This window comes from Vreelandella andesensis (assembly GCF_003989795.1).
GTDB classification, from domain to species: Bacteria; Pseudomonadota; Gammaproteobacteria; order Pseudomonadales; family Halomonadaceae; genus Vreelandella; species Vreelandella andesensis.
On sequence record NZ_RZHG01000030.1, the window covers coordinates 32,341 to 147,683 of the forward strand.

General features: G+C 51.2%; 102 protein-coding genes, 1 tRNA gene and 1 pseudogene (1 of these 104 running past the window's edge). 60 read left to right on the forward strand and 44 right to left on the reverse strand.

The window, feature by feature from the left end:
• The first annotated feature begins 135 nt into the window (after positions 1-135).
• Positions 136-212, forward strand: a tRNA-Asp gene (locus tag ELY33_RS16130).
• Between the two features lie 254 nt (positions 213-466).
• Here ELY33_RS16130 and ELY33_RS16135 read toward each other — a convergent pair.
• From ELY33_RS16135 to ELY33_RS16155, 5 genes are all read right to left on the reverse strand, one after another.
• The gene (locus ELY33_RS16135) at positions 467-868 is read right to left on the reverse strand and encodes a GlcG/HbpS family heme-binding protein (protein WP_126948928.1); all 402 of its coding nucleotides are present in this window, start codon (positions 866-868) and stop codon (positions 467-469) included.
• An 86-nt stretch (positions 869-954) separates the two neighbouring features.
• Positions 955-2,187 carry a glycolate oxidase subunit GlcF gene (gene glcF / locus ELY33_RS16140; RefSeq protein WP_126948929.1) on the reverse strand — a complete coding sequence of 411 codons (1,233 nt, stop codon included), beginning with the start codon at positions 2,185-2,187 and terminating at the stop codon, positions 955-957.
• Between the two features lie 14 nt (positions 2,188-2,201).
• Complete coding sequence (gene glcE, locus ELY33_RS16145; RefSeq protein ID WP_126948930.1) at positions 2,202-3,302, reverse strand: glycolate oxidase subunit GlcE; 1,101 nt, start codon at positions 3,300-3,302, stop codon at positions 2,202-2,204.
• Between the two features lie 51 nt (positions 3,303-3,353).
• On the reverse strand, positions 3,354-4,853 hold the full coding sequence (gene glcD, locus ELY33_RS16150) for a glycolate oxidase subunit GlcD (RefSeq protein ID WP_126948931.1): 1,500 nt from the start codon (positions 4,851-4,853) through the stop codon (positions 3,354-3,356).
• 229 nt (positions 4,854-5,082) lie between these two features.
• Positions 5,083-6,774 (reverse strand): L-lactate permease, encoded by a 1,692-nt coding sequence (locus ELY33_RS16155; RefSeq protein ID WP_126948932.1) that lies wholly within the window; start codon positions 6,772-6,774, stop codon positions 5,083-5,085.
• Between the two features lie 551 nt (positions 6,775-7,325).
• On the opposite strand from ELY33_RS16155, the gene ELY33_RS16160 reads away from it, so the two are divergent.
• From ELY33_RS16160 to ELY33_RS16170, 3 genes are all read left to right on the forward strand, one after another.
• Entirely contained in the window at positions 7,326-8,018 is a 693-nt protein-coding gene (locus ELY33_RS16160) for a glutathione S-transferase family protein (protein WP_126948933.1), read from the forward strand.
• 93 nt (positions 8,019-8,111) lie between these two features.
• Positions 8,112-8,801 (forward strand): glutathione binding-like protein, encoded by a 690-nt coding sequence (locus ELY33_RS16165; protein WP_126948934.1) that lies wholly within the window; start codon positions 8,112-8,114, stop codon positions 8,799-8,801.
• Positions 8,802-9,002: 201 nt separating this feature from the next.
• Positions 9,003-9,359, forward strand: a complete 357-nt coding sequence (locus ELY33_RS16170; protein WP_126948935.1) for a phasin family protein — start codon at positions 9,003-9,005, stop codon at positions 9,357-9,359.
• A 178-nt stretch (positions 9,360-9,537) separates the two neighbouring features.
• Here the strand turns inward: ELY33_RS16170 and uraD are convergent, their stop codons facing one another.
• Complete coding sequence (gene uraD, locus ELY33_RS16175) at positions 9,538-10,083, reverse strand: 2-oxo-4-hydroxy-4-carboxy-5-ureidoimidazoline decarboxylase (RefSeq protein ID WP_126948936.1); 546 nt, start codon at positions 10,081-10,083, stop codon at positions 9,538-9,540.
• A 116-nt stretch (positions 10,084-10,199) separates the two neighbouring features.
• Between uraD and uraH the strand changes: the two genes are divergently transcribed.
• The 3 genes from uraH to ELY33_RS16190 all read left to right on the forward strand — a co-directional run bounded on the left by uraH (position 10,200) and on the right by ELY33_RS16190 (position 12,649).
• Positions 10,200-10,553 (forward strand): hydroxyisourate hydrolase, encoded by a 354-nt coding sequence (gene uraH / locus ELY33_RS16180; RefSeq protein WP_126948937.1) that lies wholly within the window; start codon positions 10,200-10,202, stop codon positions 10,551-10,553.
• 155 nt (positions 10,554-10,708) lie between these two features.
• The gene (locus tag ELY33_RS16185) at positions 10,709-11,908 is read left to right on the forward strand and encodes a urate hydroxylase PuuD (RefSeq protein ID WP_126948938.1); all 1,200 of its coding nucleotides are present in this window, start codon (positions 10,709-10,711) and stop codon (positions 11,906-11,908) included.
• A gap of 24 nt (positions 11,909-11,932) precedes the next feature.
• The gene (locus ELY33_RS16190; RefSeq protein WP_126948939.1) at positions 11,933-12,649 is read left to right on the forward strand and encodes a GntR family transcriptional regulator; all 717 of its coding nucleotides are present in this window, start codon (positions 11,933-11,935) and stop codon (positions 12,647-12,649) included.
• A gap of 95 nt (positions 12,650-12,744) precedes the next feature.
• Here ELY33_RS16190 and ELY33_RS16195 read toward each other — a convergent pair whose 3' ends face one another.
• The gene (locus ELY33_RS16195; protein WP_126948940.1) at positions 12,745-14,115 is read right to left on the reverse strand and encodes an NCS1 family transporter; all 1,371 of its coding nucleotides are present in this window, start codon (positions 14,113-14,115) and stop codon (positions 12,745-12,747) included.
• A 207-nt stretch (positions 14,116-14,322) separates the two neighbouring features.
• Entirely contained in the window at positions 14,323-15,078 is a 756-nt protein-coding gene (locus ELY33_RS16200; RefSeq protein ID WP_126948941.1) for an aspartate/glutamate racemase family protein, read from the reverse strand.
• Positions 15,079-15,386: 308 nt separating this feature from the next.
• Between ELY33_RS16200 and puuE the strand changes: the two genes are divergently transcribed.
• The 9 genes from puuE to ELY33_RS16245 all read left to right on the forward strand — a co-directional run bounded on the left by puuE (position 15,387) and on the right by ELY33_RS16245 (position 23,522).
• Entirely contained in the window at positions 15,387-16,334 is a 948-nt protein-coding gene (gene puuE, locus ELY33_RS16205) for an allantoinase PuuE (protein WP_126948942.1), read from the forward strand.
• Between the two features lie 11 nt (positions 16,335-16,345).
• Entirely contained in the window at positions 16,346-17,170 is an 825-nt protein-coding gene (locus ELY33_RS16210; RefSeq protein ID WP_126948943.1) for a bifunctional allantoicase/(S)-ureidoglycine aminohydrolase, read from the forward strand.
• 140 nt (positions 17,171-17,310) lie between these two features.
• Positions 17,311-17,802, forward strand: a complete 492-nt coding sequence (locus ELY33_RS16215) for an ureidoglycolate lyase (protein WP_126948944.1) — start codon at positions 17,311-17,313, stop codon at positions 17,800-17,802.
• Between the two features lie 93 nt (positions 17,803-17,895).
• A complete protein-coding gene (locus ELY33_RS16220; RefSeq protein ID WP_126948945.1) occupies positions 17,896-18,744 on the forward strand; it encodes a glutathione S-transferase N-terminal domain-containing protein in 849 nt (282 codons plus the stop codon).
• Positions 18,745-18,883: 139 nt separating this feature from the next.
• Complete coding sequence (gene pyk / locus ELY33_RS16225) at positions 18,884-20,368, forward strand: pyruvate kinase (protein ID WP_126948946.1); 1,485 nt, start codon at positions 18,884-18,886, stop codon at positions 20,366-20,368.
• A 3-nt stretch (positions 20,369-20,371) separates the two neighbouring features.
• On the forward strand, positions 20,372-21,139 hold the full coding sequence (gene modA / locus ELY33_RS16230; protein ID WP_126948947.1) for a molybdate ABC transporter substrate-binding protein: 768 nt from the start codon (positions 20,372-20,374) through the stop codon (positions 21,137-21,139).
• Positions 21,139-21,807 carry a molybdate ABC transporter permease subunit gene (gene modB, locus ELY33_RS16235; protein ID WP_126948948.1) on the forward strand — a complete coding sequence of 223 codons (669 nt, stop codon included), beginning with the start codon at positions 21,139-21,141 and terminating at the stop codon, positions 21,805-21,807. The genes modA and modB overlap by 1 nt, the downstream gene beginning before the upstream one ends.
• Positions 21,800-22,954 carry an ABC transporter ATP-binding protein gene (locus ELY33_RS16240; protein ID WP_244208631.1) on the forward strand — a complete coding sequence of 385 codons (1,155 nt, stop codon included), beginning with the start codon at positions 21,800-21,802 and terminating at the stop codon, positions 22,952-22,954. The genes modB and ELY33_RS16240 overlap by 8 nt, the downstream gene beginning before the upstream one ends.
• A gap of 43 nt (positions 22,955-22,997) precedes the next feature.
• Entirely contained in the window at positions 22,998-23,522 is a 525-nt protein-coding gene (locus tag ELY33_RS16245; protein ID WP_126948950.1) for a DUF192 domain-containing protein, read from the forward strand.
• A 69-nt stretch (positions 23,523-23,591) separates the two neighbouring features.
• Here ELY33_RS16245 and ELY33_RS16250 read toward each other — a convergent pair whose 3' ends face one another.
• Entirely contained in the window at positions 23,592-24,458 is an 867-nt protein-coding gene (locus tag ELY33_RS16250; RefSeq protein ID WP_126948951.1) for a DMT family transporter, read from the reverse strand.
• Positions 24,459-24,709: 251 nt separating this feature from the next.
• Between ELY33_RS16250 and ELY33_RS16255 the strand changes: the two genes are divergently transcribed.
• The 11 genes from ELY33_RS16255 to ELY33_RS16305 all read left to right on the forward strand — a co-directional run bounded on the left by ELY33_RS16255 (position 24,710) and on the right by ELY33_RS16305 (position 38,768).
• The gene (locus ELY33_RS16255; RefSeq protein WP_126948952.1) at positions 24,710-25,720 is read left to right on the forward strand and encodes a DctP family TRAP transporter solute-binding subunit; all 1,011 of its coding nucleotides are present in this window, start codon (positions 24,710-24,712) and stop codon (positions 25,718-25,720) included.
• Between the two features lie 62 nt (positions 25,721-25,782).
• The gene (locus tag ELY33_RS16260; RefSeq protein WP_126948953.1) at positions 25,783-26,262 is read left to right on the forward strand and encodes a TRAP transporter small permease; all 480 of its coding nucleotides are present in this window, start codon (positions 25,783-25,785) and stop codon (positions 26,260-26,262) included.
• Positions 26,252-27,553, forward strand: a complete 1,302-nt coding sequence (locus tag ELY33_RS16265) for a TRAP transporter large permease (protein ID WP_126948954.1) — start codon at positions 26,252-26,254, stop codon at positions 27,551-27,553. Before ELY33_RS16260 ends, ELY33_RS16265 begins: the two co-directional genes overlap by 11 nt.
• 423 nt (positions 27,554-27,976) lie before the next feature.
• Entirely contained in the window at positions 27,977-28,951 is a 975-nt protein-coding gene (locus ELY33_RS16270) for a TAXI family TRAP transporter solute-binding subunit (RefSeq protein ID WP_126948955.1), read from the forward strand.
• Between the two features lie 137 nt (positions 28,952-29,088).
• Positions 29,089-31,683 (forward strand): TRAP transporter permease, encoded by a 2,595-nt coding sequence (locus tag ELY33_RS16275; protein ID WP_126948956.1) that lies wholly within the window; start codon positions 29,089-29,091, stop codon positions 31,681-31,683.
• 11 nt (positions 31,684-31,694) lie between these two features.
• On the forward strand, positions 31,695-32,123 hold the full coding sequence (locus ELY33_RS16280; RefSeq protein WP_126948957.1) for a universal stress protein: 429 nt from the start codon (positions 31,695-31,697) through the stop codon (positions 32,121-32,123).
• A gap of 339 nt (positions 32,124-32,462) precedes the next feature.
• A complete protein-coding gene (locus ELY33_RS16285) occupies positions 32,463-33,281 on the forward strand; it encodes a DUF2189 domain-containing protein (RefSeq protein ID WP_126948958.1) in 819 nt (272 codons plus the stop codon).
• A gap of 249 nt (positions 33,282-33,530) precedes the next feature.
• On the forward strand, positions 33,531-34,019 hold the full coding sequence (locus ELY33_RS16290) for a putative pterin-binding protein (protein ID WP_126949142.1): 489 nt from the start codon (positions 33,531-33,533) through the stop codon (positions 34,017-34,019).
• On the forward strand, positions 34,009-36,261 hold the full coding sequence (locus ELY33_RS16295) for a hybrid sensor histidine kinase/response regulator (protein WP_126948959.1): 2,253 nt from the start codon (positions 34,009-34,011) through the stop codon (positions 36,259-36,261). Before ELY33_RS16290 ends, ELY33_RS16295 begins: the two co-directional genes overlap by 11 nt.
• Entirely contained in the window at positions 36,215-37,402 is a 1,188-nt protein-coding gene (nosP, locus tag ELY33_RS16300; protein ID WP_126948960.1) for a nitric oxide-sensing protein NosP, read from the forward strand. The genes ELY33_RS16295 and nosP overlap by 47 nt, the downstream gene beginning before the upstream one ends.
• Complete coding sequence (locus tag ELY33_RS16305) at positions 37,374-38,768, forward strand: ATP-binding response regulator (RefSeq protein ID WP_126948961.1); 1,395 nt, start codon at positions 37,374-37,376, stop codon at positions 38,766-38,768. Before nosP ends, ELY33_RS16305 begins: the two co-directional genes overlap by 29 nt.
• A 14-nt stretch (positions 38,769-38,782) precedes the next feature.
• On the opposite strand, the gene ELY33_RS16310 is transcribed toward ELY33_RS16305, so the two are convergent.
• Complete coding sequence (locus ELY33_RS16310) at positions 38,783-39,466, reverse strand: response regulator (protein ID WP_126948962.1); 684 nt, start codon at positions 39,464-39,466, stop codon at positions 38,783-38,785.
• A gap of 119 nt (positions 39,467-39,585) precedes the next feature.
• On the opposite strand from ELY33_RS16310, the gene exaC reads away from it, so the two are divergent.
• Positions 39,586-41,106 carry an acetaldehyde dehydrogenase ExaC gene (exaC, locus tag ELY33_RS16315; protein WP_126948963.1) on the forward strand — a complete coding sequence of 507 codons (1,521 nt, stop codon included), beginning with the start codon at positions 39,586-39,588 and terminating at the stop codon, positions 41,104-41,106.
• Positions 41,107-41,269: 163 nt separating this feature from the next.
• On the opposite strand, the gene dauA is transcribed toward exaC, so the two are convergent.
• From dauA to ELY33_RS16330, 3 genes are all read right to left on the reverse strand, one after another.
• Positions 41,270-43,021 carry a C4-dicarboxylic acid transporter DauA gene (gene dauA / locus ELY33_RS16320; RefSeq protein ID WP_126948964.1) on the reverse strand — a complete coding sequence of 584 codons (1,752 nt, stop codon included), beginning with the start codon at positions 43,019-43,021 and terminating at the stop codon, positions 41,270-41,272.
• Between the two features lie 169 nt (positions 43,022-43,190).
• Positions 43,191-45,239, reverse strand: a complete 2,049-nt coding sequence (gene betT, locus ELY33_RS16325; protein WP_126948965.1) for a choline BCCT transporter BetT — start codon at positions 45,237-45,239, stop codon at positions 43,191-43,193.
• A gap of 203 nt (positions 45,240-45,442) precedes the next feature.
• Positions 45,443-45,883: a hypothetical protein gene (locus ELY33_RS16330; protein ID WP_340148143.1), complete on the reverse strand. Its 441-nt coding sequence runs from the start codon at positions 45,881-45,883 to the stop codon at positions 45,443-45,445.
• 227 nt (positions 45,884-46,110) lie between these two features.
• On the opposite strand from ELY33_RS16330, the gene ELY33_RS16335 reads away from it, so the two are divergent.
• On the forward strand, positions 46,111-47,025 hold the full coding sequence (locus ELY33_RS16335) for an alpha/beta hydrolase (RefSeq protein ID WP_126948966.1): 915 nt from the start codon (positions 46,111-46,113) through the stop codon (positions 47,023-47,025).
• Positions 47,026-47,076: 51 nt separating this feature from the next.
• Here the strand turns inward: ELY33_RS16335 and ELY33_RS16340 are convergent, their stop codons facing one another.
• From ELY33_RS16340 to ELY33_RS16355, 4 genes are read right to left on the reverse strand one after another with little or no spacing between them, the layout of a single operon-like run.
• Positions 47,077-47,799, reverse strand: coding sequence for a response regulator (locus ELY33_RS16340; protein ID WP_126948967.1), 723 nt, complete (start codon positions 47,797-47,799; stop codon positions 47,077-47,079).
• Between the two features lie 50 nt (positions 47,800-47,849).
• Positions 47,850-49,274 carry an ATP-binding protein gene (locus ELY33_RS16345; protein WP_126948968.1) on the reverse strand — a complete coding sequence of 475 codons (1,425 nt, stop codon included), beginning with the start codon at positions 49,272-49,274 and terminating at the stop codon, positions 47,850-47,852.
• Complete coding sequence (locus tag ELY33_RS16350; protein WP_126948969.1) at positions 49,274-52,372, reverse strand: efflux RND transporter permease subunit; 3,099 nt, start codon at positions 52,370-52,372, stop codon at positions 49,274-49,276. Before ELY33_RS16350 ends, ELY33_RS16345 begins: the two co-directional genes overlap by 1 nt.
• Complete coding sequence (locus tag ELY33_RS16355; RefSeq protein ID WP_126948970.1) at positions 52,369-53,571, reverse strand: efflux RND transporter periplasmic adaptor subunit; 1,203 nt, start codon at positions 53,569-53,571, stop codon at positions 52,369-52,371. Before ELY33_RS16355 ends, ELY33_RS16350 begins: the two co-directional genes overlap by 4 nt.
• Positions 53,572-53,789: 218 nt before the next feature.
• Between ELY33_RS16355 and ELY33_RS16360 the strand changes: the two genes are divergently transcribed.
• Together ELY33_RS16360 and ELY33_RS16365 are read left to right on the forward strand one after the other, a co-directional pair.
• Positions 53,790-54,398, forward strand: a complete 609-nt coding sequence (locus ELY33_RS16360; RefSeq protein ID WP_126948971.1) for a TetR/AcrR family transcriptional regulator — start codon at positions 53,790-53,792, stop codon at positions 54,396-54,398.
• A gap of 276 nt (positions 54,399-54,674) precedes the next feature.
• The gene (locus ELY33_RS16365; RefSeq protein WP_126948972.1) at positions 54,675-56,861 is read left to right on the forward strand and encodes an OsmC domain/YcaO domain-containing protein; all 2,187 of its coding nucleotides are present in this window, start codon (positions 54,675-54,677) and stop codon (positions 56,859-56,861) included.
• Positions 56,862-56,987: 126 nt separating this feature from the next.
• On the opposite strand, the gene ELY33_RS16370 is transcribed toward ELY33_RS16365, so the two are convergent.
• The 4 genes from ELY33_RS16370 to ELY33_RS16385 all read right to left on the reverse strand — a co-directional run bounded on the left by ELY33_RS16370 (position 56,988) and on the right by ELY33_RS16385 (position 61,026).
• On the reverse strand, positions 56,988-58,217 hold the full coding sequence (locus ELY33_RS16370; protein ID WP_126948973.1) for a nucleoside recognition domain-containing protein: 1,230 nt from the start codon (positions 58,215-58,217) through the stop codon (positions 56,988-56,990).
• Positions 58,218-58,337: 120 nt separating this feature from the next.
• Positions 58,338-59,270 carry a LysO family transporter gene (locus ELY33_RS16375; RefSeq protein WP_126948974.1) on the reverse strand — a complete coding sequence of 311 codons (933 nt, stop codon included), beginning with the start codon at positions 59,268-59,270 and terminating at the stop codon, positions 58,338-58,340.
• Positions 59,271-59,954, reverse strand: coding sequence for a hypothetical protein (locus ELY33_RS16380; RefSeq protein ID WP_422822299.1), 684 nt, complete (start codon positions 59,952-59,954; stop codon positions 59,271-59,273).
• A 136-nt stretch (positions 59,955-60,090) separates the two neighbouring features.
• Positions 60,091-61,026 (reverse strand): 2-hydroxyacid dehydrogenase, encoded by a 936-nt coding sequence (locus ELY33_RS16385; RefSeq protein ID WP_126948975.1) that lies wholly within the window; start codon positions 61,024-61,026, stop codon positions 60,091-60,093.
• A gap of 222 nt (positions 61,027-61,248) precedes the next feature.
• Between ELY33_RS16385 and doeA the strand changes: the two genes are divergently transcribed.
• From doeA to ELY33_RS16450, 13 genes are all read left to right on the forward strand, one after another.
• The gene (gene doeA, locus ELY33_RS16390; RefSeq protein WP_126948976.1) at positions 61,249-62,448 is read left to right on the forward strand and encodes an ectoine hydrolase DoeA; all 1,200 of its coding nucleotides are present in this window, start codon (positions 61,249-61,251) and stop codon (positions 62,446-62,448) included.
• A gap of 27 nt (positions 62,449-62,475) precedes the next feature.
• Positions 62,476-63,507 carry a N(2)-acetyl-L-2,4-diaminobutanoate deacetylase DoeB gene (gene doeB, locus ELY33_RS16395; protein WP_126948977.1) on the forward strand — a complete coding sequence of 344 codons (1,032 nt, stop codon included), beginning with the start codon at positions 62,476-62,478 and terminating at the stop codon, positions 63,505-63,507.
• A gap of 8 nt (positions 63,508-63,515) precedes the next feature.
• Positions 63,516-63,992 (forward strand): Lrp/AsnC family transcriptional regulator, encoded by a 477-nt coding sequence (locus ELY33_RS16400; RefSeq protein WP_126948978.1) that lies wholly within the window; start codon positions 63,516-63,518, stop codon positions 63,990-63,992.
• A 180-nt stretch (positions 63,993-64,172) separates the two neighbouring features.
• Positions 64,173-65,042 carry a carbon-nitrogen hydrolase family protein gene (locus tag ELY33_RS16405; protein WP_126948979.1) on the forward strand — a complete coding sequence of 290 codons (870 nt, stop codon included), beginning with the start codon at positions 64,173-64,175 and terminating at the stop codon, positions 65,040-65,042.
• Between the two features lie 154 nt (positions 65,043-65,196).
• Positions 65,197-66,669, forward strand: a complete 1,473-nt coding sequence (locus tag ELY33_RS16410; RefSeq protein ID WP_126948980.1) for a biotin carboxylase — start codon at positions 65,197-65,199, stop codon at positions 66,667-66,669.
• Positions 66,670-66,725: 56 nt separating this feature from the next.
• Positions 66,726-67,709 carry a C45 family autoproteolytic acyltransferase/hydrolase gene (locus ELY33_RS16415; protein ID WP_244208633.1) on the forward strand — a complete coding sequence of 328 codons (984 nt, stop codon included), beginning with the start codon at positions 66,726-66,728 and terminating at the stop codon, positions 67,707-67,709.
• 91 nt (positions 67,710-67,800) lie between these two features.
• Positions 67,801-70,578: an aminotransferase class I/II-fold pyridoxal phosphate-dependent enzyme gene (locus ELY33_RS16420; protein WP_126948982.1), complete on the forward strand. Its 2,778-nt coding sequence runs from the start codon at positions 67,801-67,803 to the stop codon at positions 70,576-70,578.
• Positions 70,579-70,842: 264 nt separating this feature from the next.
• On the forward strand, positions 70,843-72,339 hold the full coding sequence (locus ELY33_RS16425) for an NAD-dependent succinate-semialdehyde dehydrogenase (protein WP_126948983.1): 1,497 nt from the start codon (positions 70,843-70,845) through the stop codon (positions 72,337-72,339).
• Between the two features lie 85 nt (positions 72,340-72,424).
• Positions 72,425-73,858 carry an aspartate aminotransferase family protein gene (locus ELY33_RS16430; RefSeq protein WP_126948984.1) on the forward strand — a complete coding sequence of 478 codons (1,434 nt, stop codon included), beginning with the start codon at positions 72,425-72,427 and terminating at the stop codon, positions 73,856-73,858.
• 131 nt (positions 73,859-73,989) lie between these two features.
• Positions 73,990-74,667, forward strand: a complete 678-nt coding sequence (locus ELY33_RS16435) for a haloacid dehalogenase type II (protein ID WP_126948985.1) — start codon at positions 73,990-73,992, stop codon at positions 74,665-74,667.
• Between the two features lie 25 nt (positions 74,668-74,692).
• A complete protein-coding gene (locus ELY33_RS16440) occupies positions 74,693-75,148 on the forward strand; it encodes a DUF302 domain-containing protein (RefSeq protein WP_126948986.1) in 456 nt (151 codons plus the stop codon).
• An 85-nt stretch (positions 75,149-75,233) separates the two neighbouring features.
• On the forward strand, positions 75,234-75,581 hold the full coding sequence (locus ELY33_RS16445; RefSeq protein ID WP_126948987.1) for a putative quinol monooxygenase: 348 nt from the start codon (positions 75,234-75,236) through the stop codon (positions 75,579-75,581).
• A gap of 54 nt (positions 75,582-75,635) precedes the next feature.
• Positions 75,636-76,103 carry an S-ribosylhomocysteine lyase gene (locus ELY33_RS16450; RefSeq protein ID WP_126948988.1) on the forward strand — a complete coding sequence of 156 codons (468 nt, stop codon included), beginning with the start codon at positions 75,636-75,638 and terminating at the stop codon, positions 76,101-76,103.
• A 200-nt stretch (positions 76,104-76,303) separates the two neighbouring features.
• Here ELY33_RS16450 and ELY33_RS16455 read toward each other — a convergent pair whose 3' ends face one another.
• The 3 genes from ELY33_RS16455 to ELY33_RS16465 are packed head-to-tail and all read right to left on the reverse strand — an operon-like array spanning position 76,304 to position 81,347.
• Positions 76,304-77,140 carry a DUF3037 domain-containing protein gene (locus ELY33_RS16455; protein ID WP_126948989.1) on the reverse strand — a complete coding sequence of 279 codons (837 nt, stop codon included), beginning with the start codon at positions 77,138-77,140 and terminating at the stop codon, positions 76,304-76,306.
• Positions 77,137-77,883, reverse strand: a complete 747-nt coding sequence (locus tag ELY33_RS16460) for a HipA family kinase (protein ID WP_126948990.1) — start codon at positions 77,881-77,883, stop codon at positions 77,137-77,139. Before ELY33_RS16460 ends, ELY33_RS16455 begins: the two co-directional genes overlap by 4 nt.
• 2 nt (positions 77,884-77,885) lie before the next feature.
• Positions 77,886-81,347: a DNA methyltransferase gene (locus ELY33_RS16465; RefSeq protein ID WP_126948991.1), complete on the reverse strand. Its 3,462-nt coding sequence runs from the start codon at positions 81,345-81,347 to the stop codon at positions 77,886-77,888.
• Between the two features lie 284 nt (positions 81,348-81,631).
• On the opposite strand from ELY33_RS16465, the gene ELY33_RS16470 reads away from it, so the two are divergent.
• Positions 81,632-83,956 carry a TonB-dependent receptor gene (locus ELY33_RS16470; RefSeq protein ID WP_244208634.1) on the forward strand — a complete coding sequence of 775 codons (2,325 nt, stop codon included), beginning with the start codon at positions 81,632-81,634 and terminating at the stop codon, positions 83,954-83,956.
• A 24-nt stretch (positions 83,957-83,980) separates the two neighbouring features.
• Complete coding sequence (locus tag ELY33_RS16475) at positions 83,981-84,661, forward strand: Fe2+-dependent dioxygenase (protein WP_126948992.1); 681 nt, start codon at positions 83,981-83,983, stop codon at positions 84,659-84,661.
• Between the two features lie 95 nt (positions 84,662-84,756).
• Here ELY33_RS16475 and ELY33_RS16480 read toward each other — a convergent pair whose 3' ends face one another.
• Positions 84,757-85,416 carry a DUF1826 domain-containing protein gene (locus tag ELY33_RS16480; protein WP_126948993.1) on the reverse strand — a complete coding sequence of 220 codons (660 nt, stop codon included), beginning with the start codon at positions 85,414-85,416 and terminating at the stop codon, positions 84,757-84,759.
• A gap of 104 nt (positions 85,417-85,520) precedes the next feature.
• Between ELY33_RS16480 and dksA the strand changes: the two genes are divergently transcribed.
• The 5 genes and pseudogenes from dksA to ELY33_RS16505 all read left to right on the forward strand — a co-directional run bounded on the left by dksA (position 85,521) and on the right by ELY33_RS16505 (position 89,259).
• Positions 85,521-86,006, forward strand: coding sequence for an RNA polymerase-binding protein DksA (dksA, locus tag ELY33_RS16485; RefSeq protein ID WP_244208635.1), 486 nt, complete (start codon positions 85,521-85,523; stop codon positions 86,004-86,006).
• Positions 86,006-87,100, forward strand: a complete 1,095-nt coding sequence (locus ELY33_RS16490) for a CobW family GTP-binding protein (RefSeq protein ID WP_126948994.1) — start codon at positions 86,006-86,008, stop codon at positions 87,098-87,100. The genes dksA and ELY33_RS16490 overlap by 1 nt, the downstream gene beginning before the upstream one ends.
• Positions 87,100-87,985, forward strand: a pseudogene (gene folE2 / locus ELY33_RS16495) (GTP cyclohydrolase FolE2). The gene ELY33_RS16490 and the pseudogene folE2 overlap by 1 nt, the downstream one beginning before the upstream one ends.
• 126 nt (positions 87,986-88,111) lie before the next feature.
• Positions 88,112-88,762: a peroxiredoxin gene (locus tag ELY33_RS16500; protein WP_126948995.1), complete on the forward strand. Its 651-nt coding sequence runs from the start codon at positions 88,112-88,114 to the stop codon at positions 88,760-88,762.
• A 194-nt stretch (positions 88,763-88,956) separates the two neighbouring features.
• Complete coding sequence (locus tag ELY33_RS16505; protein WP_126948996.1) at positions 88,957-89,259, forward strand: hypothetical protein; 303 nt, start codon at positions 88,957-88,959, stop codon at positions 89,257-89,259.
• Between the two features lie 78 nt (positions 89,260-89,337).
• On the opposite strand, the gene ELY33_RS16510 is transcribed toward ELY33_RS16505, so the two are convergent.
• The 5 genes from ELY33_RS16510 to ELY33_RS16530 all read right to left on the reverse strand — a co-directional run bounded on the left by ELY33_RS16510 (position 89,338) and on the right by ELY33_RS16530 (position 92,033).
• The gene (locus tag ELY33_RS16510) at positions 89,338-90,021 is read right to left on the reverse strand and encodes a DUF3047 domain-containing protein (protein WP_126948997.1); all 684 of its coding nucleotides are present in this window, start codon (positions 90,019-90,021) and stop codon (positions 89,338-89,340) included.
• A complete protein-coding gene (locus ELY33_RS18290) occupies positions 90,008-90,223 on the reverse strand; it encodes a zf-HC2 domain-containing protein (protein ID WP_126948998.1) in 216 nt (71 codons plus the stop codon). Before ELY33_RS18290 ends, ELY33_RS16510 begins: the two co-directional genes overlap by 14 nt.
• A gap of 146 nt (positions 90,224-90,369) precedes the next feature.
• Positions 90,370-90,828: a thioredoxin family protein gene (locus ELY33_RS16520; RefSeq protein WP_126948999.1), complete on the reverse strand. Its 459-nt coding sequence runs from the start codon at positions 90,826-90,828 to the stop codon at positions 90,370-90,372.
• A 1-nt stretch (position 90,829) separates the two neighbouring features.
• Entirely contained in the window at positions 90,830-91,396 is a 567-nt protein-coding gene (locus tag ELY33_RS16525; protein ID WP_244208636.1) for a sigma-70 family RNA polymerase sigma factor, read from the reverse strand.
• A gap of 79 nt (positions 91,397-91,475) precedes the next feature.
• Positions 91,476-92,033 carry a carboxymuconolactone decarboxylase family protein gene (locus tag ELY33_RS16530; RefSeq protein WP_126949001.1) on the reverse strand — a complete coding sequence of 186 codons (558 nt, stop codon included), beginning with the start codon at positions 92,031-92,033 and terminating at the stop codon, positions 91,476-91,478.
• Between the two features lie 198 nt (positions 92,034-92,231).
• Between ELY33_RS16530 and ELY33_RS16535 the strand changes: the two genes are divergently transcribed.
• Both ELY33_RS16535 and ELY33_RS17925 read left to right on the forward strand, forming a co-directional pair.
• Positions 92,232-93,017 (forward strand): YiiX/YebB-like N1pC/P60 family cysteine hydrolase, encoded by a 786-nt coding sequence (locus ELY33_RS16535; RefSeq protein ID WP_126949002.1) that lies wholly within the window; start codon positions 92,232-92,234, stop codon positions 93,015-93,017.
• 151 nt (positions 93,018-93,168) lie between these two features.
• Complete coding sequence (locus ELY33_RS17925; protein ID WP_167470109.1) at positions 93,169-93,939, forward strand: c-type cytochrome; 771 nt, start codon at positions 93,169-93,171, stop codon at positions 93,937-93,939.
• Positions 93,940-94,115: 176 nt separating this feature from the next.
• On the opposite strand, the gene ELY33_RS16550 is transcribed toward ELY33_RS17925, so the two are convergent.
• The 4 genes from ELY33_RS16550 to ELY33_RS16565 all read right to left on the reverse strand — a co-directional run bounded on the left by ELY33_RS16550 (position 94,116) and on the right by ELY33_RS16565 (position 98,070).
• Complete coding sequence (locus ELY33_RS16550; protein ID WP_126949004.1) at positions 94,116-94,628, reverse strand: DUF302 domain-containing protein; 513 nt, start codon at positions 94,626-94,628, stop codon at positions 94,116-94,118.
• A 139-nt stretch (positions 94,629-94,767) separates the two neighbouring features.
• A complete protein-coding gene (locus ELY33_RS16555) occupies positions 94,768-95,370 on the reverse strand; it encodes a hypothetical protein (RefSeq protein ID WP_126949005.1) in 603 nt (200 codons plus the stop codon).
• A 77-nt stretch (positions 95,371-95,447) separates the two neighbouring features.
• Positions 95,448-95,705 (reverse strand): hypothetical protein, encoded by a 258-nt coding sequence (locus ELY33_RS16560; protein ID WP_126949006.1) that lies wholly within the window; start codon positions 95,703-95,705, stop codon positions 95,448-95,450.
• A gap of 55 nt (positions 95,706-95,760) precedes the next feature.
• On the reverse strand, positions 95,761-98,070 hold the full coding sequence (locus ELY33_RS16565; RefSeq protein ID WP_126949007.1) for a PqqD family peptide modification chaperone: 2,310 nt from the start codon (positions 98,068-98,070) through the stop codon (positions 95,761-95,763).
• Positions 98,071-98,371: 301 nt separating this feature from the next.
• Between ELY33_RS16565 and ELY33_RS16570 the strand changes: the two genes are divergently transcribed.
• Positions 98,372-99,328, forward strand: a complete 957-nt coding sequence (locus tag ELY33_RS16570; RefSeq protein WP_126949008.1) for a sulfurtransferase — start codon at positions 98,372-98,374, stop codon at positions 99,326-99,328.
• Positions 99,329-99,449: 121 nt separating this feature from the next.
• Entirely contained in the window at positions 99,450-100,037 is a 588-nt protein-coding gene (locus tag ELY33_RS16575) for a TetR/AcrR family transcriptional regulator (RefSeq protein WP_126949009.1), read from the forward strand.
• 79 nt (positions 100,038-100,116) lie between these two features.
• Here the strand turns inward: ELY33_RS16575 and ELY33_RS16580 are convergent, their stop codons facing one another.
• A complete protein-coding gene (locus tag ELY33_RS16580) occupies positions 100,117-101,130 on the reverse strand; it encodes an isocitrate dehydrogenase (protein ID WP_126949010.1) in 1,014 nt (337 codons plus the stop codon).
• 530 nt (positions 101,131-101,660) lie between these two features.
• On the opposite strand from ELY33_RS16580, the gene ELY33_RS16585 reads away from it, so the two are divergent.
• The 3 genes from ELY33_RS16585 (at position 101,661) to ELY33_RS16595 (ending at position 104,608) form a co-directional block, all read left to right on the forward strand.
• Positions 101,661-103,151, forward strand: a complete 1,491-nt coding sequence (locus ELY33_RS16585) for a SulP family inorganic anion transporter (RefSeq protein WP_126949011.1) — start codon at positions 101,661-101,663, stop codon at positions 103,149-103,151.
• A gap of 19 nt (positions 103,152-103,170) precedes the next feature.
• On the forward strand, positions 103,171-104,028 hold the full coding sequence (locus tag ELY33_RS16590) for a universal stress protein (RefSeq protein ID WP_126949012.1): 858 nt from the start codon (positions 103,171-103,173) through the stop codon (positions 104,026-104,028).
• A 109-nt stretch (positions 104,029-104,137) separates the two neighbouring features.
• Entirely contained in the window at positions 104,138-104,608 is a 471-nt protein-coding gene (locus tag ELY33_RS16595; RefSeq protein WP_126949013.1) for a hypothetical protein, read from the forward strand.
• Here ELY33_RS16595 and ELY33_RS16600 read toward each other — a convergent pair.
• The 7 genes from ELY33_RS16600 to crcB (ELY33_RS16630) all read right to left on the reverse strand — a co-directional run bounded on the left by ELY33_RS16600 (position 104,588) and on the right by crcB (ELY33_RS16630) (position 111,936).
• Positions 104,588-106,672 (reverse strand): HelD family protein, encoded by a 2,085-nt coding sequence (locus tag ELY33_RS16600; protein WP_126949014.1) that lies wholly within the window; start codon positions 106,670-106,672, stop codon positions 104,588-104,590. The two genes, ELY33_RS16595 and ELY33_RS16600, sit on opposite strands and share 21 nt — an antisense overlap.
• A gap of 139 nt (positions 106,673-106,811) precedes the next feature.
• Entirely contained in the window at positions 106,812-107,045 is a 234-nt protein-coding gene (locus ELY33_RS16605) for a hypothetical protein (RefSeq protein ID WP_126949015.1), read from the reverse strand.
• Positions 107,046-107,318: 273 nt separating this feature from the next.
• Positions 107,319-108,542 (reverse strand): methionine adenosyltransferase, encoded by a 1,224-nt coding sequence (gene metK / locus ELY33_RS16610; RefSeq protein ID WP_126949016.1) that lies wholly within the window; start codon positions 108,540-108,542, stop codon positions 107,319-107,321.
• Positions 108,543-108,582: 40 nt separating this feature from the next.
• The gene (gene cfa / locus ELY33_RS16615; RefSeq protein WP_126949017.1) at positions 108,583-109,740 is read right to left on the reverse strand and encodes a cyclopropane fatty acyl phospholipid synthase; all 1,158 of its coding nucleotides are present in this window, start codon (positions 109,738-109,740) and stop codon (positions 108,583-108,585) included.
• A gap of 365 nt (positions 109,741-110,105) precedes the next feature.
• Positions 110,106-111,086: an arsenic resistance protein gene (locus tag ELY33_RS16620; protein ID WP_126949018.1), complete on the reverse strand. Its 981-nt coding sequence runs from the start codon at positions 111,084-111,086 to the stop codon at positions 110,106-110,108.
• A 77-nt stretch (positions 111,087-111,163) separates the two neighbouring features.
• Positions 111,164-111,556 carry a fluoride efflux transporter CrcB gene (crcB, locus tag ELY33_RS16625; RefSeq protein ID WP_126949019.1) on the reverse strand — a complete coding sequence of 131 codons (393 nt, stop codon included), beginning with the start codon at positions 111,554-111,556 and terminating at the stop codon, positions 111,164-111,166.
• Positions 111,553-111,936: a fluoride efflux transporter CrcB gene (gene crcB, locus ELY33_RS16630; RefSeq protein WP_126949020.1), complete on the reverse strand. Its 384-nt coding sequence runs from the start codon at positions 111,934-111,936 to the stop codon at positions 111,553-111,555. Before crcB (ELY33_RS16630) ends, crcB (ELY33_RS16625) begins: the two co-directional genes overlap by 4 nt.
• Positions 111,937-112,105: 169 nt before the next feature.
• Here crcB (ELY33_RS16630) and ELY33_RS16635 point away from each other — a divergent pair, with 169 nt between their 5' ends.
• Entirely contained in the window at positions 112,106-112,960 is an 855-nt protein-coding gene (locus ELY33_RS16635; RefSeq protein ID WP_126949021.1) for a universal stress protein, read from the forward strand.
• Positions 112,961-112,977: 17 nt separating this feature from the next.
• Here ELY33_RS16635 and ELY33_RS16640 read toward each other — a convergent pair whose 3' ends face one another.
• Positions 112,978-114,174, reverse strand: a complete 1,197-nt coding sequence (locus ELY33_RS16640) for an MFS transporter (protein ID WP_126949022.1) — start codon at positions 114,172-114,174, stop codon at positions 112,978-112,980.
• Positions 114,175-114,241: 67 nt separating this feature from the next.
• On the opposite strand from ELY33_RS16640, the gene ELY33_RS16645 reads away from it, so the two are divergent.
• Positions 114,242-114,583, forward strand: coding sequence for a TraR/DksA family transcriptional regulator (locus ELY33_RS16645; RefSeq protein WP_126949023.1), 342 nt, complete (start codon positions 114,242-114,244; stop codon positions 114,581-114,583).
• A gap of 4 nt (positions 114,584-114,587) precedes the next feature.
• Here ELY33_RS16645 and ELY33_RS16650 read toward each other — a convergent pair whose 3' ends face one another.
• Positions 114,588-115,343 carry the end of a 2-isopropylmalate synthase gene (locus ELY33_RS16650; protein ID WP_126949024.1) on the reverse strand. The gene runs 930 nt beyond the window's last position, so the window shows 756 of its 1,686 coding nt (coding positions 931-1,686); its start codon lies off the right edge, out of view; the stop codon is at positions 114,588-114,590.

A 115,343-nucleotide genomic window follows, 5' to 3' on the forward strand; every position in this document is an offset into this window, starting at 1 on the left:
GGGAGAGCACCAGCCTTACAAGCTGGGGGTCACTGGTTCGAACCCAGTACCACCCACCATTTAGCTGATGTTTCGAAGCGCCTCTGAACCGCTTTAAAATAGTAGTTTCATGGTGAAGAAAAAGTGTCTTAACGCGGACCGGTAGTTCAGTCGGTTAGAATGCCGGCCTGTCACGCCGGAGGTCGCGAGTTCGAGTCTCGTCCGGTCCGCCATTAAAGCACTCCTCGACTTATTGTTTTAGTCGAATAAATTCTTAAAAGCCCAGATCATTGATCTGGGCTTTTTTAATGCGTTTAATTTAGTATTTCAGGTGCGCGTTCTTAAAAATATAATTGTTTGGAACGCAAATGATTGAAATGTCACGCTTAAAGTGTAGGTGTTTAAAATATAATTAATTCTAATTTAAGTAATTCTAATACATATACTTCAAATGTATTGCGTGCAGCCGTTAAGCTGCACGCTAGCGTTAGGCGATAGCGCTTACGCCTGCTTTGGCAATCTGTACATCTTGGTCAGGCTTCACGCCCGAGATGCCGACAGCCCCCACGACATTGCCATCAACTGTGATGGGAACACCCCCTGATAGCAGGCCTTGTAGCGGCGCAGACAAAAATGCGGTGCGGCCGCCGTTAATCATCTCCTCAAAAACGTGTGTTTCTTTACGGCCCAGCGCAGCGCTGCGCGCTTTTTGCGTAGCAACATCTGCACTGAAAGGCGCGGCATTGTCCAAGCGGCGCAGAGCAAGCAAGTGGCCACCGTCATCAGTTACGGCAATCGTCACTGGCCATCCGTTGTTATCGGCTTCTTTTTGAGCAGCGTCTAGTACCTGAATGACATCGGCTTGGCCGAGAACAGCTTTGGTTTGCATCAAACGTTCCTTTTTATCTAGGGGAATAACGTGCCGCGCCGTTTACGCTTATAAAAGCGGGTTAGCGCGGCCAAGTGAATCAGTGTTTATACCAGGGCAGCATCAACCACTTCCACCCAGTGCCGTACCGGGGTGCGATTGGCGCTGGCAAGGTGGGTTTGGCAGCCAATATTGGCAGTGACAATAACCTCTGGGTTGCTCGCTTCCAACGCATTGAGCTTATTGTCGCGCAGCTGTGTGGCAAGCTCCGGTTGAGTAACCGAGTAGGTGCCTGCAGAGCCACAGCATAAATGTGCGTCTTTTACCGGTGTTAGCGCGAACCCCAGCTTACTGAGCACGCCTTCAACAGCACCATTAAGCTTCTGGGCGTGTTGTAGTGTGCAAGGGCAGTGAAATGCGAGACGTTGGTGCTCTTTCAACTGCAGCTTCTCTATTGGTTCATCGCGCAGTATTTCTACAATATCTTTCGCTAGCGCGCTGATTTTTTGCGCTTTCTCGGCATACTCAGGATCGTCTTTAAGCATGTCACCATACTCTTTGACAAATGCGCCGCAACCGCTGGCCGTCTGAACAATGGCTTCCGCACCCTGTTCAATCTGAGGCCACCACGCATCGATATTGGCACGCATGCGAACTCGGCCATCTTCCTGGGCATTGAGGTGGAAATCAATGGCTCCGCAGCAGCCTGCTTCGCTGATGGGGGTCACGCTAATGCCGAGTCGATCTAAAAGTCGAGCGGTCGCTGCATTAGTATTCGGGGACAAGCCTGGTTGAACGCAGCCTTCCAATATTAGCACTTTGCGTATGTGATGTTGACTATTGGGTCGTTGCCCGGCGTCTATCGGTGCCGGAGGCATTTTACTGCGTAGCTTGGTGGGTATCAGGGGTTTGAAAGTCTGCCCTAGGGTTAGCAGTGCCTTGAAGCGCTTGGCGTCTACCAGCATTTTACGCAGCGCATAGCGTTGGGCGCGGTCAGCTAATGGGCGAGGAACGCGACGGTCGATTTCGGCACGTCCGATATCCAAAAGTTTGTGATATTCCACGCCAGAAGGACACGTGGTTTCGCAATTTCGGCAGGACAAACAGCGGTCTAAATGCAGGCGTGTTTCTTCCGTCACCTGATCATCGTCATCGCGGCTTTCCAATAGCTCTTTCATTAAATAGATGCGCCCGCGTGGCCCATCCCGCTCGTCGCCTAGCAGTTGATAGGTGGGGCAGGTGGCATTGCAAAAGCCGCAGTGTACGCAAGTGCGCAGAATACGCTCGGCCTCCTGAATATGCGGTTTTTGGCGGTCAGCATCGGTAAAGTGCGTCTGCATGTCAGCTCTCCTGATTAAAACGCCGCATAAAGCCGGCCTGGATTGAAAATGCCGTAGGCATCCAACTCGGCCTTCAGGTTGCGATGATACTTTTCGACCACCGGGTTGAGCGGGGTAAACGGTGATTCTGCTCCGCCTTGGGCGTAGGGGGTAAAACAAGTGGCATGACCACCCACTTGCTGGCAAGCCGTGCGTAGCGTATCAGCCGCCACATCGGTTTTGAGCCATCGCTGGCTGCCGCCCCAATCATAGAAGATATCGCTTTGAGGAATATCCACGGTTAGCGGCGGGGTATTGGGTGGTAATGATAAGCGCCACAACGACTGCCCTTCTTTCAAGCTGAAAAATGCGTGCTGATGGTCGCGTAATTGCTGCCAAAAGTCGCTGGCCAATGATTCGCCACCCAGACGTTCCTTGGTCGCGTTAACTGAGCTTGTGCCACCTTCCAGGCGAATAAATAGTTCGCCTGCGTGCCATCCGGCAGCGGTAATAGGCAGCGGCTGTCGTCCTAGTTCGGCGAGTTTGACCAAGGCATCTTCAAGGTCGATGCTTAGTCGTAGACTGTGGCTGGCGGTAGGAAGGGGGAGTACTTTAAACGAGATATCAGAGATCACACCGAGCGTGCCCTGGGCACCTGCCATCAAGCGTGACAGGTCGTATCCCGCGACGTTTTTCATGACTTCACCGCCAAAGCGCAATAGTTTGCCTTCCTGGGTGATCACGCGTGTACCTAAGACAAAGTCTCTCGCTGCGCCAGCCCATGGGCGGCGTGGGCCAGACATGCCGGTGGCAACTGCGCCGCCAATAGTGCTGGCATCGCTGAACGCCGGAGGCTCAAAGGCCAGCATTTGATTCTTTTCGGCTAGGGCTGCGTTGAGTGCGCTTAACCGCGTACCGGCACGAACGGTAACAACAAGTTCAACCGGGTCATAAGAAACAATACCGCTATGAGCCGCCATGTTTAGGGCATTGCCTTCTACCGGGCGGCCGTAAAAAGCGCGAGTATCGCCACCTACTATGCGCAGTGGCGTGCGGTCGGTATAGGCGCTGCGTACCTGCTCGCACAGGTCATCAGCGATATCTCGATCGGCAGCATGTATCGCTAGTTCAGTCATGGTGATTCCTAATAATTATGCGTCCTAGTGGTTAGTTGCCTAGGAGTGGCATCAGAAGCGTGGCAGTTCCGGATGCGGTAGTTCGTTGTTGTGCACATGCATTGCACCAAACTCGGCACAGCGCGCCAGGGTGGGAATATTTTTCCCTGGGTTAAGTAAGCGCTGTGGATCGAAAGCGGCTTTTAATGCATGGAATACCGTTAGTTCATCGGATTGAAACTGACTACACATCTGATTGATTTTTTCGCGGCCGACACCGTGCTCACCAGTGATAGAACCGCCCGCCGCCACGCATAGCTCAAGAATTTTTCCGCCTACGTTCTCTGCCAGGGTTAATTGACCCTCTTTATTGGCATCAAACAGAATCAGTGGGTGCATATTGCCGTCACCGGCGTGGAAGACGTTGGCAATCGCCAAACCGCTCTCTTGCGACAGGGCTGCTATACCTTTAAGAACCCGGGGGAGTTCGCGGCGTGGAATCGTGCCATCCATGCAGTAGTAGTCAGGTGACATGCGGCCTACGGCGGGAAAGGCATTTTTGCGCCCTGCCCAGAATTTGGCGCGCTCAGCCTCATCGCGAGCCAGCTGGATATCGGTTGCTCCGGCTTTTTCTAAGACTCGACGAACGGTTTGGCAATCATCGTCCACATCTGCTTCAACGCCATCTAGCTCACAGAGCAGAATAGCTTCTGCTTCCACGGGATAACCGGCCTTGATGAAATCTTCTGCAGCCTTGATGGCAAGTTTATCCATCATTTCTAACCCGCCAGGAATGATCCCCGCTGCAATAATGTCGCCTACAGCACGGCCCGCTTTCTCTATGTCGTCAAAGCTGGCCATGAGTACTTTGGCGGTTTCGGGTTTTGGCAGTAGTTTGACGGTGATTTCAGTGACAACGCCCAGCATGCCTTCAGAGCCATTCATTAGCGCGAGCAGATCAAAGCCCGGGGCATCTAGTGCTTCGGAACCCAGCGTCATGCGCTCGCCTTCAATCGTCATAACATCAACGCGCATCACGTTATGAACAGTTAACCCATACTTGAGGCAGTGCACCCCTCCTGCGTTCTCCGCCACGTTGCCGCCAATGGAACAAGCAATCTGGGAGGACGGGTCGGGCGCATAATAGAGCCCATACGGGGCGGCAGCTTCAGAAATAGCTAAATTGCGCACGCCTGGTTGTACGCGTGCAACGCGAGCATCTGGGTCAACGTCGATGATGGTGTTGAAGCGCGACATGACCAGTAGAACGCCTCGTTCAAGCGGTAAAGCACCGCCTGAAAGCCCCGTGCCTGCGCCACGAGTAACAACGGGAACACCTAATGCATGGCAGCGCCTTAAAAGACCTTCTACCTGTTCCAGCGTATCAGGTAATGCGACCAGCATAGGCAGGATGCGATATGCAGCTAGGCCATCACACTCAAAGGGGTGTAAATCCTCTTCACGGTGAAGCAGTGTTAAGGACGGCACGGCGTTTTGCAGGTCGTCTAATACGTCTGCTTTATCGCGGTGTATGAATTCGCCATCGAGGCGTTCATCGAAAAGAATGTTCATGTTAGCTCCTGTGGGTGAGGAGGGCAGAAGGTATCTAATCACTTTATGGAAAAGCTTTCCATAAATAACTAAAGCGACGCTGGAAAACTTTTACATACTGTGAAAATGCCAACGACATGTCGATGCCGCTTAACTTAAATTGCTAACCAGTAAAGCCTGTCTAGTGGGCTGCTGGGTAGCCCGAAGGCTACCCAGCGTAGATCACTGAATGTCGACTAACGTTCCCTCGTCACATCAACGGGTCGGTGATACCAATTACATAGAAAGCAATCAGTGCAATGATCCCAGCAAAGATCAGATAGTAGATTGTGGGAATAATTGTTTTACGAATCGTTGTGCCTTCGCGGCCTAGCAGACCAACCGTCGCAGACGCAGCAACCACGTTGTGAATTGCAATCATGTTGCCTGCCGCGGCACCGACTGCTTGCAGCGACACCATCATTGCCGTAGACATTCCAAGCGTTTCAGCAACGTTAAACTGGAATTCCGCCAGCATCAGATTAGAAACAGTATTTGACCCGGCAATAAAAGCACCCATAGCCCCAACTGCAGGCGCGAAGAAGGGATAAATGCCGCCCACGTTATTAGCGACCGCTTGAGCCATCATGACAGGCATTGACACAAGGTCTGCACCATTCACACCGGAGTTGATCAGGATGCGCACCATCGGAACGGTGAATACCAAGACAAAGCCAGCGCCGAAGATGGTTCTAGTGGATTCAGACACTGCCGCGCTGATTTTCTGCGGGTTCATGCGGTGCAAGAAATAAGTAACGATGACCACCGCGATGATGATGCCGCCGGGTAAATAGAGTGGCTGTAAACTACCGTTGACACCGGCCTCGCCTAGAATGTTATTCCAGCTCAAACTAACAGAGGTTAACGCGGCTTTTAGTGGTTCCACGATGCGTGAAGCAACCAAGAATATGGCGAGTAGGACGTAAGGAATCCAGCCTTTGAATGTCGACATTGGCGCGTTGCCAGCGACGTCATCCAACTTGATTTTTAGGTTGCCGATCCATTCATCTGGCCAGGAGGTTGATTCAGGGAAGTCCCAGGTGTCTTTCGGCAGCAGGAAGCCTTTGCGAGCAGCGGGTACAACAACTGCTAAGCCCACCATGGCGCCTATCATTGAAGGAAATTCTGGGCCTAATAGAACGCCTACCAGCATGTAAGGTACGACGAACGAAACGCCCGTGAAGATCGCAAAAGGCGTTATAGATAAACCTTCTTTCCAGGAGCGGTTAGCACCAAAGAAGCGCACCATAACCAATACCAGAATCAAAGGCATTAAAATACCCACGATGCCGTGAGTGATGGCGACAGAGCTAGTGATTTGCTGGAAAAATACGTCCCATGTAGAACCGTTTGCTTCTAGTTGGGCAGTAATGCCTGCGCGATCAAGTCCACTACCCACACCAACAACAACCGGCGTGCCAACGGCACCAAAAGAAACCGGTGTGGACTGGATCATCATGCCGACAACCACCGCTGCAAGAGCAGGGAAACCAAGCGCTACCATCAGTGGTGCAGCCACTGCGGCGGGTGTGCCGAAGCCGGAAGCCCCTTCAATGAAGCAGCCAAATAGCCAGGCAACAATCAGTGCCTGAACGCGGCGGTCAGGACTAATGCCTGAAAACCCGTTACGAATCGCAGTGATGCCGCCAGAATGCTTGAGTGTATTCAGCAGCAAGATAGCGCCAAAGATAATCCACAGAAGGCCTGCGGTTTGAATCAGCCCTTGAATGGTGGACGCGGCAACGCGACTAAAAGACATGTCCCAAGCGGTTAGACCAATAATGGCTGCCGTCAGGAAAATAATTGGCATCGCTATTTTTGCGGGTATTTTAAAACCAATGAGCAGAATACCGGCAAGCAACAGCGGCAGAAATGCCAGAAGAGCAAGTGTTGTTTCATTCATGTTAGGAATGGCCCCTTGTTATTGATTTAGTGTGCTCGGCAGATGCCAGCGGTTTGTGGAAATGCTGGTCGGGTCATTGCGAAAGATACGATTAGGCAGAAAAAATGGCTATATTGGATAATTGGTCTTACCAGTTAGTGAGGGTTGTAGGTATAGGTCTTGTACCATTTTTTTAAATTTAACGATTTGTTTTTATTTGTTTTTAAGTTTTCTTCGAGCATGAGGTCTGCCAACTCGCTATTAGACTAATAGACAGTACAGTTTTCATCTAAGTGAGCGGTACAGGTAAGTGAGCAGTAGGGGGCGAACGAAAGAAGAGAAAGCTTCTCGCCCGTTCAGGTTATGCGATTGCTCCAGGATAATGCTCGTCGCTAGGGAATATCCCCCCTTGTGTACTTGTTGGCTTGCGCTCATTGTTGTCAGCCTGTATTTCTTTTTTAACAATTAGCTTTAAAAATTAGTCTTAATAATGAGTTTTAACAACAGGTTTTAACGACAGGTTTTAACGACAGTTCTTAACAACGGGTTTTAACAACGAGGAGGCCTCCACAGTGGCAATTACCCTTTATGACTTATGCGGACGCGATGAACGCTTACGTTTTTCTCCCTACTGCTGGCGCGTTCGTATGGCTCTGGCTCACAAAGGTCTGGAATATACAACGGTGCCTTGGCGTTTTCGTGATAAAGAGGCGCTTGCCTTTGCAGATTACGAAAAAGTGCCTGTGTTAACCGATGGTGACACTGTTGTCACCGATAGCTTCGACATCATGCGTTACTTAGATAAAGCCTACCCCACCAAACCAATCTTGGGAGAAGGGGTGAGCTATCAGCGTGTCCACTTTTTTAAGCTCTATGTTGAGCGTAGCGTTACGCCGGCACTTTTTCGAACCGTTGCAATGGATTTACTAGAGGCCATTCATCCCGACGATCGTGCTTACTTTAGAGAGACTCGCGAAGCCCGTTTTGGTATGCGGCTAGAAGACGTTAATAACCCAGAGCAGGGGCGGGCGCAGCTGAAACAGTTGTTGGCCCCTGTGCGTGATCAGCTTCGGGCTAGCCCATTTTTAGATGGTGAAGTACCTAGTGGAGCAGATTACCTACTATTTGGCAGCATGATGTGGGCATATACCGTGTCACTTGAGCCATTAGTTGATGCTAATGATCCGGTGGATGAATGGTTTAAGCGTATGCTGGAGGTGCACGACGCGGTTGCTGGTAAGGCCGTCACTATTCGTGATCTATAATGTGCTGAGCGGCGGCTAAGCCGCCCGTACCAATCATTCGTATTAGTAAAGCCACACAAGCGGTTGAGGCCGACTGTGTGAGAGGAGATGGCAATGATTGACCTGTATTACTGGACAACTCCCAATGGCCACAAAATCTCCATCATGCTTGAAGAAGCTAAGCTTCATTATCGGGTAAATCCTATTAATATAGGGCGTGGCGAGCAATTTGATCCTGAATTTTTAACCATTGCGCCTAATAATCGTATTCCCGCTATTGTTGATCATGCGCCTCAAGACGGCGGTCAGCCCCTAGCTCTGTTTGAGTCGGGTGCTATTTTGGAATATTTGGCCGACAAGTGTGGTCAGTTCCTGCCCCCTGAGGGGCGTGAGCGCTATGTCGTGCTGCAATGGCTTCATTGGCAAGTGGGTGGGTTAGGTCCGATGGCGGGCCAGAACCATCATTTTTGCCAGTACGCACCGCAGAAAATTGAATACGCTGTTGGCCGTTACGTTCGCGAGACCCATCGCTTGTATAGCGTGCTAGATCAACGTCTATCCCAGCAGCATTACGTGGGTGGTGATCGTTACTCCATTGCAGATATGGCGATTTATCCTTGGATTGTGCCGTGGGAGAAGCAGTGCCAAACACTTGAAGAGTTTCCTGACCTGGAGCGGTGGTTTAATGAAGTGGCGCAACGTCCTGCTGTTCGAAAGGCTTATTCTTTGATCGAAGACGTTAACCCGCAGGCGGGGGGCGAAGTGGATGCGCAGGCACGTAAAACCTTGTTTGGTAATTGCTAAATAATGATTGGTGGGTGGGTGACGTTGTTGTCGTAGATAACGTGGTGCAAGGTTATGAAAAAAACCATGTTGCGCTGCACAAAAACCACTGCTAGCTTTGTTGTCAGTAAAGGCAATGTTGTCAGTAAAGGCAATCGCCTGAACATCGACCGCTCATCAATGCGTGTCGACTATTGTTAGCTCATTTAAGGAGATTATGTGATGAACAAGGCCGCAGAGAAATCCACCCAGCAGTTTGAGTCTGCCTTCGTATCGCCAATGCGTTCTTACACCCTGGCAGCGCTAGATTACTATCAGCAGGTCGTCAGCGCGCAAATGGATGCAGCCCGTGCTTACTCCGACATGACGATTGCTCAGGCTCGTACATGGTTAGACGTTAAAGATTCCGACAGCTTCAAAAAAGCCATGGAAAGTCAGCAAAAAACAGCGTCTGATCTGATGGAGCGCATGAAAGGAGACTCTGAAAAAGTCACCTCTATCAGCCAAGACTTTATGCAAGAAAGCAAGAAAATGGCGGAAGAGTCCACTAAGAAGGCAGTGGAAACCGCCAAGCAGTAACATCGCTTGCATTAGCATTAGATAAACGATTGATAGTTGAAATGCCGCACCGTCAAGGTGCGGCATTTTTGTTTACATACGTCTGTAAGCGTTTTAGAGGTGCTGCCTTGCGAGTGGGATGTAAGGCAATTCTGTCTGCGTAAACTATGGCCGAATATTTTTTTAGATGGCGCGGTCATTACGACAACGGCTGTTCAGCTCGCACATTCAGTCGAAAGCGAGCGATACGGATAATCTCTTTGATCGCCGTTTCACGTTCCTCAGCTAAGCCATTGCTTAAACGTGTTTCAAATGCGGCCAAAATGGCATGACGATCAAGCCCCTTCACGGCAATCACGAAGGGGAAGCCAAACTTGCCTTTGTAATCGGCGTTAAATTGTTCGAAGCGGGCAAACTCGTCTGGCGTACATTGATCTAGTCCAGCACCTGCTTGTTCGCGAGTAGAGTCTTGAGTCAGCTCACCCGACATTGCTGCTTTGCCTGCTAGGTCAGGGTGAGCCTGAATAACAGCAATTTGCTGCTCAGGGGTTGCCCGCTGCAGCATAAGTCCCATTAGATCGGCCAGCGCGTCCGGCGCGTCATGCTTTTGGCTTAATCCTTCTTTCCAGGCAGCTTCCGCCACCCAGGGAGAATGTTCGTACACATCTCCGTAATGTTGGGTGAAGGTTTCCAAGCTACATGCGCTTGGGGCAGGCGAAAGCGTGAGTGATGTCGAGGTAGACACTAAATCTCTCCGGCGTGTTGAATAATGGAAATACTGTATACAATAAATAGCATCAACGGTACTCTTTGACCAATAGGTTAGACAACATCAACAAACAAGATAATTGAGGAGTGGCTATGGGACGGTTAACCACCCATGTACTGGATACTGCTAAAGGACAGCCTGGTCAGGGGATTACTATTGAGGTATTTCGCCTGTCAGGGAATACGCGTGAGCATTTAGGCAGTGTTGTCACCAACAGCGATGGCCGTTGCGATGCGCCTATTTTGGAGGGGGATGCCCTCACGGTGGGCGAGTATGAGCTGGTTTTTCACGCAGGCGACTATTTACGCGCCCAACGCATTGTTGCCCAAGAGCCGCGCTTTTTAGACGTTATTCCTTTACGTTTTGGCGTGGCGGATGCCAGTCAGCACTATCATGTGCCGCTGCTGCTATCTCCTTATAGTTACTCCACCTACCGTGGAAGCTAACGCTTTGTCAGCAAACTGACTGCACTTGGCCATACGTTGTTAAAAATCGGCTCAAAGTACTCATTTACACATTGTAAACGCCGCCTTTTTGCGGCTGTTTGCCTAGCCTGATCTTCGCTCTCCGAGTTTCCAGACAAACCCGTTAGGACGTGTTTATGCAAGCATATATTATTGATTTTGCTAATTTATTATTGCGGTGGCTGCACGTTATTGCGGCCATTGCTTGGATTGGTGAGTCAATTTATTTCGTCATGCTGGATAATGGATTAAGAACGCCAAAAGCAGCCGAAGATCGTGAAAAAGGCGTATTTGGAGAGATGTGGGCCGTGCATGGCGGCGGTTTCTACCATAATCAAAAGTACGCTACTGCGCCTGCAAAGCTGCCGAATGATCTTCACTGGTCGTTCTGGAAAGCCTATACGACGTGGCTGTCGGGGTTTGCCTTGTTCGTTATCCTTTATATGGCAAACCCAGGCTTCTATCTTGTTAACCCCAGCAGCAACTGGGCGTGGGCAGCTGGCATGATCGGCTGGCAGGCCAATTTGCTGGCGTTGGCTTTCTTGCTCGGTGGTTGGGTGGTCTACAACGAGCTATGTAAACGCATAAGCCCTAACATGAACCGCGACGGCCTTCTTAGCGTTGCAGTTGCAGTGATGATGATCGTAGTCGCCTATTTAAGCACCCAGATGTTTACCGGGCGTGCCGCCTTTTTATTAACGGGGGCTGTGATGGCCACCGCAATGTCAGCCAACGTATTTTTTTGGATTATTCCGGGCCAACGCCGCATGGTGAAAGCCATGAAAGCAGGCGAGGCGCCTAACCCATTAGATGGCAAGCGGGGCAAGCAACGTTCGGTGCATAACACCTACTTTACATTGCCAGTCGTGCTTTTGATGGTGAGCAATCACTACTCGTTTATCTACTCCCATGAGCTTTCCTGGGTGGTTATGGTGCTGTTTATTTTTGCCGGTGCCCTCATTAGGCAGTTCTTTGTATTAATGCACGCAGGAAAAACGCAGCCTGCCTATCCTGCCGTTGGGATAGGGCTTATTCTATTAGCGTTTTGGGTGGCCGCACCTAGTCCTACTGCAGGTAATGCGAGCGCGTCAGAGGCGCCCAGCCAAGCACAAGTTTCAGGGTTAATTGATCAGCATTGTACTCAATGCCATGCTCGCAACCCTGATCATGCCGGTTTTTCAGCGCCGCCTGCAGGCTTCGCGTTTGATACTTGGGAGGAAATTCTGGGCCATCGAGGGCAAATTCAGCAAGTGGTTGCGAGTCGGTATATGCCACTTGGCAATATCACCAACATGAGTGATGAAGAGCGCGATATCATTGCTGCGTGGGAGGAGTGATTAAAGTCGCAGACAGGAGACCTTATGAGTGATGCGCAGGCGGCGTTAAAGCAAAGACCCTCGGAAAAAGAAGGCGAGGAGCGTCACGAGTCAATCTATCGCGCGGTCAGCGATGCTATTGTAGAGCAGCGGCTAAAGCCGGGGGCTCGGCTGCGTGAAGACGCTTTGTCAGAGGTCTTTGGCATCAGTCGTACCGGCATTCGTAAAATTTTGCAGCGCTTAGCGTTGGAGCAGTTAGTCACGCTCACGCCACGTCGCGGTGCCAGTGTGACACGACCTACCGCCGAAGAGGCTAAGGATGTGTTTGATGCACGCCAGATGATTGAGTGCGGGCTGATGCCTGACGTGGCAAGGCGTGTCGGAGAGAAAGAAGCTGCTGAACTGCGCGAAATGGCTCGTCAAGAGCGCCAAGCGCTGCGCAATGGTCAACAAAGCGTCGCTATCCGCCTGTCTGCTGACTTTCATGTGCGTCTTGCCCAGCTTTCGGGCAACGCAACGCTGGCTGAGTTTGTTGAGCGGCTGTGTTCACGGTCATCACTGATTTTGGCGGTGTACGGTCATCGTGGCCACTTAGGCTGTGAATCCCACGACCACGATGATTTGATCGGCTACCTGGAAGCGGGCAACGGTGAACGGGCGAAAGCGTTTATGAGCCGCCACCTCAAGGCCATCGAGGCATCACTGTCGATGGTCGAAGAGGAAGAGAACGTGCCAGACCTGCAGCAGATTTTTGGTGGCTAAGCATGTTTCGTAGCGAATAATAGCCAGTGAAAAAGCCCAGGTCTGTCGACCTGGGCTTTTTTGTAGCTCCTGACTTATCGAGATAAGAGGGTTTGTTACTGGCTAAACCGCTGGCAAACAGACCAATGTTTCATCAATAGGAAGTAGGTTAGTCCGGCTGGTATTAGGCTTGCGTACCAAGAGATCGCAGAGAATGTTAGCGCAGCCACAATGCCCACTACGGTTGCAATTAAGGCGGCTTGGTTGACGCCTTGATAGGGGCCGGAAGGATCGTAAAGTTTGCTGATATCCAGCGTGCGGCGGCGGATGATGTAGTAATCCACGACGAGAATGGCAAAGATAGGGCCAAGAAACGCCGAGTAGGTTTGTACAAAGAGCTGAAGGCCCGCGGCCGATTCAGGCTGCACAAGCTTCCAAGGAAACGTGGCAAATGCCAGTAACCCAACAATAATGGTGGCAATCGGAAACTTAAGTTTGAAGACGTCCATCAATATGTAGGTGGGTGGCACCACGTTATTAAGTACGTTGGTGGTTACCTGAGCAAAGGCAATGAATAGCAGTGTGGTCATTAACAGGGGCGTGTTGTCCACGGCATTAGCAAACACCTGAATGGGGTCTGCCGTGCCCGTCGCCTCTGACACCATGTAGCCAATCAAGCCCATAAACAGCGTGCAGGGTAGAATCGACATGGCGTAAATGGTGGTTAACAAGCTTTGTTTTGTGCCTTTTTTATGCTCTCGCGAATAATCGCTAACGTTAAGCATCATGGTGCTATAGATACCAAGGAACAACATAGTAGCGCTCCAAAATGGCAAGCCCCAAGAACCTTCCATCGTCAAAATGCTGGCCGACAGTTCATCGCCATAGCGTTGTACCGTGGCGTAGAACATATACATCAGCGAAAGCAAAATAAAGACGCTGCCGATATTCTCAAGCCACTTAATGCCCTGAAAGCCCAGCACCGACAAGCCAATCTGCAGAAACTGAAAGGTAATAAAGTAGAAGATTAAATTATCGAAGCCAAATAGGGTGGCAGACACCATATTCAGCGCGCCTGCGCCAATCCAGCTTTGAAAGCCGTACCACACCACCGCAGGCACAGCCCTTACCAAGCCAGGAATACGGGTGCCGGTAAAACCGAAGGCGCTACGTGCCTGTACCATAAAGGGAATGCCGTATTTATAGCCAGCGGCGCCATTAATTGCTAGCGCAATGCCAATCACAAAGCAGCCAATCGCAATAGCGAGTGTGGCCTGCAACAGGTTTAAGGTGCCCACTACGCTGGAGCCCATGGCGAAGGTGCCAATCGAGACACACCCACCAAACCAGGCTAAAAAGTAGGAGGTTCGCCCCATAATTCGCGTGCTTTGCGGCGCTAGGCTTTCAGCGCCCGGTGCTTTGCTGCCCATTGCGGAGTTCGCAACAGATGGTTCTTCTGACGTAAGAGCAGGGTTGGAGTTGCTCATGTTTCCGTCCTCGCAAGATTATCGATGTTATTGGCAGCTTGAGCGCATTATGCGCCCAAGCGATGCTTGCGGCATGGCGTGCTAACGGGACTGCAGTTTTTGGGTTGTTGTTTTTTAATGCCTGTCTATAAGGGCTTGTCTTTAATGGCTTATCTTCAAGAACTTGTCTTTAAATACATAGTTATGAGTGTTTGTTTTAGTTGGTGTTTACCTTGTTAAGGGGAAGTGAAGGTTGGAAAGTTCAGAGAACGTGCCGGTAAATGCTTTCGGTCGTGGGTAGTCCAGGTCACCGTGTTTGCTGGTATGCAGACCTAGGCTAACCAACGATTCGGCAAGCTTTAATGCGGCACTAACGCCTTCTATCACTGGTAGGCCAACCTCGCGGCTAATCTCTGCGGTTAAGCCCGCCATCCCACCACAGCCCAGGACAATGGCACCGATGCCGTCTTCATCTCGAGCGCGACAGCACTCTTCGACAATGCGCTTAAAGGCAGCATCGGGGTGGTGTTCAAGATCGAGAACCGGAATTTCAGCGGCACGTATACGGCGGCAGTGGTGGCGGAACCCATACTGCTCAAGCAAGTGTTCTGCAATAATGCCAGTACGTCCTAACGTCGTGACAATCGAGAAGCGCGTGCTCACTAATGTGGCTAAGTGAAAGGCAGCTTCTGCAATGCCGATTACCGGCGCGCGGGTGAGTTCGCGAGCGGCGAGTAAACCGGGATCGCCAAAGCAGGCCACCACATAGGCATCAATGTTGCCTTCACGCTCGCCTTTAAGGACTTCTTCGGCAACGCCTACCGCGCTAATAGCCTCATCAAAATGACTCTCGATGGACACTGGCCCTGCATCGGGCTGGGTGGCCGTGACGGTTGTTGATGTCGCTGCCTGATGTTGGGCAGCCTGATGCATGGCTGCCGTCATTGAAGCTGTTGTGTTTGGGTTGATAATGCGTATATGCATGTCTTTTCGCTCGCTGGTAGACAAAATTGAGCATCTTGTATACGAAAATAGGGTGGTTTCGTGTGGATCGCAAGCCTTTTTGTATCGTTTAACTGTTGGTGGGGCTTGACCAATTGTTCAGGTTTCAACAAGTTAGCGTCTTGGTAGTTTTAAAATGCTAATTATCTCAGCTAATTATGCAGCTGCTGGATTGCGGTTGTTATGTAAAAACGCTATTTTGTATACAATTATTTTATTTATTGTAGATATTTGATATCAATAAAATGATTGATAACCAGATGTTTGCAATCGTATTAAGGAGCCGCTGAATGTCCCCTTCATCTGACCGACCATCGAATGCTTATCCACGTGACCTTATCGGTTATGGACGCACCCCTTCCCATGCTAATTGGCCCGGCAACGCGAAAATTGCGGTTCAGTTTGTGTTGAACTACGAAGAAGGCGGAGAGAACTGCGTACTTCACGGCGACGCAGGATCAGAGCAGTTTCTATCTGAGATTATTGGCGCGACCAGCTATCCAGATCGCCATCTAAGTATGGAGTCGATTTATGAATATGGTTCGAGGGCCGGCGTTTGGCGGATTCTGCGTGAGTTCGAAAAACGTGACCTGCCATTGACCGTATTTGGTGTGGCTATGGCACTAGAGCGCAATCCAGATGTCGCCCAGGCGTTTAAACAGCTGGGGCACGAAATTGCCTGTCACGGCTATCGCTGGATTCATTACCAAGAAGTCTCCGAGCACGTTGAGCGAGAGCACTTGCAGAAAGCCATGGACATCTTTCAGCGCCTCTATGGTGAAAAGCCAGAAGGGTGGTATACCGGGCGCGATAGCCCGAATACGCGGCGGCTGATTCTGGACGAAGGTGGCTTCCTTTACGATAGCGACTACTACGGTGACGATCTGCCGTTCTGGACCTCTGTGACCGATAGCCAAGGTAGTGAGCACAATCACCTTATCGTGCCCTATACACTCGACACTAATGATATGCGCTTTGCTGCCCCACAAGGCTTTAATACGGCGGATCACTTCTTTACTTACCTGCGGGATGCCTTTGATGTGCTTTACGCTGAGGGAGATGAGTCGCCCAAAATGCTCTCTATTGGTATGCACTGTCGATTATTAGGGCGTCCTGGCCGCTTCCGTGCGCTGCAACGCTTTTTAGACCATATCGAGGCACATGACCGCGTATGGGTAGCTCGCCGTGTGGATATTGCGCGTCATTGGGCAGAACATCATCCCGCTCCAACCCGCTGAAAGGTAAAATAATGAATAAATCTTCTTACTACGCTCCTACGGGTGGGCATCCGCCGCAAACACAGCTAACCGCAGACCGCGCGGTATTTACGCAAGCGTATGCGTTGATCCCCAAAGGCGTGATGCGCGATATCGTCACCAGTAACCTGCCTTTCTGGGAAGGTACGCGGTTATGGGTGTTGGCGCGTCCGCTTTCCGGCTTTGCTGAAACGTTCTCCCAATACATTATGGAAGTTCAGCCCGAGGGCGGTAGTGAAAAGCCGGAGTTAGACCCCCAGGCTGAAGGCATACTGTTTATCGTGGAAGGCGAGTTAACGCTGACATTGGAAGGCGAACGCCACACAATGCGCTCGGGTGGCTATGCGTTTATTCCACCGGGTAGCCATTGGCAAGTGCGCAACGCGTCTTCTGCTGTCGTGCGTTTTCATTGGATTCGCAAGGCGTATGAGTTTGTGGAAGGGTTGGATTTACCGAAGGCGTTTGTTACCAATGAGCAGGATATTGCCCCCATTGAAATGCCGGGTACCGAAGGCCGCTGGGCAACCACACGCTTTGTCGACCCTGCTGATGTGCGCCACGACATGCACGTTAATATCGTGACTTTCCAGCCAGGTGGGGTGATTCCCTTTGATGAAACCCACGTGATGGAGCACGGGCTTTACGTGCTGGAAGGGAAAGCGGTGTATCACCTTAACCAGCAATGGGTTGAGGTAGAAGCTGGGGACTTTATGTGGCTGCGCGCATTCTGTCCCCAGGCATGTTACGCCGGTGGCCCAGGGCCATTTCGCTACTTACTCTACAAAGACGTCAATCGCCACGCCGCACTTAAGCTCTGAGCTTGAGTCCAGGTGTTTAAGTTCAGGTGTTTAAGTCCTGGTATTTAAGTTCTGATATTTAAGTTCTGATATTTAAGTTCTGGCGTTAACTGCTTCGCTGTGGGCTTACCCGGCGAAGCAGGCTACTTTAGGAGTTTATAATGATTAATCTGGTAGCCAAGCCGCTAACAGCGGAGGCATTTGCGCCATTTGGCGATGTGATTGATGCCCGCACGTCAGCATCGTTTCCCATTAATGCTGGGCGTACCCAGCGTCATCACGATCTGGCAAGCGTAGAGACGCTAGGTGAAAACGCTCATACGCTGATTAATATTTTTGTCAGCCAGCCAATTACGTTACCGTTGGAATTAGCCTTTTTAGAGCGCCATCCTCAGGGTAGCCAAGCCTTTATGCCGCTGCATCAAGAGCGCTTTATTGTGGTGGTGGCGCCTCCAGGTGAGGCAATTAACGATGCAGAGGTACGCGCATTTGTTACTGACGGCTGTCAGGGCGTCAATTATCGGGCAGGTACTTGGCATGCTATTCAGTCGGTGCTTGAGCGTGAAGGCGAATTCTTAGTAGTGGACCGTGGCGGCGATGGCAACAACTGCGATGAGTATTCGCTTGATATTATGGTTACTTTAGGCGAATAACTTGCGCTAATAGCAAACGGTTGTCATCTTGCTCAGATTAACGTTTGACTGAACAAGTAAAACAGAGCGCACATTACGTGTTAGGAGACCAGCATGTCACAAACAAACCGCTTGCCAAGATTACTCAAAATGCTGCGTCACTACGATGATCCAGTTAGCGGTGCGGATCTCGCCGAAGCGTTAGGTATACCCCTGAGTGCGCTCTACAAAGATATTGCTGTGCTTAGAGCTGTAGGGGTCGAGATTATTAGTGAACCAGGGCAAGGGTATGTGCTGCCACCGAGTGTACAACTACCTCCCCCCGCGCTGAGCGAGCCGGCCGTCGCGCAGTCTGCCGAACTGATTTTCTATACCCACCCTCTTTCTCGGGGAGGCATTGTGCACTGGATGCTTGAGGAGCTTGGCGTACCTTACCGCCTAGTGGCTCTGGAGTATGGGGCCACGATGCACTCGCCAGACTATTTAGCCATCAACCCGATGGGTAAAGTGCCGGCCATTCGTCACGGCGAGCGGGTGATCACGGAGGCTGCCGCCATCTGTGCTTACCTTGCCGATGCTTTCCCCGAGGCTGGTTTGGCGCCGCCGCTCTCAGAGAGAGGCAACTATTATCGCTGGTTATTCTTCGCTGCAGGGCCGTTAGAAGCTGCCGCCTCGCTGTATAGCTTGGGCGTACAACCTAACGCAGAGCAGCGAATGCGACTCGGGTCGGGCGACTACACTGCGGTGATTGACTCGCTGGCGGCGGCTGTCGACGGGCGTCGCTATATCGCTGGCGATGCTTTCAGCGCCGCTGATGTTTATGTCGGTTCCCATATTGGTTGGGGAATGCAGTTTGAAACTCTTCCGCGCCGTCCTGAGTTCGAACAGTACTGGGCGGGGCTGCAAGACCGCCCTGCGCGACAGCACTGTGAGATGTTCGTCCAGCAAGCACTAGCACGTTAGTTATCCAATGCTGGTTGTCCAATACTGGTCAGCCAACACTAGTTATCCAATCAATGGTGACGCGCTAAACGTAAGTGTGACCACGCTGATGAACGCTTGTTAAGTTACTAGTTTTATTCTATTAAAAATTAGGAAAATCATGAACGCACTGCACTTTTCTTCGATTCGTCGTACTAAAATTGTTGCCACCCTTGGCCCCGCCAGTGACCGAGAAGGTGTTCTAGAAGCTATGCTAGCGGCGGGCGTAGATGTGGTGCGTTTAAACTTCTCTCATGGCACCGCGGATGATCATCGCCGACGCTTGGCGCGTGTGCGAGAAATCGCGGCCCAACTAGGCCGAAGTGTAGCCGCATTAGGTGACCTGCAAGGCCCTAAAATTCGTATCGCGCGTTTCAAAGAGGGGGCTGTGAACCTCAAAGAAGGGCAGCCGTTTATTCTCGACATGGCGCTTGATGGCGATGCGGGTGATGAGCACCAGGTGGGCTGCGACTACAAAACCTTGGCACAAGACGTAACGGCTGGCGACCGTTTGTTGTTAGATGACGGTCGCGTGGTATTGGATGTAACCCGTGTAGATGGACAGCAGGTGCATACCGACGTCGTCGTTGGCGGTAAGCTCTCCAACCACAAAGGCATTAATAAACAGGGGGGTGGGCTTTCGGCTCCCGCGTTAACCGAGAAAGATAAAGTCGACCTGAAAACCGCTGTTGAGATTGGCGTAGACTACCTTGCTATTTCATTTCCACGGCACGCTGAAGATATGCTGGAAGCGCGCCGATTACTCGGCGAGGCAGGCAAGGAGATTGGCTTAGTTGCCAAAGTAGAGCGGGCTGAAGCCGTGGCGGATGAAGCAACCCTCGACGGTATTATCGAAGCGTCTGAAGCGGTCATGGTGGCGCGCGGCGACCTAGGGGTCGAAATTGGCGATGCTAAGTTGGTCGGTGTGCAAAAGCGTATGATCAAGCGCGCACGATCACTTAACCGCGCTGTGATTACTGCCACACAAATGATGGAAAGCATGATTTCAGCGCCGCTGCCTACCCGTGCTGAGGTATTCGACGTTGCCAATGCGGTGTTGGATGGCAGTGATGCGGTAATGCTTTCTGCCGAAACGGCTGCCGGCGATTACCCATTGGAAACCGTTGAGGCAATGTCCCGGGTATGCTTAGGCGCCGAGCGAGAGAAAACCGCTCAAGAGTCGGGACATCGTATTCATGAAGGCTTCTCTCGGCCAGACGAAACCATAGCGCTTTCGGCAATGTATGCCGCTAATCATTTGGAAGGCGTTACAGCGATTGCCTGTATGACTTCCTCTGGTTACACGCCGCTAATCGCCTCGCGTATTCGCTCAGGCCTGCCTATCGTTGGGCTTGCCCACACACCTATTGCCCAGCGTCGTATGGCGCTTTATCGCGGTGTGGTATCACTGCCGTTTGATACCTCAGAAATGAGCGCCACAGAGCTGAATGACGAAGCGCTAACCCTGCTAGTGAAACAGGGGGTTGCCAAGCCCGGTGATCACGTGATTCTTACTCGAGGCGATCATATGAACGCCCATGGCGGCACTAATACCATGAAGATAATGGCAATTACCGAGCAACATGCTGAACAAGCGCAGCGCTAGCCGATGCGAATACTACTGTTAGCGTGTTTGCTACTGGTTACTGCGCCTGCGTTTGCAAGCGCACCTATTGTTGCCGCGGCTTCAGATCTTCAGTTTGCTTTAACCGAGGCCGCCGAACGGTTCCAAGAGGAAACAGGGAGCGAGGTAAGGCTTAATTTTGGTTCATCGGGTAATTTTCGACGCCAAATAGCCCAGGGAGCTCCTTTTGAACTCTACTTGTCTGCTGATGAAGCGTATGTGTTTGCCCTTCATGAAGAGGGGCACACGCATAATGAAGGGGTTATTTACGCGATTGGACGTCTGGTATGGCTGCAGCGCTCGCATCGTGGCGATCTACCAGACCCAGGTAACCCGTTAGAAGGTGTTAAGCAGGCTGTTGCCGCGCATTCCAATGGGCAGCGCGAACGCATTGCTTTGGCTAATCCTGACCATGCACCTTACGGTGTCGCGGCGCAGCAGGCGTTGCAGTCTGCAGCATTGTGGGAGTCGAGTGCACCGTTGCGCGTGCTCGGAGAAAATGTCTCCCAAGCCGCGCAGTTTGCGCTGGCAGCTGATGCTCGTGGTGGTTTGGTTGCTTACTCACTTGCGCTAGCACCGGCGCTTGCCGAACGAAGTGAGTACGTGCTCATTCCTGAGGATTGGCATGCACCCCTTAGGCAGCGCATGGTGCTCACTCGGCAGGCAGGCGACATAGCAAAACAATTTTATGAGTGGCTTCAGCAAGCGGAAGCGGTGGCTATTTTGCAGCAGTATGGCTTTAGTACCGAATAATGGACTGGACGGCGCTTTCAGTATCACTGCGCTTAGCGGGTTTGACCTGCCTTTTTTTGATGCCTGTGGGTATTTGGCTAGGTCGTGCGCTAGCCAGCGCACATTTTCGAGGTAAAGGGTTTTGTGAAGCGCTTATCGCGTTGCCGTTAGTGTTGCCGCCCACCGTGCTCGGTTTTTATTTGCTACAGCAATTTGGCCGCGATGCGCCTTTAGGTGGTTTTTGGGCCACGCTTACAGGCGGTGGGCTTAACTTCACTTTCAGCGGTATTTTGCTAGCCTCATTAATTGCTAACTTACCTTTTGCAATCCAGCCTATTCAGCGCGCGTTTGAGAATGTGCCAGCTAACTTACGTGAAGCTGCTTGGTGCAGTGGGTTAAGCCCTTGGCAAACTTTTTTGCGTATTGAGCTACCGCTGGTATGGCCGGGAATTCTCTCGGCTGCTGCATTAACATTTGCTCATACGTTGGGTGAGTTTGGGGTGATTTTAATGGTTGGTGGTGCGATCGACGGGGAAACTCGCACGCTAGCGATTGCCATTTATGATCGAGTACAGGCATTTGATGAACAGGGAGCTGCACGTATGTCGGCACTGCTGCTTTTGGTGTCGCTAACGACACTGGGCCTGGTGTATGGGCTTGCGGGCAGACGTAGGTGGATGCGTGGCTAAGTCAATCATGGGCAGTGGATTGAAGGTGTTGGTCAAACAGCGTGGCCCAATACCATTAGACGCTTCATTTAACTGTCCCGCAGGCGAACTTTTGGCGTTAGTGGGGCCATCTGGTAGTGGCAAAACTACGCTACTGCGCACCATTGCGGGCCTGTACCAGCCTGAGCTAGGGCAAGTGGTATGTATGGGCAACCCTTGGTTGGCAACTGAGAGGCGCTACTCTCTTACTCCCCAGCAGCGCAAAATCGGCATGGTTTTTCAAGATTATGCGTTGTTCCCTCATCTTAATGCGTTAGCGAATGTTCAGCTCGCCATGGGGCATCTGCCTCATGCCCAACGCCAGTCCCTTGCTAAACAATGGCTTGCCAATGTGCGTCTGGAAGGGTTAGAAAAGCGCTTTCCCAGCGAGCTTTCTGGTGGGCAGCGCCAACGGGTGGCGTTAGCACGTGCCTTGGCTCGCGAGCCACAGGTATTGTTGTTAGATGAACCCTTTTCAGCCGTTGATCAGGTGACCCGACGCAGATTGCAGCGAGAACTGGCATTGTTGCGTCAGCAGATCTCTATTCCGATTATTTTGGTTACCCACGATTTGGAAGAAGCCGCAGCGCTGGCGGATCAAATTTGCGTGCTGCATAACGGTGTAAGCCTGCAGCAGGGTAGCCCTGAGACACTGTTTCGACGGCCGACTTCGCCGTTGGTAGCAAGGCTGTTAGATCGCCATAATATTTTCGAGGGTGAAATTGTCAGTGTTGCTGGCCAATTACGGCTGCAGTGGGGAGATTACGACTTAGAAGTTGCCGAGGGACTCACTGAATTGACGTTAGGTGAAAAGGTGACTTGGTACTTGCCGCCTTCCGATATTGTGCTTCATCGTCGTGCCCGGCCTTCACAAGGCGAACGCGAAAATCCTGTGGCTGCTACGGTGCATGAAATGGTCGTGCTTGGCGGTATTACCTCGATCTCGCTGCGCGTTTCTCATGGCGATATGCTACGTTTTGATATCGCCACTCATGCTGCTAGACGCAACCAGTTAGCGCAGGGGGAGCAGGTGTATGTGTCGCTACTGGCCGAGGGGATTCATCTTATGTCAGGAAATCACGTCGCGATGCCATCGCGTCATATGCCTTCGAAATATGTCTTCGACTAGTCTATGCCACTAACACGTCTTCTCATCATAAAAGGAACTTGTCATGACCGTTTCTCGCCGTCAGCTACTTAAGATGTCTTTGGGGGTTTCGCTAGCGGCGAGCTTACCGTTACCGCTGTTGAACGCATGGGCGGTAGAATCTCACCAAGCGTCCACACTGCCGCTGGCGATTCATAGTCAGGAAGGCCCACACCGGTTAGACGTTGAGGTGGCTGAAACCGCCTCTCAGCGACAGCGCGGTCTAATGGAGCGTGAGCACCTGCCCCAAGCGCGTGGCATGTTGTTTCGGTTTGAAAACGAACAGCCCGCCGGCAACGCCTTTTGGATGTACCGCACGTTAATCCCGTTGGATATTGCGTTTATCAACGGTGAAGGGCGCATTGTGGCGATTAACACCATGCAGCCCTGCGCATCTAATACGCCCCGTGAGTGCCCCTCCTATCCAGCCGGGGCGTCTTACCATGCGGCGCTGGAGGTTAACGCAGGTTACTTCGCTGAGCGCGGTATTCAGGTGGGGGACTGCGTATCAGTTCCCGCTCTGGCAGGGTTTTGCCGCCCTGAGGCCTAGCACTCAAAAACAGCACTTAACAACAGCACGTAAAAACAGCACTTAAAAGCAGCACGTAAAATCGGCTTACTACAGGGGCTTTGCTGGTTGACGCTTGCCAACGTTAAGCACGATCAGAGCAATACCGGCAACCACGAGCCCTCCGCCTAACAGCTTATGAATACCCAAGCTGTCGCCCATGAATAGCGCCCCCAAACCAACAGCGAGTACCGGTACCAATAGGGTCATGGGTACCACGCGATTCACTGGGTGGCGGCGTAGTAAGGCATACCAAATGCCGTAAGCGACAATGGATGACATCACTGCGGTGTATGTCATCGCCCCCCATCCTCGCCAACTCGCTTGCTGAATGGCCTGCCATTGGCCAGTTTCAAGCAGCCAAGACCCTAACGCGACCTGTGGAATCGCAAACAAGGCTACCCAGCCGGCCAATGCCAATGGGGCAATGGGTGGGCCGCGCTTAATCAGTAGTTGGGAAACTGCCCAACCAAAGGCGCTTAACAAAAGAATGGTTAACGGCAGCGGCGAGGGCAACGTTGGCCCGCCAGCCAGTACAATAACGCCAGCGAAAGAGAGCAGCAGCCCCACGATGCGCTTTGCCCCCAGTTTTTCGTTAAGAAATATCACTGCCAATAGCGTGGCGAAGGGTGTGCCCATCTGCACCAGCAGTGCGCCAGTGCCCGCTTCTGCCTGCCCCAAACCGATAAACAGCAGCGCAAAATGCAGGCTGCCAAACGTGAAAGAAAGCAACAGCAAAAAAGGCAGCTGTGCACGAGCGACAGGATAGAAAGGCACCACCAGCGTTGCGACCAGTACAAAGCGCAAAGTCGTCATTAGCAGCGGCGGAAGCTCTGCTACGCCGATTTTGATAACAATAATATTCAGCGCCCAAATAGCGATGACAAATAGGCCTAACAGCAGGTCGCGTAGTGGCACGTTTATGTCCGGTGGTAACAAATGAAAAGTGGCCTCAGCATATCAGTAAGCGCTACTACAGCGTAATGGCACGGTTTTCATCTATCCAACGTTGATTGATAAAAGGCTAACGATTGGCTTCCTTTAAACTCATGAGTGCCTACAATGGAGCGTTGTGCGCTTTGGCGTTTATTGTTAGCCAACAGTGGCGCACCGTGGGTGAATAATAGTTATTACTAAATACCAACTGATAAAAAAAAGGATCGACAATCATGACGTTGACACGCTCTATGGCTCGCTTAACGGCCGGCTTAGCCGGTGCTGCATTGCTCTCTGCCTCCCTTACTGCACAAGCACGCGAACTCTCAGTTTCTACGGTGTTATCTGATGCCTTTCCTTGGGGGCAGGCTGCCGAGAAATGGGCTGATCTGGTGGAGGAGCGCAGTGGTGGTGAATTAACGTTGCGGGTCTACCCGAACTCCCAGTTGGTGTCGGGCGATCAAACCCGTGAGTTTTCGGCCATGCGTTCTGGGCTAATCGATGCTGCCGTAGGCTCGACCATTAACTGGTCGCCTCAGGTACCTGAACTGAACTTATTCTCCTTGCCTTTCTTTATTCCTGATGAGGCAGCTGTGGATGCCGTTACTAGTGGGGAAGCGGGTGAGTTGGTCTTTGCAGCGATTGAGTCACGCGGTGTTATGCCGCTGGCATGGGGCGAAAACGGCTTCCGCCAGGTATCTAACTCCCGTGGGGCAATTAGTCTGCCAGAAGATTTGGAGGGGCTAAAAATTCGTGTTGTAGGCTCGCCTCTGTTCCAGGATACCTTCTCGGCCCTTGGCGCAGACCCGACGCAAATGAGCTGGACGGATGCCCAGCCAGCGTTAACCACCGGTGCCGTGGATGGGCAGGAAAACCCGCTGTCCGTGTTTGATGTCGCGCGTATTGATCAGGTAGGCCAGGAGCACTTAACGCTCTGGAACTATATGAACGACCCGCTGATTTTTGCGGTTAACCAGCAGGTATGGCAATCACTAAGCGAGGAGCAGCAGGTGTTGTTGCGTGAAACGGCAATTGAAGCGGGAGAGTGGGAAATCGCGATGACCCGTGAGCAAGAAAGCGAGCGCTTAGCGGCCATCCAAGAGCGAGGTGTTACGGTCACTGAGTTAACGGATGAGCAGTACCAAGCCTTTGTCGACGCTACCCAGTCCGTGTATGAAAAATGGGCACCACGTATTGGCGAAGATGTGGTTAACGCGGCTCAGTCGGCTATCGACGCACGTTAATGACTCTTTTGGTGTTATAACTACCGGCCTTCAAGGCCGGTAGCTTTTGTTGTGAGGCTGCCATGAAAGGCTTTCCTGATGCACGCCCTGAGCGCTGGCTTGGCGCGCTGTCACTTATTGTTATTGCGTTAATTAGCCTTGGAAATGTGGTCACACGTTATCTAACAGGCGGTTCATTTTCGTTTACTGAAGAGTTTTCGGTGTTTTTACTGGTAGTGCTGACGTTTGCAGGGGCATCGGTGGCACTTAGGCGTAACCGTCATATCCGTATCGGTTTTTTGGAGAGGGCGCTACCTGGACGGTGGCGCTTTGCATTGATTTTATTCCAGGCGCTGTGTGGGTTAACCGTGTTGGGCTTAATCACTTGGTACGGCGGAAAGCTGGCTTGGCAAGAGTATCAATGGGAATCGCTGTCACCAGGATTAGGGCTGCCCCAGTGGTGGTACTTGGTATGGCTACCGGTATTGTCAGCTGCCATGGTATGGCGTCTCGTTCAGCAAACCCGTGATCGATTAAAGGGAGGGCTGAATAATGACGCCTGATGTCTGGATGATCCTCGCCTTTGCCGGGTTTTTGATCGCGGGTGTGCCAGTGGCATTTTCGCTCGCGTTAGCTGGTTCAGTGGGTATTGTGGCTGGCTTATCACCGGATATGCTAGCAACGCTAGGCACCAATACTTACAACAGCATTGCCAAGTATCCTTTAATTGCGATACCACTATTCATACTGACTGGGCTGATTTTTGAGCGTTCTGGCGTTGCGATACGCTTGGTGCGTTTTGCGCAGGCGCTTATTGGGCCTCGTCATGGTGGTCTGGCACTGGTTGCGGTGTTGGTGTGCATGATTATGGGAGGCATGAGTGGCTCAGGCCCGGCGGATGCGGCGGCTGTGGCGATGGTCATGCTGCCCAGCATGACAAAAGCGGGCTATCCAAAGCCATTTTCCGCCACACTTATCGCAGCATCGGCCTCTACCGCTATCTTAATTCCCCCTTCCGTGGCGCTCATTCTTTATTCGATTGTGGTGCCTGGCGTTGATCTGCGCGCACTATTTGCTGCGGGTCTCTTTCCCGGTATTTTGGCCGGATTGGCGTTGCTGGTACCTGCCATGATCGTCGCTAAGCGTTACGGCTGGGAAGGAACGCCAGTAGAAGGTGCTGAAACGTTAACCGTTCGCACGACGTTTAGGCAGGCGTTGCCAGCCTTGTTTGCGCCGGTGTTGATTTTGGGTGGGCTACGCTCAGGCTTATTTACACCAACGGAAGCTGCCGTGGTGGCGGTCGCTTATGGCACTGTTGTTGGACTGTTTCTGACGAGAGAGCTTTCGTTACGCGACTTATGGGAGTTGTTAGGAGAGGCTGCCATTATTTCTGGGGTGGTGATGTTGATTATCGCCCTGGCAGGCATTTTTGCCTGGGCCGGTACAATGCTGGGAACCTTCCGCCATTTAGCGGAGTGGATCATTGGCTTAACGGATAACGGCGTTTTGTTGTTGATACTCGTCATGCTGGCGGTGTTAGTGGCTGGCATGCTGCTGGATGCTATCTCTATCTACCTCATCATGATGCCAGTGCTTATTCCGGTGATGCAGCACTTTGAATGGAATCCCGTATGGTTCGGCATTCTACTAGCCATGAATATCGCGATAGGCCAATTTACCCCGCCGGTTGCAGTGAATTTGATGGTAACAACCGAGGTAGCCAAAATCCGCTTGGAAGAGACGCTGGGGTGGGCGTTACTATTTGTATTGGCGATGGGGTGTGCGCTAGCCCTTGTGGCTATTTTTCCGAGTATTGCCCTGTGGTTGCCATCGGTACTTGGCTACAACATATAAGTAAAATTAGCATTAGTCTGCCGCAAACGGATAAGAAATGTTCAATTCGCTATACGCCATGCGAATACGGCATGGCTGTTAACGGTAACTAAACGTAATTCATCGGTAATCTAGGTATGTTGTCTGAGCTGCTTGTGGTAGGCAATGCATTACGCATGGTCTCTGAGAATTAAGTGAAACTGCTGAACCGTAATACTTAATTGCAAGCACTAGGATGTGGAGGGCGCTATACCGGCGAAGATTTGCTGTGTATTTCGCCAAGTAGATTTTTTTTCGCTAAAGTAGTGAGTGTCGGCTTTACTAATCGATGTCGATAACAGATTGTCTTGAAAACGTTTTGGAAGAAAAACACCTGAGGGAATTGTTCAGCAGGTGGCTTCAAAGCGCATAACGCTCACAACATCAAGATAAAGAGGTGTGTCTATGAAACGCCATGTATTTTCTACTGCTGCTTTCTCCGGCGCGTTGATTGCAGCGGCAAGCTTTGCAACGCCGGCGGTTGCGCAAGAACGCTTCATTACTATCGGTACCGGTGGCCAAACAGGTGTGTACTACGTAGTTGGTCAGTCGATTTGTCGTTTGGTGAATCGCTTGGAAGATGCCAATATCAAATGTAATGCACCTTCCACTGGTGGGTCTGTCGCTAATATTAATGGTATTAAGTCAGGCGAATTGGACATGGGTGTGGCCCAGTCGGATGTCCAGTACCAAGCCTACAATGGCACTGGAAATTTCGAAGGAGAACCCTACGAAGAGCTGCGCGCTGTATTCCGCGTTCACGGCGAGCCCTTGACCCTTCTGGCGCGTGCTGATTCTGGCATCGAGACGCTCGATGATTTGGAAGGCAAGCGCGTCAATATTGGCAATCCAGGCTCAGGCCAGCGCAACACCATGGAAGTGGTGATGGGTGCCAAAGGCTGGACCGAAGATACCTTCTCTCTGGCGTCTCAGCTTGATGCCGCAGAGCAAGCAGCAGCACTTGCAGATAACAATGTTGATGCCATGGTGTATGTGGTTGGCCATCCCAATGGTTCTATCCAAGAAGCGACCACCACTGTTGACGCTCGCCTGATTCCCCTTAATGATGAAGACATTCAGGGCATCGTCGATGAATACCCCTACTACTCCGCATCGGTAATCCCGGGTGGCCTGTATCGCGGCAATGATGAAGATGTCGAAACCTTCGGTGTGGCGGCTACCTTTGTCACTACCGCCGAGGCTGACGAAGACATTATTTATCAGACTGTTAAAGCAGTTTTTGATAATTTCGATCGCTTCAAACGTCTGCATCCCGCCTTCGAGAACCTCAATCCGGAAGAGATGGTGACGCAGGGGCTTTCTGCACCGCTGCATGAGGGAGCTGCGCGCTATTACCGTGAACAAGGCTGGATCGAATAATCCTGCAGCCTGAGGTATTGCTACCTTGGTAAGGAATGCGCGGTTACCCGAGGGTGCCGCGCATTTTGGTTTAAAATGTTGATAGGGCATTTCGATATGGCAATGATGCGTCAATCGTCTCGGGGAAGGGCAGGCATATGACTGAAGATAAGAATAAACCTTCGGGAGCCGGGGTAGACTTGGAGGACATGGTAGCCTCCAGCGACACGGGAGCCCGTAAACCGGCCGGCATGCCCGGTAAACTCTTGGTAAGCATTGCAGCGGTGTGGTCTCTTTTTCAATTGTGGATTGCTTCTCCAGTACCCTTCATGTTGGGTTTTGGCGTCTTTAGTGCCACTGAAGCCCGTTCCATTCACTTAGCCTTCGCGCTGTTTCTGGCGTATATGGCCTATCCGGCGCTCAAGCGTTCGCCTCGTGACCGTGTTCCGATTCAGGATTGGATACTTGCAGCGGCGGCAGCCTTTTGTGGCGCTTACATGTTCATGTTTTACGAGCAGTTATCCCAGCGCCCTGGCGCACCCATAATGCAGGACGTCATTATTGGCATCGCCGGGATATTGTTGCTGCTTGAAGCGACTCGTCGTGCCCTTGGTCCACCGTTAATGATTGTGGCATCGGTTTTCCTTATCTACAGCCTGGCTGGGCCGTGGATGCCGGGCATTCTTTCCCATGGTGGAGTTAGTCTATTCGGCTTGATTAATCACCAGTGGTTGACGACGCAAGGTGTCTTCGGCATCGCTTTGGGGGTCTCAACCAGCTTCGTGTTCTTATTTGTGTTGTTCGGTGCTTTGCTGGATAAGGCTGGCGCTGGCAACTATTTTATTAAAGTGGCGTTTTCGATGCTCGGTCACTATCGCGGCGGGCCAGCGAAAGCCGCCGTGGTGGCGTCCGCCATGACCGGTCTGATTTCCGGCTCTTCGATTGCTAATGTCGTGACGACAGGTACCTTTACGGTGCCCATGATGAAACGTGTTGGGTTCTCTTCCGAAAAAGCCGGTGCCGTTGAAGTGGCGTCATCGGTTAACGGACAGATTATGCCGCCGGTGATGGGGGCTGCCGCCTTCCTGATGGTTGAGTATGTCGGTATCTCTTATGTTGAAGTGATCAAGCATGCCTTCCTGCCCGCATTGATTTCCTATATTGCACTTGTCTATATCGTTCACTTAGAGGCCCTAAAAGCTAATATGCAGGGGCTAGAAAGTAGCAATCCACCTAAACCGCTTGTCAACAAGGTCATCGGTTTTCTTAGTGGTTTGCTGCTGATGATGATCACCGCCCTGGCGGTTTATTATGGCCTGGGCTGGCTCAAACCGGTGCTAGGCGATGCAACTCCCTGGGTGGTGGCTGTTGGTCTTGCAGTGGTTTATGTTGCGCTGCTCAAATTAGCAGCAGGCTATCCTGAACTCGAGCTTGACGACCCTAACCAACCGATTTATTCACTGCCACAGACTAAGCCTACGGTGTTGGTTGGTTTACAGTACATCCTGCCGGTCATTGTGTTGGTCTGGTGTTTAATGGTAGAGCGGTTGTCTCCAGGACTGTCGGCTTTCTGGGCCACTGTATTCATGACCTTCATCATTATTACCCAGCGCCCCATCACGTCGATCTTTAGGGGTCGCAGTGATATGGGGGCAGATTTGCGTGAAGGCGTTATGGATCTGTGGAGCGGCTTGGTCACCGGTGCGCGCAATATGATCGGTATTGGTATCGCCACGGCTACCGCCGGTATTATCGTCGGTGCCGTGTCGCAGACCGGGGTAGGACTGGTATTGGCCGAGGTCGTGGAAACGCTGGCCATGGGCAACTTGATGCTGATCTTGTTGCTTACCGCAGTGCTCAGTTTGATACTTGGTATGGGCCTGCCTACGACGGCTAACTACATTGTCGTCTCAGCTTTGCTGGCACCGGTCATCGTGACCCTTGGCGCTCAAAATGGTTTGATAGTGCCGCTGATTGCGGTGCATCTGTTTGTGTTCTACTTCGGTATCATGGCTGACGTTACGCCGCCGGTAGGGTTAGCGTCCTTTGCGGCGGCGGCTGTGTCTGGAGGCGATCCTATCCGAACCGGTTTCCAGGCGTTTTATTACAGTCTTCGCACCGCGGCGCTACCGTTCCTATTCATCTTTAATACCGACCTGCTACTAATCGATGTGACCTTTCTTCAGGGAATACTGATCTTCGTGGTATCGACCATTGCCATGTTGATCTTCGCTGCGGCGACCCAAGGCTTCATGATTACTCGCAACCGCTGGTATGAGTCTATCGTGCTGCTGCTGATAGCGTTTACGCTGTTCCGCCCTGGTTTCTGGATGGATATGATCCATGATCCTTATGAATCAATACCGCCCGCACAGTTCGTCGAGGCGTTGGGCAATGTCGATGAAGACTCCACCCTTCGCTTGCAGATTGCCGGTCTCGACGATTACGGCGACCCCATGACGACCTACATGATTCTACCGGTGCCTAAGGGTGAAACGGGGCAGGAGCGGCTCGATAACCTGGGTATGGAGCTCTTAATAGAAGAAGGCACGGCGACTGTTGACATGGTGGCTTACGGCAGCCAAGCAGCCGATATCGGTTTTGATTTCGATCAAAAAATCATTGAGGTTCTGGCCCCGGTCGACCGTTGGACGAAAGAGCTCATGTGGATCCCCGCCTTCCTGGTCTTTGGGCTGATTGTATTAATGCAACGCCGGCGTCGTAATAACACGTCAGCTACCGCTACTGCATGAAGGAGAATGCCATGTACAGCAAGATCATGTTGCCGGTGGATCTGAATGAGGAGGACTCTTGGTCAAAGGCACTGCCTACCGCCTTGACGCTATGTCGGACTTTCGACGCTTCGCTACATGTGGTGACGGTGTTACCAGACTATCGAATGCCTATGGTGGGCTCCTATTTTCCCAAGGATTTCGCCAAAAAGGCGCATGCGGCGATAACCGACGCACTTCACGACTTTATCAAGGTGAATGTGCCTGACGACATTCAAGTGCAAAGTGTCATCGTGGATGGGTCTCCGTGGGAGGGGATTATTAAGGCTGGTAAAAAACTGGACGCAGATCTGATCGTTATGGCGTCACACACCAAACGTAAATTTGTAGACTACGTATTGGGCCCTAACGCGGAACATGTGGTTCACCATGCCAAGGTATCGGTGATGATCGTGCGCTGACGCTTCAATACCAAGATGTTTGTTAAGCGGACTCCAGGCCATTTGGCCTGGAGTTTTTGTTTGTGGGGATATATTAACTGTGGGGATACATTAACGTTGGCTAACGCATCGAATAAATTGGCGTTAATGGCATGAATGCAGGATTTTTTGTACGCGATGTCTTCAGATGGCCCCAGGCTGTCAATGCTCAGCTACATTAAAGATACGTTAAGCCATTAACTAATGGTTAACGAACTCATGCATGTGGCAACTTTTATCAGGGGGTAAGTTCTACTTCCTCAACCTGATAGGAGTTTGAAAAGCCACCGCTGCATTGGGGTAAATCTAAGGAGTCATGCCATGAATGCAGCTACAACAAAAAAGCACGACCGAGCAGATATGTCTAACGTAAAAATTATTATCAATAAGGTGGGTATGGACCGGCCACGTGCATGGCTTGCTGCGGGGGTTGAGGACTTTCGACGCGCAACGGCTATCAGTTTGACCTACGGCATGTTTTGGGTGGGAATAAGTATCGCCATTACTGCGGGCGCGATAACACTGGGCTACTGGTACTGGTTATTACCCATGATTGCGGGTTTTATGTTTGTTGGCCCGCTCGTGGCGGTAGGTTCCTACGGTATTAGTCGCGCTCTTGAGCGTGGGAGAGTTCCTACCCTCGGCGATGCCTTTGGTAGTTGGCGTCCGCATGCAAGTCAGTTAGCGATGATGGGCGTGATGATGATGATTTTCCTCCTCGCTTGGATTCGTCTGGCAACACTGCTTTTTGCACTGTTCTTTGGACTTGAAGTGCCTAATCCGGCCACTCTTTATTCATCTCTCCTGACTACACCTGAAGGCCTTGGTATGATTGCCGTCGGTTTAGTAGCGGGCGGCATTCTTGCTTTCGGTGCATTTGCGATTAGCTCAGTGGCCATTCCAACCCTAATGGATCAAGATCTTACCTTTATGGAAGGTATTGAAGCTAGCATACGTTGCATTGCCATCAATTTCCGTCCCATGCTGCTGTGGGCCGCTATGTTGACCGGCTGTGTTTTGATCGGCGTGCTTACGTTTTACATTGGTTTGGCCCTTATCTTACCTGTTTTAGGCCACGCAACCTGGCATGCCTACGAGGACTTGGTGCGCTTTGAGCCAGTCGAAAAGCTTGAGACCTAATAGTTTGTATCTAGTGGTTTGTATCTAATGGTTTTTAAGTAGGCATATAATACCTACGTTTAGTTTTAAACTAACCTTCAGGTAAAAAAGTACTTAACCTGATCCGTTAAAAGAGATAGCGTAATATTTGCGCTGTCTCTTTTTTTTGTCTAACCGACTACTTGTCCGGATGACTGACAGAGGTAGGGCTGAATTTTATGGCTACGTCGTGAGGTAAGCGTTGTGAAAGCATTTTTATTGGGGTGGATTATGCTGATGCTCAGCATTCCCCAACAGGGTTTGGCTGATGAGCCAATAGGCGCTCTAAAGGTGCCGGAATCCTCTGTTATTCTGTCAATTAATGGTGATATTAACCATCGCAACGTTTTAACTGAGGCGCGGTTTGATCGTGATATGTTAAGTGCCTTACCGCAACACTCCTTTGAAACGGGAACGCCGTGGACAGAAGGCAGCAGTGCGTATAGTGGGCCACTGATGCGGACACTGCTAGAGAGCGTTGGGTCTGTCGGCGATAGTGTTCATGTTTCCGCTCTAAACGGGTATGAAGCGCAAATACCCATCAGTGATTTTTACGAGTACGATGTGATTTTAGCCTTAGAAAGGGACGGGCAAAGCATTCCTATCCGAGAGTACGGGCCGCTATGGGTGCTATATCCATTTAGCCAAGATGAGGCACTTTTGAGCGAAAAAATGCGCTTTAGAGCTGTTTGGCAAGTCATGCAGATACATGTCCATTAGACGCTCTATGACTCGGGCGCCCCGTCTATTACGTTACCCGCGTCGCTTCAAAGTGGTGGCAATGATTACCGTACTGCTGTTCGCAGCAGCCATGGTGGTGGCAGTCTTAGCGGCTTGGCGCCAGGATAATTTGACGCAAAGTCTAAGAGAAGATACGGCTTGGGTCGTTTATAAGCTTGATCGCGATGCCATTCAGTTGCTTAATCATCTACTTGCTACCACCCGCGGTCCGCTTTCACCTGCCGGTCAAGATGATCTAAATCTGCGTTTTGAACTGCTCTACAGCCGAATTACCCTGCTGCAGGAAGGCGAAGTGAGCCAGCTATTAGACAGCATCAGCATGGCTAAAGCGTTATTAGTTCAAATCCAGCAGCAGATAGATACGCTAGATCCTATGTTTGAGCCTCATGCTTCGCTCCCTCAGTTACCGGTCGCTGAGCTAGAGGAAGAGTTGCTGGTGCTCACCCGACTGACAGAGCGATTTGTGATCGCAATTAATGGTTATCTCGCGGAGTCCGCAACTAAAGAGCGCGCTCTTCTAAGCGTTTTGTACAAGCTTTTAATGTCGCTACTGGTGGGAATGAGCTTCGCGGTGTTGCTGGTCATTGTGTTTCTCGTACGTGAGATGCGAGAAAGTGCTGCCGCTCGGCGTGAGCAAGAGCAATTGAGCCGTCAACTTGAAGTCACTGCCAAGGAGGCTCAGGCTGCGAATCACGCTAAATCTGACTTTTTAGCGATGGTCAGCCATGAAATCCGCACGCCGCTCAACGGGGTTATTGGCATGAGTGAGTTGTTGCGTGAACCAACTAGCCTTGAGCAAGTAGAAGACTATGCGCGCACGATTCATGATAGTGCTAATCAACTGCTGGCGATGATTAATGAAATTCTTGATTTTTCGAAGATTGAAGCGGGACATTTAACGCTTGAAACCTCTTCAACCGCTCTTAAGCCATTAGTCGACAGTGTCATATCGCTATTTGAGCCTCGCGCTAAGACAAAAGGACTGAAACTAACATTAGTTATCGACCCTTTGGTGCCTGCATGGGTAATGATAGACGCCAGCCGGCTGCGTCAGATTTTGCTTAACCTTACCGCTAATGCCATTAAGTTTACTGACCATGGCGAGGTCAATATATGTGTTCATTCCACAGTGAACTGCCTGTTATTTGAAGTTCGTGATACTGGGTGTGGTTTGAATGAGCAGCAGCAGGCATCATTGTTTGAGCCATTTCAGCAAGCGGATGGGTCAGTTGCTCGTCGGTTCGGCGGTACGGGGCTGGGTTTGGCAATTTGTAAACGCCTAAGCGAGGCAATGCAGGGTCGATTAGGGGTTCGAAGTACTCCCGGTTTAGGTAGCACATTTTGGTGTGAGTTGCCCCTAGTAGAAGCCAGCCCCGTTACCGCGCCGTTGTCGTCCGAGCCGATGCTGGATTTTACTGGCACGTCCTTACTGCTTGTGGAAGATAATGCCGTTAATCGTAAAGTCGCCACGGGGCTGTTGTCGCGGCTTGGATGCGACGTAGTGTGTGCTGAAAATGGCCAGGATGCGCTAGATAGGGTGAAAGCTCAGCAAGTGGATCTCATCTTTATGGATATACAGCTACCGGATATTGATGGTATTGCTGTGACCAAAAAGCTTCGCGCTCAAGGCGGATGGCTAGCTAACGTGCCCATTGTGGCGATGACGGCTGGCGGTGTAGAAGATGTACGCCAACGCTGCCTTGCGGCGGGAATGAGCGATTACATTACCAAACCGTTGTCCTTACTTGCCCTTAGTAATGTGTTGTCACTGCAGCTGTCTCCGGCTTCGCGTTCCTACGCCTTGCCGGTATTGCCTTTAGATCGAGAGCAGCATGAATTACCGCCACTGCTTAACCGTGAAACACTAGAGTCGCTGGTTGTATCGTTGGGGGCTGAAAGTGTCGATCAACTCATCATGTTATATCATCAGCAAGTCAGTGATTATTCTGCTCAGCTGTGTGCTTACCTGAGTGATGCGTCATTGTTAACCGCTGAGCAAGCCGAGCAAGTAGCGCGCTTAGCACACCAACTGCGCGGCGAGTCGCTCGGTGTGGGGGCAGATCGTTTGGCTGCCGAAGCAAAACGGCTCGAAATAATTGCCAGTAACAGCGACACTCCACCGCAGGATTTCACGCAACCCCTCAGTCTGCTAAGACAAACCGCTTCGCGAACCCATGCTGCGTTGGAGAAATGGCGCCGTGACGATAGCCCCGAAGAATAGCGGAATTCAGACCGCCGCCAGCAACCAACTAAACCCCTTTCAAGCCGCTCGTGAACTGGCTCAACAGCTAGGCCATGAGCACTTGGGGTTTGTGCTGTTTTTTTGCAGTGCTGAATATCGGTTAGAGGAACTAGCGACTGCCTTGGACGGCGCGTTTGATAAGGTGCCGATGAGTGGCTGCACAACGGCGGGGGAAATTACCCCGCAAGGCTATGACCGTGGTTCGGTGGTAGCGATAGGCTTTGATCGACGCGTGTTTGCAATTGAAACCGCGCTGATAAACGATCTTGAACACTTTGATCTTAGCCGTGCGCAACCGCTTGTGGATAGTTTATTAGAGCGTTGCCGACAGCAGGCTGTTGCCCCGGTGAACGAGCATAGCTTTGTGCTTACATTGCTGGATGGTTTGTCCAGCCGTGAAGAGCAGGTGTTAGCAACGTTAGATGCTGCACTTGGTCGTATTCCCAGCTTCGGTGGCTCGGCGGGCGATGACAATCATCTTGCTCACACTCATGTTTATGCGAATGGGCAGTTTCATACCCGCGCTGCTGTTGTAGTAATGATTAACACGCGGCTGCCGTTTGAGGTGTTTTCTACTCATCATCTTGAGCCGCTTGCCCATAAATTGGTGGTAACAAACGCTGACCGGGAACGGCGCCGAGTGCTAGAACTCAACGGTTTACCTGCCGCGGAAGTTTATGCTGCGCTAGTCAACTGTCATGTTGATGCGCTTTCACCCTCCATTTTTGCTCAGCACCCGCTGGCGGTTTATATCGGCGGTCAACACTATATTCGTTCAATACAACGTGTTAATGAAGACGCCAGCCTAACCTTCTATTGCGCGGTAGAAACGGGCATTGTGTTGACCGCGATGCGGCCTGCGCCGTTACTCTTGGATTTAGAGGTAATGTTACAGCGCGTGCAACAGCGCTTGGGTGCAACGCCAACAATTATAGGCTGTGATTGTTTCTTACGCCGTATGGCGCTTGAATCTCTGCAACAGCTGGATCAGGCATCCTCGCTGCTTCGTCATGCGCGAGTGGTGGGGTTTAATACTTACGGCGAACAACATCATGGTATGCACGTAAATCAAACGTTTACGGGGGTGGCCTTTGGCGCTCTTCCAACTAGCGGCGGATAGTGACACCGCGGCAGATGATGCCACGCTACGCGAGGAAAACCGCCGTTTGCGTAAGGTTTGCCAAGCGCTGATGGAACGTGTGGAGTCTGGATCAAGTCCCAGCAATGCTCCCTATGCAGCGTTTGAACGCTCGGTGCTGCTGGCTGAGCAAGTGCGCGAACGTACCGACGCGCTTCACCGCACATTAGACGAACTCAGCCAAGTGAATGCCCGACTGCTGGCGGCTAACGCCGAAGCAGAGGCGGCCAACCTTTCCAAAACGAAATTTTTAGCAGCGGTGAGCCACGACCTGCTGCAGCCATTAAACGCCGCCCGGTTATTTGCCAGCGCTTTAGAAACGCATGCGCTCCCCGAGGCCTCCCAAGCGTTAGTCGGGCACATAGGACGCTCGTTAAAAGATGTTGAGGGGCTTTTGGGAACCTTGGTGGATATTTCCCGGCTGGATGCTGGCGTGCTACACGCGGATAAAGCACCCTTTGCGGTAAGTACGCTACTAGACGCCTTAGCAGAAGAGTATCGGCAAGTGGCCGCAGTGCGTGGGCTAACGCTTCACTACGTGCCATCGAGCGTGGTGGTCGATTCTGACTTGGCGCTGCTGGCGCGTGTCGTGCGCAACTTTCTCAGCAATGCGGTGCGCTACACCGAGCAGGGTCATTTGCTGCTTGGCTGTCGACGACGCGCCAACGGTCTTGAAATTATGGTGGGCGATACCGGTCCGGGTATACCGGAGCCGCAGCGTCAGGCGATTTTTCTAGAATTTCGCCGCGCCAACCAGTCCCAGAGTAGCCACAGCCGAGGGCTTGGATTAGGACTGGCGATCGTCGATCGAATCAGCACTATGCTAGAGCACCCCGTTACTCTTGCCTCACAGCTTGGATATGGCTCGCTTTTTTCCGTGTTAATACCTTATGCAGCCCCCAGTACTGGTGCATCATCCGTTGCTTATGCTCAAAAATCATGGCCTGAGTCTGAACGTTGGCAGCACAACCCGTTACAAGGCTGCGTTATATGGGTGATTGATGATGATCCTGCAATCATAGAAGGGATGCAGGCATTGCTGGGCAGTTGGGGTTGCCGGGTGAGGGCGGCTGCTACGGTGAGTGCGTTGGAAGCGGCGAGTGACGGTGAGCGCCCGGCCGTACTGCTGGTGGATTACCATCTTGGAGACCATCGCGAAAATGGGATCGACTTGGCTGCGCGATTGCGGCGTCGCTACCCAGGATTAGCCACTGTGGTTATCACTGCTAATCATGAGGCAGCTTTAAAGAGAGCTACACGCGAAGCAGGGATGCACTGTTTATTAAAACCGCTTAAACCACTTCGCTTAAAGATGCTATTGGGAGCGCTCTTAGAGAGCCACGCTTAACGCAGCGTTGGCAGTTAAGTAGAGGAGGTGCGTTTGGAAAGGTAAGCGCCCAGCTCCTCTTCGCCTGCGATAACGATGGCGTGCACTCTACTCGTCGCTCCTAACTTACGTAAAATAGCAGAGACATGCGTTTTAACCGTGGTTTCAGCGATCAACAGCTCACGCGCGATGAGTTTATTGGACATCCCCTGCGCCATGCAGCTCAGTACATCTAACTGCTTATCGGTTAAACGTAGTAGCCGTTCGCGGGACACTTCCGATGAAGACGTTAACGCCGATGGCTCCATGCGGGCGGGGGGCTGGCGCATAATATCCGCAGGCAGATAAAGCTGCCCCTGGAGGATCTGATTGAGTGCCGCCAACAGCTGCTCTCGGGGGGTTGATTTTGGAATATAGCCAACGGCACCTTGGGTAATCGCGTCTAACACCAGCTGGCGTTCTTGATGCGCCGAGACAATGGCGACAGGAAGCCATGGGAATCTTTCTCGCAGTATTGCCAGCCCTTCTAGTCCCTCGGCATCGGGTAGGCTTAAATCGAGTAATAGCAGATCAAGCTCATCGTGAATGCCTATTGTGTCAATAGCCGCCGCCAAACTGTCGGACTCCAATAACTGAGTATCGGTTAATCCAGCGCTAATCACCGCGTGCAGTGCATCGCGAAACAGTGGATGGTCATCTGCCACTAACAACGAGTACATGGCGTCTCCTACCAAGGGATGAGGGTGCGTCCTGCCATCGGGCTATATCGTAAATGGCGCGTGTAGCCAACACTGGGTAGGCACCTTATTTAATAATCATAATACTCAGGAGCTATACCATGATCTACGCCAACCCGGGTGATACTGGTTCCGTTGTGTCCTTTGAAAAACGCTTCGGCAACTATATCGGCGGAGAGTTTGTTCCCCCCGTCAACGGCCAGTACTTTGACAATATTAGCCCTGTTAACGGTCAAGTATTTTGCGAAATCCCCCGCTCTAGCGCTGAAGATATTGAAAAAGCGTTAGATGCAGCTCACAAAGCAGCGCCCGCTTGGGGTAAAACCTCCGCTCAAGAGCGCAGTAACATCCTACTTAAGATTGCCGACCGCCTCGAGCAAAACCTTGAGATGCTTGCTGTAGCCGAAACGTGGGATAACGGTAAAGCGGTTCGCGAGACCCTGAATGCTGATATTCCGCTTGCCATTGACCACTTCCGCTACTTTGCTGGCTGCCTGCGCTCACAAGAGGGTACGGCTGCAGATATTGATGCCAACACGGTTGCCTACCACTTCCATGAGCCGCTGGGCGTTGTTGGTCAGATTATTCCCTGGAACTTCCCGATCTTAATGGCTGCATGGAAGCTTGGGCCTGCGCTTGCCGCTGGTAACTGCGTCATATTGAAACCTGCCGAGCAAACCCCTGCCTCTATCTTGAAAGTGATGGAAGTGGTTGGCGATTTGCTGCCGCCCGGCGTACTGAATATCGTTAATGGCTTTGGTCCAGAAGCTGGCCAAGCACTCGCCTCCAGTAAACGGATTGCCAAAATTGCCTTTACTGGCTCGACGCCGGTTGGCTCGCATATTCTTAAATGCGCAGCAGAAAACATTATTCCTTCGACCGTGGAGCTAGGGGGTAAGTCGCCCAACATCTATTTCGCTGACATCATGAACGCCGAGCCGACGTTTATTGATAAAGCCGTTGAAGGTTTGGTGCTCGCATTCTTCAACCAAGGCGAAGTATGTACCTGTCCTTCCCGTGCGCTGATTCAAGAGAGCATGTACGACGAGTTTATGGCCAAGGTGATTGAACGGACGAAAACGATCAAGCGTGGCAATCCGCTGGATACCGACGTGCAAGTAGGTGCTCAGGCGTCTCAAGAGCAGTTTGATAAAATCATGGCGTATATGGACATTGCACGCGATGAAGGCGCTGAGTTTCTTTCCGGTGGCGATAAAGAGACCCTGGATGACAGCATCAATGGCGGTTACTACATTCAGCCCACCCTGCTCAAAGGCAACAACAAGATGCGCGTCTTCCAGGAAGAGATCTTTGGTCCTGTGGTCGCTGTGACTACCTTTAAAGATGAAGAGGAAGCGCTGGCCATTGCCAACGACACCGAGTTTGGTTTGGGGGCAGGCGTATGGAGCCGTGACATCAACGTTGCTTTCCGCATGGGCCGTGGCATTCAAGCAGGCCGCGTATGGACTAACTGCTACCACCAGTATCCGGCCCACGCTGCGTTTGGCGGTTATAAAAAATCAGGCGTAGGTCGCGAAACCCATAAAATGGCGCTTGAGCACTATCAGCAAACTAAAAACTTGCTGGTCAGCTACGATATCAACCCACTGGGCTTTTTCTAGTAGTAGCCAGCTTTGCAACGATACCGCCCGGCCTTGTAGCCGGGCAGTATAAAAGGCTGCACCGTGCTGGATATAGCTGGCGCTGGATATGACTGGCCGAGCGACCAGATGGGGAAAAATAGGACTTTCTTCCCTTTTTTATCTCTTTTTTATCCCCTACCCGCTATTCAGTACCCACAACAGCCTGCTTTCCCAACCAGCGACGCGCCATACGCTCGGCATGGGCGAGATTGCTCACGATTGCTAATTTGCCCACCTTACGTTTAATGCCTGCGCGCTTAATTTTGAGCGCCATTCGTGGTGGCATACCCACAAACATGACGCCTACACCCTGTTCGCTTAGTTCACGGCATAGGGTATCTAGCGCGACGATGGCCGTGGTATCCAAGCTGGGCACATCGCGCATATCCAAAACGATAACCCGCACACTGTGATCAATCACTCGGAGTGTGGCGATCGCCTTTTCAGCGACGCCGAAAAAGAGTGGGCCGTGAATTTTGTAAAGTACTACTTCTGGCGGGAAGTGCGCGTCTTTATCGGGTGTGTCTACGCGTCGGGTGTGAGTTAACTGGGCCATACGGCGAATAAACAGTGCCGCAGCCAGACCGATACCGACAGCCACCGCGATTACCATGTCGAACATTACCGTTAGCGCAAAGCAGATCACTAGCACCCAGACATCACTAGCAGGGGCACTTCTCAGCGTATGCATAAAATGGCGCGCTTCACTCATGTTCCAGGCGATGATAAATAGCAGCGCGGCTAGCGCAGCCATGGGCACGTATCCCAGAGCGCCTGCCAGTGCGACCACTGCGAGCAGCACCACCAGCGAATGCACCACCGCAGCGATAGGTGAGAAGGCGCCACTTTTAATATTGGTTGCTGTGCGGGCAAGTGCTGCCGTGGCGGTAATGCCGCCAAAGAAAGGCACCACTAAATTGCCCAGCCCCTGACCAATCAGTTCGGCGTTAGGGTCGTGACGGGTGCGAGTTAAGCCATCTGCTACTACGGCGCAGAGCAGTGATTCAATTGCCGCCAGTAAGGCAATGGCCAGCGCTGGGCCAAGCAGCGCCTGAATCAATGCGAAGTTGATCTCAAGCGGCGTGCCATCAGCGCCAGGAAAGTGCCAAGGTGCGGTAAAGCTAGGCGCAAAGGGTGGAATACCGCTACCGCTTTCACCCTGAAACTCCCAGCTAAAACGCGAGGCGATTGTGTCAACTTCAAAGCCACCCATTGTTAGCAATGTGGCAACGAAGGTGCCTACCGCCAAGCCAACTAACGGGGCTGGGACCGGAGTATTTAATCGAGGCCAGATTAACAGCGTCGCCAAGGTGACCAGCCCCACGCTGATTTCTGTTGGTGAAAGACTGGGTAGCGCTTGGCCAATCAGTACTAGGTTGTGCAGGGTGCTATCGCCCAGTTCTACTCCAGCCAATCCAAGAAAGTCAGGTAGTTGCAGTAGCGCAATCACTAACCCAATGCCCGCCGTAAAACCAAGGATAACCGGGTAGGGCACGTATTGAATCAGACTCCCTAGCCGCGAAAGCCCTAACGCAACCAAAATAGCCCCCGCCATTAGTGTGGCGATCAATAGGCCGCCCAGGCCGTAGTTAGCTACAATGGGAAATAAAATCACCACAAAAGCAGCGGTGGGGCCTGAAACGTTAAAACGCGAGCCGCCGCTCAATGCAATCACTGCGCCCGCGACAATCGCAGTGTAAAGCCCATGTTGGGGCGGCACGCCAGTAGCGATCGCCAATGCCATAGAAAGGGGTACGGCCACCACACCAATCGTCAGTCCTGCCATCACATCACGCTTCAATTTGGCAAGCGTATACCCTTCGCGCCATGCGTTGAGTAACGCACTGCCTGGCACTGGGAAGACGTAACCCGAAGGGCGGTGGTCGCGGGCCATGAGGCAATTCTCCTAGTGGATTGGAAAAACGAAACATTACGTTACACCTAGCCTTGGTTTCTCACAATATGGCGTTAGTTGTGTGGGAGCCGTCATCGCAGCTGTTCGCACATGAAAAATCCCGGCGCGTTTGGCCGGGATTTTCCATTTCACTTCACGACTTATGCTGTTACATCTGGGAATCTTCTGGCGGTTCGCCGATGGTGCCTGGCATCGCTTGTACATGCCCCATTTGCTGACCCGCCAAGGTGAGGAAGTGCAGGTGGCGTTCGTATTCTGCCACAAGATCACCAATCACCTGGCCACGAGTATAGCCATTCAGGTCTTTGTCTTGCCCACCTTCTGCTAGGTACACGTCTAACCGCACATAGAAGTCGTCATCCGCCGGAATGAAGCTTGGCGTACGCATGCGGTGCGGGCATACCTGATAGACAAAGCTCGTCGAATCGCCAAGGTCGACCTGCAACGTAAGATTGGGTAGCGACTCACCGTCAAAGTGCTCTTCGGTAACGTTGGCGGTTTGGCCACGGCTTTCAAGTTCTTGGGCAAATTGCGTCATTGCTGGGCGAATAGAGTGCTCGATGGTCGCTGCGGCACCTGCTCGGTTAGACGTATCCAGTGCACGATCCAGGCGCTCGCGCCAGTCGCCGCCAGAAGCACCACCGGCAATCATGCGGCGTGCATCTGCCTTGCTGCCTTCTAGCTTCAGGGCTTTGTACATCCCCACCATTACCGCGAAAATCACCAATGAAAAAGGCAGTGCGGTAATCACTACGGCGCTTTGCAGGGCGTTTAAGCCGCCTGCCATCAGCAGTGCAATGGTAATCAAACCAATCACTGCGGACCAGAAAATACGCAGGCGTATCGGGGCATCGTGGTTTACGTCACTCAAAATAGAGGTGAAGTTAGCCAGTACCAGTGCGCCGGAGTCTGCAGAGGTAATAAAGAATACAATGCCTAGTACTGTCACTACCGCTGCGGTAAGCCCCACGTAAGGGTAGTACTCAAGCAGTGTGTAAAGTGTGGTTTGCGGAGTGTTGAGAGCCTGTTCGCCCAGTTCTACCACGCCTTGGTTGGCCACTAACTCAATGCCACTGTTACCGAATACCGACATCCACACCATCATAAAGGCCAGCGGAATGAACAACGCGCCGGCGACAAATTCGCGGATGGTACGGCCACGTGAAATACGTGCCAAGAAAAGGCCGACAAACGGTGTCCAAGCAATCCACCAGCCCCAGAAAAAGATTGTCCACCACATTTTCCACTCTTGAGCGCCTTCATCGGCAAACGCGTAAGTGTTAAAGCTGGCACCCACAAAGCCAGAGAGGTAGTCACCAGCGTTATTGACTACTTTATCTAGCAAAACCAAGGTATCGCCTGAAAAGAGCACAAAGAGCATGAGTGCTAGCGCGAGCAGCATGTTGAACTCAGAAAGGCGGCGAATGCCTTTCTCGACGCCAGTCACCACGGAAATGGTTGCTAAAACAACGACCAGCACTATCAGAATGACCTGTACGGTGAGCGTTTCCGGCACACCGAACATGTAAGTGAGGCCATAATTAAGCTGCATTACCCCAATGCCCAGGCTAGTGGCAATACCGAATACAGTGGAGATAACGGCAGTAATGTCCACAGCGTTACCAATAGGCCCGTGAATACGCTTGCCTAAAATGGGATAGAGCGCGCTACGGATCGCCAGCGGCAAACGATGGCGGTAGCTAAAGTAGGCCAGCGCCATACCCATCAACACGTACAGCCCCCAGCCGGAAAGCCCCCAGTGCAGATAGGTTTGAACGACGGCTTGACGCATTGCTTCTTGGCTTTCAGGCGCTAGATCAGGCGGTGCCAAATAGTGAGCGACCGGTTCTGCAACGCTGAAAAACAGTAGGTCGATGCCAATACCTGCAGCAAACAGCATGGCGGACCACGATAACAGCGAAAATTCAGGCCGTGAGTGATCAGGGCCAAGGCGAATGCTGCCAAAGCGCGACATGCCAATAATCACCACAAATAACAGATAAGCCACAATCGCCAGCATGTAATACCAGCCGAAGGTTTTACTTACCCAGGCAAGTCCGGCATCGAAAAAAGCGCCGGCTTGCTCGGTAAACAGCATGGTAAGAACCAAGAAAACGATAATGCCCGCTACACTCCCGTGGAAAACCACGGGATTAAGGCGGTCTCGGGAGGGAAGGTTGGGGTTGTCTTTCGCCATGGAGGCGGACTCCTGTTGTTAAGACAAGAATTAAAAAAGCATTATTTTTGAATGAACGTTCAAATAAAATACGCGGTTTGAGTGCTCACTTCAAGTCGAAGAGGGGCTTTCAAGCCATTCATGAGCGCGCTTTTCAAGCAGATAGAAACAAAAAAGCCCGGCTAAGCCGGGCGTTAGAGCGGGGTTTGACGTTGAATAAACGCTTACTCTGCCGCACTCTCCTCGGCAGATTCACCGTGGTGCCCGCGACGCTCATGATCGCGTTTGCCATGACTACCTTCACCGTGGCGACGCTCGTCATGCTTTTCGTCATGCTTCTCTGCATGCATGTCGCGCATGGCCTCGTGCAGCGCTTTTTGCTCTTCGTCGGTTAGGATCTCGGCCATCTGAGCTTGATGCTCTTCGCGCAGCGACATCATTGCATTACGGTGTTCAGCATGAGCTTCGTTCAAGGCCGTTTGTTGCTCTTCGCTTAAGCCGGCACGTTGATAAGCTTCTTGGCGGCGTTCTTCCATACGTTCCTGCATCGCTTCGCGGTTCATACCTGCGCTATTGTGGTGACCTGCATGGGCGTTAAAGGCTAACGGCATAAGGGCAACGATCACTAGTACAGGCGCAAATAATTGGCGTAATGACATGTTCATAGCGGACCTCGAAAAAATGATAAAAAGTGGCAACGTGTCAATACTAGTATCTTAGGGCTTGGTGTAAAACGTTTGCACAAAGTGTGTAACAACTGTGACCTTATCGCGGCTAACGCGGTCACAAATCGTTGGGTGAGGGCCTGGTTTTTTGAAACGTTATTTTGAAACATTGTTTTGAAAAGTCACATTGAAAAGTCGTGTTTAAAAGCCGCATTAAGGAGTTTTGAATGCCGGATTTACGTACTATGCGTCGCTACCTAAGCCTAAGCGCGCTTGCCCTCGTGATTAGTGGCTGCGGTGCAATGCACCAAGTCAGCCAGGGGTTACCTGCCATTGAGCAAGGGGCGTTGAATGCTCCGCAGACGTTCACTCGGTTACCTACCCAACGTTATACGCCTGATAACTGGCCGCAAGCATTGAATGCCCAAGTGCTGTTGCCGGACACCTTTGACGCAGCGCAGCGTCCTGCTGCACTCATCGTGCATGGCGGTGGCTGGCGCAACCGTGGCCCTGAGGATATGGAGGGTATCGCAGAACAGTTAGCAGAGCAGGGGTATGTGACGGTGAATATTGAGCACCGCTTTGCACCCAAGTACCGGTTCCCTGAACAATTGCATGATTTACAGCAAGCGATGCGCTGGATTCACAGTAACGCTGAGCGTTGGCAGGTGGATACCAATCGCATCGTCGGTGTTGGCTTTTCATCAGGCGCGCATTTGATAAGCCTGCTTGCTTTGGCTAGCGATGAAAGCCCGCTTAGTGCTCCTTATGGAGACGGGCACACTCCGCTGGCGGCCGTGTTAGCCGGTGGTCTACCTAGTGATCTATTGAAGTTTGATGACGGGCGTTTGGTGGTCGACTTTATTGGTGGTACCCGCGCCGAGAAACCAGAGGCCTATGCGCTGGCTTCACCTGCAAGACAACTGTCACCTCAGGCACCGCCGTTTTTCCTGTTCCATGGCAACTGGGATCAGCTAGTACCCGTTGATCATGCGACTGACTTCTATCAGGCGCTAAAGGCCCAGGGCACCGAAAGCGAGCTGTACTTGCAGCGTGGCTACGGCCATTTTGCTAGTTTCCTGCTTCGCGATAGCGCTATTGAAGCCGGAATCGCGTTTCTCAATCGGCAGGTGCAGCCATAAACAGTAGGTAGTAAATAATAGACAGCAGACAGTAAAAAGTAGACAGACAGCTTACCCTTCCGGCTGATACTTGTAACCGACGCCGTAAACCGAGCGAATGATCTCTAGTTCGGGGAGTGCTTCATGGATTTTTTTACGCAGCTTTTTAATATGGCTGTCCACGGTGCGCTCCGAGACAATACGGTTATCCCGATACATATGATCCATTAATTGCTCGCGACTGAAGATACGCCCTGGGGACTTCATCATGACGCGCAACAGCTGGAATTCTACAGCGGTGAGGCCAATGTCATGCCCATGTGCAAGCGCCTGCCAGCCATCTTCATCGAGTGTCACTGGCGCTTGTTTAGTGATCTTGGGAGCGTCTTGATCAGTCTGCGCTACGGCTTGGCTACGGCGCAGTACTGCCTTTACGCGGGCAACCACTTCACGGGGGCTGAAGGGTTTGCAAATGTAGTCATCTGCACCTAGCTCTAAGCCGAGTAAACGATCAACTTCCTCGACTTTTGCAGTCACCATAATAATAGGCAAGTTAGGCCACTGTTGACGGATCTCTCGACATAGCGTTATCCCGTTTTTACCTGGAAGCATTACATCTAGCAGGACTAATGCCGGGACGTGCTGGGTTAACCAGGGCATAACATCATTGCCGTTGGCAATAATGGTCGCGGTAAAATTATTGCTTTCCAGGTAGTCTGCCATTAGTCGAGCGATTTTCGGTTCATCTTCAACAATGAGCAGTGTGGCGTCTTGGGGTGAAATATTCTCAGACATAGTCAGTTCGCTTGGGTTAAGAAGTGATTAGCGTTAGGCAGCAATGAGGGTTAAGGCGCTGGATACAGCGGAAAGCGCAGTGTCCACTTTAGACCGCCAAGGTCAGAAACGCCGGGCGAAAGTGTGCCGCTGTGGGCCGTCACTAAGGCGCTGGCAATAGAGAGCCCCAGCCCGCTGCCGCCACTTGCGCGGTTACGTGAGCCTTCCACGCGATACAGGCGTTCGGTCAAGCGTGGAAGTTCGCTGTCAGGTACGCCCGGCGAGCTGTCTTCCCAAATAATCACGGCGTGGTCGGATTCGCAGGTTAACGAAACACGCAGTTCTCCGGGTGGCTGTGTATAGGCGCAGCTGTTATCCAGCAGGTTGCTCCATAGCTGGCGCAGGCGCTGGGAGTCCCCTTGTATCATGATGTCGGAAGCAAGCTGGCTTGACAGTGTCAGGCCGCTCTCTGCTAGCCAGCGGTTGGCATCGGATAAACGGCCTTTCAAACTTTCGCTGAGATTCATCGGCGCTAGCTGAATATCTAATGCGCCAGCATCACTTTGAGAAAGCAGTCTCAGGTCAGTCACTAACCTTTCCAGTTGAGCCACTTCCTGAGCCAGTGAGCCAAGATTTTCCTGATTTAACGGGCGAATACCATCCTGCATCGCCTCGATTTCGCCGCGCAGCACTGCTAACGGGGTGCGCAGCTCATGCGCTGTGTCGGATACCCACCGTGCTCTGGCGTCGCGGCTGGCTTCTAAAGTGGCCGCCAGCACATTGAAGTCCCGCGCTAAACTGGAAAGTTCATCTCGACCACGTTCTGACAAGCGAGTGTGATAATCACCTTCGGTTAAGCGTAGCGTTGCGCCTGCCAATGCGCGGGTGCGTCGGCCCAACCACCAGGAAAGCCCGCCTGCCAGTAACAGCGATGCTAATCCAAGGGACACTACAATAAGCACTAGATTGCGCTGCTGACGTTCTAAAAAGCGGCTTTCCATGCGCTCCATCATGTTTCGCGGAGGACGAAAGCCCAGTTCACCAATCGCTTCACTGTTACCGCTTGGGGTCACGTCACTATACAAGGTGAGCCATCGCCAGCCATTTGAACCGCGGGCGGTATCAACGGGAGGAACAACAAAGCGACCGTCGCTATTGCGTAACGCAAAGTCTTGAGCCTCACCCAAGGGGGAGGGGCGATCACGATGCTCCTGGCCAAGTTCAAAGCGCACAATATAGGGCCAGCGTTCTGGGGATTGCTCCAGCCACTCCCAGCTGCCCTGGGTTTCCCAGCGAATAATTAGCCCATCCGCCAGCAACTTGGCGCGTCGCTCTTGGGCTTGATTTAGGTAGTCTAAAAAGCCGCGATCGATGCTGTAAGTCACCGCTAAAAACACGCTTGCTGCAATGGCTACGTTGACACTTAAAATAGCGACAAAAAGCTTTAGCCCCAGTCGAGAGGGTCGCCACTGGCGTAACGAAGTGAGCCGTTTCATTAGCTGGCTCCCTCATGGTTTGGTTGGGGTGGTTTGCTAAGTCGTTCACGCAGATTTTCTAAACCCAGATAGAGACAGGGTACTACCAGCAATAAAATAGCCGTGGCGAATAACATTCCGAACCCCAGTGAAATGGCCATAGGGATCATAAAGCGCGCTTGGCGAGAGGTTTCTAAAATCATCGGTGCCAAGCCTAAAAACGTGGTGAGTGTCGTCATCATAATTGGCCGTAGACGGCGAGTCGCCGCAGCGACGATCGCTTCGCGCGCACCCATGCCCTCACGGCGTTTGCGGTTAGCATAATCAATCAATACTAGGGCATCGTTAATCACTACGCCGGAAAGTGCCAGCATCCCCAGCAGGCTGATAATCGATAGCCCAAAGCCCATGATCATATGGCCCGCGACAGCCCCGACAATACCAAAGGGAATGGCGGCGAGTACCAACAGTGGTTGCAGGTAACTTCTAAAGGGAATCGCTAGCAAGGCATACAGCGCGGCCAGCATTAGCCACATGGAGGTGCGTAGCGTCGCTAGATTGTCGGCGGTATCTTGCTGCCGCCCGCCCATGCTCACTTCAAGCCCTGCCCAGGTATTGCTGAGGGTAGGAAAAACGTCTTCCTGTAGCGTAGCGAGCACTTGATTAATGGCTAGGTCGCCTTCTGAGTCAGCGGTAACGGTAATGATCCGCCGACCATCAATACGCTGTAGACTGCTAGAGGCTTGGCTGAGAGTAATATCGGCCACGCGTGACAGCGGCACGCTAAGGCCGTCAGGTGTCTGGGTCGGCAGCCGGTAAAGCTCATTGAGGCTATCGCGATCTTGTTCTGGCAGGCGTACCTCAACACTGATTTCTCGCCGGCCGATAAATTGTTCTATAGCAGTGACGCCCTGTAGCGGGCTGCGCAGCGCCTGGGCTAGGTCGTTCCCTGTTAGCCCTAACGCGCGGCCTTCGGCAGACAGACGCATTTCAAGCTGCGGTTTGCCGTCGCCCAGGCCGCTATCAATATCGGTTAAACCGTACTCGGCCAGTTGTTCAGCCAGCTGTGCAGCGGCCGCTTCTAACACGCGAGTGTTTGGGTGGGATAAACGCAGGCTGAGCGCTGCACCGCTGCCGGGGCCACCGAAGTCTGACTCAAAACGCACGGATTGCGCGCCGACTAAATCACCCGTTAAGTCGCGCCACTCCGAAGCAATTCGAGAAGGAGGCCAGGCATCTAAGCTTTCTCGTGCGATATCTAAGCGAACTTGCAAGCTCTCTCCATCCAACCGGCTGCGGGTACTGCTAAAACTAAGAGTTGTCTCACGTTCGCTAAGTTGCTCGGCCGCATTCAGCAATTGTTGGCTTAGTTCGCGGCTAACGCTAATGTTGCTGCCAATCGGGAGGGTAACGCTGGCCTGGACTTGGTCCGATTCCACCCTAGGCATCAGTGAAAAGCCAAGCCGACCACTCATTGCCCAAGCCAGCGCGACACAGAGTAAGGCAATGCCTAGTGATACTGTCAGCAGGCGTTGAGTAAGTGCCCGCTGTAAAAACGGTTCAAACTGCTGGTAAGTAACGTGATGCAGGCCCTTTTGCATACGTAACCGAATCGCTTCAATGGGGCGCTGCCATACCGGTGTTTTACGGGGTTTGCTGGCATGGGCGAGGTGGGCAGGCAGTATAAACAGCGCCTCTACCAAAGAAATAAGAAATACCGTGATAACGACCACGGGCACGGTAGCAAAAATAAGCCCTAAAAAGCCGGGTAAAAACAGCAGCGGCAGGAATGCAACAATATTGGAAAGAATCGCAAAGGTAAGCGGCGTAGCGATTTCTTGAGCACCTTTCACCGCAGCATCGCGCAGGGAGTAGCCTTGCTCACGGTAGCTGTAAATATTTTCACCCACCATAATGGCGTCGTCCACGACGATGCCAAGCGCAATAATAAAGGCAAACATCGATATCATGTTGAGTGAGACGCCAATCCAGGGCAGAAACAGCATCGCGCCCAAAAATGCTGTCGGGATGCCCAGCGTTACCCAGAAGGCCAGCCGTGCCTCGAGAAACAGTGCCATGAGAATCATCACCAGTGCTAATCCCATCCAGGCGTTTTTTAGCAGCAGGTTCAGGCGGTCTTCATAGATTTCTGAACTGTCTCTGGAAACATCCAGGCGTATTCCGTTGGGCAAGTTAGCGCGCAGCCGATCCAACTCACCGTAAACCGCTTGGGAAATACTGGTCGGCGTTTGGCCACCGATTTGATAAATATCCACCGATAAGCCGGGTTCGCCGTTGTAGAACTCTTCGCGATCGGTTTCAGCAAACCCTTCTCTTACGCGAGCGATATCGCCTAACGCGACGGGAGAACCCTGGGCGGTGGTGAGAATGGGGAGGGCGGCAAACTCATCTGCACTGTTGCGTCGTCCCTGGTAGCGAATCAACCACTCGCCTTCGGCGGTAGTGAGCTGGCCACTGGCAAGATCGAGTGCTTCTTCGGCAATTCGGCCGGCAAGCTGTTGATGGTCTAGTCCAAAGCGTTCAATGGCTTCCTCATCCAGAAGCACCTGGATTTCACGTTCGCGATTGCCGGAGAGCTCTGCGCGGGAAATGCCGCTAGTGGCCTGTAGTTCAGCGCGCACATCCTCGGCGGCATCATGGAGTGCCGCTAAGCTCACCGAGCCATATACCTGTAAACTCACCACGCTTCGAGAGCGGCCGGCGAGGGTAAAGCGAGGCGGGTCAGCAGCGTTGGGCAGCGTTGTGATGGCATTCACGGCTTGCTGGATATCTTGATAGGCCCGCATCACATCCACGCCATCGATCAGCGTGGCGCTGACCACGCCGATACCTTCGCCTGCGCTGGCGGTTAGCTCATTGATGCCTTCAACATTGGCGATGGCGGCTTCAACCGGCAGTAACAAACTCTGCTCAACATCTTCCGGCGTAGCGCCAGGGTAGCTAATGCTAACTTGGATGATTTCTGTTTCAAATTCGGGGAAAACCTCTTTCTTGATCGCCAGTGACGCCATTAAACCGCCAACAATAAACAGCACCATCATTAGGTTAGGGGCAACGCCATGATCGACCATCCAGGCTAGCGGGCCACGGCGAATCATTGGCTTTCCTCATCGCTAGCTGGCGTGTCGCTCCGCTGGCGAATACGCACTTGCTGGCCGTCACGCGGCTGAGCCAGGCCGGCGATAACCACGCGCTGTCCTGCCGCTAAACCACTGCGAATCAGCGCTTCTTCCTGCCCGCGATAGGCCAGGGTGACATGGCTACTGCGTAAACGGTTTTCATCATCTACCCACCATACCTGCTCACCAGGGCGCAGCGCAGCAGAGGGCAGGGCGATGAGCGGCTCCTGGACAGCGCTATGAAATGCCACACGCAGTACATCGCCAAGGCGTAGCGCAGGGCCATTTTGCTCAAGTGACAGCGGATCATCTACGGCGATCAATAGCTGCGCCTGCAAGCCGTTCTCTTCGAGGTTTGGCAGAATAGACACTAAGCTGCCTTCTCGACTTGCTCCTTCTGTCCAGCCTTGACTGGTCAGCGTGACGCGGCTTCCTGGCGTTAGCCAGCCCAAGATATCCCCGGGTAGCGAGGCGCGAACCCAGAACTGCTCGACACCTATCAAGCTAAGTACTTCAGTGCCCTGGCTTAACAAACTTCCCGCGCCAACTAAGCGTTCTTGCACCATCGCTCGCCAAGGAGCCATTAACGTGGCACGTTCAAGATTAAGCGCCGCTTGGTCGCGCACCACGCGTGCTTGCGTTAGTTGAGCCTGAGCTTGGCGTAGCTGCGGCTCACGAAGTACAAGCGCGCGGCGCTCAGCGCTAAGTTGGCGGCCAAACGATTCATACTCACTTCGGGCGCGCTGTTGCTCCGCTTGCTCTAGTGCTAACTGTGCCTGAGCGTTAGCCAACTGCGCTTCGGCATCTTCTAGAATAAGGCGCAAATCAGCCTGATCGATATAAGCAACCGGCGCGCCTTGTTCGACGACTTGGCCTGGGAGAACGCCTTCTCCAAAGCGTTCCAGCTGACCCGCCACCCGACTGGCTAACAGGGTGGATTTCTCTGCTTCTACTCGCCCAAAGCCAGTAATCGTGGGAGCTTGCAGGCGTTCTTCAGCCGTAATGATATCTACCAAGGGTGGCGCGGCAGGCGTTGGCGGGCGGCGTTCAACGCGAGGTGGCTGGCTAATAATCCACCAAGCCAGGGCTAAGCCACCAACGAAGACCAGTAGCGCTGCCAAGGCACCGAAACTGATACGGCCTTGTTGTGAGAAGGCGTTAGGGCGAGAAGAAGTCATTACCGCACGGCATCCGTTGGCTAAGGGCGAAAATTCCGGTGAAAATGGCGTATCATGCTAGCATCACCGATACGCAAGCAATGATTAGGTAAGCAATGTGCAAATAGCATGCAACCCAACAAGCATCGCTGCATCGTGCTCTCTAACCGCTGATAGGCCTAACACTACCTGTCATTATCATTTTGAAAAGCACTAAACTCACTGGTTAATGTGACGTCATGAAAAACACCGCTACTCGCGATAAGTTAATTGATACCGGTGCCGAGCTGATTGCCCAGCAGGGCTACAATGCGACAGGTATTAATGCCGTCTTAAAAACCTGCGGCGTGCCTAAAGGGTCGTTTTACCACTACTTTTCCAGCAAAGAAGATTTTGGGTTGGCGGTGATCGAGCGTTTTGCCAATCAGTACGATGAAAGTTTAAGCACGTTGCTTGAAGACGTTTCGCTGCCGCCGTTAGAGCGCTTAAGGCGTTACTTCGCCACAGGGCGAGAGCATATGCTGAGTTGTGACCACGCCACTGGCTGCTTGATTGGAAACCTGGGGCAGGAGCTTTCAGGACAGAACGATACCTTTCGCGATGCGCTTAACCTAGTGTTCCAACACTGGGAAAAACGTTTTGTCGATTGCTTGCAATATGCACAAGACCTAGGCGATATCGATGCATCGATTGCCCCAGAAGCCCTTGCCAGTTTTATCTTATCTGGGTGGGAAGGCGCTATACTTCGCGCCAAGACGCTTAAGTCGGTTGCTCCCATGGAGCACTTTGAGTCGATATTATTTGCCCATGTACTGACGCCATCGACGCTTTGTGCAGCAAGCCGATAGTTGAGTGAGTGACGTGCGCGAACGTGCGCGAAGAAAACATGCGAGAAGAAGAAGAGGGTGCTCCCCGTCAGCCACATCGCTGCATGAGGCTGCCAGAAATGACTCATCCCAGATAGCTTCCATCTTTTTGCTACCTCGCTGAATTCATGTATTGAGCCGGTCAGTGCAATGCTTCCCAAGACGAAGGGGGTGAAAAGCTGGATAATGGGCAGCAATCCGCCTACCGGCTTACGTTTTTAACAGCCGAGGCACACTCATTGCTCCGGATGCTCATTCATGGAAATTAAAGTCAACTATCTCGATAACCTCCGCTTAGAGGCGAAGTTCGACGATTTCACCGTTATCTCCGATCAGCCGATTCGCTATAAAGGCGATGGCTCAGCCCCTGGCCCGTTCGACTATTTTCTGGCGTCGTCGGCGATGTGTGCCGCTTATTTTGTAAAGGTTTATTGCAACGCGCGAGATATTCCTACCGAAAATATTCGATTATCCCAAAACAATATTGTTGACCCGGAAAATCGTTATAAACAGATTTTCAAAATCCAGGTCGAGCTGCCGGAAGATATTTCTGAAAAGGATCGCCAGGGTATTTTGCGCTCCATCGACCGCTGCACAGTCAAGAAAGTCGTTCAAACCGGCCCCGAGTTCCAGATTGAGACGGTAGAAAACATCGATGAGGATGCTCAGGCGCTGCTAATGGGTGCGCCAGAAGGGAGTTGCACCTACATTCCAGGCAAAGACCTGCCGCTGGAGCAGACCATCGCCAATATGAGCACGATGCTGGCCGATCTGGGTATGAAAATCGAGATCGCCTCCTGGCGTAATATCGTGCCCCACGTCTGGTCGCTGCATATTCGCGATGCCGCCTCGCCGATGTGTTTCACCAACGGCAAAGGGGCGACGAAAGAAAGCGCACTGTGTTCTGCATTAGGCGAGTTCATCGAGCGCTTAAGCTGCAACTTCTTTTATAACGACCAGTACTTCGGTGAAGAAATTGCCAACAGCGACTTTGTTCACTATCCCAATGAAAAGTGGTTCAAGCCTGGGCCAAACGATGAGTTACCCGCTGACATTCTTGACCAACACTGCCGTGATATTTACAACCCAGAAGGCGAGCTGTGTGGCTCACACCTGATTGATACCAACTCTGGTCGTGAAGACCGGGGCATTGTATCGCTACCATTTGTGCGCCAGTCCGATGGCGAAACAATCTATTTCCCCTCTAACTTAATCGAAAACCTGTTTCTTAGTAACGGGATGAGTGCGGGCAATACCCTGGTAGAAGCCCAGGTGCAGTGCTTATCGGAAATCTTCGAACGGGCGGTGAAGCGTGAAATCCTCGAACAAGAGCTAACCCTGCCGGATGTGCCGCAAGAGGTGCTGGCAAACTACCCGAACATCGTGGAAGGCATTAACGCCCTGGAGGCTCAGGGTTTCCCTGTGCTGGTCAAAGATGCCTCTATGGGCGGGCAGTTCCCGGTAATGTGTGTGACCTTGATGAACCCACGTACCGGCGGCGTATTTGCTTCGTTTGGCGCGCACCCAAGCTTTGAAGTGGCGCTGGAGCGCAGCCTCACAGAGCTGCTTCAGGGCCGCAGTTTTGAGGGCCTGAATGACTTGCCGCTGCCGACGTTTAACTCGCAAACCGTTGCCGAACCCAACAATTTTGTTGAGCACTTTATCGACTCGGTAGGCGTAGTTTCTTGGCGCTTCTTTAGTACTAAGCCCGATTTTGAATTCAGTAAATGGGATTTTTCTGGCAGCAATGAGGAAGAAGCCGAGACGCTATTGGGTATTTTTGAGGAGCTAGGGGCCGAAGTGTACATGGCAGTACACGAAGACCTAGGCGCACCGGTCTGCCGCATTCTGGTACCGGGCTATTCAGAGGTATACCCCATTGAAGATTTGATCTGGGATAACACCAATAAAGCATTGGACTACCGCGAGGATATTCTCAACCTGCACCGCTTGGATGACGACCAGCTCACCGACTTGGTCGAGCGGTTGGAAGAGAGCCAAATGGACGATCACGCCGATATCATCACGCTGATTGGTATTGAGTTTGACGAGAATACCGTTTGGGGACAGCTAACGATCCTAGAGTTAAAACTGCTGATTTACCTAGCGCTGCAACGCCATGAAGAGGCCCTGGACTGCGTGCAGATGTTCCTACAGTACAACGACAACACCGTTGAGCGTGGCCTGTTCTATCAGGCAGTAAATGCGGTGCTTGAAATTGTGCTGGATGATGAGCTGGAGCTTAACGATTACTTGCCCAACTTCCAGCGCATGTTTGGTGAAGCAACCATGGCCGCTGTGGTGGGGTCGGTGAGTGGCGAAGTACGTTTCCACGGCCTGACGCCCACTAACATGCAGTTGGAGGGCTTAGACCGCCACCTACGCCTGATAGAGAGTTACAAAAAGCTCCATGCCGCCCGGGCAGCATGGAGCGCAGGTATGTAAACGTGCTGACCAAACAGTGCGCGGTCATAATGACGGCGCACCTCTATGGGTCGTCGCTATTGCGGTGCTTTATGGTCAGCGTACATAGCTTATAACGCTCTCTTACTTAGCCAAAGAACCAGTAACTTAGCCAAAGAACCAGTAACACACCGCAATAGCAGTGATAATGCCAGCGGCGTCAGCGATCAGCGCGCAGCCCAGGCCGTGGCGAATACGAGTAACGCCAACCGCGCCAAAATAGACCGCTAGTACGTAAAACGTTGTTTCGGTGCTGCCTTGAAAAGTGGCTGCCAGTAGGCCAGGGAAACTATCAACGCCGAAGGTGTTCATCGTTTCGATCATCATGGCCCGCGAGCCACTGCCAGAAAGGGGTTTTACAAAGGCGGTAGGCAGTGCATCTACAAAGCGGGTATCCCAGCCAACCCCTTCCACCAGCCAGCGAATGCCGCTGAGTCCCGCATCTAAAACGCCGCTGGCACGCAGTACGCCAACTGCCACCAGCATGGCAATCAAGTAGGGCAATAGGGTAACGGTAAAACTTACCCCTTCTTTTGCACCTTCGATAAAGGCGTCATACACCCTTACCCCGCGCAGCGCCCCGACCACTAAAAACATCATCACAATACCAAACAGCGTTAGGTTGCCGACCAATGTTGAAGCCGCCGCTAGTGCTTGGGCCGACATCCCTGCCAGTGTGGTGATTAATAACCCGAGTGCTAGCGCTGCAGCGACTAAATAGGCCAGCACCACCGGCTGCCAAAGCTTTAAACGTTGCATGAGCGACACGGCCAGAAGCCCTGCTAGGCTAGAGGCGCTAGTGGCTAGCAAAATGGGAAGAAAAACCAGAGTGGGCTCTGCTGCACCTTGTTGAGCACGATAAATAAAGATCGTGACGGGGAGAAGCGTCAGTGACGACGTGTTTAGCACTAAAAAAAGAATTTGTGCGTTGCTGGCAGTATCTCGGCTCGGGTTGAGACTTTGCAGCGACTGCATGGCTTTAATGCCAATCGGCGTAGCAGCATTATCTAAGCCCAGAATGTTGGCTGCAAAGTTCATACTGATTAGCCCCATGGCGGGGTGGTCACGGGGTACTTCTGGCATTAGGCGAGAAAACAGCGGGTCAAGCACGCGGCCTAGCAAGCGAATCATGCCTGCCTTTTCGGCAATTGAAAGAAAGCCAAGCCAAAGGGTCATCGTGCCTAACAGCACTAAAATAATATCTACGCTGACCCGGGCCATATCGAAGAGCGACTGCACTAAGCGAGCAAAAACCTCGCTATCACCACCGACTAACCACTGCCACAAAGACGCCGCAAACGCAGCGACAAAAAAGCTTAACCAAATTCCGTTTAGCATGGTGGGCAGGCATCCTGGGCAGTGAAATAGTTGCGTTTTTAACAGCGCGTACCTTTTAAACCAAGGGCACGTATTAAATAAAGAGCGCTATTTATCCTACCTAATGATTGCCTGCTACCGCTAACCTGAAAGTGAAAGAAAAAATAGAATCAGCGGAGGAGAAAGCAGCGAAAGGATGAATCCGCTGACTACCGCAATAGGGACACAGGCCACTCCGCCGTGCTGTTGAATTACCGGTAAAGTGAAGTCCATAGAAGTAGCACCGCCATAGCCAATGGCTAACGCGGTGTGGCGATGAATAACCAGAGGAATCAGGATAAAGGCCAGCAATTCGCGCGTCAGGTCATTGAAAAACGCCACACCGCCCATTAGCGGGCCAAGCTGGTCGCCAATTAAAATAGCTGAAAGCGAATACCAGCCAAAGCCTGATGCCATGGCTAAGCCTTCATTCCAGCTCAGCGAAAGCAGCGGGGCGGCGAGTAAGCCGGCCAACATTGAGCTCAGTGCAAGGGTGACCGCGATAGCAAGCCCCAAGCGATTCAGCAAAATTTGTTTAAGTGGCATGCCGGAGTTGCGAAGCTGGCAGCCAATCAGCACAAGCAATGCGTACAGCACCCATTCCGCTAGCCAGTCGGCGGTGGTAAACAGTGCTTCGCCAATAAGCGGGCCAAGGAGCAGCCCGAGCGCCACGCCACCTGCCACCACCCCTACCAACATTAGCGAACCCTGCATAGCGGCCAGTTTGCTGGTAGGGGCGTCTTTTACCACCGGTGAACCACCTGCTTTCAACGCCACTCTGCGTGATAGCCACCATAGGGCGCCCAAGTTGAGCAGCGTAGTAATGCTAAACAGCAGCAGCGCGTTACCGCCTAACCTTGAAAGCTGGCTACCGAGGTTTTCAAGGCCCGCAAGGCTGACCCCCATAAACAATAGAATCAAATAAACCGAGCCATTAACGGCTCGGTTAATAAGATTAAGTAAGCGGGTAGAACGAACGCGTACTAAATAGCCCAATAAGAGCGGCAATAAAACAATCAGTAAGCCAGAAAGCATTTAAGGTGCGTTACCCCCAGCGGGGTTGAATTGGGTCATGGTGAGGTAAGTCTGCCGACGCCCCTCTTTTTGATACTCTGCCGAGAGGATTAGACCTGGCCAATTAGGATGGAAATTTATTTGTAGATGCCGGTCGGGCTTTTCTCTATCAATTAGCGTAACGCGCGTTGCTTCAAATTCACCAGCGGGAACGCTGATGGTGGCAGGGGCGTTAACATAGTACTGAAAATGTTCGTCACGCCCGCGGTGATCAACAAACTCGATGTCGCAGGGGGCGTTTACGGTGCAGCCTTCATGACCTGCACGGCGGGAAAGATCAAAGAGCGCGGCTTGACGATCAAGCGAGCCAATATCACTTTCATTGAGCTGGTAACTGTCGCCTACACCCAATAATGAATAACTGCTGTTATAGAGCAGCGAGCGGGTCGTCGAGTCGTCTATCGAAAAACGGCTACGCTCCTCTCCACGGGCAACCGCAACAGAAAAGTTCATGTCACTTAGCCAGTGAAGCCCCTCATTACTGAGCGTATGGGTAATGGTTGCGCCTGGCCAGCCGCGTATTTCTAAGCGGTATTGGGCCTGGAAGGGGTGTGGTGCCTGCAGCGCCTGCTCATCTTGTTGAGTATTGGCTGTTGCTGAGCTAGACAGAAAAAACAACAGAAGAAACACGCAAGCGCTTAACATTGCGCTGGCAGGCTTACCTTGCCTGTTGCCAATGGTGACGTGATGCAAAGGCCCTTCCTCTTTCAAAAGTGTTTTCCTAAGAGCCTTTAGCTAGCGCTTGGTTCCCTGGTAAGTATAACGCGCACTCGCTTAAGCGTCAGTAGCCCGATTCTGGGCTGACGGTTGCTAACGGCTCACCGGCCTCAAACGCTTTGATATACGCAATGACTTGATCAATGGCATCTTTCAGCGGCGTAGGCGCTGCCATATGGGGCGTCACTATTACCTTTGGATGCTGCCAAAGAGGATGGTTGGCGGGTAGAGGCTCTTCGCAGAAAACGTCTAGCAAGGCACCACGCAGATGACCTGGATGGTGCGTATCGCCGAGTGCATCAAGTAATGCCTGTTCATCGATTAGGCTGCCACGACCAGGGTTAATAACACTGGCGCCTTTGGGTAATTTCGCTAATCGTTCGGCGTTTAGAATGCCGACGGTAGCAGGGGTGTCTGGCAAAATGCTGACCACGCTTTGCACCTGGCTAAGCAGTTCATCAAGCCCTTCGTCACCATGCAGGCAGCGCACACCGCTAATCTCTTTAGGTGAACGGCTCCAGCCGATTACCGGGAACCCGGCTTGCGACAAATGTGTGGCCACGAAACTGCCAATTGCGCCAAGGCCCAATACACCAATTGGCCACTGCGTTTTTTCAGGCACGGCTTGGGGCTTCCAGGTAGCGCTCTGCTGTTGCGACAAGTAGCGGTCCATGCTGCGGTAGAAGTGCAGTACGCCATACAGCACGTAATCTGCCATGAGTTCGCCCATGCCAGCATCACGCAACTTCACGATAGGAACATCGCTTGGCAGGCCAGGGGTTTTCAGTAAGTAATCGACGCCCGCACCAAGATTAATAATGCCTTTAAGTTGGCTTTGTTCTTGTAACAAATGCTCTGGCGCTTTCCAAACAGCGAGATAATCAGCATTTTTTCGCTCGTCTGCTGGCGCGTCACTTGTTAGTACAGTGGCTTGGGGAAACGCTTTCTCCAGTGCTGCTTGCCACTGGGTTGAATCATCAATATGGATGACTATTTTCATTTTTCTTCCTTAAGGCGTGTTAACTATGGTTACGCTACCACGGCTTATCATCATTTTTGTAATAAAGGCTTTGACCGGCAACCAAGGGTCGGTGCTAGTATCGCCCTAAGACGACATTGGCAAGCCTACTGCGGGGGTGGCCAGGTCGATCCTGTGGCCCAGCGGCCCTAATTTATAATAGATGGCGCTGGTTCTTAGTGATCTTTGATGGCGAGTTGCCCGATGACAGAGGTTTCCCTGCCTTTCACACGTGAAGAGTATGCTACTCGCTTGTGGAAGGTGCGTGCAGAAATGGCTGGCCGTGGCATTGACGTGCTAATCGTCAGTGACCCCTCCAATATGGCATGGTTGACTGGCTATGACGGCTGGTCCTTTTATGTCCATCAATGCGTATTGGTGGGCCTGGAAGGCGAGCCCGTATGGTTTGGCCGACGCATGGATGCCAACGGCGCGCTGCGCACCTGCTGGATAGACCCCGACAATATTACCTATTATCCGGATTACTATGTTCAAAATCCGGACATGCACCCAATGGAGTATCTTGCCCAGTCGATTATGCCAGACCGCGGCTGGCATACCGGCGTGGTGGGCATGGAGATGGATAACTATTACTTCTCTGCCAAAGCCTATCAAAGCCTTTTGCGTGAGCTTCCCCATGCACGGTTTATGGATGCCAACGCACTCGTCAACTGGTGCCGGGCGATTAAGTCGCCTCAAGAAATAGCTTACATGCGCGTGGCGGCAAAAATTGTCGAAGGGATGCATACGCGTATTCTAGAAGTTATTGAGCCTGGGCTGCCAAAAAGTAAGCTGGTATCGGAAATTTACCGTGTGGGCATCGAAGGATTTATCGACGAGAACGGCAAAGTGTTCGGTGGTGATTACCCTGCCATTGTGCCGATGTTGCCAACCGGAAAAGACGCGGCTGCGCCACACCTTACCTGGGACGACACGCCCTTTCGCAAAGGGGAAGGGACGTTTTTTGAAATTGCGGGAGTATTTAAGCGCTACCATGCGCCGATGTCGCGCACGGTATTTTTAGGAACGCCACCGACAGACTTTATTCGCGCTGAATCTGCCTTATTGGAAGGCATTGAGAATGGGCTAGCAGTGGCTAAGCCAGGCAATCGTACGGCAGATATTGCCATGGCGCTGGGTGCGGCGATGGATAAATACGGCTTTGACCGTGGCGGCGCTCGCTGTGGTTATCCGATTGGTATTTCCTACCCGCCGGATTGGGGCGAGCGCACCATGAGCTTACGCCCTTCAGACGAATCCATTCTTCAGCCCGGTATGACATTTCACTTCATGCCCGGCCTTTGGGTAGACGATTGGGGGCTGGAAATTACCGAAAGCATTCTAATTACAGAGAATGGCTGTGAAACGCTGGCCAATTTTCCGCGCCAGTTGTTTGTTAAGTAGCTGTTCGTACACTACAAAGGACATCCGATGACGCTTCAACCGAACCAACTGCGGCCCAGCCCTATTTCTGCCACCGTTGATTTCGACGCCGACGGCGTACAGCACGGCTTTTTAAAATTGCCGATTTCAACCGATGAGTCTGCCTGGGGCGCAGTGATGATACCTATCACTGTGGTTAAAAATGGCGAAGGCCCCACGGCATTGTTAACCGGGGGCAATCATGGGGATGAATACGAAGGCATTACGTCGCTGTTGAAGCTATCTTCCACACTAAAAGCGGAAGAGGTGAGTGGACGAGTGATTATTGTACCGTGCATGAATACCCCTGCGGTCATGGCGGGAAAGCGCACGTCACCGATGGACAAAGGCAACTTGAATCGCAGCTTTCCAGGGGATCCAAACGGCACAGTAACGTCGCAAATCGCCGATTATTTTACCCGCGTGCTGGCCCCTATTAGCGATGTAGTGCTCGACCTGCACTCTGGCGGCCGCACGCTGGATATTTTGCCGTTCGGCGCCTCCCACGTTCTAGACGACAAGTCTCAACAGCAGGCTGCGTTGGAAGGCGCTAAAGCGTTCGGTGCTCCCTACGCCATGGTGATGTTTGAGCTAGACGCAGAAAAACTGTTCGACACCGCCTGTGAGCGCCAGGGTAAGGTGTTTGTAGCTACCGAACTTGGCGGCGGTGGCACGTCCACTCCCCAAAGCATTGCGATTGCTGAGCGCGGTGTTCGCAACTTTTTGATTCATTACGGCTTGGTGGAAGGCTCGGTGGAAATGCCTGAAGGCGGGCAGATGTACCTCGATATGCCGGATGCCAGCTGCTATGTGCAAAGCCAGCATTCAGGCGTGTTAGAGCTGTTAGTGGCGCTGGGTGACAAGGTGCAAAAAGGCCAAACGATTGCCTATATCTACGATATGACCCGCAGCGGTACCGCTCCTGTGGCTTACAAAGCGGAGCGTGACGGCATCTTGATGGCTCGCCGTGCACCATCGTTAATCAATATGGGGGACACCCTGGCGGTGATTGCCGATGTTGTTGAACGCCTGGAGGCGTAACATCCGGCATGATGAAATTAGACCGTTATGATTTAAAAATTCTCGATATTCTCTCCCGGGATGGGCGCATCACTAAGTCGAAGCTGGCCGAAGCGATTAACCTTTCAGTGAGCCCTTGTTGGGAGCGAGTAAAACGTCTTGAACAAGCAGGCGTTATCGAAGGCTATACGGCGCGCATTAATGCGGATGTGTTAATGCCGCGCAACGCCGTATGGGTGCAGATCGAACTCAAACAGCACAATGCTGAAAGCTTCGCCCGCTTTGAAGCTTTGGTTATGCAAACGCCAGACGTTACCGAATGCGTTGCTGTCGGTGGCGGTGTAGACTACCTAGTAAAGTTTGAAGTGTTATCTATCGACAGTTACCAACGATTGATCGATAGCTGGCTGGTTTCAGACGTAGGAATAGAACGTTACTTCACGTATATCGTGACTAAGTCAGTCAAACGTATCGAGCCGGATATTGGTTCGGCTGATTTTTTATGATGTTTGTTTTTGTAAATAGGATTTAATAATTTATCCAGGTGTTTGATCAACGCCAATTCAGCGTTTCGTTGGCTTAACATAAGAATCAGCACCATTCACCTACTAGCTTAGCGAAAGATAACCAACAGGTTTCATTCGCTGAGCTAAAACAGTCAGATCGCCTGACGCAGAGAGAAGCTAATGTCTTACTTCACCATTGCCGGTGTTCAAATGCATGCCCTGCACCATGGCGACAATACCGAGGCCATGCGCCATCGGATCGATGCGTTAATGAACCGTTTTCCCCAGGTTCAAATGGTGCTGTTCAGCGAATTAATGCCGATGGGGGCATCTCCACTCCATGCACAAGTACTGCCCAGCGATACCGAGGCATTGTTTTGCCAATTAGCCGCGCAACACCGTATCTGGTTGATTCCTGGCTCAATGTTCGAGAAAGTCGGTGAGCTTATTTATAATACGTTGGTGGTGATCAACCCATTAGGGCAGGTCGTAACTCGCTTTCGTAAAATGTTTCCGTTTCGCCCGTATGAAGCAGGGGTTGAAGGCGGCAGTGAATTTGTGGTCTTCGATGTGCCTACGGTAGGTCGTTTTGGCGTGTCTATCTGTTATGACATGTGGTTCCCTGAGACGACCCGTACCTTGGCTGCCATGGGAGCTGAAGTGATTCTTCACCCCACCATGACCGACACCATTGATCGGGATATAGAGTTGTCGATTGCCCGCACCAATGCGGCAGTTAATCAGTGCTATTTCTTCGATATTAACGGCGCTGGCGCGTTAGGAAATGGCCGTTCCATCGTGGTGGGCCCATCGGGCGACGTGATTCACCAGGCGGGTATCGGCGAGGAAGTTATTCCAATCGAAATTGACCTTAATCGTGTGCGTCGTGAACGCGAAACCGGGTTACGTGGGCTAGGTCAGCCGCTTAAGAGTTTCCGTGATAGAGAGGTCGATTTTTCAATATATCGTAGTGAAAATGGATCCTCTCCTTTCCTAGACACCCTAGGGCCGCTTGCCAAACCGGTACGCAACGACCAAGAAATAATTTAGGAGTCTACTTGGCTTGACCTATCGTCATGAGAAGAACGGATTTCGCGCCAAGTTGAATGATCAATTCAGGCGAATATCGCGATATTTAGCGAAACTCCTAGGCAGCACTAATTCCACACAGCCTTCAGTATCTGTCATACCAGGAGCGAAAATAATGACTAAAATCACTTCCATTGCGGATGTCCGTAGACATTTTTTGAATAATAAAGAACCGGTCTACTTTATTTCTGCGACCAATTTTAATCTACTTGGTATCGGTGATTGGGTCGGTAGCTTCCGCCACATTAACTATATTGACTGCTTTGAAGGTAAGCAGCGCAATGTCTTTGTTCCGAAGCAAAAGTTTCCTCGCGATTTTGAGAGCATTGAAGATATCAATAACTACCTGCTTGAACACAAGGAAGTTATTGATTTCATTCAATCCCGCGCCAACGATGAAAGCGCGGGTGTCGCGTCGTTTTTAATGTTCGATGAGCACACTGAAGAAATCTGCAACCAGCTAGGGCTGCGAGTTGCCTTTCCGCCCGCTGAATTGCGTAAGCGGATGGATAACAAGATTGAGACGGTTCGCATAGGTAACAAAGCAGGCGTCCCCAGTGTGCCCAACGTGCTGGCTAAGGTGGGCAGTTACCAGGAACTTATTGAAGTAAGCGAGTCGCTTGGTAACGATTTGGTGGTACAGACCGCGTTTGGCGATTCTGGTCACACCACTTTCTTTATTGCCAGTGAAGAAGACTATTACAAGCACGCCGAAGAGATTGAAGCAGAGCCCGAAGTTAAAATCATGAAGCGCATCAACTGTCGCGGTTCGGCAATTGAAGCCTGTGCTACGCGCTGTGGTACGGTCGTTGGCCCATTGATGACGGAGCTTGTAGGCTTCAAAACATTGACGCCGTATAAAGGTGGCTGGTGCGGTAACGAAATGTTCGCTGGCGCATTTAGCCAGGAAGTGCGCGACTTAGCGCGCGAGTATACGTTTAGATTCGGTGAAGCACTGCGCGAAGAAGGATACCGGGGATATTTCGAGCTCGATTTCCTGATCGATATGGAAACCAACGAAGTGTATTTAGGTGAGCTGAACCCGCGTGTGACCGGAGCAAGCTCCTTAACGAATGTGGCAGCGTTTGCTCACTCCGATATTCCACTGTTTCTGTTCCACTTGTTGGAATTTTCAGACGTCGACTTTGATTTGGATATCAACGATATCAATGAGCGTTGGGCGCACCCTGAAAGTGTCGACAGCTGGAGCCAGTTGGTTATCAAACACACTGATGAGAGTGTTGACCTGTTAACGCAGGCTCCCACGACAGGCGTCTGGCGCATGAATGAGCAAGGTGAGATTGCTTATGATCATTACAGCTATCACCCCCATGCGGCAGAAAACGAGCATGAAGCCTTTTTCTTGCGCATTAGTGGCGCAGGAGATTTCCGCTATGAAGGGGCCGATCTTGGCATTTTGATTACTCGAGGCCGGTTGATGGATGATGACTTCCAACTGAACGAGCGGGCCAAAGCTTGGATAGAGGGCATCCGCAATCAGTACACCGGACAGGCGTTGCAAGACCCCGTAGTGGAGGAAGTTGCCGTCAGCCATGCTATCGGCGGTGGCAACTTCAAAATTCTTTAATTATGGACAGCCAATTTGGCACAGGCCGAGCGCCTGGCGTGGAGCTAGACAAGGCCTTGACGTTTCGCACCGTGCACGAAGAGGTAGCAGGGCCAAAGTGGCAGTCATTATTCCATTACCACTGGCCTGCCTATGAGCCCTGGTACCTAGCCGAAGGCGAGCGTGAGCGTCCTTCCTACTTGGAGTGCCATAACGCTTTACGTCAGCACATGCCTGAATTGCTGGGTACCTACCGTACGTTATGTGAATTGGCAGGCGGGGGGGATCTTTCGTCACGGTTACTAAGTTTGTATCGCCCGCCGCCGTATATTACCGGTTGCTCCCAGGCGGTGCTGGCTAGGCCGACGTCTACCGTTTTAGCACGCAACTATGACTACCCGCCTGAGTTGTGCGAAGGCACGATTATCTACACGCGCTGGAACCAGCGCCGTGTAATCGCGATGTCTGACTGCCTTTGGGGTGTGCTAGACGGAATGAATGATTCGGGGCTTGCTGTTTCTTTAGCGTTTGGTGGACGCAAGGTGGTCGGAGACGGTTTTGGCGCGCCGATTATTCTTCGCTACATTCTCGAATTCTGCGACACCGTGCCCGAAGCAGCGGCGGTACTTGCGAGAGTGCCTACGCATATGGCTTACAACATTACTGTGGCAGATGCCTGTGGACGTTATGTAACAGCAATGATTGCGCCGGATCGGCGTGCCAGCATCAAGCGGGTGGCAGTAGCGACCAACCATCAAAAGAAAATCGAATGGTATGCCCACGCGCTGGCTTCAGAAACCCTTATTCGTGAGCGTCAGCTCTCGATTTTGGTAGACGACGACGCCACCACTGACGAGCGACTAATCTCGGCATTTTCCGCTCCTCCTTTGTTCCGCCACGACTATCGGCGCGGCTTAGGCACCGTGTATACCTCGGTATATCGCACCAAGGAAAAGCTTACTCAGTTTCGCTGGCCCGGTAGGGTGCTGGATTTGAACTTCGATGTGTTCCCTGAAGAGCAACTTATCGTGCGCTACGGTTCGCGCGGTATGTATGGCTGATATAACTTTTATATCTCTTATAACACTTATAACTCTGTTGCTCAGGCAAGTAATTTTTCCAGATAAATACCTATAAAGGATGGGTGTCGTCATGCAAGAAAACAACCTTACCGAAACTTCCTACACCGCCCTGGGGTTTTATCACAAAATTTCCCAACTTCGTGCTGATACTTGGAACGAGCTTAAACGAGATTTGGGGATTCTAACGCGCCTAAAGGAAGAGAGCCGCGTCAAGAACCTGATAAAAGCGGTCGACATCAAATTAACACGTTTGGAAATCATTGAAGATTATCACGCGTTTCCCTCCAAAGAAGATTTTCGTCATTTATGGACGCTGTTCAATCGCGGTGAATATGCGCTGTTAGATAAAGTGGTAAAACGCCTGGTAAGAACGTTAATCAGCGAGTCCTATCGCCGTCGTCATGTCGACCTATCAGAGACTGATGCCGGGGCTGAAGATATGGAAGCGCTTGATGCCCTTAACCAACTACGCCGCGGGCATCCGGCTTCCAATAGTTCAGCACAGCCTTACTTTGAACTCTTAATTGTCGATAATCTTTCTAACCAGGAAGAAGACGTGGTGCGAGAGGCGTTTCACAATATGCGCCGCTCTGAAGATAGCTTTGTTTACGATGTAGTAACGGTAAAAAGCTTTGAAGATGCGTTGATCGCGGTACTGGTTAATCCGAATATCCAAGCATGTTTGATCCGCTACGAATTTCCGTATAAATCAAAGTACAATCTCAGCGCATTGCGTAATTATCTGGAAGGCCTCTCAGAAAACGAGCTGGAGCACCATAGCGAAGCAGAACGCAGTATTTTGCTCAGTTCGATGATTCATGAACTGCGCCCCGAAATTGATCAATTTCTGGTGACAAGCGGTGATGTTGAAGCAACGGCAAGCCGCGACATTAAGCATTTCAACCGTATCTTCTACCGTGAAACGGATTACATCGAGCAGCACCATACGATTTTGCGTGCCATTTATAGCCGCTATCGTACGCCGTTCTTCGATGCCCTACGTGAATACAGCAAAAAACCCACTGGGGTTTTTCATGCCATGCCTATCTCCAGGGGCAAGTCGGTAACCCGCTCTCACTGGGCCGGGCATATGATCGACTTCTACGGCATTAATATCTTTCTGGCTGAAACATCAGCAACGTCAGGGGGGCTTGATTCGCTGCTGCAACCGTTCGGGCCAATCAAAAAAGCACAAGAGTACGCCGCCAGGGCCTTTGGTGCGCGCAGTAGTTTCTTTGTTACCAATGGTACGTCCACTGCTAATAAGATTGTGGTGCAGGCGTTGATTAAGCCGCGAGACATTGTGCTGATCGACCGTGACTGCCATAAGTCACACCACTACGGCATGGTGCTGGCCGGAGCGCATGTCAGCTATCTGGATTCCTATCCGCTTGACGATTACTCCATGTACGGTGCGGTGCCGCTGCATGAAATTAAGAAAACGCTACTTTCCTATAAGCGTACTGGCCAGCTGCACAAAGTTAAAATGCTACTGCTGACTAACTGTACCTTTGACGGCATCGTTTACAACGTGCGCCGGGTAATGGAAGAGTGCTTGGCAATCAAGCCGGATCTAGTGTTTCTTTGGGATGAAGCATGGTTTGCTTTTGCTGGTTTTAACCCGACGTATCGGCCGCGTACTGCGATGAATTCAGCGCGTACGCTGAGGGATCGTTATCGCAGCGAGAGTTATCGTGAAGAGTATGCGGCTTGGAAAGCCGAGTTTGATAAGCTCGATCCGGAAGACGACGCCACATGGCTTAACCAACGGCTAATGCCCGATCCGGATGAGGTGCGAATTCGCACTTATGCGACTCACTCTACTCATAAAACGCTGACCTCGTTGCGCCAAGGCTCAATGATTCACGTTTGGGATCAGGATTTCCGCCAGAAAGTAGAGGCTTCTTTCCATGAAGCCTACATGACGCATACCTCCACCTCGCCCAATTATCAGATTGTGGCATCGCTGGACGTCGGTCGAATGCAGGCTGAGATGGAAGGTTTCGAGCTGGTCCATGCTCAGGTTGAGACAGCGCTTTCGCTGCGTGAGCAGCTCTACACCCACCCATTGTTGCAGAAGTATTTCCGCGTACTGAAGAACAGTGACATGGTGCCTGAAGCGTACCGAGAATCGGGTGTGGAATCGTATTACGATCCGGTAACGGGTTGGAATAAAATGGAGGAGGCCTGGGCGCGGGACGAGTTTGTTGTCGATCCTTCCCGGGTGACCATTGCCATCGGCAATACGGGCGTTGACGGTGATACCTTCAAAAATGAATATCTGATGAATAAATACGGGATTCAGATTAACAAGACGTCTCGGAATACCGTGCTGTTTATGACCAATATAGGCACCACGCGAGGCTCGATTGCCTACTTGCTGGATGTGCTGATCAAGCTGGCTAAAGAGTTCGAGAATCGCTTGGAAGACAGTAGCCGTCCCGAGCGTAAGATCATCGAAAACCAAGTGCATTCACTGAATCATGATCTGCCGCCGTTGCCTGATTTCAGTCGCTTCCATGATGCTTTCCGGCCGAACCCCGATACAACCCAAGGCGATATTCGTTGCGCGTACTTTCTGAGCTATGACGAAGAAAATACCGAGTACCTACGCTTCGATAACGGCAAGTTGCAGGCGCAGATGCGTGATGGACGTGATGTCGTGTCGGCAAGTTTTGTCATCCCGTATCCGCCAGGATTTCCGGTGTTAGTGCCGGGGCAGGTGATTAGCGAAGAAATTTTGTATTTTCTTAAAGCGTTAGATGTCACTGAGATCCATGGTTATCGGCCGGAGCTAGGTCTTGTGGTGTTTACTGAGGAGGCCTTAATTAACCCCGCTGCGGGGTAAATAGTGGCGCTGCCAAAAAAAACCACCGTAAAGTAAGCTTTCACAAAAAAAGTGCCGGAATTATCCGGCGCTTTCAAAAACACTTCGTGCGGTATCTCCCTTACTCTGTACTCACTGAAACAGCGCAACCAAACGTTGCGCTGTTTATCTTATTTTCTGCGCAATTTTCTTATGTGTAATTGCTTATGTTCAATTGCATGTGCGCAACGGTTTGTCGCTCACGATTGGCTTCACCGTATTTTGCTGCAACCTGGGGAGGTGCCCATGACCACACTATCGACCATGCTAACGAAGCGCCTGGAAGATCCGCGTCTGTTTCGGCAGTACGCTTACATAGATGGGAAATGGACCCACGGTAACGGTGGCCGCGAAGAAGCGGTGTATGACCCCGCGACAGACGAAGTCATTGGCCATATTCCGTTGTTGGAAGCCGAACAAATTACCGCTGCTGTTGATGCAGCTGAAGCAGCCTTTGTTCATTGGCGCGCACTCCGCGCTGACGAACGCTGCGAGCGGCTATTGGCATGGTACGATTTGATTCAGGCTAACCGCGAAGATCTTGCCACCATCATGACGCTAGAGCAGGGCAAGCCGATGCCGGATGCTCGCGGTGAAGTCGAATACGGTGCCAGCTTCGTGCGTTGGTTTGCTGAAGAAGGTAAGCGCACCTATGGCGAAACCATTCCCAGTCATATCCCCAATGCCTCACTTGGCACCATTAAAGAGCCGGTAGGCATTGCGGCGATGATTACGCCGTGGAACTTCCCGCTGGCAATGATTACCCGCAAAGCGGCGGCGGCACTGGCCGCAGGTTGTCCGGTGATCATTAAACCTGCCAATGAAACGCCGTTTTCTGCGCTGGCGCTGGCAGAGCTTGCCGAGCGGGCGGGCATTCCGGAAGGCATTTTTAACGTCGTGCTTGGGGACCCCGCAGAGGTTTCAAAAATTTTGTGCAGCGAGCCGCGTATTCGTGCGCTCTCCTTCACGGGCTCTACCCGTGTCGGCCGGTTATTGATTGAGCAGAGCGCAAACACGGTCAAGCGGCTATCGCTAGAACTTGGTGGCAACGCACCGTTTATTGTTGGGCCGGATATGGACCCCAAAGAAGCGGCCTATGCAGCGGTTTCAGCCAAATTCCAAACAGCGGGGCAAGACTGCCTAGCCGCCAACCGTATTTTGGTGCACGAATCTATCCACGATGAGTTCGTCGAACAATTTACCGAGCGTATGTCAGCGCTTACCGTCGGTAACGGCTTGCATGGAGAAGTTGACCTTGGCCCGCTGATTCACCGCCAGGCAGTCGAAAAAGCTGCATCGATTGTCGATGATGCGATTTCTAAAGGCGCCACAATGGTTGTGGGTGACCAAAGCCAGGCGCCGGGCGATAACTTCTTTATGCCGGTGCTGTTAACCAACGTGACACCGCAAATGAAAGTGTGGCGTGAAGAGAACTTTGCGCCTGTCGCCGGTATTACCGCGTATAGTACCGACGATGAAGTCATTGAAATGGCCAATGACACTGAATACGGCTTAGCAGCCTATATCTATACCCACGATATTCGCCGCATCTGGAAGCTAATGCGAGCGTTGGAATACGGCATGGTTAGCGTCAACTCAGTGAAGATGACAGGTCCACCAGTGCCCTTTGGTGGCGTGAAACAGTCCGGCCTTGGCCGTGAAGGTGGCGCGACAGGTATCGACGAGTATTTAGAAACGAAATACTACTGTCTTGGGGCGCTAGGCTCAGTATCGGGAAGTTGATTAGGTGGCCAAAAATTTAGTCAGCCATCAATGACAAAATACCCTCCCCAGTTAATGGGGAGGTTTACTTTATAGAGAGAATGTTATGAGCTTGCATCAGGATCTAATCGAACGCGACCGTAAAGTCACTTTCCATGCCTCCACTCACCTTCGCGACTTTGCCCACGGCGATTTGCCTGGCCGTGTTATCACCGGCGGCAAAGGCATTAACATTGTAGATAAAGATGGCCGTGAGTTTATCGACGGTTTTGCGGGCCTTTATTGCGTCAATATCGGTTATGGCCGCACCGAAGTTGCCGAAGCAATCTATAAGCAAGCGTTAGAACTTTCTTATTACCACACCTATGTAGGCCACTCCAACGAGCCGCAGATCGAGCTTTCCGAGCGCATTTTGAAAATCGCCGGCATGAACATGTCCAAGGTTTACTACGGCATGTCAGGCTCTGATGCGAACGAAACACAGCTCAAAATTGTGCGCTACTACAACAATGTGCTGGGTCGTCCGCAGAAGAAAAAAGTGATCTCGCGTATGCGTGGTTACCACGGTTCCGGTATCGCCTCTGGCTCGTTAACGGGTCTTAAAGCGTTTCACGACCATTTTGATCTGCCAATTGATACCATTCGCCACACAGAAGCACCGCACTACTATCTGCGCGCCGCAGAACAGCACGGCGTGACAGAGCGTGAGTTTTCTGCTTACTGTGCCGAGAAGCTGGAAACGATGATTCTGGAAGAAGGTCCCGACACCGTCGCTGCGTTTATCGGTGAGCCGGTACTGGGTACCGGTGGTATTGTGCCGCCGCCAGAAGGCTACTGGGATGCGATTCAAGCAGTGCTTAACAAGTATGATGTGCTATTGATTGCTGATGAAGTGGTGTGTGGCTTTGGCCGTACTGGCTCAGACTTTGGTAGCCACCACTACAACATGACGCCTGATTTGGTGACCATCGCTAAAGGGCTAACCAGTGCCTACCAACCGCTTTCTGGCGTGATTGTTGGCGATAAAGTATGGAAAGTGCTGGAGCAGGGAACCGGTGAGTTTGGCCCTATCGGCCATGGCTGGACCTATTCGGGTCACGCACTGGGCTGTGCTGCTGGCCTTGCCAACCTGGATATCATTGAGCGCGAAAACCTAGTGGGTAACTCTGCTGAAACCGGCGGCTACTTCCAGCAGCAGCTCAAGGCCACCTTTGAAGGTCATCCGCTGCTGGGTGATGTACGCGGCGTTGGCCTGATGGCCGCCTTAGAGTTCTCGCCAGATGCCAAACAGCGCCTGCATTTCGACCCGGCGCTGAAGGTTGGCCCGCGTGTCGCAGCAGCGGCAATGGAAGAGAACCTAATTGCCCGTGCGATGCCACAAGGCGATATTCTGGGCTTTGCGCCGCCACTTACCATTAACCGCACTGAGGTTGATGAGATGATTGGCCGCGCCAAACGCGCCATCGACCGCGTCACTGATGAGCTAGTGCGTTCCGGTGATCTTAAAACCGGTAAGCAAGAAGCCGCTTTTACGGTTTAATCTCGCCTAATGCTACCCCCACGCCGCTGCATACCGCAGCGGCGTTTTTGTTTTTGAAGAGGCAAGCTATGCTATAGGCATAACGTCACTTATCGCCAATCATTATCCTACTCACCAAGTCAGGAGTTACCATGCAACCGGTACTCGCTTTTGATGTATACGGCACGCTCATTGATACCCAAGGGGTAACGGTTGAGTTGGAGCGCCGCCTTAGTGACGCCACCAAAGCAGGGGAATTCGCTAAGCGTTGGCGGGAAAAACAGCTGGAATACAGCTTTCGCCATGGATTGATGGGAGCCTACGTGCCGTTTTCTGAGTGCACGCGCGAGGCATTAGTGTTCACCGATCGCGCGCTGCAAACCGGTCTTTCCGATAACAATCAGGACCACTTAATGGCGGTTTATGCCGAGTTGCCTGCTTTCCCCGATGTGGTGCCCGCCCTTGATCAACTTCGCGATGCAGGTATTCGCTGCGTGGCGTTTTCGAACGGTACCCAAGAAGCGGTCACTAAGTTACTTACTCGTGCAGGCGTGGAAAGCCACATTGATGCAGTGATAAGCGTCGATGACGTTAAGCGCTTCAAGCCCGACCCCGCCGTATACGCCTACTTACGCACACGTTTAGAAGTGCGCCCAGAACACACCTGGCTGATTTCCAGCAACCCTTTCGATGTCATTGGCGCTACTCATGCAGGCCTACGCAGCGCTTGGGTGCGACGTCACCCCGACGCACCGTTTGACCCCTGGGGCGGTGAGCCGGATATGACCGTCGCTGACCTTGAAACCTTCGCCGACCGTATAATTAAATAATAACTTAAAGTATTAAGGAGATAGCATGCGTTTTACTTACTATGCCGTAGCGGCCGTTGTATCCATCGTTGCTCAACCTGCAGTAGCCTCCTCTTCAATGGGAATAGAACATATAGATAGTGAGCGCTCATTCGAGCAAGTGACCGATCAGCTAAACTCGGCACTTGAAGAAAAAGGACTCATGCTGGTGGCAAGTATTGATCATGCGCAAAATGCCGCCAACAACGAACTTTCGCTGCCGGCTACCACCACGTTTATTTTCGGTAACCCTAATGTTGGCACCCCAATGATGCAGTGTAATGGCAGCGTCGCGTTGGATTTGCCCCAAAAAATGGTGGTGCGGGAAACGGATAATGGCGTTCGTATCGAATGGAATGACCCGCAGTACCTCGCCGAGCGTCATCAGCTGAAAGAGTGTGATCTACCGCTTGATAACGTGGCCAATATATTACGCGATGTGGCCGAAAGTGCAGCCCATTAGCATCGTGAACGCAGCAGTGTAAAGGCTGTCAATATGCCCAGTGGACGCGCATAATAGAGGCCGTTTATTTGTATAGGATGTTAGCATGTCGGAAAAAATTTACTGTGTCGCCAGTTTTAAGCCCAAAGCCGGTAAGGAAGAGGCAGTATTTAAAGCGTTGCAGAGCCTAGAGCCGAACGCGCATCGTGAAGATGCTTGTATCCACTACACCGTGACCCGGCAAATTGAAAATCCGTTTGCTCAAGGCACCAGCTACCCGATTGTGTTTCATGAAATTTGGGCCAGCCGTGAAGAGTTTGAAGCCCATTGCCAGCGTAAAGAGATTCAAGACTTTTTTGCTGAACACGTCGAGTCACCTGATGGCGATATTGAAGACGCTAACGTGTGTGTTTACACCGATGAGCCGTTGAATTTTGACGCTCCAAAGGTGTAAAAAGCGCTAACAGCGCAGAATTAGCAAGTGAAATACCAAGATAACGGAGCCAATATGACCGAAAAGAAAATGAACGTTGAAAGCTTTAACCTGGACCATACCAAGGTAAAAGCGCCTTACGTACGTTTGGCTGATATTAAAGAAGGCCAACATGGCGACCGAATCCATAAGTACGATCTGCGTATTTGCCAGCCCAATAAAGAGCATATGGACATGCCTGCGCTGCATTCCCTAGAGCACTTAATGGCTGAGATGTCGCGTAACCACACAGATAAAGTGGTCGATATTAGCCCGATGGGCTGCCAAACCGGCTTTTACATCGCGTTGATCAACCATGATGATTACGATGACGTGATTAACATCATCGAACAAACGCTAAACGACGTATTGACCGCTACCGAAGTGCCCGCCTGTAATGAATTGCAGTGCGGTTGGGCCGCCAGCCACAGCCTGGAAGGTGCTCAAAAGCTAGCCAAAGACTTGCTGGCTAAGCGCAGCGAATGGACAGAAGTATTTGCCTAAGTGGTAAATGAATAAGTGGTAAATGAAAGCGCTAGCTATCAGCACAACGCCTCCTAAATTGGGGGCGTTTTATTGTTAATCCAGGGGTTCTAAGTAATTAACGCATGGTAAATGCCAAACAACGGTGACATGCTGATATCGCACGCATAATTACCGGTTGGCGGGGTATTCAAATGCTTTTTGATACGTGGCTGTTATACCTAGTTGCCTGCATACGAAGGAGGCGTTGCTACTTCCTTGAGAATTCGGTGTTGGCCAAGATGTTCAGGCAAGATTCTCGCAGCAAAATCGTTCTCTATTTCCTGGCAAATTTCTTTATAGGCACGCTGACGCGGGCCCGTTTTAGCCTTAGGGGACTGACTAATGAACACCATGTCATCAGGAGCATTGTTTGAAAGTTTAAGTCGGCGTAAGTGCGCTAGCCACTTATCACCTTTCTCAATAATGCGTCCGGCGTCTTCTAGGTCGAAGCTAAGGGGTTTGATCGCTTGACGTATATGCGCGCCTTCTTGCCAGACAAAAGGCAACTTTACACGGACAATGTCATTGCCCAGTGTCTGCTCTGTATAGCTGCGATTCAGTGCCCTAAGCCAGTGGTTAACGTGTTTAGTGAGCTGCTCTTCCGGTGTGGCTATGTGCTTGAAATCATGATGTACATAGCGATTGAACAGCTCATCAAGGGCAATTTGCGGATCTTTTGCAGCCAATGTGCCTGGTTTGCTGAAACGAAACATCGCTTCTCGAGGTTCAACCAAGTCATTAAAGATGCGCAGCTGCACATCTAACTGGCCTTTATGATGATTGGCTAGGTCAGCCGTGCGTTTCAGCTCTGTCACAAAGTGCTGCCGCGCTTGAGTAAATACCTTTGTCGGCAGTTTGTCGAAAAAGTGAGTAATGCGCTTTCGTGAAACAGTTTCGACTCGCTGAAGAAACTGGCCATTATTACAGAGCATAATGATCCCCAGGTTTGCGAACTCACCTGTATCAAGATAAGGCTGAAAGCGCAGCACTGCGTAATTACAAATAATTGCGCTCATATCAAGCTCCAGAAGGAAGGATCACGTAAACGGGCTAGCAAATTGAAGCGCTCTGCTAATGTAGGTTGTATCTCGGATGCCTCGTCATCTATATCGCGGTAGAGCCATTCGAAAGGAATCGTATTAGTGATCATATCCCAGTCATTCAGGGCGGCGTCAAGTACTGCCTCATGGCGTGCGCGCACTTCCAGGTCTTTGAAACTGTTGCGCTGCTGACTAAACACATGATTTTCAAAATCACCTGTACAATTAATAGGGTCAAAAGCTAGGTTGTGATCAATGACCACTAAGCCGCACACGGAACTCCACAGTAGGTTTACATTGCCACCCTGGCTACTCAAACGACGATCTTCATTGTTAACCCAATAATCAAATACTAAAAGGCGTTGCTGAAAGGCTTCGTCAATTGCTTCTAGTTGCGAGAAAAGCAAATCTTGGCTGTGGAGTGCTACTTTAGATGCAAAAGTCGGCCCTCCCTTTAGATCCCCAGCGCGTGGCTCCGTCGAAAAATCTAGCATTCCGGAAGGAAAATGCATCAAGGCGTACTCAGCAATTGGCAACTCACAACGCCTTGCCAACTCAGAGCAGATTAGCTCAGATACTAGTGATTTTTGACCAACGCCATTGACGCCTTTAACAACATACTGGTCATCTTGCGTATCACGAATAATAAATGGCTTGGTGCGCCCTTGGGTCGACTGGCGCAGAATTTCCTTAGCCTCCACCACACAAGGGTTCCTCATACTCACCTCACCAGCCGCCATTGTTCATTTTCCTGCTGGGCTTGGCCGAGGGCGGCCAGCGCTGAGAGCACTTCACTTACGCCTTTGACCGGTTTGCGTTTGAACTGGGCGGCTAAGCTTTCTGCGCTGTGGGGGCTGGCGGCGAGCATATCGCGTAGCAGGGTGACCTGGGTGGCGAGGTCTTTGGGCCAGCTAGCCTTGGTTTTCTCGGCGGCTGGGGCGGCATCCGCTGTTGCCGCGCTGGCCATGTCGGTTTGGGTGGGGGCGGCTTCTTCGGGGGCCTGGTATGCCGGGCGCAGCCAGCGCACCTTGCCCTGGGCTTCTTCGGCGGCGCGCTGTTTGTTGAGTGCGACTAACCGCATCAAGAGTTCTTCTTCGGCTTCGGCCTGGGCGGCGGGTTTATCCGGCAGCGGGGTGGTGGCACCGGGCAGGCCGACCAGCTGTTTGGCGAGGTCATCCCAGCCGTAGGCGCTGAACACGGCGCGGTCGAGCTGGTCGTGGTCATCCATCAGGGTGCTGACCAGCCCTTGCTGGTTGATGGTTTGCTCTTTGGCGTTAAGGGCTTCACCGGCGCGCAGCTTTTCCATCACGTTATAGATGCCGGTCAGGGTGAGCGTTGGGTGCTCGGCCTGCTGGCGCTTGCGGTGGGTGTCGATCTGCTCGGCGAGCTGGCCGATGGTTTCAGTCATTTCCTTTGGCATTGGAAATTTTAAGAAGCAGTCTAAATGGTTATAAGTAGAGTCGTTACCAACGCCTAGCCAGCCACCAGCCCTTATCGCAAATAATGTATGAACTCTAGATGAAAGTATGCCTAAAATATTTTTAGACTCCGATGCGATAACAACAATTTTACTTTCTGCTATTAAATCAGAAGAAGATAGCTGAAACACCCTGTGTCTAGCAGTTCGTGTTGTTGTAATAAAACTATTAAGTTCTTTGCTAGCTTTTCTTAAATCTGCGCCGGAGCGTCGAAATAACCACCATTTTACTGATGTTCTTGCTTCACGATTAACTTCACGCTCAGGCTTAACTCGTTCTGATAGATAGTTAAATAGTATTGGATAGCCTTTTTTAGCTTCGTTAATATCTAACCCATATAGGTCAATCACGTACCTAGTGATTTGTCCATTAGTTAAATCCTTGCCATTCATGTAAGGCTTAAGAATATTTTTATTATCTGGATGCTCTACAAGAAATTGGCGTGCTTCTTTCGTATCCATCAAAAAGCCTTGGCTACCTAACTCATATCCTTTGATTGCAATTCCTTTATGGGCATTTAATTGTTCCATGGAAGCCACATCTGCGCCAATACTCAAATCCGCAAATACTTTACCTTTACGGCGGCTTAGCGAAACGCTGCGGGCTTCGCGGTGTTCGTCGCTGCTTTCGTTAGTCACCAGCTGCAACAGCCCCGGCGCTTCGCCCGCGCGGCCTACCGTCATGGCGATGCGCACCGCGGCGCCGTCGTTGCCATCCACCCAGGGGTGGTCAGGAATCGCAAAGGTCAGCGAGAGCGGTTTTTTGGCATCGTTTAAGTGGGGTTCCAGCACCCGGCGGTTAAAGGTCTGGCGCAGGCTGTTGGTGGTGATAAACCCAAACTGCTGGGCGCTGCCGCTGCGCACCGTCTCAGCGGCGATATGCCACCAGTACATGACAAAATCCGCCGATTCCGGCACCTGGCCTTTAAATACCTGGCGCACGGCATCCACATAGCCATCGCCCAGGGCGCGGCGCATGGTTGAGGCACCAATAAACGGCGGGTTACCGATGATGTAGTCCGCTTCGGGCCATTCGGCGCGCTTGGGGTTGTGGTAACGGTACACCGGGGTGCGGGCAGCTTCATCCGGTATCAGCTCGCCGGTGGCGGGGCTTGGCTTCATGCTGATGCCATCCCAAATGGTCACCGGCTGGCCTGCGTTATCCAGCAGCGCTTCGCGGTGTTCAAACTCAATCAGCGCATCGCGGTGTTCGATGTTGTGGAAGTCCTTGAGAATCGGCTCGGGCAAATCAAGGCTGCCGTTAATGCGGTAGTGCCACTGTAGGTAACCAATCCACAGCACAATTTCGGCAATGGCGGCGGCGCGGGGGTTAATTTCCATGCCTAAAAACTGCTGGGGCGAGACGGTCAAGCCTTCGGCTTCCAGGGAACTCTGGCCGCCGCTTAAGTCGGTAATCAGGTTGAGCACTTCCCCTTCCAGGCGCTTCATGTGCTCCAGCGCGACATACAGGAAGTTGGCGCTGCCACAGGCCGGGTCCAGCACCCGCACCTGGCAGAGCTTGTGGTGAAAAGCGCGCAGGCTTTCCAGGGCTTTATCGGTTTTGCCTTTCTGGTTGTGGGCTTCCGCGACCACCTGGGCGGTGGCCCATTCGCGGCGCAGCGGGTCAATCAGGGTGGGCATTACCAGGCGTTCCACGTAGGCGCGGGGCGTGTAGTGGGCGCCCAGCTTGTGGCGTTCGCGGGGGTCCAGGGCGCGTTCCAGCAGGGTGCCGAAAATCGCCGGTTCGACAAAGCGCCAGTCGGCCTTGGCGGCATCAATCAGCAGTTGAATCTGCTCGGCGTTGAGCGGGATGGGGTCGATGCCTTTAAACAGGCCGCCGTTAAAGCGCATCACTTTGGCGGTTAACACGCCGCTGAAGCCGCCGCTGTTCATGCTTTCCCATAGCGAGCCTATGGCGTCGGCAAAGTGCTCGGGACTTTCCTTCATGCGCTCCAGAAAGGCAGTAAAGCTGCCCTTGGGCAAAAGCTCCACGTCTTCACTGAACATGGTGAACAGGCAGCGCTTTAAAAAGTGCGCCACCCGGTCAACCTCAAAACCGTCGGCTTCCAGCGCTTTGGCCAGCGTCGCCAGCTTGGCGCTCACCGCACGGGTCACGCGGGCGGCGTACTGGCTGGGGTCTAGGGTGTCTGGCGCTTCCCACAGCGCTTTCAGGCGCTGCTGCACTTCGGGCTGGCGCAGGTCGTCGAGCTTGATGCGGTAGTTGCGCGGGTCGGGGAAGGGCACATAGGTGCCGCCGGAGCGGGAGAATTCCGAATACAGCGCCAGGGTGCGGCCTACATCCGTGACCACGATAAACGGCGGGCGGCCTTCATTTGCGGGCAGAGCGCGCACGTACTGGTCGGCCTGGTTATAGGCCGCCTGCATGGCTTTGTCCCAGCCTTTGGTTTCCAGCCCTTTGCCGCTTTGCTTGGCTTCCAGCACAAACGCGCCGCGCTTGTAGAGGTCAATAAAGCCGCGATTCTCGCTGCCATCGGGGTTTTGAATATCTACCCGGCGCTCGAAGGTGTAGGCGTTTTCGCGGTTGTCCTTGCTGGCTGGCTCGGGTGTGGGCAGTTCCAGCAGGGCGCACAGCTCGGAAAGGAACAGCTGATAGTTGGCTTTCTCGGTGCCGGTGGTGCCTTTCCAGCGGGTGATAAAGGTCTCAATGGCATCTGGGGTGGCAACCGCAGCGGGGGCGTCAAACATCAGCAAGCATCCTTTCAGGCAGGGGTCTAACCATATTAAGCAGGGTTAGATAGTAGCATGCTTAAAACGTAATAAAAGCAGGGCCGCGGGCGGGAGCGTTGTCGGGGGATACAACATTTAATTAGTTTAAAATTAAAGCAAATCATTATCATTTACATAGTTATTTGTGTTTGGTACCTTGTTGCAAATAAAAACGCTGCATTCCTCTTTGGGAACAGCAGCAGAGTCTCAGGCTTGGCCTGTAAGCACTTACCTTTTTACGCAAGGGAACCAATAAGATGTTAATGACGAAGAAAAAAATGCTTCCAAGCGCGATTGAGTTACGCAGCCCTAATTCAATGCGTTTCGGACGCACGTTAGCCACCGTGAGTGCTTGTATGCTGGCGGCAATGAGCACCAACACTCAGGCGCAAACACGTACTGAAAATGCGGCCTCACTCGATACGGTCACGGTTACTGGCTATCGCGGTACCTTTATGGAGAGCGTCAAGTATCAACGCCCTGTACAGGAAACGCCGCGTATCGTAACGGTGCTTACCAGTGACCTGTTGGAAGACCAAAACGTAACCGAGTTGCGCGATGCACTGCGCAATGTGTCCGGCATCAGTTTACAAGCAGGGGAAGGTAATCCGCCTGGCGGCGATCAGCTAAAAATTCGCGGTTTTAACGCTCGCGATGATATCAACGTGAATGGGTCGCGTGATCTGGGTAACTACTTCCGAGATCCGTTCTATGTCGATCAAATTGAAGTGATTAAAGGGCCTAACTCGGCGTTCTCTGGCCGTGGTTCAGCGGGGGGCACTATCAACTTCGTAACCAAACAACCGTTAATGGAAGACCGCAATCGTTTGGAGACCTCAGTCGGGTCTGATGAGTTGTTCCGTGTGACGGGTGATTTCAATCGTCGTATTGATGATAACAGCGCACTACGGCTTAACGTGATGAGCCACACACAAGATAATCCAGGCCGTGATATTGTCGATCAGGAACGGCAAGGTGTCTACGCTGCTTATACATGGGGGTTTGAAAGCGATACGCAGGTAGAGGTGGACTTCTTACACACACGTCAGAACAACACGCCAGACCAAGGTATCCCCATTGATCGAGAAGGTTTTAGTGGCGACCCTAGCCAGCTAAATGATCGTGGTCGCACGCCGGGTGGCCAGCGTGCAGGCGACGGATATTATACGGGAGCGCTCCCGCCTGGAATTGATTACAGCGATTACTTTGGCCATGTTGATGATTATCAAGACATTGATGTTAATCAGTTGGGTGTTGCGGTTGAACACTACGTTAACGATGGCTTTAGTGTGCGTAACCAGTTCCGCGTTAGCCGGGTAGAGAACGATTCCATTACGTCGTCGCCGCGTATCAAAATCCCTGAAGCTGCCTTGGGAAGCGGCGATTTCTCGCAGGCGCTTGTTCAGGGGGATCTGAAACCTCGTGATCAAACAGATACGTCTTTCTTTAACCAGACGGATTTGCTGTTCTCATTTGATACAGGTCAGGTTGGACATGACTTAGTTGTTGGTGCTGAAGTGGGTCACGTGGATATCAAGAATGACCGTCGTCCCGATCAAAAGGGACCTCGCACTTCTCTCTATGATCCCGAGACCCGCACCCGGCCCGAGGCTTATTACGACGGTACCCGCCACCGTTTAGAGTCTGAACAGGTCGGTATTTATGCGCTCAACGTAGCAGCGCTTTCATCGCAGTGGGATCTGCACACCGGTGTGCGCTGGGATCATGTTAAATCAACGGCTACCGATACCGGGTACGATGACCCTATTGGCCCGGTCTCACGTACCGACAGCGAATGGAGCGGTAACCTGGGGCTAGTGTTTAAGCCAACGCAAAATGGCACCGTCTATGCGTCCGTGGGTACCTCTTTTGATGTGACGGGTACTTTTGATCGGGGGTTGGTGCAGTTAGCTGGCGGCGGCGACGCGACGACCGGTGGGCGTGAAGACATTATTGATGAGTCCGCATTCAATACTGATCCTGAAAAAACGATTGCCTACGAACTGGGTACGAAGTGGAATCTGGCCGATAATCTACTGGTCAGCGCTGCTCTGTTCCGCACCGATAAGAAAAACGCCCGCACCCCCGCCCAAGGCGGTGGAGATCTACTGCAAGTGCTAGACGGGGAGCAGCGCGTTGAAGGCTTTGAAATTGGCGCAATGGGCAGCTTGACGCCAGGATGGGATCTATACACCAGCTATACCTATATGGATTCCGAAGTGCTCAGTTCCAATAATCCTTGGGAGGTAGGTTCTCGTTTAGGTGGTACGCCTGAGCATACGTTCAATGTTTGGACAGACTATGAAGTTACGCCACAGTGGACCATTGGCGGCGGCATGGAATATGTTGCTGATCAAGTAAACAACGTTGCTTCTGAGCCGGGTGCGCGGCGTCGTCAAGTCAGCATTGATAGCTATTCTTTGTTTCATGCCTCAACCGCTTATCGCTTCAACGAGGCGCTACAGCTACGTATCAATGGCTTTAACTTAGCGGATAAAGAGTATATCTCACAGCTTGCAGAGGGCGGTGCCCAGGGTATACCAGGGCCGGGCCGTCATGTGATTGCCACGCTACGTTACGACTTTTAAGTCCTATTTTTCTGAGGCCAAGCAATGATCGTCAGTTTTGAAAATATTCTGACACCTGAGGAGCTGGCGGCTATACGCCGCCAGCTGCGTGGGGCTGATTGGGCGCGGGGTATTAGTGCTGGCCCCCAGGCGAAACAGGTGAAAAAGAATCTGCAAATTCCAGAAGGCTCTGAAGCACTCAGAGAGCTACGTATTATGGTAATGCGCGCGCTCAATCGAACGCCTGAGATTATGAGCGCAATTATGCCCTTCAAAATAATACCGCCTAATTTTAATCGTTACACCGTAGAAGATAGCCATTACGGCAAGCATATCGACAGTACGCTACGTTCATTGCCAGATGGCAGCTATCTACGTACCGATGTTTCTGCAACGCTTTTCTTGTCTGATCCAGACGAATATGAAGGCGGGGAGCTGAATGTTATCGATACGTATGGTGAGCAAACGATTAAGTTATCTGCCGGTAGTTTAGTGACCTATCCTTCCGGTTCTCTCCATGAAGTAACCCCTGTTACTAAAGGTGAGCGGTTAGGTTGCTATATGTTTATGCAAAGCCTAATTCGTGATACGGAAAAGCGTCGCTTACTGTATGAGATGGATAACTCATTGCGTCGACTAAGAGCGGAGCAAGGAGAGGCGAATGCTGAACTGGTTGCCTTAACAGGAACTTACAATAATCTGGTTAGAATGTGGTCAGATTGTTGAATGTGTATGTTCGCAGTAACTAACGACTGTTCGATTTTTAGCCGGTACGTGATGTACCGGCTTTTTTGAATCGGTCGACTGCTAAATTCAAAGCGTTAAGCGGGGTCAATCGTTAGCAGTAGCCGTTTTTGACCGTCGTGCAAAGAAGGGCTGCGGTGCACTAAGCCATGCTCTTCACATCCCACCCAGCCACTGCCTTTTATTAACGCGATGTCGCCAGCCCGCATGCGCTGAATGGCCGTGGGGTCGTTAATAATCTCTGGGCGATCCGGCGTGGGCGCGCCAAGCCCTGCGCGGTTAATAGCACTTTCAGGTAACCACTCGCTGCCAGGGCCGACATACGTAGTCACTAACCGTACCGGCAAGTTGTCGCAGTGAAAACGCGGGCACATCGCCGCTGTAAGTAGGCGTAGTCGAATGCCCACGGTATCAGTATCAAAAAGGAACGCGATGGCCTCAGCGATGGTCGAAACGTCTTCAACCAGCGCATCTCCCGCTGAACGCTCAGGGAGCTTACGGCGTAAGTCATCTTTTAAATCGGCGGTAGGGCTGCCAAGCCATGCGTAATGCCAGTCTCGTGAGGTTTGGCACTGTGCGTTTGCACTTATAGCCACATCGGCGGGCAGGGCGCGTTGCATAATGGCGATAGATATCTGCTCTTCAAAAATACGCGGCAGCACGCTTATATCAGTATCCAGAGCTGCGTGCTGTGGTGGTACCCAAGGCAATGGCTGGGCGGAATGCGGGCTTGGCATTTAGGCCTCCTGTTACGTTTAGCAATGTATAAGCATCAGATAGAGATAGGTCGCAGCGCTTTATTTGTTATGTTATAACGTTTTTATCAAAAGGAGTCTAACCATTGCAATCCGATATCACTCAGCCCATTAGTGCCAAAGGTGGCGACAGCTCTGAAGCCGTAAGCGCACAAAAAGCCGACGAGGCTTCACTGTTAGCATCATCACAAGATGAGTACATGAATGCCGCGCAGCTAGCGTTTTTCCGCCAGCGGCTTTTAAACGAGCGCGCTGAGCTTGCCGCACATTTGAGAGAGGTAAAGACGTCAATTGCTTCCCATGAACGGGATAGCGATGAGGCTGACCAAGCTTCCTTTGAGGAGGAGCTGCGGTTGGCGCTTCGCCAAGCCGACCGCGAAAGCAGGCTAATCACTAATATTGATGCGGCTCTGAAGCGTATTGAAAGCGGGGATTACGGTTATTGTGAGGAAACCGGTGAGCCTATTGGTCTTCAACGACTACTGTTTAGGCCCACAGCGAAGCTAAGCATTGAAGCGAAGGAGCGTCAGGAGCGCAAAGAGCACCATTTCCGCAAAGCTCGGGGGGAGTAATGCAGTTCACCACGCTGACGCCAGTGAATGTACTGACCGGTTTTTTAGGTAGCGGCAAGACCACGCTACTCAATCGCTGGGTGCGCCAAGCGTCTATGCGAAATACGCTAATCGTGATTAATGAGTTTGGCGATATTGGTCTTGATCATCAGTTGATCACCCAGAGTGATGAGCAAGCGGTGGTAGAGATGAGCAGCGGCTGCTTGTGCTGCACATTGCGGGGAGACTTGAGCCAAACGCTACAGCAGGCTATTGCCGCGCTTCTAGCAGAGGGCAAACCAGCACCTTCTCGTGTTGTCATCGAAACCACGGGGCTTGCTGACCCGGCGCCTATTTTACAACTGTTAATGACCGATCATTGGCTTGCCCATCGTTTTCAGTTGGATAGCGTGGTGTGCTGTGTCGATGCCGCCAACGGAGAAGCAACACTTCAAGCGCATCGTGAGTCTCAGCGTCAGGTAGCGATAGCTGATAGGCTGCTGATTACTAAAACTGACTTGGTCGATGAAGCGCGTTTAGCCCCATTGGCCAACCAGATTGCGTCCATCAATCCGGCTGCAGAGCAGTGGCAGGTGGTAAACGGTAATCTTTCGCCTGAGTTGTTAGTCGGGGCGGGGCTTTTTCGTGGTGACTCCCAGCGATACCAAGTAGACCAATGGTTGAAGTCAGCAAGTTATCACGTCCACCATGCCGCGGATTATCGGGCTGACAAGCCTCAGCAAAGCTCTATTAGCGCTGCTGTTGGGCAGCCCACTAGCCAACCGACGTTGACTCGCCACGGAGAGAATATTAATGCGTTTTGTTTTTGCGTAGAGGATCCCATTACGCCTGATGCCCTGGAGAATTGGTTGGATTTATTGATGTCACTAATGGGCGAGAAAATGCTGCGGATTAAAGCCATTGTTCATCTGACTGATCGAGATGAGCCTCTGGCACTGCATGGTGTTCAGCATATTTTTCATCCCCCTGCACCATTGCCTCCCAGCAGCGTTAATGATCGCGTGTCGCGTTTTGTGTTCATTACCCAAGACGTTGCGCCTGCCAGCGTTGCCCAGCTTTATACATTTTTCACATCATCCAAAGAGGCACTTTAATGACTGCTTTCACCTTGCCCGATATCGCCCAACAGCCTGCTGATTTGGCGGGCACGCTTTCCTGGGTAGGCCATGGAAGGCATTGCGTTGCCAGTAAAGTTGGCAGGAAGTCAGGTGAATGCCCATGTATCCGCTGGCGTTAGCCTTGAAGAAGCGGATGCTCGTGGGATCCATATGTCACGGCTGTATACCGCGTTAGACACATTGGAGCATCAGCCGCTAACCCCTAGTCTGATCCATCGCGTTCTTAGCGGTTTTTTGGAAAGCCACCAGGCGTTATCCAAAAACGCCTATCTAACGTTTGGCGGGGATGTATTACTTAAGCGCGATGCGCTGATCAGCCCTTTGTCAGGATGGAAAGGTTATCCGTTTACGCTGCGCAGCCAGCTAACCCCGAGAGGGTTTCAAACAGTGCTAGAAGTGAGCGTGGGTTACTCCTCGACGTGCCCCTGCTCCGCTGCATTGGCTCGGCAGTTAATTCAGCAAGCGTTTACAGAGGATTTTGAGGAGATACCGCTTACTAAGCAGGCCGTCGTTGCATGGTTAGGTAGCGAGGAAGGGATACTCGCAACCCCTCATAGCCAGCGCAGCGCTGCTCACTGTTCTATACGGTTGGAAGATAGCGATGAGATACCGCTGGCTGCGCTGATTGAACGTATTGAAAACGCCTTAGGAACCGCATTACAAACAGCAGTGAAGCGTATTGATGAGCAGGCATTTGCCCTCGCCAATGGTCAGAACTTGATGTTTTGTGAAGATGCAGCAAAGCGGCTAGATCGAGCGCTGAGAAAAATGGCTGATATTTCAGGGTTTCAACTGAAGGTGGTTCATGCTGAAAGCTTGCACGCTCACGATGCGGTAGCGAGAAGCGAATGGCAGTGGTAAATGTTCCTAATTTTATGGGTGTGCAAAGAAGAGTGCAGGTGTTGTGTTAGCACGAAACGTTCTATAGTGAATATGGTAGAAGTCATATAAGGTATTAAGGTCACTTGACCCTAATGAGGAGGAACGATGTCATTACGTATCAATGCGGTAGTGCCTGATTTCGAAGCTGAAACTAGCCAAGGCCCGATTCGTTTTCACGACTGGATTGGTGATAGCTGGGCGATCCTCTTTTCTCACCCGAAGGATTTTACTCCGGTTTGCACCACGGAGTTTGGCGCAGTAGCAACGCTGGGCCCTGAATGGGAAAAGCGAGGCACCAAAGTTATTGGCGTTTCTGTTGATGGCGTAGAAGACCACAAGCGCTGGACAAGCGATATCGAGAAAGTTAGCGGCAGTTCAGTTGGCTTCCCTATCATTGCTGATGAAGACCTAAACGTTTCTAAACTGTTCGACATGCTGCCAGAAGATGCTTACCTGCCAGATGGCCGTACCCCTGCTGACAGTGCAACGGTGCGCTCGGTATTTATTATTGGGCCGGATAAGCAGTTGAAGCTTTCTATGACTTACCCGATGACCGTAGGTCGTAATTTCGCAGAAATTCTGCGCGCACTGGATGCTCTGCAAACCACAGCAAAACATGGTGTTGCAACGCCCGCTGACTGGACCGTTGGTCAGGACGTTATTATTCCACCGAGCGTGTCGGATGGAGACGCCAAGCAGAAGTTTGGTGATTTCGATGCTGTTCTGCCGTACCTGCGTAAAACAAAATTACGCTAGTTCCATCGTGTTGTTATAAAAGCCAGCCATTGGGCTGGCTTTTTTTATTTTCTATTTTTATTACTTATTTTTATAAAAAAGATGTAATGATTTTTCCTGCCAGATCACTATTGACTGTGAGACACATTGCCGCTGAATGAAACATCTTATCGATCGTTTAAGTTGGCGGCATTCATTAAGAAAAGGAGACAGTCATGTTGATCCAGACAACATTTAAAAAAGTAAGTGTGCTTGGCGCGTTAATGGCAATTTTAGCTAGTCCAGTAGCGACAGCACAAACGTCGATTGAACTCAATCAAGATAAGGATGTGATCGTAAAAGCAATTTCAGCATCAAACGTTAATGAAGTTAAATATACACGGAGTGACTTTGTTTATGATAAAGGGGATCGTCAGTCAGATAACGATTACTTGAATGAGGAGGATTCTAATATAAGAATGATTGATGACTATGCGCGCAAAGACTTAATGCGAGAAGGTGGACGAAATAACAGTTAATGGTATGTAGCGGTTATACGCACTGGGCTGCATGGAAAATACTGTGTGGCCTAGTTTTTATGTTTAAATAATCATTTATTATTGAGGGCAGGCGGGTGGGGTGGAAGTGCTTGAGAAACCAAGTTGAGTGAACCATGCGGTAGCGTTGCCGCCTGCATTGTCGCCATCGCTCATTAAGGCGATACCATTGACTTGGCTAGGAGTGCTGCCAAAAAGAGCTTGGTAGTCAGCGCGAACATCGCGAACCTCTGCGACCCATCTGCCAACCTCACCATTGCCACTTTGCAATGCCATCAACTGGGCACGATCAGTAAATGCATTCGGCCACGTTGCGCCCTGGGGTTGGATCGAGGCCCAGACGTAATTAACCGATTCAACTTGCCAGGGAAGAATGCCCGTTTTGCGAGCCACATAAACCCGTGCGGGGTAGTCATCGCCCGCTTTCGTCGTTTCATCAACGCCGACATAGGTCGAGTCTACTTGCCAACACCAGTGGAGGTAGGGCGTTTTGTTTAAGTCGATATCGCGTTCTAGGTAACGTGCAGAGGCTTGGCCCTGGGCATTTGCTTCAAGCACCCGTTGACCTGATTTTTCTACAATCGCGTAGCGTGTTTCGCCTTCAAAACGCCTCGTCGGCCAGGTCATGATCTGGTTAGGCGTGAAGTGTATTTCTTGGCCGCTGGCGGCTGTGAGCAGGAAGGGGCTAAACAGTAGGCTCGCCATTACTGTCCCTTTGATTGAAAAAGCGCTAGCGCGGCTCATAATGGCCACCATTTTCTGTTGATTCTTTTGGTGTACTAGGGTGGTGCTCACCAATTTTATGGAGCAGGTCAAACTGGCGAGCGCAGGCGCGGCATGCACCACACATCGAGAGGTGAAAACGTAGCATAGTATTTTCACGAAAGCTTAGCGCTCGGTCTTGCTTTAACGACATTAGGCGTGTGGCTTCACGGCACATAATCATAGTGCGAACCTCTCAATAAAGACGTGGTTGGGAGTTAAGTGCCAGTAAAACACTCAATCTCCCAATAGTGAGTGTTTTACTGGCAACATTCCTTACATCGCCCTCCGCTTTAGTGTAACCGTGCTTGGCCGTGAGCTTCCCGGGTATTAGCGCCGGGAAGATGTTAATTGCTCAAACGACGATGTTAATGCTTGAACGCTGGTAACCCCTTGAATGGTTTCTTGACGATTTCCATGTCCATCAAATAAAAGAATTGTCACATGTCCGACGCCGTATTGATTGGCAAAATCAGCACCTTTCGTGGTGTTAATATCGACAATGCGCCATTCAGGTGGCACCTCGCTTTTTGCAATTGCTTCTTCTGCATTTGCTTTTAAGCGCTGACAAAGTGGGCAGCTGTGATCGTGAATCTGCACGGCAACTGGGACGCCGCTGCCGATAACACTAAGATCAGATTCTGCTTTAGAGGTGTGCTCGTTAGCGATGAGCCAAGCAATAGGAACAGCAAGAAAGGCAATGATAATTAAGGATTTACGTACTAAAGCAGTTATCTTTCGCCTTTTAGAATGGCGGCGGGAGGGTGGATTGGCCGTTCTCTTCTTCATATTACGTTAACCAGCCCTTTTCTATACATGAACGCAACTTTAAACGAGCACGATGGAGCATTACCCAGCAGTTAGAGTCGCTCAACGACAGTGCTTCGCAAATCTCTTGGGTGGTGAGTCCCATAAGTTCGCGCATGGTAAATACGCGCGCTATGTTGTCGGGCAAAACTAATAAACACGTATCCAACAATTTCCAAAAAGATGCGTTTTCAAGAATTTCGTCAGGCTCACCCCATGATTGAGGTTTGCTGGCAGGCTGCCAGCGTCCATTTTCTTGAAACAGGTTCTCAAAAGAATCTTCGTCATTCTGGTCGCTGTCCTGCCAGGAAAGATAGCGTCTCTCGTAGCGAATTCGTTCTAGTATTTTGTTTTTTAGAATTCCAAATACCCAGGTTTCAAACGCCGAGCGCCCAGCAAAGGAGTCATGTTTTTCCAATGCGATGATCAGCGTGTCTTGAACGGTATCTTCTGCCGCAGCACTGTCTCGTAGCTGTAACCGAGCAAAAGCAATTAGTTTTGGCCTAAGAGCGGCGATATGTTGGTCGATAGAGGGCGCGGTAATCGTCACATTGTTCCTCACAAGCAGCATTCATACGGCAAAAGTGCTTATTTAAAGTGGCCAGTATGTGGCCACTTATAGTTGCGATTTAAGGCGCGGGGGCTTCCCAGGCAAGCGGTTTTAGTTCTTCGTTTAACGGGGTGCCTGCAATATGGTTAGTGTAGTTTGAAAGTGTTTTTAGCGCACAGGCAATAACAAGCTCTAATACATGCTGATGTGTAAAGCCTGCTTCTATAAACGCGTCTAGCTCTGACTGCTCTGCCCAACCGCGTTGCGCATTTAAGTGTTTTGCAAAGCGCGTGACCGCTGCCAGTTTTGGGTCGTTTGGAGTATTGCGAGCGCGTAGATCCTTAATGACGTCATCGTCAGCCCCCGCTTTTTTAATACCACCCGTGTGTGCGGCTACGCAAAAAGAACAACGATTGTCGGCACTAATCGCCAGTAAGGCGGCTTGCTGTTCTACAGGGCTTAAACTGGTTTTAGCGTAAATGCCGTCCAGTGCGAGGTATGCTTCAAGCAGCGTGGGTGCTTCCGCCATTTTCGCAAAAAGATTTGGCAAAAAGCCCATCTTTTTTTCGGCAGCCTGTAGGTTGGCTTTAGCATCTTCAGGGGCGCTGTCTACTGTATGTAGAGGAAAATCAGTCATTTAGTATGTCCTTGTAATGATGATATTCGGCATGCTTGAAGCAAAATTACCGAACAGGCGCTGTCATTATGGAACACTTGGTTCATAAGTGGCAATGGTCAATTTATTCTCTTTCCTGAGAAAGCACCGTTTTTGGTGTAAAGGTTCCTGTTGTTCACTCACTGAGTGATAAGTCAGGGCTTTGCGAGGGCTTGCTCAATGAAAAAGCTGCTACAGAAAGTAGGGTACATGATGGGCTGTTGGCTCTCTTGCCCCCGTTATCGCTCAGAAAATGCGGGCGCAGGAGAGGAGGGCATCGCCGCATTTTTAAGACCAGGAGATGTGCTATTAGTAGAAGGTTCGTCACGTTTCAGTGCAGTGATAAAATACTTAACTCAGTCATCTTGGTCCCACGCTGCGCTTTTTATAGGCGCAGAACATGCACAACGTTTAGGCGGTTGTAGTCGCGATTGCTTTATTGAGGCCGATGTAACGGAAGGGGTGCGCTTGATAGGTCTTGATGAATTTAAGGGCTATCATTTGAGAATTTGTAGGCCGACAGGATTAGATAATGATGATATTCGCGCCGTTATACAGTTTGCAGGCGCACGATTAGGCTATCGCTATGATTTGCATAACATCGTAGACCTTGCTCGCTATTTCTTGCCGTTACCTCCCGTGCCGCAGCGCTGGCGTAGGCCTTTCTTAACCTTAGGTAGTGGTGACCCGACGCGGGCTATTTGCTCAACACTTATTGCTCAAGCATTTCAGTCAATTCCTTATCCTATCTTGCCTATTGCTAACGCCTCTTCTGGTGCCACCATTGATGTGTCCCGTAATAGGCTGCCCCGGTTCACACAGCGCCACTATTCATTATTTACGCCAAGAGATTTTGACCTATCGCCCTATTTCGACATTGTTAAACCCCGCTTAGCCGAAGGGTTTGACCCCTATTGCCTGGAGTGGGAAAAAGTAGACGATGTGAACGATTCGGCAGCAATGTGATAAGTAAGTGTAAGGAAGTTACTTGTCCTATCACTCATTTAATGTTGCTAATAATAAGTTAGCAACAAAGCCAGGTGCGAGGCCGTTCTGTGGCTTGGAGTGGCCTAAAAAAATAATGCTGTGATGAGAGCTGTGAAGAGAGGTGGAGACCATGTCTAAAGAACAACATCTACAACGCCATGAGTTACTGAATAAACTTCGTCGTCAAATACGTTATACCGCACCAGCCTTGATGCTAGTTGCTGGTGGTTTGACATATCAAGCCGTTGCTAGCGACCAATCAGTCTATGCCAGCGGAGAAGCATCTTCGGTACTGATATTAGCGAGCAACCACGCCGAAGCCGAGGCACAGCCTGAAGCACATGCAGAAGCAGAAGGTGAGGCTCAAGCAGAAGGTGAGGCTCAAGCAGAAGGTGAGGCTCAAGCAGAAGGTGAGGCTCAAGCAGAAGGTGAGGCAGAAGGTGAGGCAGAAGGTGAGGCAGAAGGCGAGGCAGAAGGCGAGGCTCAGGCTGAAGGTAGTACCCAGCCTAACGAGCGCACAAAATTAGTAACTCGTCCTGATGGTTACGTGCCTAGCTATGATGAAAATGGCAATAATCCCAAGTCATTAATTGAACGTGGAGAAGAGCTTTACAATAACAGGTCGTTAAGCACAAACGGGCTCTCTTGTGCTAGCTGTCATGGCACAGATGGCCAGTCGGGTTATCAAGCAACGTTTAATCAACCGTTTCCGCATCCAGTGGCTATGGGCGCCAATATGTTCGGTATGGAAACAGTACATGCAGATGAGATGGTTCAGCTTTGTATGGTGGCTCCTATGGCCGCTGAGCCATTAGATTGGGAGTCTGAAGATTTAGCGGCGCTTGCGGCTTACGTGGTTAATGCACAGCAACGCCTTGCAGGCGAGGCAGACGGTCAATGAACATGTAATTTGTTTAATAGCGGCTTGTGCTTATAGAGTTTTGAAAGAGGGCAAGTCGCTACTTTTAAGTTGGTTGCTCTGAGTGTTATTAAGAATATATTTTACTGGTAAGTATGCCTGGTCAATAAGGTGGCGGTGCTTAAAAAATGTATCCACCGACCGTTAACGGTAATTTATCATGGCGTTGTCGCATTGTTGGCAATGCGCTGGAAGAGTATGTCTAGTTCATTAGCAATGATTTCTAAATTTGTATTTTCATAATCATAGGGCATTAGTAAAGCACTAGGGGTTTTCCAAGAGAGCGTGGCGGCGTTAGGTGAGTCTTCTGTTATATAAAAGCGTAATGGTGCTTCAATCATTGCGGGCACGCTTTGGCGAATAATCCTTACTGCATAGTCATTACGAAAAACACCAATGACGCGGTTACCTGGAATTGTTTCCCCGCGTTGGGCAGCCGCTGCTGTGGGGCTCGCTTCGGTAACAATCAACATATCTGCCTCAGCAACCGCTTGGCGTAGATCGTCTACCAGCGTTGTGTAGCTTTTATCCGTGTTAATAACATTCCAGCCTTCCTGCGGCCAAGTGATCGGCTCTTCGGCAATAACTGACTGGCTTATCGTCAACGTTGCTAACAATAGCCAAACGGGCGCGGCAATAAGACGATATCCATAAGCAAATAGGTAAGTCATGTATTTCCACCTTCTTCAGGAAACGAGCAGCAAGAGCGAATGTTCGGTCTAACACTGCGTGTTATACAACGTGAATACCTTACACAGTGGCCAGTAACATTGATCAATTTAAAAGGATGGCTCACACAGCGCCAAACAGTCATGAAGCGGTGCGCTGCTTTTCCCAAAAGCGTAGCGTAGAGGGGTGTACGCCAATGTTGCTCGGCAGAACAATATTTAACTGCTCACAGAACAAGCAAAGGAGCGCCATATGGTGAATGCTGTGACTGGTTAAAAAGGCAAGTTCGCGGCCCAAGCTGCTTGTTATGGGTAGTGACGTTGCCGCCGGCAAACGCGAGGACGCCGGTATTTCTTCAACGGGGTAGTGAAGTGTTAATAGCGTATCGTGAGGTACTGAGGTGTATGTTTTTAGCCTTGTTTGCAATGCACGTACACGCGTAAGTGCATGATTAGGATCGTTCTCCAGAGCCGCTTCTCGTTGCCGTTGTTCATAATCAAAGGCTTTTTGCTGGTCAGAGCCTGCGAGAGCCTCCAATAACGTTTGGTAATGCTCGAGTATATGACGTACATGCTTACCCAGTGATTGGGTTTGTTGATTGCCTAAACGTTGTTGGTATACCACGTCTGATGTGCACTGTAATAAGGTGGCAACCTGTTCGAGCGTTTGCACATTCTCTTCAACGAGCAACGCAGTAGCGTTTGAAGCATTGAAATGATTTTCTAACGATATCGAAGATTTCATGCTGGATAGCCTCCTTGTGAGCTGTGCCGGCGTTTAACCGGCACAGGGCATTGCTTTATAAACGTGAAAATGGCTGCCTAGCCTGCTTCAGCGCCACCTTCGCCTTCGGCTTCTCCCTCTCCCTCGCCTTCACCTTCACCTTCGGCTTCCCCCTCAGCGCTGCCTTCGGCCAGCATCATGGGAGCTTGTTGCATATTGGTAAACCCTTCAGTGGGTTCGTCAGCACTTACTTGGAAGGCAAGCCCGCTGGCCACTAACGCTAGCGCTGGCGCTGTGTAACCGAACTGGCGGCTTAAGCGGCTAAGTAAACGACGTTTAGCTTCTTGTTGAGACATGATGTTTCTCCTTATCATGGCGATTAATTGCGCCGGATGGCGCGTCTTCCTGCTGCTATACAGCAGCGTGAGAAGGCTTTGAGTCTGCTAGCGGGCTAAGCCACTGGTTAAGTGCTTGGCTTACGTCAGCTGCTGATATAGTTAGTTGCGTGAATGGCGGGTGCTGGCAAAACGCTCGTAATGCATGCAGAGCGCTTGGGCTTAAATGCTTTTGCTCTAGCGCGAAGGGAAGCAGCCATCCAAGCAGATCGAGCGAGTTTAGTGCCTGAGAGTCTTCTGCCTTAGTGGTGGTTAACTGCAGTATGCCGCCGCAGCGTTGTGGTCCTGTAGACGCAAAGGGGGCATCAATCAGGGGCAGGTTAAGCGGTTCGATAACCTCTGGAGCATTGAATGCCAAGCGCGCGCCGCGGGAAAGTGTTAGCCCGTGCTGCTTGGCCGCAGCGATAAGCGGCGATAATAATGACGGCTTGATGCCCTTGGGGAGCAGGCAGACAATATGCTGCTCGGCACTGCTTAACAGGGCGATATCCAGCACAAGATGGTCTTGCTGTTCGGCGCTGGTTAAGCAGAAGCGTGTGATGGCAGGGACTATATCGCCGATATGTAAGCGTGAGCTAACCACATGGTTATCAGTAGTGAGACAGTATCCGTTAGCGCTTTCAAGCACATGGAGTGGCTCGCCTAGTGTATTGACGTTTACGGCGCCGAGTAATGGTGAAAACGCTGCCGCAATCCGGTCAGCTACCGGGCCAATAGGCGCTGTGATAGGCCATTGGCGCTGATCAAACGCTAGCGTGCCGTGCCAAGTCGCTGGCCGTTCGCGTGAATCCTGCGTATCAACGGCTAATTCAGGACCATAATTGGGCGCTAATAGGCCATGATGCCACCAAGGCGTGAGGGTAGACCAAAGATCATTTTCCAATTGATCTTGAGTGGCATGACCACCGCTTGCTGCCTGTAAGTGATCGAGTAGGCTTTGAATCGGTTCGCCTTCACTTGCTAGCAGCCAGATAAGGGCGGCGCTGTCGTTAAGCTGGAAATAGAGCCCACTTGCATGATGATAGAGGGCTAAGCGGTCATCCTCGATTAACTCGCTAACGCCATTAGCACGAAAAGCAACCGCTTGGCGGTTTTCTACGCTGGCTAAACGATAATCTAACAAGCTGGGAAGGCCGATAAACGGTAGGTAATCTTGACTATCTTGTGTGCTAGGTAGTGAGGGGTAAAGAGGTATGAACCCACCTACCCTTTGTTGTTCGTCGGCTAGTGCTGTTGCGTCAAAATCACCCTTTTTTGCGGATTGGTCGCAGCCGACAAGATGGATCATGTCGCGCACTAGGCTACCTTTGACTGCTTCTTCAATAACGCCACCATGCTCAGGTTTGGCGCATATGCCGAGCGAGGGACTTAGATTGCATTCTAGAATCCAAGGTTTTAATTGGTCGTCAACCAAGCAATCCAGGCCAATTAATTCGTAGCAGCCCTGTGGGTCGGCATCCTCTTCTTTAGAGCGCATGCGCATGGCATCGACGCCTGACAGTGCAGTTAGCGCTGCTAGGTCACGTAGCTGGCTAAAGAGAGTGTCGTCGTCATGACCTTGTTCCCGAAGCCAATGGCGGTAGCGTTCAAGGTCGATAAATTCCACGGGAATTTCGCTATCAACGTTAAGCGCGTTGATATCTGGGTTCGTTAATTGGCTAAAGGGGTTGTCGACGTCAGCGGGGTCCCAGGGGTCGGATGCTAGCTTAGCAAAGCCTTGGTCGTAGAGATAAACCCGCACAGGGTCGATGCTGGCAATCAACATATAAAGCCGCAGCACGTATTTGTGGCCACGAATAGTGTGTGGGTTAGCAATGTACTCTTGCACTATCCAGTTGGGGGAAAGTGGCGCATCCGTTGGGTCGCTGAGCACTTTTATGCCTTTACCTTTCGAGGCGTTAGTGGGTTTTAAAATCCAGCGTTTCTCAGGATTAGCCGCTGCATCTTCTATTAGGGCAGGGTAATCGTGAGGCATTTCATAAGCGCGAGGAAAGAAATTCAATCGAGCTGTAAAAGGGTGATCATTGCCAAAGTGGCGCTGTGTACGCTTGCGTAAGGCGTTTAGGCTGGCATGTAAGCGACTTTTGACGGTTAATGCTGCGTTGCCAGGGATGTGATTCATTTTGGCGTAGGGTGAGGCTGCTTTAAACGCTGACTTAGGTGGCATGCCCGTTACCCAGGCGGCTTGCCAATGCTTTTCATCGCCTTCTACCCAGCCATGCGCTTCCAGCGTTTGGCGAAAAAAATGATCCTGTTCGGCATGTCGCTTGCCGCTTAACCAAAATCGTGGCGTGGAATCGAGTTGGCTGGAAGCATTTGCGCTCATTTTTGGCTCCTAAAAGATGGCTCTGCAAGTTCTGTGTTGTGGCCGCAGGTTTACTTACAGCAAAATTTAAAAATTTGCTTAAAATTTGTATTACCTGAGAAGGTCTCTTGAAATGGTCGTGCATAGCCCGAGCTATGAGTGATGGTTCCTATATAGTTATAGCGAAATTTTATTTTTACTACCGTCTTTTATAGCGCAAGATAAGCGTATTGTACCAATCGTTCTTTATGCTTTTTTTGAGAGCTAACGCTAAATCAGTAACCTTAACTGCTAGCGATAGTCGCCCTTAGGAGATGTTTGTATGAAACGCATACTGTTAGGTTTAATTGGCGTGCTGGGACTAACGAGCCACGTCTACGCACTTGAAATGACCCCCTTAATTAATGCCCAGTGGCTTAATGATAACCGCGATAATGATGCTCTGGTCGTTCTTGATGTTCGCTCATCCATCGATAACGGTGGTGATGAAGCTAGTTTTCTTGAAGCGCGTATTCCAGGCAGCCGCTATACCAGTTATACCGATGATGGCTGGCGTGAGACGCGAGATAGCGTGGCGGGGTTAATGCCGGAGGTGAGCGCATTAGAAACGCTTATTGGTGATTTAGGCATTAATAATGACAGTGCCGTAGTTATTGTACCGGCGGGGACTGGTCCTACTGATTTCGGAAGCGCTGCCCGAATCTATTGGACATTCAAAGTATTAGGCCATGACAAGGTTGCTATTTTGGACGGAGGTTTTGCGGGATGGCAACAGCAAGGGTTTGATGTTGCGAATGGAAAGCCTTCAGTGATTGCTCCGGTTGATTTTGAAGCTGATCTGCGTGAAGCGCTTGTGGCTACCACCGAACAAGTTGAAGATGCCCGTAACAGCCAAGCGCAGCTCGTAGATGCGCGTCCAGCAGATTACTTTATCGGAGAAATTAAATCACCTGCTGCGCGAGTAGCCGGCACAATTCCAGGTGCCCGTAGCTTGCCCCATCAAACCCACCTCAGTGATCGTGACGGGGCCTATTATTTAGATGTCGATGGCTTGCAAGCACGTATTAATGCAGCAGATTTAGACAGCCGTGAGCGAACCATTGCGTTTTGTAATACGGGCCATTGGGCCGCGACAGATTGGTTTGTTCTGAGCGAAGTGGCTGGCTTCGAGAATATCGCAATGTATGACGGCTCGATGGCTGCATGGACCATTAGCGACTCGCGCCCTGTCCAATTTGCCCTAGATGGTATTAAACAAGTACGTGAATTGCTTAATTAAGCGTTGTTTCGCTGTGATGAGTGCCCACACATGTGTGGGCACTTGTTTGAGGTGGCTTTGACGGTAGTTTGGTGTGTTATATTAGCTGGCTATTCATTGAGTGTTTTTTAAGGGGTTAGAAATGCGTATTGGTCGACCCTTGCAGCACGAGCCAGAGGCAGCGCTACAGGCAGCCATGCGTGCTTTTTGGCGCTCGGGCTACCACCATACGTCACTGCGTGACTTGTTGAATGATATGCAGCTATCGCGTAGCAGTCTTTATCAAGCCTATGGCAATAAAGAAACGTTATTTCTGCTGGCTTTATCCCGATATCGTGAGCAATTGCTGGATCAGTTAAGCTGTGCGTTAGCAAAAGAAGACAGTGCTTGGGCATTTATTGAACGGTTACTTTGCCGCACGGCGCAGCAGGCGCAAAGTGAGCAAGCTGCGCTTGGCTGTTTGATTTTTAACTCAGCAACAGAGCTTGGTAATAGTGGCTCTGCGGAGGCCAATGCCGCTGTGCAGAGTGTGCAGTCAATTACGCAGTTTTTTGTCACCGTGATTGAACAAGCCCAGCAAGAGGGCGCAATCCCGCTCGAACGAGACGCGCACAGCCTGGCTTACTTTTTAACGCTTTCCATATCAGGACTACGGATGTTGCTAAAAAGCGGCGCTAGTCAGCAACACGCCCAGCAGCAAGTCGAAAATATTTTACGCGGACTTTCATAATCACAGCTGCCACCAAACCGTTGTCGAGTGGCAAGCTGATGAAGAATGGCTAAAAGTCTCTTTCTATTATTGTTTTATATTATTGCTTTATATGTTCTACGAGCGCTTGGGCAAACGTATCGGTGGTGCCGGTGCCGCCCATGTCGGGGGTCACCATGTCGCGGCGCGTTTCCAACACCGCACGAATTCCATGGCGGATAGCATCGCCTTTTTCATTCATGCCCAAGTGGTCGAGCATTTGGGCTGCCGCTAGCAGTAACGCACAAGGGTTGGCGATTTTTTGTCCGGCAATATCCGGAGCGGAGCCGTGAACCGCTTCGAAAATGGCGGCTTTTTCGCCGATGTTTGCCCCAGGGGCTAAGCCTAAACCGCCGACTAGCCCGGCGCAGAGGTCAGACAGAATATCGCCAAACAGGTTAGTAGTAACCACCACATCGAACTGATGTGGGTTCATCACCAGCTGCATGCAGGCGTTATCCACAATCATTTCCTGAAATTCGATCTCTGGATACTCTTTAGCGACTTCCCGAGCGACATCTAAAAACAGCCCTGAGCTAGTTTTGATGATGTTAGCTTTGTGTACGGCGGTTACTTTTTTACGGCCGTTCTTTTTTGCTAGCTCAAACGCGTAGCGCACAATACGCTCTGAACCATGTCGGGTTACCTTGATGACGGAAATGCCGGTATTGCCGTCGTCAATCATCTCCTGACCATCAGAAAGGTAGGCACCTTCGGTATTTTCCCGCACGGTAATCATATCGATATCTTCGTAGCGGGAACGTGTGCCGGGAAAGCTGATAGCAGGGCGCACGTTAGCGTACAGGTCAAAATGACGACGTAGCTGTACGTTGATTGAGGAGAAGCCTTTGCCAATAGGGGTGGTCAGTGGGCCTTTCAGTGCAATGCTATATTTTTCAATGGCATCAAGCGATTCTTGGGGAATTAGCGTACCGTGTTTTTCAAGCGCCGCCAGGCCAGCATCAATAAACTCGTAATTCAGGTCGCACTCCAACGCATCAAGTACGCGCAGGGTGGCATCCATGATTTCGGGGCCGATACCGTCGCCTTTAATCACCGCAATGGACTGGCTCATCGTCTACTTCTCCTCTTTGGCGGGCATGTTCGGCACATGAATAGGTGTGCCGCTTCAACATAAAACGTTGGCAATTGTCATCGTTGCTGGAGGCGCAATGGTACGCCACAATCAGGCGATAGGTCACCCTGCCTAAGTAGAGGTGGCGGCCTTTGTGTCTGTTACAGAGAGCGGCATTAGATGCATTGCAGCAATTATGCTGTTAAGATACGGCGCTTTGTCGCACCTTGCTGACTGCAGGCGTATAGAATTTTACCCATGACCGCATTGACTCACATTTTTTCTGGGCTGACGACTCCGCCCTAGCTCCCTGCCTTTCTTAAGGTAATGGCTGCGCATTCATCGCGCTGTCATTGCTTTGTGGTACTTAAATTTAGTCGTACCCGTGTCGCACAGTACCTGACTTTATCAGTATCAAATGCCAGCTCATCTTCATAATAAAAAGTGGTACATCCCTAATGTGCCAATGCTTGGCGGCGTTGTCTGCCCGCTTTTGGCTAGTCATAAACCTTTAACCGTGGACCCTTCGCATGTACGAAAAGTTTAAACAATCTTGGCTCTCTAACCTCAAAGGCGACTCCCTTGCGGGGATTGTCGTGGCGCTTGCGCTGATCCCAGAAGCCATTGCGTTCTCTATTATTGCGGGCGTAGACCCCAAAGTTGGCCTTTACGCTTCCTTTGCGATCTGCGTCATCATCGCCTTCACTGGTGGTCGTTCAGGGATGATTTCTGGTGCGACGGGTGCCATGGCGCTGTTGATGATTACGCTGGTAAAAGATCATGGCCTTGAATACCTGCTGGCGGCCACGCTGCTTACTGGTGTACTGCAGATTATTGCAGGCTACTTAAGACTTGCTGATTTGATGCGCTTTGTATCACGTTCGGTGGTTACCGGATTTGTGAACGCACTCGCCATTCTTATCTTTATGTCGCAGTTGCCTGAGCTAACCGATGTTACGTGGCATGTGTATGCCATGACGCTTGCAGGTTTGGCGATTATTTACGGCTTCCCTTATGTGCCGGTTATCGGGAAAGCGATTCCATCGCCGCTGGTTTGTATCGTGGTGCTTACCGTTGTGTATATGGTGACGGGTATGGAAATTCGCAGCGTTGGAGACATGGGCGAGTTACCTGACACGCTGCCAGTGTTCTTGTGGCCCAACGTGCCGCTAAATTTCGAAACATTGATGATCATTCTTCCTTACTCGATCATGCTAACGGTGGTGGGCCTGCTGGAATCTATGATGACCGCCACTATCATTGATGATTTGACCGACACGAAAAGTGACAAGAGTCGCGAGTGTAAAGGCCAGGGTGTTGCCAATATTGGTGCCGGTTTGATTGGCGGTATGGCGGGTTGCGCGATGATCGGTCAATCAGTAATCAATATTAAATCGGGTGGTCGTCGCCGTACATCATCTTTGATTGCTGGCGTGGTACTGCTGTTAATGGTGGTTTTCTTAGCTGATTGGGTCTCGCAGATCCCCATGGCAGCGCTGGTGGCCGTGATGATAATGGTGGCAATCGGTACTTTCAGTTGGGAATCGATCCGCGATCTGAAAAAGCATCCAATGAGCACCAACTTTGTAATGGTAGCTACTGTCGTAGCAACGGTCGGTACGCATAACCTAGCTATTGGTGTGTTTGTGGGTGTGCTGCTGGCGGCAATGTTCTTTGCCAATAAAGTCGGCAATATCATGTATATCGGCTCTAAAGAACTTGAAGCTGGTAAAGAGCGTGAATACCAAGTGGTTGGCCAAGTGTTCTTTGCTTCGTCTGAGCGTTTTCTTGCTGCCTTTGATTTCAAAGAAAGCATTGATAAAGTCACTATTAACTTGTCGAAAGCTCACTTCTGGGATATTACCGCCGTTCAGGCTCTGGATCGCGTGGTGATTAAGTTCCGCCGTGAAGGTACCGAGGTAGAGCTGGTGGGCTTGAGCGAAGCTAGCGCCACTGTCGTCGACCGCTACGCGGTACACAACGATCCCGAAGCTGTTGAAAAACTGATGGGCGGTCACTAACCACCGCAAGGAGAGCGACATGACTGAACAAGTACTCGCCGCGATTGACGGCTCCCACTATGCAGAAGGCGTATGCGATTACGCCGCTTGGGCAAGCTTGGCGTTAAAGGCGCCGCTTAGCTTCGTGCACGTGGTAGATAACCACTCGCAAGTGCCTGATGAGCAGAATTTGTCTGGCAACTTACGGTTTGGTGCCCGCGAACGTTTGATGAAAGAGCTTTCTGAGCTTGATGAGCAGCGCGCCAAGGTGAACCGTGAACAAGGCAAGCTAATGCTAGAAGCTGCCAAGGCACGGGCGCTAGAAGATGGGATCGCTGATCCCATTATTCGCCAACTTAACGGCACACTGGTCGAAACTCTAGTAGAGCTAGAGAAAGATGTGCGTTTGTTGGTACTGGGTAAACGTGGTGAAAGTGCTCACAGCGCTAGCGGCCACCTGGGTTCTAACCTTGAGCGCGTGGTGCGTGAAATGCACCGCCCAATTCTCATGGTGCCTAAAACCTTTAAACAGCCTGAAAAGGTACTGATTGCGTTTGACGGTAGCAAAACTGCCCGTAAAGGGGTGGAAATGCTGGCACGCTCGCCGCTATTTGATGGTACTGAATGCCATGTGTTGATTGTCGGTGCTGATACCGCAGAGCATCGTAGCGAATTGGAATGGGCGTTAAGCACACTGCGCGATGCAGGCCATCAAGCGGAAGGTGCTATCCGTTCAGGTGAGGTAGATGACACCCTGCAAGCGTACGAGAAGGAGCATGCTATCGACCTTCTTGTGATGGGCGCTTACGGACATTCACGCATTCGCCACTTGCTGGTTGGCAGCACCACAACAGCAATGTTACGCGGTAGCCGAATACCGGTACTGATATTGCGCTAATGGGCCGATAAGCACGCATTAAAAATTAGCTCGCATTTTGCACATTTTAACCCGCAGTCGGCCCTCGTTATTTGAGTGTGTCGGCTTTTTTTGTTTTAAGGAGATGTTAATGAAAACATGGCAGCTCAATAAAACGCATATCACTATCAATCCAGAAAATACCCCAGACGGTGCCTATGTGGAACCTGCAACCCGTGCGCAAATTAACGCGCTGGGTAATGTGGTTATCGGTGAAGCGTGGATGACGTCTCAGCCTTATCAAAAAGGGCCCACAGTGATTAAGTTTGCGCCGCCGCAGCCCAGTGCTAGTAGCAGCCCAACCGAGGCCTTGGCGCTGTGGGGAAAATGTTATCGTAAAATCATTATGATTGCTGAGCGTGAGGAGCTTGCATCGTTGACGCTTCCTTTGCCAGGTGCAACCCCTCATATTCCATGTCATGCCCAAGAAGAGAGTAATGCCTCTCAGTGGGCAGTTTCGGCACTTTGCGATCAGTTGAGACAGGCTAAGCGCTTACGCCAACTGTCTGTTTACGCAACGGATGAAAACGACACTCTAGCGTTATTCAAAATGTTCAGTTAGTGGTTCGATAAACGGCGACGGCTCAGCATGAAAGGTTAAATCTAGTTGATGCATCGCCCGCGTACACGCCACGTAGAGTAAGTTACGTTCCATCTGCGTGGCATAGTGGGTCGCGGTCACGTCGGGAACGATCACTCGATCAAATTCGAGCCCTTTGGCCATATGGGCCGTGCAGACAATAATGCCTTGGCCAAAGGCATTGCTTTGTTCAGTAAGTAACTGAAGTTTATCAAACTGCCCCGCTAACACGTTAAACACACGAGTGGCTTGTTTCTGAGTTTTGCACACGATACCCAGTGTATTGTGATCGGATGCTGCAAACTCTTTCGCGAGCCGATGCACCGTTTCATGCGATAGCTTTCGTGAGGGACTGCGATAGATAATGGGCTGCTTACCATGGCGTTCAATAGGCTCTAGTGCCGGGTTGTAGGCAATTTGCTGAGCAAAGCGGCTAATTTCAATGCTAGAGCGGTAGCTTTTATTGAGCGTGACGTACATCGATTGGCGCAATACTTGGCGGATTTGTTCTGCTTTTGAGGCGCTATAGGGGTTAATTGACTGATAGGTATCGCCGAGGATGGTTTTTTTACAGCGAAATAACTGACCGATGACTGCATATTGTACAGGCGTGTAGTCCTGCATTTCATCAATCAACAAGTGCTTGGCGTTGCGCCAGCGGGAGTTGACGCTTTCCAAGCGCATCTTTAAATAGATCAGTGGAAATACGTCAGCGTACTCAAGTCGACCGCGGGAGGCCTGCTTAAAAAGCTCAGGTTTTTCTAGCCAGTCGTAAAACGCTTTGTAGGTTTCACGCAGCGTTTTTTGCGTCAACATACCCTTAATTTTAGCTTTAAGTGTCTTGCGTTCATCCGGCATCAAATCATAGTTGTACTGATTGCCAATTTTCTGCTCTATTTCCCAACTAACCTGTTTCAGTCGCTCGTTAGTAGGTAAATGGCGATGTTTCTTAAAGACTTCTTCTAATAACCAACTAGGCACTAATCGTCGTGCAACCCATATATCCTCAGCGCTAAAGCGTTGAGCTTCGACATAGGCTGCATAGCGGTCAAGTTCAGTGAGAAACTCGGGTGTTGCCTTGTATTGAAGACGCGCCTTCATTTGTGCATCGTTTTTTTCTAACAGCGCGGTGGTTTGCTCAAAAAAAGTCTCGAAACGGTATTGGCTATCAAGCAACTCATCGGCAAGGGTTTCCATTCCTACTTGGTTAACAGTTTCTTCGCCGAGTTCAGGCAATACGTTGGCGATATAGTCGGAAAACACTTGGTTAGGCGAAATGATTAAAATATCTTCTGACGTTAGCGTTTCTTTAAAACGGTAAAGCAGGAAGGCGATGCGGTGCAGGGCGATCGAAGTTTTTCCAGAGCCAGCAACCCCCTGAATAATTAAGGTATGCGCTTCATCGTTGCGAATAATAGCATTTTGATCACGCTGGATAGTCGCCACGATATTTTTCATGCTGTCGTCAGAAGCGCTACTCAAGGTGTCTTGGAGGACCTCGTCTACCACGTGCACATCGCTATCAATCAATAGCTCAATGGTGGCGTTTTTAATACGAAATTGACGCTTTAGGCTAATATTGCCGCTAATTTCGCCTTTTGGGCTTTGGTAGGAAGCAGGGCCAGTCTCGTAATCGTAGAATAACGAAGCGATCGGTGCTCGCCAGTCGTATATACGGTTTTCACCGGCGAGATCGTCATAAAAATGATGAATACCGATGTAAATAGGTTGGGTTGTTTCTTGCTGGGTAAAATCGAAACGTCCGAAATAGGGGGACTTTTTTAATTTCTCTAATTTGTGGCGGCGAGCGAGAGCATTTTCACCCGTCATCACCGCTTGCTGAATGGACTCACGGGCAGAAATTTTCTCAATGTGGTCCATCTCGTCACGACTGGTCCATAGGTACTCTTTTTGCGCTTGGATATCTTCAGAGTAAGCCGTCAGACGCTGATCAATTTCGGCTACATTAAGGTCAATACGTTGCAGTGTATTGGTTAAGTGAAGGTGTTCAGCGTCGTGTTGCGCGATTTTAGGTTTTGTAGCCATGATGCCTATTTGTCGAAGTATTTGCTCAAGCTGCGATACTGCGCGGACAATATTATGAGAGAGCCAGTGAGATTGCTAATGAGAGAATTAGTGAGAGAGTTAGTGAAAGAGTCAGTGTGATTACTAGTGAGAAAGCTACTCACTCATCAATAAAGCGCCATGCTTGCACACCACGCACCAACGCTCTGTTTGTCACGCTTAGAAATTTGCCACGCTCTAGAATAGCGGAAGTCACACCGGCACCGTGAGTGTCACGATATACGACCAAAAGGGGGGCTTTAGCGTTGATGGGTAAATGGTGATGAACGCTCGTCCATTCATCAGAATTTGTCAAGTTATTGATATTGGGTATAAAAGCGCTTTGTGCTTGCATGTTTTTTCCACTCTCAATTCGTTTTATCATTTCCAACGCATTCGTCATCAGCAATGAAAGTACAGATACGACTAAGTGGATAAAACGCTAAGGTGGAGTTAGGAGAGAGCCGTTGTGTAACCGTTTCATGGAATTCCTCTTACAGTTATCAGCGACCTTGGTCAAGGTATCTGAAAATATACTACATCTATCGGTGGAAACTCACAATTTACGTTCAACCGACTCTCTCTAACAATAAGCTGTGGCGTATCGAAGCGATAGGGTGCCTATGTGCTACAGCGCTGCTGCCTGGCGAAGCGCTTCGGCTTTATCTGTCTTTTCCCACGGAAACGCGGTGAAAGTTTCCGTATGGATTTGGCCTTTATCATCTGTCCAGTGATAACTATGTTCAAAAGGCTCTCGTCCGAAGTGTCCGTAGGCTGCAGTAAGTTGATACATAGGGTGGAGTAAGTCGAGCATCTTGGTGATGGCGTAGGGGCGCAAGTCGAAACATTGGCGTACTAGCGTTACTATTTTGGCATCCTCGATCTTTCCCGTACCAAAGGTATCGATACTGACTGACGTAGGTTCAGCAACACCAATTGCATATGAAATCTGTATTTCACACTTATTGGCTAACCCAGCGGCCACAATATTTTTAGCAACATAGCGCCCAGCGTAAGCAGCGCTGCGATCTACCTTTGAAGGGTCTTTGCCCGAAAAAGCGCCGCCGCCATGTCTTGCCATGCCACCGTAAGTATCAACGATGATTTTTCTTCCAGTCAGGCCACAATCACCCACAGGGCCACCGATCACAAACTTACCTGTTGGATTGATGTGGTACTGGGTATGTTCATCAAGCCACTCAGCAGGAATCACCTGTTCGATGACTTCATGCTTAATAATACTCCGTAATTCCTCTTGATTGATTTCTGGGTTGTGCTGAGTGGATAGAACGATAGCGTCTACACCACAGGGCTGGCCGCTCTCGTTATAACGAAAGGTAACTTGGCTTTTAGCATCGGGACGTAACCACGGTAATAAACCGTGTTTGCGTAGCTCTGCTTGGCGCTCGACCAATCGATGTGAATAATGAATTGGCGCAGGCATAAACGACGTAGTTTCGTCGGTCGCATAACCAAACATTAAGCCTTGATCACCAGCACCCTGATCTTCCGGTTTGCTACGATCAACGCCTTGTGCAATATCTACACTCTGTTTACCAATAAGATTCACTACACCGCAGGTAGCGCCATCAAAACCAACGTTTGAAGAGGTATAGCCGATACCGGTAATCACTTCTCGAACAATGGCTTCTAGGTCTACCCATGCCGTTGTGGAAATCTCTCCGGCAATGATAGCGACGCCTGTTTTAACCATTGTTTCGCAGGCTACTCGTGCCTGTTTATCGCGTGCAATAATCGCATCAAGAACCGCATCTGATATTTGATCGGCAATTTTATCAGGGTGTCCTTCAGACACGGATTCTGACGTAAATAGAGAGAATGCCTTTTGCATTTAGCTTCCACTTTTCAATATATATTAAAATTAGGCGTAATTAACTGATGCGTTGGTATACGCCAAGCACACCCTTTTTACTCAAAACAAACTGCCAAAGTTGAATGTCGCGAGCGCGAAATGCGCCAGCGCAACTCAACAGGTAGTAGCGCCACATACGATAAAAACGTTCGCTGAATTGGTCTTTGAATTGTGGCCAGCTAGCTTCGAAATTCTTGTGCCATTCCATTAATGTGCGGTCATAGTCGGCACCAAAGTTATGCACGTCTTCAACAACAAAGAGTGTTTCCGCAGCATCGGTCACCTGGCTAAGTGCAGGTAATTCGCCATTGGGGAAAATATACTTGTCAATCCACGGATCAGGAGACGTGTTGCGTACATTTTTACCAATGGTATGCAGCAAAAATAGGCCGTCGTCTTTTAAGCAACGGCTAGCGACTTGCATATACTCGCGGTAGTTTTTGCGTCCGACGTGTTCAAACATGCCAATACTGACGATACGGTCAAATTGTTCATGTTCATCACGATAATCTTGCAAACGGAACTCAACCGGAAGATCGCTTTGCATGATCTGCTTACCGTATTCGGCCTGCTCTTTTGAGATCGTCAGGCCAACGCACTCAACGCCATAATGTTCTGCGGCATAGGCCATAAAGCTGCCCCAACCGCAGCCGATATCAAGAACACGCATGCCTGGCTTTAATTCCAGCTTTCGGCAAATGAGATCAAGCTTTGCTTCTTGAGCTTCATCAAGTGTTTGGGCGTTTTTCCAATACCCACAGGTATAGGTCATGCGTTTATCAAGCATGGCAGCGTAAAAATCGTTGCCGAGGTCGTAGTGTGCTTCCCCTACCTGAAAGGCGCGCTTAGCGGTTTGTAAATTAACAAAGCGAGACTTAAGGTGGTGAAAAACCAATTTACTATGGCTTACTTGTTCTGGAAGGTGCGACCGCATTAACCGGAAGAAGAATTCATCCAGATTCTCGGCTTCCCAATCGCCATTCATATAGCGTTCGCCTAGGCCGAGATTGCCTCTGGCTAGCGCATCGTCAATCACACCGTGGGCATTCAGTTGCATATCCCAGGCACGATCTCCGTTAATATGAATATCAGCTTTTTCAAGAAGTTCTGACACAAATCTCTGTGACGAGGAGGTCTCATCAAAAAATGCAGTGTGGAAAAGGGGTGCGTTTTGCAATGCAATAGCCTTGTTTGAGAGTAGATGGCCTCACCGAGCAATGCGGTAAGCGTGCACAAATGACGTAACAAACAATTTTATGGGGGATCAGTGGACATGGTTGCCGGCACTTATCGCTGTAGCTAGAATTCAACTGATTGATTTCACTGTTATACACAAGCATCAATCAACTATTTTTTGCGCATAAGTTTCGAGCGGGAGACTAGGGTGGAGTCATCAGCCTTAGGGGGGAGTAAAGCATGTTCTATGGTCCTGTTGATGTTTTCAATCGACAGCAAAGACCTTTATTAGAAGATGATCAATAAGCGTCTTAGCCATAAGCTTAGAGATAATGTTACCAGATTAACGATCTGTTATCACGCCTGCTATTCACCGCTATTATCAGGAATCAGTTTACCTGGCACCCAGCGTAAATATGCCACCATGCCAAATAGCTCCACAAGCGATTGAAAAACAATAACCACTACCGCAGCTTGCCAGCCACTGGGCAAGGTAAGCGCGATGGGCAACATAACGAACGAATTACGCGTGCCAAAGCTGAAGGCAAGGGTTAGGGCGCTGGCGGGTGGTAATTTGAATAGCACGCCTAATATCTTTCCCAATATGCCTGCAATAACTAAAAAGCCGATAAAAATAAACACGACCTGCAACAGTACATGGCTAAGCGCTATCACGCTGTTAACCTGTGATGCGGCAATGACGAACACCACCAGTGCCAGTAGCGGTATCGGTAAATAACCGAGATACTCGGTAGCTTGATTCATGACGCGATACCGTTGGGCAGCAAATTCGGTCAGCCAAGCTAACATTAAGGGCAGTATGATCAGCCCGACAAACGCGCTGAGTAGATGTGTTGAAAAGGTTAGCTGGAACCACTCGCCGCCTAAAAACAGCCACAGGTAAATGGGTAATGCGATCATTTGTACTAATAGCAGCAGTGGCGTTGCCGCGACGGCACGGGCGGCATCGCCTTTGCCTAAATGCGTGAAGGTAATAAACCAATCGGTGCAAGGCACCAGTAACACCAGCAATACCCCCGCAATTACTGGCGGCGAAAGCGACAGCCCGAGTACTGAAATTCCTAGCACTAGTAGCCCCAGCAGGGCAGGAATAATGAGAAAGTTGCCGACCAGTAGTGCTGCCATAAAGCGCGTATCGGTAACGCTTTGCTTGATATGTAGCAGCGGTATTTGAGTAAAAGTGGCGTAAAGCAGTACGCCGAGTAGCGGCCATAACAACTGTTCAAGTGATGATGCCAGTAGAGGTGCCATTAAGCCCAATGCAAGCCCTAAGCAGATAAACCCTAGGTAAACCCATGATTGCTGACGCTCTAACTGGTCACGCATAAAACCCCTTTTTTTATGAACAAGGTTTGCTGTGGACAAGGTTTGCTATAGACAAGGTTTGCTATAGACAAGGTTTGCTAGCTTGGCGACCGAGAAAGTGCCATGCGCTCTCCTAGCCAAGCCGCTAATAGCCAAAGCGGTAGGCTGATTAACACATAGAGTAGCGCTAACCCCGGTAGCCCTTGCTGAACAAGGTGCAGGGTTTCCAGGCTAAATAGCGAAAAGGTGGTAAAACCGCCACAGAACCCCGCCATGAGTAGAGGCTGCCAGTGCGCAAGCTTACCACTGGGAAAGCGTGAGGCAGTTGCGGCAACCCAGCCGATAATTCCCGAGCCCAGCACGTTAACGAGTAGTGTGGCCCAAGGCAAATAGCCGCCAAGCGCTGCCAAAGACGCGAGAGAGATGCCGTAGCGAAGCATGCTACCAAATCCGCTGCCAATACCGACAGCCATGTAGGCTTGCCAACTCATTGCAGCTCCTTAGTCAGCAGCCAGCCGAGTATAACCATCGCCAACCCTAGCACTAGAGTAGCCGCAATATTCAAAGCGGCACGCATTGCTTGGCCACCTTGCCATAGTTCAATGGTTTGTAAGCTAAATGATGAAACGGTGGTGTAGCCGCCCAATAGGCCGACAATAGTAAATAGCCATAGCGGCTGTGCGCCTGGCATGCCGTAGTAACCGAGTAGCCCGCCCGCCAAAAAAGCGCCGCTGGCATTCACGATAAGCGTGCCCCAAGGGAAGGCTTTACCTAGCAGTTGGGCCATGAAATTAGAAACGGCATAGCGGCTAATGCCGCCCAATGCGCCGCCTAGTGCTACCAGTAGCATGCTCGCGATACCATGCCCCATTGCGACTCCTTTACCTAGCTGCGTTGATAGGCTGCTAATTGTACCACTCGCCGGAGAACGAGATGGATGAACATAAAGAACGCATTAAGGTGTCACTGGTCGATAAGTTCGTGTAAAAAAGAATGAGAATAATAAAAATCTTAACGCACCCGCTCAAGGAGTCGCTTTTATGACTGAACGCGTATTAGCAGCCATTGATGGATCTCAGTATTCAGCAAGTATCTGTGATTATGCCGTCTGGGCCGCCAAAGCCCTGGATGCGCCACTAAGCTTTATACATACGTTAGATAACCACCCTCAGGTGGCAGAGCCTGACTTAACCGGGAATCTAGGGTTAGGTACCCGAGAGCATCTGCTTGAAAAGCTATCGAATATTGAAGAACAGCGCGCTAAAGTTTCCCGTGAACAGGGGCGTTTGATGCTGGAGGCTGCTCAACACCGTGCTGCTGAGCTAGGCATTGCAGATGCTCAGGCTCTCCAGCGCAATGGCACGCTTGTCGAAACGCTAGTGGAGAACGAAGCCGATACGCGACTGTTAGTGTTGGGCAAAAGAGGTGAGTCTGCGCATCAGGCCAGTGGACATTTAGGGTTGAATTTGGAGCGAGTAGTTCGTGAGATGCATCGGCCTATTTTGATGGTGCCGAAGCAGTTTACACAGCCAAAAAACGTGATGATGGCCTTTGATGGCAGCAAAACGGCCCGCAAAGGCGTTGAAATGCTGGCCAAAAGCCCGCTTTTTGAAGGTGTTGCCTGCCATGTGGTGATTGTGGGGGCTGAAACTGCCGAAAACCGATCGCAGCTTGATTGGGCAACTGAAACGCTCCTGGCCGCTGGCCACAAAGCGGTAGGGGCCATACGCGCGGGTGAAGTAGAAGAAACGCTACGCGCTTATAAGCAAGAGCACAGCATTGATATGCTGGTTATGGGCGCTTATGGCCATTCACGTATTCGTCACTTGCTGGTGGGGAGTACAACAACCGCCATGCTACGTAATGCCCATTTGCCGGTGCTGATTCTGCGCTAAAATTTTTTCGCTTAGTTTTATTTCGCTATGGTCCTGTTTGATGCTTCTTTTAGCACGCCTTGGGCTAACAGCCAGCCAACGATAATAAACAGCAACATGGCGAACAGCAGTGAGTGAAAGGTTGCCCCAGCACTTAGGGCTATGCCCAATACTGCCGGGGCAATGCCGGTCGAAAACACCATCGCGGCGCTGAGCGCTGACCGCACACGGCCAAAATGTTCCGCACCCCACAATTTAATCATCAGGCCGGAAGCAATAAGTTCTTGCGCCCCCATGGCTAAGCCGCCGCCTACCATCAATGCCCAGATGCTGATGTGTCCGCCAACAGTAATGGCCATCAGCATTGCCAGCGCATAAGGCAGAAGGTAGAGGCGGGCCAACTTAATAGGGCCGAGTTTATCGACCCAGCGACCACCTAAAAGTGCCCCTGGTAACTTGGCAATTCCCATACCGGTTAGCGCAAGCGCGTAAACGGTAAGGCTGCTATCCAGCGACGCAGTTAATTGCGTTTGATAAATAAACAGGCCTGTCATCGTAATCGGCAGTGCCATTAAAAGTGGTAACAGCCGCCAAAAGCGCTTTTCACGAAATGGGCGAGGACCGCTGGGCGCTTGTTTGCTAGGTTTAACGCCTGGTGCACTGGGCCACGGTGCTTTGATTAACAGCACAATCCATGCGATCGCTAACATGCCGCATAGCAGCCACCAGAAGATCTGCCAGCTTGTCCATATCAGTGCCGCTGCTACTAGCGGGGGGAGCAGCGCTTCGCCCATGGGAATGCCGAGATTGACAAGCCCAATGGCGCGGCCACGTAGCGTGGAAAACTCCCTAGCGGCTAGGGTATTACCTAGGTGGGTAAGCATGCCTTGGCCACATAGGCGAACTATCCCTAAGCCGACTATTCCTAACCACCACCAAGGGGATAGAGTAAGTAACACAACACCGATTAATAACAGCCCGAGTACACTCACGGCAAAACGCCGTGGACTGATCCAATCAATAGATGGACCAAAGCGCAGCATGCAAAAGCCAGCAAACAGGGTAACAATAGAGTAGGCCGTTCCGAACTGCCCAATGCTAAGACCTAAATGTGCAGAAAGTGGCGATTGGAAAAGGCCAATAAAGTAGCTTTGGCCAAGACTTGAGCTAAACATGGCCAAAAATGCGATTCCAAGCACACTGCGGTGGTCGCGCAGCAGGGTACGATAGCCCATGGGTATGAGTCCCTTCATGGTTAAAGCGGTTAATAAGCTAACGAGTGTAGGCGAATAGGAGACGCAGATGAATCACCCTGAGGTAGACATTGTCGCGATACGCCAGAAATTGTTGGCGTTAGAGGTGTCTTTGCGAGAAGAGAGCATTGAAAGCGCCGCTTCAAGAGAGACGGTAGTACTTGATCAAACGTCGGTGGGGCGGCTGTCACGTATGGATGCGCTGCAAGGGCAAGCCATGGCGAAGGCAGAAGAGCAGCGCCGCCAAATGACAATTAAGCGTATTAGCGGCGCGTTGCAGCGTATTGAACAAGAGAACTTCGGCGAGTGCATTGAGTGTGGCGAATGGATTGGTGCCAAACGCCTCACCTGGGACCCGTTAGCGCTGAAATGTATCGAGTGTGCTGAATAAGCCGCTAGGCCTCGATAGCAGCATCTTTCTGTTGATGCTGCGTCATGGTTTGCGCCATGTTAATACCTGACAGCAGCGCCTTCAGCGATGCGCTAACGGTGTCACTATCTTCAGCTACGGCGCAAAGTCGTTGCCCATCAATATTCAGTTGCACAAAGGCAATTGCGTTGGCTTCACTGTCACCGCCAAGTGAATGCTCGCTGTAGTCAATGATCGCTACATGGCTGCCCGAGTGCTTCTTCCAGGCATCGGTGAATGATGACATAGCGCCGTTCCCGGTGCCTGATAAGCGTAGCGTTTCAGCGCCTTGCCAAAGCGTTATTTCTATTCCCTCATGCTGGCCTTTAGAGAGTCGGTAATCGGCCAATGCAAGCGGTGCATCCTGAGTGAAATTATCAAACATCACCTGACGAATGATCTCACTTGAAAGCTCGCTATTGCGGCGCTCAGTCTCTTGTTGCACGAAAGGAGCAAGTGCCAGCATCATCCAGCGCGGCAAATTGATGCCGAAGTCGCGCTCTAGCAAGAAGGCCATGCCGCCTTTACCAGACTGACTATTCACGCGGATAACGGCTTGGTAATCGCGGCCAATATCATGTGGGTCAATCGGTAAGTAAGCTACTTGCCATGGCTCGTCGGGCTTTTGATGCTTAAGGGATTTACGAATAGCGTCCTGGTGGCTGCCGGAAAACGCGGTATACACCATCTCGCCCACCCAGGGGTGACGCGGGTGCATCGTGATACCAGTACATTCATGCAC

Coding starts and splice junctions, on each gene's coding strand:
- ELY33_RS16135 (WP_126948928.1), bottom strand. CDS start 868: ATGCAAACCAAAGCTGTTCTCGGCCAAGCCGATGTCATTCAGGTACTA.
- glcF (WP_126948929.1), bottom strand. CDS start 2,187: ATGCAGACGCACTTTACCGATGCTGACCGCCAAAAACCGCATATTCAG.
- glcE (WP_126948930.1), bottom strand. CDS start 3,302: ATGACTGAACTAGCGATACATGCTGCCGATCGAGATATCGCTGATGAC.
- glcD (WP_126948931.1), bottom strand. CDS start 4,853: ATGAACATTCTTTTCGATGAACGCCTCGATGGCGAATTCATACACCGC.
- ELY33_RS16155 (WP_126948932.1), bottom strand. CDS start 6,774: ATGAATGAAACAACACTTGCTCTTCTGGCATTTCTGCCGCTGTTGCTT.
- ELY33_RS16165 (WP_126948934.1), top strand. CDS start 8,112: ATGATTGACCTGTATTACTGGACAACTCCCAATGGCCACAAAATCTCC.
- ELY33_RS16170 (WP_126948935.1), top strand. CDS start 9,003: ATGAACAAGGCCGCAGAGAAATCCACCCAGCAGTTTGAGTCTGCCTTC.
- uraH (WP_126948937.1), top strand. CDS start 10,200: ATGGGACGGTTAACCACCCATGTACTGGATACTGCTAAAGGACAGCCT.
- ELY33_RS16185 (WP_126948938.1), top strand. CDS start 10,709: ATGCAAGCATATATTATTGATTTTGCTAATTTATTATTGCGGTGGCTG.
- ELY33_RS16190 (WP_126948939.1), top strand. CDS start 11,933: ATGAGTGATGCGCAGGCGGCGTTAAAGCAAAGACCCTCGGAAAAAGAA.
- ELY33_RS16195 (WP_126948940.1), bottom strand. CDS start 14,115: ATGAGCAACTCCAACCCTGCTCTTACGTCAGAAGAACCATCTGTTGCG.
- ELY33_RS16200 (WP_126948941.1), bottom strand. CDS start 15,078: ATGCATATACGCATTATCAACCCAAACACAACAGCTTCAATGACGGCA.
- puuE (WP_126948942.1), top strand. CDS start 15,387: ATGTCCCCTTCATCTGACCGACCATCGAATGCTTATCCACGTGACCTT.
- ELY33_RS16210 (WP_126948943.1), top strand. CDS start 16,346: ATGAATAAATCTTCTTACTACGCTCCTACGGGTGGGCATCCGCCGCAA.
- ELY33_RS16215 (WP_126948944.1), top strand. CDS start 17,311: ATGATTAATCTGGTAGCCAAGCCGCTAACAGCGGAGGCATTTGCGCCA.
- ELY33_RS16220 (WP_126948945.1), top strand. CDS start 17,896: ATGTCACAAACAAACCGCTTGCCAAGATTACTCAAAATGCTGCGTCAC.
- pyk (WP_126948946.1), top strand. CDS start 18,884: ATGAACGCACTGCACTTTTCTTCGATTCGTCGTACTAAAATTGTTGCC.
- modA (WP_126948947.1), top strand. CDS start 20,372: ATGCGAATACTACTGTTAGCGTGTTTGCTACTGGTTACTGCGCCTGCG.
- modB (WP_126948948.1), top strand. CDS start 21,139: ATGGACTGGACGGCGCTTTCAGTATCACTGCGCTTAGCGGGTTTGACC.
- ELY33_RS16245 (WP_126948950.1), top strand. CDS start 22,998: ATGACCGTTTCTCGCCGTCAGCTACTTAAGATGTCTTTGGGGGTTTCG.
- ELY33_RS16255 (WP_126948952.1), top strand. CDS start 24,710: ATGACGTTGACACGCTCTATGGCTCGCTTAACGGCCGGCTTAGCCGGT.
- ELY33_RS16260 (WP_126948953.1), top strand. CDS start 25,783: ATGAAAGGCTTTCCTGATGCACGCCCTGAGCGCTGGCTTGGCGCGCTG.
- ELY33_RS16265 (WP_126948954.1), top strand. CDS start 26,252: ATGACGCCTGATGTCTGGATGATCCTCGCCTTTGCCGGGTTTTTGATC.
- ELY33_RS16270 (WP_126948955.1), top strand. CDS start 27,977: ATGAAACGCCATGTATTTTCTACTGCTGCTTTCTCCGGCGCGTTGATT.
- ELY33_RS16275 (WP_126948956.1), top strand. CDS start 29,089: ATGACTGAAGATAAGAATAAACCTTCGGGAGCCGGGGTAGACTTGGAG.
- ELY33_RS16280 (WP_126948957.1), top strand. CDS start 31,695: ATGTACAGCAAGATCATGTTGCCGGTGGATCTGAATGAGGAGGACTCT.
- ELY33_RS16285 (WP_126948958.1), top strand. CDS start 32,463: ATGAATGCAGCTACAACAAAAAAGCACGACCGAGCAGATATGTCTAAC.
- ELY33_RS16290 (WP_126949142.1), top strand. CDS start 33,531: ATGCTGATGCTCAGCATTCCCCAACAGGGTTTGGCTGATGAGCCAATA.
- ELY33_RS16295 (WP_126948959.1), top strand. CDS start 34,009: ATGTCCATTAGACGCTCTATGACTCGGGCGCCCCGTCTATTACGTTAC.
- nosP (WP_126948960.1), top strand. CDS start 36,215: ATGCTGCGTTGGAGAAATGGCGCCGTGACGATAGCCCCGAAGAATAGC.
- ELY33_RS16310 (WP_126948962.1), bottom strand. CDS start 39,466: ATGTACTCGTTGTTAGTGGCAGATGACCATCCACTGTTTCGCGATGCA.
- exaC (WP_126948963.1), top strand. CDS start 39,586: ATGATCTACGCCAACCCGGGTGATACTGGTTCCGTTGTGTCCTTTGAA.
- dauA (WP_126948964.1), bottom strand. CDS start 43,021: ATGGCCCGCGACCACCGCCCTTCGGGTTACGTCTTCCCAGTGCCAGGC.
- betT (WP_126948965.1), bottom strand. CDS start 45,239: ATGGCGAAAGACAACCCCAACCTTCCCTCCCGAGACCGCCTTAATCCC.
- ELY33_RS16330 (WP_340148143.1), bottom strand. CDS start 45,883: ATGAACATGTCATTACGCCAATTATTTGCGCCTGTACTAGTGATCGTT.
- ELY33_RS16335 (WP_126948966.1), top strand. CDS start 46,111: ATGCCGGATTTACGTACTATGCGTCGCTACCTAAGCCTAAGCGCGCTT.
- ELY33_RS16340 (WP_126948967.1), bottom strand. CDS start 47,799: ATGTCTGAGAATATTTCACCCCAAGACGCCACACTGCTCATTGTTGAA.
- ELY33_RS16345 (WP_126948968.1), bottom strand. CDS start 49,274: ATGAAACGGCTCACTTCGTTACGCCAGTGGCGACCCTCTCGACTGGGG.
- ELY33_RS16350 (WP_126948969.1), bottom strand. CDS start 52,372: ATGATTCGCCGTGGCCCGCTAGCCTGGATGGTCGATCATGGCGTTGCC.
- ELY33_RS16355 (WP_126948970.1), bottom strand. CDS start 53,571: ATGACTTCTTCTCGCCCTAACGCCTTCTCACAACAAGGCCGTATCAGT.
- ELY33_RS16360 (WP_126948971.1), top strand. CDS start 53,790: ATGAAAAACACCGCTACTCGCGATAAGTTAATTGATACCGGTGCCGAG.
- ELY33_RS16365 (WP_126948972.1), top strand. CDS start 54,675: ATGGAAATTAAAGTCAACTATCTCGATAACCTCCGCTTAGAGGCGAAG.
- ELY33_RS16370 (WP_126948973.1), bottom strand. CDS start 58,217: ATGCTAAACGGAATTTGGTTAAGCTTTTTTGTCGCTGCGTTTGCGGCG.
- ELY33_RS16375 (WP_126948974.1), bottom strand. CDS start 59,270: ATGCTTTCTGGCTTACTGATTGTTTTATTGCCGCTCTTATTGGGCTAT.
- ELY33_RS16380 (WP_422822299.1), bottom strand. CDS start 59,954: ATGTTAAGCGCTTGCGTGTTTCTTCTGTTGTTTTTTCTGTCTAGCTCA.
- ELY33_RS16385 (WP_126948975.1), bottom strand. CDS start 61,026: ATGAAAATAGTCATCCATATTGATGATTCAACCCAGTGGCAAGCAGCA.
- doeA (WP_126948976.1), top strand. CDS start 61,249: ATGACAGAGGTTTCCCTGCCTTTCACACGTGAAGAGTATGCTACTCGC.
- doeB (WP_126948977.1), top strand. CDS start 62,476: ATGACGCTTCAACCGAACCAACTGCGGCCCAGCCCTATTTCTGCCACC.
- ELY33_RS16400 (WP_126948978.1), top strand. CDS start 63,516: ATGATGAAATTAGACCGTTATGATTTAAAAATTCTCGATATTCTCTCC.
- ELY33_RS16405 (WP_126948979.1), top strand. CDS start 64,173: ATGTCTTACTTCACCATTGCCGGTGTTCAAATGCATGCCCTGCACCAT.
- ELY33_RS16410 (WP_126948980.1), top strand. CDS start 65,197: ATGACTAAAATCACTTCCATTGCGGATGTCCGTAGACATTTTTTGAAT.
- ELY33_RS16420 (WP_126948982.1), top strand. CDS start 67,801: ATGCAAGAAAACAACCTTACCGAAACTTCCTACACCGCCCTGGGGTTT.
- ELY33_RS16425 (WP_126948983.1), top strand. CDS start 70,843: ATGACCACACTATCGACCATGCTAACGAAGCGCCTGGAAGATCCGCGT.
- ELY33_RS16430 (WP_126948984.1), top strand. CDS start 72,425: ATGAGCTTGCATCAGGATCTAATCGAACGCGACCGTAAAGTCACTTTC.
- ELY33_RS16435 (WP_126948985.1), top strand. CDS start 73,990: ATGCAACCGGTACTCGCTTTTGATGTATACGGCACGCTCATTGATACC.
- ELY33_RS16440 (WP_126948986.1), top strand. CDS start 74,693: ATGCGTTTTACTTACTATGCCGTAGCGGCCGTTGTATCCATCGTTGCT.
- ELY33_RS16445 (WP_126948987.1), top strand. CDS start 75,234: ATGTCGGAAAAAATTTACTGTGTCGCCAGTTTTAAGCCCAAAGCCGGT.
- ELY33_RS16450 (WP_126948988.1), top strand. CDS start 75,636: ATGACCGAAAAGAAAATGAACGTTGAAAGCTTTAACCTGGACCATACC.
- ELY33_RS16455 (WP_126948989.1), bottom strand. CDS start 77,140: ATGAGCGCAATTATTTGTAATTACGCAGTGCTGCGCTTTCAGCCTTAT.
- ELY33_RS16460 (WP_126948990.1), bottom strand. CDS start 77,883: ATGAGGAACCCTTGTGTGGTGGAGGCTAAGGAAATTCTGCGCCAGTCG.
- ELY33_RS16465 (WP_126948991.1), bottom strand. CDS start 81,347: ATGTTTGACGCCCCCGCTGCGGTTGCCACCCCAGATGCCATTGAGACC.
- ELY33_RS16470 (WP_244208634.1), top strand. CDS start 81,632: ATGACGAAGAAAAAAATGCTTCCAAGCGCGATTGAGTTACGCAGCCCT.
- ELY33_RS16475 (WP_126948992.1), top strand. CDS start 83,981: ATGATCGTCAGTTTTGAAAATATTCTGACACCTGAGGAGCTGGCGGCT.
- ELY33_RS16480 (WP_126948993.1), bottom strand. CDS start 85,416: ATGCCAAGCCCGCATTCCGCCCAGCCATTGCCTTGGGTACCACCACAG.
- ELY33_RS16490 (WP_126948994.1), top strand. CDS start 86,006: ATGCAGTTCACCACGCTGACGCCAGTGAATGTACTGACCGGTTTTTTA.
- ELY33_RS16500 (WP_126948995.1), top strand. CDS start 88,112: ATGTCATTACGTATCAATGCGGTAGTGCCTGATTTCGAAGCTGAAACT.
- ELY33_RS16505 (WP_126948996.1), top strand. CDS start 88,957: ATGTTGATCCAGACAACATTTAAAAAAGTAAGTGTGCTTGGCGCGTTA.
- ELY33_RS16510 (WP_126948997.1), bottom strand. CDS start 90,021: ATGAGCCGCGCTAGCGCTTTTTCAATCAAAGGGACAGTAATGGCGAGC.
- ELY33_RS18290 (WP_126948998.1), bottom strand. CDS start 90,223: ATGATTATGTGCCGTGAAGCCACACGCCTAATGTCGTTAAAGCAAGAC.
- ELY33_RS16520 (WP_126948999.1), bottom strand. CDS start 90,828: ATGAAGAAGAGAACGGCCAATCCACCCTCCCGCCGCCATTCTAAAAGG.
- ELY33_RS16530 (WP_126949001.1), bottom strand. CDS start 92,033: ATGACTGATTTTCCTCTACATACAGTAGACAGCGCCCCTGAAGATGCT.
- ELY33_RS16535 (WP_126949002.1), top strand. CDS start 92,232: ATGAAAAAGCTGCTACAGAAAGTAGGGTACATGATGGGCTGTTGGCTC.
- ELY33_RS17925 (WP_167470109.1), top strand. CDS start 93,169: ATGTCTAAAGAACAACATCTACAACGCCATGAGTTACTGAATAAACTT.
- ELY33_RS16550 (WP_126949004.1), bottom strand. CDS start 94,628: ATGACTTACCTATTTGCTTATGGATATCGTCTTATTGCCGCGCCCGTT.
- ELY33_RS16555 (WP_126949005.1), bottom strand. CDS start 95,370: ATGAAATCTTCGATATCGTTAGAAAATCATTTCAATGCTTCAAACGCT.
- ELY33_RS16560 (WP_126949006.1), bottom strand. CDS start 95,705: ATGTCTCAACAAGAAGCTAAACGTCGTTTACTTAGCCGCTTAAGCCGC.
- ELY33_RS16565 (WP_126949007.1), bottom strand. CDS start 98,070: ATGAGCGCAAATGCTTCCAGCCAACTCGATTCCACGCCACGATTTTGG.
- ELY33_RS16570 (WP_126949008.1), top strand. CDS start 98,372: ATGAAACGCATACTGTTAGGTTTAATTGGCGTGCTGGGACTAACGAGC.
- ELY33_RS16575 (WP_126949009.1), top strand. CDS start 99,450: ATGCGTATTGGTCGACCCTTGCAGCACGAGCCAGAGGCAGCGCTACAG.
- ELY33_RS16580 (WP_126949010.1), bottom strand. CDS start 101,130: ATGAGCCAGTCCATTGCGGTGATTAAAGGCGACGGTATCGGCCCCGAA.
- ELY33_RS16585 (WP_126949011.1), top strand. CDS start 101,661: ATGTACGAAAAGTTTAAACAATCTTGGCTCTCTAACCTCAAAGGCGAC.
- ELY33_RS16590 (WP_126949012.1), top strand. CDS start 103,171: ATGACTGAACAAGTACTCGCCGCGATTGACGGCTCCCACTATGCAGAA.
- ELY33_RS16595 (WP_126949013.1), top strand. CDS start 104,138: ATGAAAACATGGCAGCTCAATAAAACGCATATCACTATCAATCCAGAA.
- ELY33_RS16600 (WP_126949014.1), bottom strand. CDS start 106,672: ATGGCTACAAAACCTAAAATCGCGCAACACGACGCTGAACACCTTCAC.
- ELY33_RS16605 (WP_126949015.1), bottom strand. CDS start 107,045: ATGCAAGCACAAAGCGCTTTTATACCCAATATCAATAACTTGACAAAT.
- metK (WP_126949016.1), bottom strand. CDS start 108,542: ATGCAAAAGGCATTCTCTCTATTTACGTCAGAATCCGTGTCTGAAGGA.
- ELY33_RS16620 (WP_126949018.1), bottom strand. CDS start 111,086: ATGCGTGACCAGTTAGAGCGTCAGCAATCATGGGTTTACCTAGGGTTT.
- crcB (WP_126949019.1), bottom strand. CDS start 111,556: ATGAGTTGGCAAGCCTACATGGCTGTCGGTATTGGCAGCGGATTTGGT.
- crcB (WP_126949020.1), bottom strand. CDS start 111,936: ATGGGGCATGGTATCGCGAGCATGCTACTGGTAGCACTAGGCGGCGCA.
- ELY33_RS16635 (WP_126949021.1), top strand. CDS start 112,106: ATGACTGAACGCGTATTAGCAGCCATTGATGGATCTCAGTATTCAGCA.
- ELY33_RS16640 (WP_126949022.1), bottom strand. CDS start 114,174: ATGGGCTATCGTACCCTGCTGCGCGACCACCGCAGTGTGCTTGGAATC.
- ELY33_RS16645 (WP_126949023.1), top strand. CDS start 114,242: ATGAATCACCCTGAGGTAGACATTGTCGCGATACGCCAGAAATTGTTG.